The sequence below is a fragment of the Microbacterium sp. JZ31 genome (genome assembly GCF_016805985.1).
In the GTDB taxonomy this organism is placed as follows: Bacteria; Actinomycetota; Actinomycetes; order Actinomycetales; family Microbacteriaceae; genus Microbacterium.
This window is the reverse complement of sequence record NZ_CP017661.1, coordinates 2,540,781-2,653,634: the sequence shown is the minus strand read 5'-3', so window position 1 is coordinate 2,653,634 and position 112,854 is coordinate 2,540,781. Positions and strand designations below refer to the sequence as shown.

Below are 112,854 nucleotides of genomic sequence, written 5' to 3'. Positions count from 1 at the left end.
CACGACGATCGCACGAGGCGTCGTCTCGCGCTCCTCCTCGCGCACCATGAACGACCCGTGGTGCGCGGATGCGCGCCAGTGGATGCGGCGCATCGAGTCGCCGGGCGCATACGGCCGCGGGATCAGGTTGTCCGCTCCCTGTCCGTGCCTGCCCGTCGTCACCTGCGAGCTGCCGCTCGCGCCGGGGGAGCCGGGCAGGGCGGGAAGCGGCACGACGGCCGGCACGATCGTCACGGGCGTGCGCATCCCGATCGTCGTGCGCCGCCGGGCGAGGCCGAACGGGTCCACCGCCGCCGTCTGCAGCGGTCCCACCGTGTGACGACCGCGCCGCATGCCCATCACGGCATACGACACGTGCAGCGTGCCGCGGCCTCCCGGCGGCAGCTCCCCGGTGGGGCCGTCGGGCGCGCCGTCCTCGGCGACCGGGCGGAGCGCCTCCGGCAGGCCGTCGCGCCAGGTGCCGCCAGGCACCGGGCGCGCCGACAGCAGCAGCCGCGCCTCGACGCGAGAGACGCCGCCGACGCTCGCGACATCGGTCGACAGCGAGCGGTCGACATCCGCGACCCGTCCCGCGAGGCGCAGCGACACCCAGCCCGCGCCGACGAGCAGCAGCAGCGTCAGGCCGAAGATCGCGAGCTCGACGCGTCCGAGCGCGATCGCGAGGACCAGCAGCGCGGCGCCCAGCAGCACCGCCCCCAGGCCGCGCCGGGTCAGCGGCGCGCCGCCGAGCGGGCGGGACCACCGTCCCTCGGAGCCTGGTGCGCGTGCCATGACCGTGTCCGGATCAGCGCACGGCGAGCGGCACCCGCACGGACGCCGCGATCGTCTTGAGGATGGGCGGCACAGGATCGCCCGCGCGATGCGCGCCCGACGCGCTGCGAGAGGGGATGAGCCGGTGTGCGAACACGGGCTCGAGGAGGTCGGCCACGTCGTCGGGGATGACGAACGAGCGGCCGTCGAGCGCGGCCCACACCTTCGCCGCGCGCACGAGCTGCAGTGTCGCGCGGGGGAGGCGCCGAGGCGCAGGTCGGGGTGCGCTCGCGTCGCCTGAGCGAGCGCGATCGCGTACTCCTCGATCGCGGGGGCCACGTGCACGGAGCGGGCGAACCCGATCAGCGCCGCGACCTCCTCGACCGACACGACGGGACGCAGCGCCGCGAGCGGGTTCGCGGTGTCGCGCTGGCGCAGCATGAGGGCCTCGGCCTGCGCGTCGGGGTAGCCCATGGAGATGCGCAGCATGAAGCGGTCGCGCTGCGCCTCGGGCAGCGGATACGTGCCCTCCATCTCGAGCGGGTTCTGGGTCGCGACGACCAGGAACGGATCCGGCAGCGTGTGCGAGGTGCCGTCGACCGTCACCTGGCGCTCCTCCATCGCCTCCAGCAGCGCCGACTGCGTCTTGGGGGAGGAGCGGTTGATCTCGTCCGCGATCACGATGTTGGCGAACACCGCACCGGGCGTGAAGGTGAATTCGCGCGTGGCCGGATTGAACACCGACACGCCCGTCACGTCGCTGGGGAGCAGATCGGGCGTGAACTGGATGCGCCGCACGCGCGCCTGGATCGATGCGGCGACGGCCCGCGCGAGCACGGTCTTCCCCACGCCCGGCACGTCCTCGATCAGAAGATGCCCCTCCGCCAGCAGCGCCACGAGCGCCATCCGCACGGCGTGCGGCTTGCCGTCGATCACCGAGGCGACGGACCGGACGATGCCGTCCGTCGTCTGCTGGAAGCGCTCCGGGGTGAGGGGATCGGGCACGGGCGCTCCTTCGATCGTCTAAACTGGTGGAAGCTCTCCGCGTGGCGACATCCAGGCCAACTCCCCCAGGACGGAAACGTAGCAAGGGTAACCGGGCTCTGTCGGGTACGCGGAGAGTCTTTCTTTTTCGCGGCGACTGTGCAGGATCGCCGCGTCGATCGAGCGCCCTCTCGGGATGCGGACGGCCGGATCACGCGACGATGCGTGATCCGGCCGTTCTCGTGCAGGACCGTTCGGGTTCGGCCCTCGGGGCGGTCGTCGCCCCGCGCCTCAGTCCGCGCCGACCGAGATCGCCTGTGCGGTCTCGAGCTCCGTCTCCTCGCGGCCGTCCGCACGCGACAGGTGCCGGCGTCCCGTCGCGATGAGCGCCGCCGAGATCAGCAGCACGACGACGCCCACCACGAACGGCGCCGCGGTCGAGTCGAACACGGTCTCGCCCAGCCATGACGCGAGCGGCGGGGCGATCGCACCGCCCAGGAACCGCACGCCCGAGTACGTGCTCGAGGCCACCGAACGCGGCAGGTCCGTCGCATCCATCGACACCTCGGTCAGGACGGTGTTCATGATGCCGAGCAGCAGGCCGCCGACCACGACGAGCACGATCAGCGCGGTCGCGCTCCCCGCAAGCAGGGCCATCAGCCCCTCCACGACCGCGAGCGCCGGCAGCACGATCATCAGCACGGTCGTGCGCCGCAGCCGCGCGGTCAGGGCCGGCGCGACGAACACCGACGTGACCGCCACCGCGAGCCCCCAGCCGAAGAAGATCCAGCCGAGCGTCATGGCGTCGTCCATGCCGAGGGGGACCAGGGCGAACGGCGTCCACGCCAGCAGCACGAAGAACCCCATGTTGTAGAACAGCGCCGCGAACGCCACGACCCGCAGCGAGCGGTTGCCGAGCGCGCGGAACGGCGCGGACAGCGCGGTCGGCTGGGGCGCGGTCTTCGGCGTCCGCAGGAGAGCCGCGACCGCGGTGAACCCCACGGCCATGAGCACGGCGGTGCCGAAGAACGGCGCGCGCCACGAGATGCTGCCGAGCAGCCCGCCCAGCAGCGGTCCGATCGCCAGGCCGATGCCCAGCGCCGCCTCGTACAGGATGATCGCGCCCGCCGTGCCGCCGGTCGACGCTCCGATGATCGCCGCGAGCGCCGTCGAGATGAACAGCGCGTTGCCGAGCCCCCAGCCCGCGCGGAAGCCGATCACGCCGCCTACGGAGTCGGCGAGGCCCGCGAGCGCCGCGAACACGACGATCACGCCCAGGCCGATCAGGAGCGTCCGCTTGGCCCCGATGCGGCTCGACAGCCAGGACGTGAAGAACATCGCGCCGCCGGTGATCAGCAGATAGGTCGTGAACAGCAGGGACGTCTCGGTGCTCGTGGCGTGCAGCTCGCGGGCGATGGCGGGCAGGATCGGGTCCACGAGGCCGATGCCCATGAAGGACACGACGCACGCGAAGGCGATCGCCCAGACGGCGAGAGGCTGCTTCAGGATGCCGCCGCCCGCGGGGGCATGGGGGGAGGTGTTCACTCGACTCCGTTCGTGGGTTCTGCCGTGCGGGCGTTCAGCAGCGCGGCCGTGGTGTGGATGGCGCGCCAGTCGTCGTCCGTGAGGTCCGCGAAGCGTGGCGCCAGCACCTGCCGGACGGTCGCGAACCAGTCGTCGCGCGCGTCGCGGCCGGCGTCGGTGATCCGGATCACGACCGCGCGGGCATCCGCCGGATCCGGGGCCTTCTCGACCAGGCCCGCGCCAGACATCAGATCGACCAGTCGCGTCATCCCGGGTTGCGTGACGCGCGCGGCGGACGCGAGCGCGCCCAGGCGCAGGGGGCCGCTCTCCTCCAGGATCGACAGCGCCCGCCATTGCGCGGCGGGGGTCGTCGACCCGGCGGTGCGCGCCACGACGCGCCCGAGCCGGTGCGCGGCGGCCAGCACGTCGGTGAGGGCCTCCAGGTTTTGCATACTCAAAGTATATAACTTCAGTATCGAAGGAGCTCCTGTCCCCGCGACCCATGCCGCGCCTAGGCTGACCGTGTGGCGAGGAGCATCTACATCACCTCCGCGGAGGGGCACTCCGGCAAGTCCACGATCGCGCTCGGGGTGCTCGACGCCCTGAGCCGCGCGACGCCCAAGGTGGGGGTGTTCCGACCGATCGCCCGCTCGACGGTCGAGCGCGACTACGTGCTCGAGCTGCTGCTGAGCCACGACGGCGTCGATCTCGCGTACGACGAGTGCGTGGGCGTCACGTACGACGACGTGCGCGCCGACCCGGAGGCGGCGCTCGGCACGATCGTCGCCCGCTTCAAGGCCGTCGAGGCGCAGTGCGATGCCGTGATCGTGGTCGGCAGCGACTACACGGACGTCGGCAGCCCCGCCGAGCTCGCGTACAACGCGCGCATCGCCGCGAACCTCGGCACGCCCGTGCTGCTGGTGCTCGGCGGCCGTGCCCAGCAGGGACAGGCCGAGCAGCTCGGCACGACGACCGCGCGCACCGCCGACGAGGTCGCCCAGCTCGCCCGCCTGGCGCTTCCCGAGCTGCAGCGCGGCCGCGCCGAGCTCGCCGCGCTCGTCGTGAACCGCGCCGACCCGGACCGCCTCGCCCACATCACGTCCGAGGTCTCTTCCGCCGTCGGCTCCGACGTCCCCGTGTGGGCGCTCCCCGAGGACCGCATGCTCGTCGCCCCGTCGATGCAGGACATCCTGCGCGCGCTCGACGGCGCGCTGCTGAAGGGCGACGAGCAGCTGCTCACGCGCGAGGCGCTGGGTGTCGTGATCGCGGGCATGTCGATGGTCAACGTGCTGCCGCGCCTGACCGACGGCGCGGTGGTCGTGATCCCCGCCGACCGCACCGAGGTGCTCGTCGCGGCGCTGCTCGCGAACCAGTCGGGGACGTTCCCGAAGCTCACCGGCATCGTCCTGAACGGTCCCTTCCCCGTGCCCGAGGACGTGCTGCGTCTGATCGACGGGCTCGGATCGTCTCTGCCGATCGTGACGACGGATCTCGGCACGTATGAGACCGCCGTGCGCGTCATGGGCGCGCGCGGGCGCGCGTCCGGATCCGGTCGCCGGTTCGACACCGCCCTGGCGATGTTCGAGCAGCACGTCGACATCGCCGAGCTCACGCGCGTGCTGGGCGTTGCCCGGGCCACGGTCGTGACGCCGCTGATGTTCGAGTACGGGCTGATCGAGCGGGCCCGCGCCGACCGCCGCCACATCGTGCTGCCGGAGGGCGGCGACGACCGCGTCCTGAAGGCCGCTGCGTCGCTGCTGACGCGCGGGGTCGCCGAGCTGACGATCCTGGGCGAGCCCGACGCGATCCGCTCGCGCGCGACCGAGCTCGGCCTCGACCTCGCCGACGCGCACCTGGTCAGCCCGTTCGATCCGGAGCTCGTCGAGCGCTTCGCGACCGAGTACGCCCAGCTGCGCGCGCACAAGGGCGTCACGTACGAGAAGGCCGCGGACACCGTGACCGATGTGTCGTACTTCGGCACGATGATGGTCCACCTCGGGCTCGCCGACGGCATGGTGTCGGGGGCCGCGCACACGACGGCGCACACCATCCGGCCCGCGTTCGAGATCATCAAGACCAAGCCCGGGGTGTCCGTCGTCTCGAGCGTGTTCCTGATGGCCCTGCAGGATCGCGTGCTCGTCTACGGAGACTGCGCCGTGATCCCGGATCCCACGAGCGAGCAGCTCGCCGACATCGCCATCTCGTCGGCCGCGACCGCCGCGCAGTTCGGGGTCGAGCCGCGGGTGGCGATGCTGTCGTACTCGACGGGCGAGAGCGGATCGGGCGCGGACGTCGAGAAGGTGCGTCTCGCGACCCAGCTGGCGCGGGAGCGCGCGCCCGAGCTGCCGCTCGAGGGGCCCATCCAGTACGACGCGGCCGCGGACGCCGCGGTCGCGAAGGCCAAGCTGCCGCAGTCCGAGGTCGCCGGTCGCGCGACGGTGTTCGTCTTCCCCGACCTCAACACGGGCAACAACACCTACAAGGCCGTGCAGCGCTCGGCCGGAGCGGTCGCGATCGGTCCCGTGCTGCAGGGCCTGAACAAGCCGATCAACGACCTCTCGCGCGGTGCGCTCGTGGGCGACATCGTCAACACGGTCGCGATCACGGCGATCCAGGCCCAGCAGGAGTGAGCATGAGCATCGTCCTCGTCGTCAACAGCGGGTCGTCGTCGTTCAAGTACCAGCTGCTCGACATGGAGCACGAGCGCGTCCTCGCGTCGGGTCTGGTGGAGCGGATCGGCGAGACCGCGGGGCACGCCACGCACACCGTCCGGTTCCACGCCGAGCCCGGCCAGCCAGCCCCGGCCGTGCTCGAGGCGACGCACGAGATCGAGCGACCGATCCCGGACCACACGGCCGGCTTCGCCGTGATGCTCGAGGCGTTCGCCGAGCACGGGCCGTCGCTCGACGAGGCCCCGCCCGTCGCGGTGGGTCATCGCGTGGTGCACGGCGGCGCGCGGTTCTTCGAGGCGACGCTGATCGACCAGCTCGTCGAGATCAACATCGACGAGCTGTCGGTGCTCGCGCCGCTGCACAATCCGGGCGCGCTGCAGGGCATCCGCGCCGCCCGCAAGGCGTTCGCCGACATCCCGCACGTGGCGGTGTTCGACACGGCGTTCCACCAGACGCTCGCCCCTGCGGCCTACACCTACGCGATCGACCGCGAGCTCGCCGAGCGGCACCGCATCCGCCGCTACGGCTTCCACGGGACGAGCCACGCCTACGTCAGCGCGAAGGCCGCGGAGTTCCTCGGTCGCGACATCCGCGAGCTGAAGCAGTTGGTGTTCCACCTCGGCAACGGCGCGTCCGTGACCGCCGTGGACGGCGGCCGCTCGGTCGAGACCTCCATGGGGCTGACCCCGCTCGAGGGACTGGTGATGGGCACGCGATCGGGCGACCTGGATCCCGCCGTGCTGCTGCACCTCGCGCGCCGCGCGTCGATGTCGATCGACGACCTCGACCGGCTGCTCAACAAGGGCAGCGGCGTCCTCGGGATGGCCGGTGTGACAGACATGCGCGATCTCACGGCCCGGTGCGAGGCGGGGGACGAGGCGGCGCAGCTCGCGTTCGACGTCTACATCCATCGCCTGCGCGCCTACGCGGGCGCCTACATCGCCCAGCTCGGCGGGGTGGAGGTGATCTCGTTCACGGCCGGGGTCGGCGAGAACGCCGCGGCCGTGCGGGCGGGTGCCGTCGAGACGCTCGGCTTCGCCGGCGTCGAGCTCGATCCGGCACGCAACACGGCGCGCGAGCGCGGCACCCGCCGCATCTCGACCGACGCATCCCGCGTGGAGGTGCTCGTCGTGCCGACGAACGAGGAGCTCGAGATCGCCCGCCAGGCGCTGGCCGTCGCCGGTCCCGCGGTGGGAAGCGGGGACTGAGCCGTGCTGCCCCTGGATCTCGCGCGCCGCATCCGGGACGCCGGGGTGTTGTGGCAGCCGCAGCCGGGCGACCGCTTCACGATCGACCGCGACGAGGTCGCGGGCGAGGTGTTCTGGATCAGCCACCTCACGATCGACGTGCACGTGTTCCACCGGCAGCCGGTGCTCGGCTTCAACGGCACGACGGAGTGGGCGCTCGACTCGGTCGCCCTCGACACCGCGCTGTGGCTGCCGCGCGAGGATCAGCTGCGCGAGCTGCTCGGCGGGCGGTTCGTCGCCCTGGAGGCAGAGTCCGGCTGGGTGGTGCGCACGGCCGACGGGAAGTTCAGGCACGCCGATGTGGAGGCCGCGTACGCGCTCGCGCTGCTCGCATGGCTCGAGCGGCCGGTGCCGGACGCGTGACGGCGGCGGCGCAGGGATCCCGTCGGTCCCGCCCCTGAACGGCTGTGAGCACCCTCGACGCAATACCCGCGTAACGCCGCCGCGACTACGCTGGATCGCGTCCCGAGCGATCAGGAGCATCTGTGTCGAACCTGCCCGATCTGACCACGTACGACGCCGTGCTGTTCGACCTCGACGGGGTGATCACCCCGACCGCCGAGGTGCACATGCACGCGTGGCGGACGATGTTCGAGCAGCTGTTCGCCGACTGGGACATCACGCCGCCGTACAGCGACAGCGACTACTTCGACCACCTCGACGGCAAGAAGCGCTACGACGGCGTCGCCGCCCTGCTGCGCAGCCGCGACGTCGAGGTGCCGTGGGGCGACCCGTCGGACGCTCCCGAGGAGAACACCGTCTGCGGCATCGGCAACCGCAAGAACATCGTGTTCACGCGCGTGCTGCGCGAGGACGGCATCGCGGCCTACCCCGGCACGCTGCGGCTGCTCGACATCCTCGACGCGGCCGAGGTGCCCGCAGCCGTCGTGTCGAGCTCGAAGAACGCCGAGGACGTGCTCGCCGCGGCCGGCATCCGCGACCGCTTCGAGGTCGTGATGGACGGCGCGGTCGCCGAGCGCGAGCACCTTCCCTCCAAGCCCGCGCCGGACGTGTTCCTCGCCGCGGCGAGGATGGCGGGCGTCGAGCCGGCGCGTGCCGCCGCGATCGAGGATGCCATCTCGGGCGTCCAGTCCGCCGCCGCGGGCGCGTTCGCCCTCGTGGTCGGCGTCGACCGCGGTGCCGGCGCCGACGCGCTGCAGCAGGCCGGCGCGCACGTGGTCGTCTCCGATCTCGCGGAGTTCGCCGACGCGCACGACGCGCGTCCCTGATCCTGCTCGCGCACCCGAGCCGAGCACCCGAAGTCCCACCCGCACCCGTCTCCGATCCGAGCCCGAATACCCGAAGGATCCTGCCGATGATCGATCGCGAACGCTTCCCCGTCGACCCCTGGCGCTTCATCGAGACGCGCTACTCCGGCGAGGACGCGGGCGTGACCGAGACCATCTTCTCGCTCGGCAACGGCTACCTCGGCCTGCGCGGCAACCACCCCGAGGGGCGGCATGCCTACGAGCACGGCACGTTCATCAACGGCTTCCACGAGACGTGGCCGATCCGGCACGCGGAGCAGGCGTACGGCTTCGCGGAGGTCGGTCAGACGATCGTCAACGCCCCCGACGCCAAGGTCATGCGGGTGTACGTCGACGATGAGCCGCTCTCGCTCGACATCGCGGAGCTGCGCGAGTACGAGCGCGTGCTCGACATGCGCGAGGGCGTCTACCGACGGCGGCTGCTGTGGCGCACCCCGGCCGGGAAGGACGTGCTGATCGAGGACGAACGCATGGTGTCGTTCGACGAGCGCCACCTCGCCGTGATGCGGATGACCGTGACGGTGCTCGGCACGGACGCGCCCGTCACGATCAGCTCGCAGACCGTCAACCGGCAGGACGGCGAGAACGTCTACGGCGGAACGCCTTCGATGATCCGCGGCGCGACGTTCGATCCGCGCAAGACCGACAAGATCACCGAGCGCGTGCTCCAGCCGCAGGAGTTCTGGCAGGACGGCCTGCGCTCCGCGCTATCGTACAAGGTCACCGAGTCGGGGATGACGATCGCGGTCGTGAGCGACCACGAGATCCACACGGACAACGAGTACGACGTCCGCCTGCTCGTCGAGCCGGATATCGCCAAGCACGTGTTCCGGGTGCAGGCGAAGGCGGCCGTGCCCGTCACGATCACGAAGACCGTGGCGTACCACACGTCGCGCGGCGTGCCCTCGCGCGAGCTCGTCGACCGCTGCCGGCGCACGCTGGACCGCGTCGCGTCGATCGGCATCGACGAGGTCTACCGGCGTCAGCGCGCCTGGATGGCCGACTTCTGGAGCCGCGCCGACGTCCGGATCGCGGGCCAGGACAGCCTGCAGCAGGCGACCCGCTGGTGCCTGTTCCAGCTCGCGCAGGCGGCCGCCCGCGCGGACGGCTTCGGCGTCTCGGCGAAGGGCGTGACCGGTTCTGGCTATTCCGGTCACTACTTCTGGGACACCGAGATCTACGTGCTGCCGTTCCTGGCGTACACGAATCCGCTGTGGGCGCGGAACGCCATGCGGATGCGCACCCACATGCTGCCGGCGGCGCGGCGGCGTGCGGGTCAGCTGAACGAGGCCGGTGCGCTGTTCCCGTGGCGCACGATCAACGGCGAGGAGGCGTCGGCGTACTACGCGGCCGGCACCGCGCAGTACCACATCAACGCCGACATCGCGTATGCGATCGTGAAGTACGCCCGCGCCACGGACGACTTGGACTTCATCGAGCGCGAGGGCGCCGACGTCCTCGTCGAGACCGCGCGGCTGTGGGCGACGCTGGGCTTCTGGCGCTCGTACCAGGGCATCGAGTCGTTCCACATCCACGGCGTCACGGGGCCGGACGAGTACACGACGGTGGTGAACGACAACCTGTTCACCAACGTGATGGCCCGGTTCAACCTGCGCGCCGCGGCCCGCGCGGTGCGGGACATGGCCGAGCGCAATCCCGGCGCGTTCCGCCGGCTCGCCGACCGCGTGGCGCTGGATCCGTCCGAGCCCGAGACGTGGGAGCGCGCGGCCGACGCCATGCACATCCCGTACAGCGAGAACTTCGGCATCCACCCGCAGGACTCGCTGTTCCTCGAGCGCGAGGTGTGGGACCTCGAGCACACGCCGGAGGACCAGCGCCCGCTGCTGCTGCACTTCCACCCGCTCGTGATCTACCGCTTCCAGGTGCTGAAGCAGGCGGATGTCGTGCTCGCGCTGTTCCTGCAGGGCAACCACTTCACGGCCGAGGAGAAGCGTGCGGACTTCGACTACTACGACCCGCTGACCACGGGCGACTCGACGCTCTCGGCGGTCGTGCAGGCGATCCTGGCCGCCGAGGTCGGGTACCAGGACCTCGCGCACGAGTACTTCGAGGAGGCGCTGTTCGTCGATATCGGAGACCTGCACCACAACGCGGCCGACGGCGTGCACGTGGCGTCGGCCGGCGGCGTCTGGACCGCGCTGGTCTCCGGTTTCGGCGGCATGCGCGACTACATGGGCGAGCTGACCTTCGATCCGCGTCTGCCCGAGAGCTGGCCCGAGCTCGCCTACGCCCTGCAGTGGAAGGGCCGCACGCTCGACATCGTGCTGCGGCGCGACCACATGCGCGTGACGCTGCGCGCCGACGGGCCGGGAGGGTCCGTCGACCCGGTGCCGTTCGAGGTGCGCGGCAAGGCGTACATCGCGACGGCTGACGAGCCCACGATCGTGCCGCTCGCCGACCAGGGGCCGGTGCTGCCCGGGCGTCCGACCCTCACGCCGTTCTCCGAGATGCGCCGCGACGACGGCACGTCGCTCGAGCCCACGGTTCCCGCCCCGGTCACGTCGTCCATCCCCGTGATCACGGCGGGGATGCAGACGGTCACGGCCGCCGACGATGACTGAGCCGCTGATCAGGGCGTCCGAGCTCGCGGCGCGGCTCGGCGAGGTGACCCTGCTGGATGTGCGGTGGACGCTCGCGGATCCGGAGGGCGGGCGTCCCGCGTATCTCGCGGGCCACATCCCCGGCGCGGTGTTCGTGGACCTGCATCACGAGCTGGCGGACCCGTCGCGCCCCGCGACCGAGGGACGTCATCCGCTGCCGTCGGTCGAGGCGCTGCAGCGCTCGGCGCGCGCCTGGGGCGTCTTCACGGACAGGCCGGTCGTCGTCTACGACGCGACCTCCGGCATGGCGGCCGCGCGGGCGTGGTGGCTGCTGCGTCACGCCGGCGTGCGCGACGTGCGCGTGCTGGACGGCGGACTGCAGGCCTGGAAGGGCGAGCTCGAGACCGGACCCGTCGAGGCGGAGCCGGGAGACATCGAGCTGCACTACGGCGCGCTGCCGGTGCTGACCGTGGACGACGCGGCGGCGTTCCCGCGCGTGGGCACGCTCGTCGACGCCCGGGCGGGCGAGCGCTATCGCGGCGAGTCCGAGCCGATCGATCCGCGCGCCGGGCACATCCCCGGCGCGGTGTCGGCCCCCACGACCGACAACCTCGACGCGGGGGGCGGTTTCCTCGAGCCCGGCTCGATCCGCGCCCGCTTCGAGGACCTCGGCATCGACCTCCGGGCGCCCGTCGCGGTGTACTGCGGCTCGGGCGTGACGGCCGCGCACACGCTGCTCGCGCTCGCCGCGGCCGGTGTCGACGGCGCGCTCTACCCTGGCTCGTGGAGCCAGTGGTCGAACCTGGAGGGCCGCCCCGTCGCGACGGGCTCGGAGCCGTAGGCCGGATGTCAGCGGTGCACCGTAGGCTGTTCGGGTGACCACCGCCCTGTATCGCCGCTACCGGCCCGAGACCTTCGCGGAGATGATCGGGCAGTCGCAGGTCACCGAGCCGCTGATGACCGCGCTGCGGGGCGATCGCATCGGGCACGCGTACCTGTTCTCGGGTCCGCGCGGCTGCGGGAAGACCACCTCCGCACGCATCCTCGCGCGCTGCCTGAACTGCGCCGAGGGCCCGACCGACACCCCGTGCGGCACGTGCGACAGCTGCGTCGAGCTCTCCCGCGCGGGCGGCGGATCGCTCGACGTGGTCGAGATCGACGCGGCCAGCCACAACGGCGTCGACGACGCGCGCGACCTGCGCGAGCGCGCGGTGTTCGCCCCCGCGCGCGACCGGTTCAAGATCTTCATCCTCGACGAGGCGCACATGGTGACGCCGCAGGGCTTCAACGCGCTGCTGAAGCTCGTCGAGGAGCCTCCCGCGCACGTGAAGTTCATCTTCGCCACGACCGAGCCCGACAAGGTCATCGGCACGATCCGCTCGCGCACGCACCACTACCCGTTCCGCCTCGTGCCGCCCGCCGCGATGCTCGACTACGTCCAGTCGCTGTGCGACCAGGAGGGCGTGCAGGTCGAGTCGGGCGTGCTGCCGCTCGTTGTGCGCGCCGGCGGCGGATCCCCGCGAGACACGCTGTCGATCCTGGATCAGCTGATCGCCGGATCGGACGGATCCCGCGTCGCGTACGAGCGGGCGGTCGCCCTGCTGGGCTACACGCACGGCGAGCTGCTCGACGGCGTCGTCGACGCCTTCGCGTCGGGCGATGCCGCCGCCGCGTTCGCGTCCGTGGATCGCGTGGTGCAGACGGGTCAGGACCCGCGGCGCTTCGTCGACGACCTGCTCGAGCGTCTGCGCGACCTGATCGTGATCGCGGCGACCGGGCAGGGCGCGTCCGCCGTGCTGCGCGGCATGCCCGCCGACGAGCTCGAGCGGATGGGCGGCCAGGCGCAGCGCCTGGGGGCCGAGCGTCTGTCGAAGATCGCCGACATCGTCAGCGCCGCGCTGGATGCGATGACGGGCGCCACGTCGCCGCGCCTGCAGCTCGAGCTGATGATCGCCCGCGTGCTCGCGGGCGCCATCGCGCCCGACGCGGCCGCCGCTCCCGGTGCGGCACCCGTGCCGGCTGCCGCCGCGCCGTCCGTCGCCCCGACACCGGCGCCCGCGTCGCCGGCCGCAGCCGCGGCCCCCGCGCCCGCGGCCACGGCTCCGGCCGTTCCGGCTCCGGGTCCGGCCGTTCCGGCTCCGGCTCCGGCGGTTCCGGCGCCGCAGGCTCCCGCTCCGGAGAAGCCGGCCGCTCCGGAGAAGCCGGCCGCCGCGGAGGAGCCGGCGGCCGCCCCTGTCGTGCCCGCGTCGCAGGGCGATACTGTCCCCGCGGCCGGATGGGCGACCGTTGCTCCGGGCACGGCTCCCGCGACGTCGCCCGCCACGCCGGGTGCCTCGGCGCCGCAGCCCGCTGCGTCGCAGCCCGCCGAGCCTCCGGCCCCGGCCGGCCCGCTCACGCTCGACGCCATCACGGCCGCGTGGCAGACCGTGCTCGAGCGCCTCCAGGAGATCCGTCGCACGAGCTGGCTCGTGGTCGCCGGTGCGCGCGTGGCCGACGTGCGCCCGGACGACGTGCTCGTGCTCGGCTTCCCGAACGAGGGCGACCTCGAGAAGTTCAAGCACCGCACGCCGCAGGGCGGCGTGAGCGAGGATCTGCGCACCGCGATCCTGGCCGTGCTGGGCGTGCGCGTGAAGTACCTCGCGCACGTGGACGCAGGTGGACGCGAGGCCGGTCCGCGCGAGCAGGGCGGGCAGCGTCCCGCCGAGCCCGCGCCGTCCGACCCCGACCCAGCGCCGTCCTACGACGACGTCCCGCCCGAGCCGGATTATCCCGACGAGCCGTATCCGGGGGAGGACCCCTACGCCTCGCGTCCCGCGGCAGCGGCGGCGCGCCCCGCGCCTGCGCGCCCAGCGGCGGACCGTCCGGCGCCCGCCCGCACCGCGCAGGTCCGTCCCGCACCGCCGCGTCGCGACCCGGCGCCGGCCCCCGCGACGTACGCCGCGGCGCCCGTGACCGACTGGGCGGTCGCGACGATCCCGAACTCGGACGCGGCCCCCGCGCTCGCGGTCGACGACGACCCCGAGGAGGCCGCGGTGCCGGTCGCCGCGCGCGTCGCGACGCTCGAGCGCGAGGGCGACGTGATGCCGACCGACGTGCCCGTCGACGCGGACGAGACCGACGACGAGCCGCCGGCCGCACCCGAGGTGCCGCCGGTGATCCAGACTCCGACCGTGACCGTGCAGCGCCGCGTCGTGCAGACCGACGGCGTGCAGCGCTACGGAGAGGCCGTCGTCCGGCAGATCCTCGAGGCGCGCTTCGTGCGCGAAGAGCCCTACGAGCCGCCCACGCGGTTCCAGTGAGAAGGTCCATCTAGATGTACGACGGCATCGTCCAGGAGCTGATCGACGAGCTCGGCCGGCTCCCCGGCATCGGCCCGAAATCGGCGCAGCGCATCGCGTTCCACATCCTGCAGACCCCGACGTTCGACGTGTCGCGGCTGTCCGAGCTTTTGCGCGAGGTGCGCGAGCGCGTGAAGTTCTGCGAGATCTGCGGCAACGTCTCCGAGCAGGACACGTGCGCGATCTGCCGCGACCCCCGCCGCAACAACGCCCTGATCTGCGTGGTCGAGGACGCGAAGGACGTCGCGGCGATCGAGCGCACGCGCGAGTTCCGGGGGCTGTACCACGTGCTCGGCGGCGCGATCAGCCCGATCGCCGGCATCGGTCCCGACGACCTGCGCATCCAGCAGCTCATGTCGCGCCTCGCCGATGGCACGGTGCAGGAGGTCATCCTCGCCACGAACCCCAACCTCGAGGGCGAGGCGACGGCGACCTACCTCAGCCGCCTGCTCACGACGCTGCAGATCACGGTCTCGCGCCTCGCGTCGGGCCTTCCCGTGGGCGGCGACCTCGAGTACGCCGACGAGGTCACGCTCGGCCGCGCGTTCGAGGGACGCCGCGCGATCTGACGCCGGCGGCGTCGACGTCCGGCTCGGCCGCACTGCGACGCCGGAACGCCCCCGGCCCGCGCGATGTCCCCACCCCATGGCAGGATCGGCGCGTGCCATCCTCCCGGTTCTCCGCGCGCGGTTGGGTGCTCTTCGCGATCATGGCGGTCGTGTGGGGCATGCCCTACCTGTTCATCCGCGAGGCGGTCGAGACGTTCTCGCCCGCCGCGGTCGTCGCCATCCGCACGGGCGGCGCCGCGATCCTGCTGCTGCCGTTCGCGCTGAGACAGCGTGCCCTGCGGCCGGCGCTGCGGAAGTGGCCGTGGGTGCTCGCGTTCGCCGCGATCGAGATGGCGGGTCCGTTCGTGCTGCTGGCGCACGCCGAGCAGACCATCTCCTCGGGCCTCACGGGTCTGCTGGTGGCGACGGTGCCGCTCTTCGCGACCGTGATCGCGGTGGTGCGCGGCGACCGCACCGCCCTGCGCCCGATGCGCACGACCGGCCTCGCCCTCGGCTTCGCCGGCGTGGCGGTCGTCGCGCTCGGCAGTGCGGAAGGAGCGAGTGCGGATCTCGTGGCGATGGGCGAGGTGCTGCTCGTGGCGGTCCTGTATGCGATCGCGCCGTTCATCGTGGCGCGCAAGCTCCACGATGTGCCGTCGCTGGGCACGATCACGCTCGCGCTCGCCGTGGTCGGCCTCGGCTACACCCCCATCGCACTGCTCACGAGCCACGAGGCGCCCACCGCGAACAGCGTCGTGTCCATCGTGCTGCTGACGGTCGTCTGCACGGCTGTGGCCTTCATCGCGTTCTTCGCGCTCATCGCGGAGGTCGGACCCGTGCGCGCGCCGCTGTTCACGTACGTGAACCCCGTCGTCGCGATCGCGCTCGGCGTCCTCATCCTCGCCGAGCCGCTCAGCCCCGCGCTGCTCGTCGGCTTCCCGATCGTGATCGTCGGCTGCCTGCTGGCCGCGGGCGGCCTGCCGACCCGCGACAAGACGGATCCGGCCGTGCCGATCCTGTCGGAGCCGGATCCGATCGCGCCCGCTCGGCAGAAGCGCCACCGCTGAGCGGGCGAGCGGGTCAGAACGACCCGCCGCCGTCGCCGCCGCTCGCGCCGCCGCCGTCGAAGCCGCCGCCCCAGCCCCCGCCGCTGCCGCCGCCGTAATCCCCGCCGAACCCTCCGCCGGTCCCGGAATCGCCGCCCGAGCCGAAGTCGCCGCCGCCCTCGCCGCCGGAACCCGACCCGCCCCCGTCGTCCTTGCGCCCGTCCGTGCCGATCACGCCTGCCCCGGCGCCGGCCGCGAGACCCGCCGCGCCGTACAGCATCGGATTCGCGTCGCTGCCGTCGGCATCACGGCGGCGGCGATCCTGCCCCACGGATGCGTCGGCCTGACGTCCCCGCACGAGCCGGATGATCACCGTGACGATCGCCCCGACGATCACCAGACCGGCCACGAGACCGATGACCGGGGTCATGCTCTCAGGGATGTCCATGCGCCTGCCTCCTGCTCGTCGTTGCCGTCACAGTATCCGGCGCAAGCCGCCGTGTCACCAGGCGTTCTGCGTCCATCGCGCGCCGTCGTGGATGCATCCCGCGAAGCGCCCGCGGGCACGGGCGGGCGGGATGTCACATGGTCGGGAGGCGGTCCGACGCGTCCCTAAGATGTTCGGAGCAGGGCGGGAATCCGAGACGTCCTGGATCCCAGGAGTACCCAGTGGCACTGATCGTGCAGAAGTTCGGCGGCTCGTCCGTCGCCGACGCCGAGAGCATCAAGCGGGTCGCGAAGCGCATCGTCGACACGCGCCGCGCCGGCAACGACGTGGTCGTGGCCGTCAGCGCGATGGGCGACACCACCGATGAGCTGCTCGACCTCGCCGCGCAGGTTGCGCCCATCCCGGCGCCGCGCGAGCTCGACATGCTGCTCTCGAGCGGTGAGCGCATCTCGATGGCGCTGCTCGCGATGGCGATCCACTCGATGGGCTACGAGGCGCGGTCGTTCACCGGCAGCCAGGCCGGCATGCGGACAACGGCCGACCACGGCAGCGCGCGCATCATCGATGTGACCCCCACGCGCCTGCGGGCCGCGCTGGACGACGGGGCGATCGTGATCGTCGCGGGCTTCCAGGGCGTCAACCCGGACAACGACGACATCACCACGCTCGGCCGCGGCGGATCCGACACCACCGCGGTCGCCCTGGCCGCGGCCCTCGGGGCCGACGTGTGCGAGATCTACAGCGACGTCGACGGCATCTTCTCGGCCGACCCGCGCGTGATCCCGCGGGCCCGCAAGCTCGACACGGTCACGGCCGAGGAGATGCTCGAGCTCGCCGCCAACGGCGCGAAGGTGCTGTACATCCGCGCCGTCGAGTACGCCCGTCGTCACGGCGTGCTCATCCACGCCCGGTCCACGTTCTCCGCGAACGAGGGCACCTACGTCCTGGGGGAGGGCATGACCGACCCCCGCACCACCCACAAGGAGTCAGCGATGGCCGACGTCATCGGCATGGAGGAGCCCGTCGTCGCGGGCGTCGCGATTGATCAGAGCCAGGCGAAGATCACGGTCGTCGGGGTCCCCGACGTGCCCGGATCCGCGGCCGCGATCTTCTCGCTCGTGGCCAAGACGGGCGCGAACATCGACATGATCGTGCAGAACGTGCAGTCGGCGCAGCCGGGCCGCACCGACATCTCGTTCACCCTGCCCAAGCAGTCGGCGGTCGAGGTGCTGAAGGTCCTCACCGCCGAGCAGGAGACCATCGGCTACGAGAGCATCGTGCACGACGACCAGATCGGCAAGCTCTCGGTCGTGGGTGCGGGCATGCGCACGCACTCGGGTGTGTCGCTCACGCTGTTCGAGGCGCTGAGCGAGGCGGGCGTCAACATCGAGATGATCTCGACGTCCGAGATCCGGATCTCCGTGGTCCTGCGCGGCGACGAGCTCAACGAGGCCGCGCGCGCGGTGCACACGGCCTACGGCCTCGACAGCGAGATCGAGGCGACGGTCTACGCCGGCACCGGGCGCTGAGCCGTGATCGAGGCGCTCACGCTGCCCGTCACGCTCGCGGCCAGGGACGGCGAGTTCTCTGTCCGCGCGGCGGAGTCCGCGGATCTCGACGTGCTCGTCGCACTGATCGCGAACGACCCCGTCAGCGCGGCGCGCGGGGACACCGCGTCACCCGACGACCTCGACGCCTACGCGCGCGGGCTCGAGGCGGTCCAGGCCGACCCGCGCAACGTCCAGCTGGTCGCGGAGCGCGACGGAGTCGTGATCGGCACGCTGCAGCTCACGCTGATTCCCGGCATCTCGCGTCGCGGTGCCGCGCGGCTGCAGGTCGAGGCCGTCCGCGTGCGCGACGACCAGCGCTCGGCGGGCATCGGCCGCGCCCTGATGCGCTGGGTGGGCGATGTCGCGCCGACGCTGGGCGCGCGGCTGGTCCAGCTCACGTCGGACGCGCAGCGCGTCGACGCCCACCGCTTCTACGAGCGACTCGGCTACGAGGCCTCGCACGTCGGGTACAAGCTGCATGTCTGAGATCCGGATCCGTCCCGTCACGATCGAGGACCGGCCCGCCTGGGCGGAGCTGTTCCGCGGCTACCGCGACTTCTACGCGCTGGACCCGGACGATGCCGTCGTCGACACCGTATGGGGCTGGCTGATGGACGACGCCCACGAGCTGCAGGGCCTCGTGGCGCAACGGGACGGCGCCCACGTCGCCATCGCGCACTGGCGCCGCTTCGCGCGCCCGTCGCGCGGCGGCACCGCGATCTTCCTCGACGACCTGTTCACGGCGCCGGACGCACGCGGCGGCGGCATCGGCCGCGCGCTGATCGCGCACCTGCAGCGGATGGCCAAGGCGGAGGGCCTGCTCGAGGTCCGGTGGATCACGAGCGAGACGAACACCGACGCGCAGCGCCTCTACGCGCGCGTGGCCGACCGGGCCCCGTTCCTGACGTACGTCGCGCCGCCGCTTCCGTGACGGGTCGAGACGGCAGACCTCCCCGGAGCGGACGATCACCGCGCGGATCCTGCCACGGGGCGTCATCCCGGTCCGAGCGCCACCGGCCCCGCCGGTAGAATCGACCAACCCCACCCGCAGCACCCCGAGGATCCGCCATGACCCGCATCTCCGAATCAGGACTCTCCCTCGCCGTCGTCGGCGCCACCGGCCAGGTCGGCACCGTCATGCGCGAGATCCTCGCGGAGCGCGCCTTCCCGATCCGCGAGCTGCGCCTGTTCGCGACCGCCCGTTCGGCGGGGACCACGATCGAGTTCCAGGGCGTCGACGTGCCGGTGGAGGACGTCGCCACGGCCGACCCGGCGGGCACCGACATCGCCCTGTTCTCCGCCGGCGCGACCGGCAGTCGCGCGCACGCGCCCCGCTTCGCGGAGGCCGGCGCGGTCGTGATCGACAACTCCAGCGCGTGGCGCATGGACCCCGAGGTGCCGCTCGTCGTGAGCGAGGTCAACCCGCACGCGATCGGCCAGGCGGTCAAGGGCATCATCGCCAACCCCAACTGCACGACCATGGCGGCGATGCCGGTGCTCAAGGTGCTCGACGCGGAGGCCGGACTCGAGCGACTCACGGTCAGCACCTACCAGGCCGTCTCCGGCTCCGGGCTGGCCGGCGCGAACGAGCTGCTCGGCCAGGTCGAGGCGGTGCTACGGCAGGACGACGTGCTCGGGCTCGTGCACGACGGCTCCGCGGTCGAGTTCCCCGCGCCGGAGAAGTACGTCGAGCCGATCGCGTTCGGCGTGATCCCGTTCGCCGGGAACCTCGTCGACGACGGGCTGAACGAGACGGACGAGGAGAAGAAGCTCCGCAACGAGAGCCGCAAGATCCTCGAGCTGCCCGCGCTGCGCGTCTCGGGCACGTGCGTGCGCGTGCCGGTGTTCACGGGTCACTCGCTGTCGATCAACGCCGAGTTCGCGCGGGACATCACGCCCGAGCGGGCGCGTGAGCTGCTGGCCGACGCGCCGGGCGTCGCGCTCGACGAGGTACCCACGCCGCTCAAGGCCGCCGGCAAGGACCCGAGCTTCGTCGGCCGGATCCGCCCCGACCTCGCCGCGCCGGAGGGCAAGGGCCTCGCGCTGTTCATCTCGAACGACAACCTGCGCAAGGGCGCGGCGCTTAACGCCGTGCAGATCGCCGAGCTCGTCGCCGCGGATCTCTCGGCTCGCGCCACGGTCTGATCCGCGACGCGGACCGATCCGCACCCGCTGTCCCATCCGGGTTCCGGTCGAGCCGCTTTCCAGGGCCGCAAGAACGCCTGTTCTTGCGGACCTGAGACGACGCGCGTGGTCCGGGGACCGGATGCACGCGCCTAGACTTGTCGGGTGAGCGAAACCGTCGACGTCGTGCTCATCGGTGGCGGAATCATGAGCGCCACCCTGGGCACGCTTCTCAAAGAACTGCAGCCCGACTGGAAGATCGTCGCCTTCGAGCGGCAGGGCGAGGTCGCACAGGAGAGCTCCAACGCGTGGAACAACGCGGGCACCGGCCACGCCGCGCTCTGCGAGCTCAACTACATGCCCGACGCGGACGACCCCTCCAAGGCCATCCAGATCAACGAGCAGTTCCAGCAGAGCCGCCAGCTGTGGACCGCGCTGGTCGCGAAGGGCGTGCTCGACGAGCCGAGCACGTTCATCAACGCGACCCCGCACATGACGTTCGTGCGCGGCGAGAAGGACGTGGCGTACCTGAAGCGCCGCTACGAGACGCTGAAGCAGCAGCCGCTGTTCGCCGGCATCGAGTACTCCGAGGACTCGCGCGTCATCAACCAGTGGGCGCCCCTGCTGATGCAGAAGCGCCGCAAGAGCGACGAGCCGTTCGCGGCGACGCGCACGCCGTCGGGCACCGACGTCGACTTCGGCGCGCTCACCCACCAGCTGTTCGACCACCTCACCGCGAACGACGCCGAGCTGCGCCTCAACCACGAGGTGAAGAAGCTCAAGCGCCAGAAGGACGGCACCTGGCTGGTCAAGTACCGCAACCGCGTGGGCAGGACCCCGGGCGAGCTGCGCGCGCGCTTCGTGTTCGTCGGCGCGGGCGGCTGGGCCATCAAGCTGCTGCAGGCCTCCGGCATGAAGGAGATCCGCGGCTACGGCGTCTTCCCGATCGGCGGCCAGTTCCTCAAGACCACCAACCCCGAGCTCGTCGCCCAGCACCGCGCGAAGGTCTATTCGCAGGCCGCCGTGGGTGCACCGCCCATGTCTGTGCCGCACCTCGACGCCCGTATGGTCGACGGCGAGGGATCGCTCATGTTCGGCCCGTTCGCGACCTTCAGCCCGAAGTTCCTGAAGGACGGCTCGCTGCTGGACATCGTCACGCAGGTGCGCCCGCACAACCTCGGCTCGATGCTGAAGGTCGGGGCGACCAACCTGGATCTCGTGAAGTACCTCCTGAGCGAGCTGCTGAAGGATCGCGAGCGCAAGCTCGACAGCCTGCGCGAGTTCATGCCGACCGCGAAGGACGAGGACTGGGAGCTGATCCAGGCCGGTCAGCGCGCTCAGGTGATGAAGGACGGCAAGCTGCAGTTCGGCACGGAGGTCGTGGCCTCCGCCGACGGATCCATCGCGGGCCTGCTCGGCGCCTCCCCGGGGGCATCGACGGCCGCGACGATCATGCTCAACGTGCTGAAGAACTGCTTCGCCGACCGGCTCGACGAGTGGGAGCCGAAGCTGCGCGAGCTCATCCCGACGTACGGCGACTTCCTCAACGACGAGCCCGCGCGGGCCGAGGAGTCGACGCAGGCGACGGCCGAGGCGCTGCTGCTCACGGCGTGACCGCGTGGCGGTGATCACGGTCGCGGCGATCGCGTTCGTGCGCGACGACGGGCGCGTGCTGACCGTCCGCAAGCGCGGCACGTCGCGCTGGATGCTGCCGGGCGGAAAGCCCGAGCCGGGAGAGCAGCCGGTCGACACGGCCGTCCGCGAGGTGCATGAGGAGCTCGGCATCCGGATCGCCCCGGAGGAGCTCGAGCTGCTCGGCGCGTTCGACTCGCACGCGGCCAACGAGGCCGGCCACGCCCTGCGCGCGACGGTCTTCGTCTCGCGCAGCGCGGTCGAGCCGGTCGTCCAGGCCGAGATCGACGGGCTGCGCTGGTCGGATCCCGACTCGCCGGATGACGCGGAGGCGCCGCTGAACCGCGACGTCGTGTTCCCGCTGCTTCGCTCGCACCGTGGACTCCCGCGCCGCGGATCCGTGCGCTGATCATCCGGATCCCCCTGCCCGGTGCGGGCGGGCGCTCGTATGCTGGCAGGAGACCATCCCCCGGAGCACGCACATGAGCGCACCCGAACGGCAGCCGCGTCAGATCGACGCGCGCCGCGTCGTGTTCGAGTTCGACCAGGCCGTCGACCGGATCGGTGAGGAGGCCTCCTTCCAGGCACTCGGCCCGCATCGCCAGGCCGCCCGCTACCTCGCCGAGGCGCACCGCATGCTGGACGACGTGCGCGCCGTGATGCACCGCATCGACGCCGGCTCGCACGACCCCATGCTGCGCCCGAGCGCGCAACGGCGGATGCATGCGGTCGCCGTCGAGATCGCCAGAGCGGGCATGAAGGACGCCGAACGCGTGAAGGTCACGGCGCAGCGGCTGACGAGTCAGATCGTCGCCCCCGACGCGATCCGCGCCGGCAGCATGAAGGGCGTGATCGTCGGGCCGCTGCGGGACGGCGCGACGAAGATCACGGCGTGGAGCGTCGAGAAGTGGACGGGATCGCCCGTCGTGGCCGCGCAGCTTCCCAGCACGACGGTCGCGACCACGTCGACGACGAAGGCCGAGCGGATCGCGCGGCACGGTCAGGTGCCCGCGCGCCGGATGAGCGCCACGTCCGTGCGCACCTGGCGGCGGGTGGGGCTCGCGTCCGCCGTCACCACGGGCGGCGCCCTCGCGGCCTACGGCGGCTGGACGCTCCTGGCCCAGCTGTTCTTCTAGGCTGGGAAGCGTGGCCAAACTGTACTTCCGCTACGGCGCGATGAACTCCGGGAAGTCGACGGCGTTGCTGCAGGCGGCCTACAACTACGAGGAGCGCGGGCAGCGGGTGCTGCTCGCCAAGCCCGCGATCGACACCAAGGGCGCCGACCAGATCGAGTCGCGCCTCGGGGTGACGCGCACGGTCGACTTCCTGATCGGCCCGGACGACTCGGCGCGCGAGTTGTTCCTCGCGCAGCGCGAGCGCGTGCGCACGGACGAGGCGCTCATTCCGGGCGAGGGGACGCGCGACGTCGCGTGCCTGCTCGTCGACGAGGCGCAGTTCCTGACGGCTCCGCAGGTCGACGACCTGTTCCGCATCACGGTCGAGGACGGCATTCCCGTCATGGCATACGGCATCCGCACGGACTTCCGCACGGAGGCCTTCCCTGGTTCGCGCCGCCTCCTGGAGATCGCGCACTCGCTCGAGGAGCTCAAGACAATCTGCCGCTGCGGCCGCAAGGCGCTCTTCAACGGCCGCGTGATCGGCGGTCGGTTCGTGTTCGACGGCGACCAGGTCGCGATCGACGCCGCCACGGCCGCCGTGCGCGACGAGCACTTCGTGACGTACGAGTCGCTGTGCGGCACGTGCTATCTCGAGGAGTCGGGCGGCGTCCTCGCCCCGCGTTGACCTGTCGCGCCGACCGCCGCGGCGTCACGCGAGGTGAGCGGGTCCGTTCTGGAAGGATGAACGCATGAAGGTTCTCCTCGCCGGCGGTGCCGGATACATCGGTGCGCACACGGCCGTCGCCCTGCTCGATGCCGGGCACGAGGTCGTGCTGCTCGACAGCCTCGACAACACGAGCGCGCTCGTGGAGCAGCGGATCGCGCAGATCACCGGCAGGAGCGCGCCGCTCGTCGTCGGCGACGCGGCCGACGACGAGATCGTCGAGCGCGCGTTCGACGAGCACGGCCCCTTCGACGCGATCATCCACTTCGCCGCGCACAAGGCCGTGGGGGAGTCGACGCAGCGACCCCTGGACTACTACGCGAACAACCTCGACACGACGTTCGCGCTGCTCCGCGTCGGTCTTGCGCGCGGCATCCGCTCGTTCGTGTTCTCGAGCACCGGCACGGTGTACTCGGATCCGGCCGATCTGCCGTTCACGGAGGAGGCCACGCGCGACCTCGTGTCGCTGTCGAACCCGTACTCCAAGACGAAGCTGATGAACGAGGTCGTGCTGCAGGATGTGCAGCGCGTCAACCCCGACATCAACATCACGTCGCTGCGCTACTTCAACCCGGTGGGAGCACACGCGTCGGGCCTGATCGGCGAGGACCCGCAGGGCATCCCGAACAACCTCATGCCGTTCGTGGCACGCGTCGCGGTCGGGCGCCTCGAGAAGATCGCGGTGTTCGGCGACGACTACGACACGCCGGACGGCACGGGCCAGCGCGACTACATCCACGTCGTTGATCTCGCCGAGGGCCACGTCGCCGCGCTCGAGCACGCGCAGCCGGGCTTCGCGGTGTACAACCTCGGCACCGGGCAGCCCGTCAGCGTGCTCGAGCTGATCGCGTCGTTCGAGAAGGCGATCGGCCGCGAGCTGCCGAAGGAGGTCGCGCCGCGCCGCCCCGGCGACATGGCCGCGACGTACTGCGACCCCGCCAAGGCCGAGCGCGAGCTGGGCTGGAAGGCGCGCCTCACGATCGACGACATGACCCGGGACGTCTGGAACTGGCAGCAGCAGAACCCGGGCGGCTACGAGGGCTGACCCCGCAGGTGCCGTGATGAAGTCCCACGATGTCGTGCTGCGGTGGTTCACCGAGGAGCTGACGAGCGGCCGGCTGGGGGTCGGTGACCAGCTGCCGTCCGAACGGGCGCTCGCCGCGCAGCTCGGGCAGTCCCGGAACACGCTGCGGGAGGCGCTGCGGGTGCTCGAGGTGCTCGGCGCGATCGAGTCCGGCACGGGCTCGGGCCCGCGCGCGGGGACGTTCGTCACGGCCTCGCACGGCGAGGCGATCAGCACGGTGTTCCGGCTCCAGCTGGCGACGCGTCAGGTCACGCCGGAGGACGTCTTCAGGGTGCGTCTCGCGCTCGAGACGCAGGCGGCGGTGCAGTCGCGACCGGATCGCGGCGACTGGGACGCCGCGGCGGCGCTGCTGGACCGGATGGATGATCCGGAGCTTCCGGAGGCCGAGTTCCTCGGGCTGGATGCGCAGTTCCACGTGCTGTGCTCGCGCGCGGCCGACAACACGCTGCTGAGCGTGCTGATGGATGCGCTGCGCACCGTGATCGCCGATCACACACTCGAACGGGCCGCTGCGGTGAGCGACTGGCCGACGGTCGCCGCGCGCCTGCAGGACGAGCACCGGTCGGTGCTCGAGGCGCTGCGCCGGGGCAGGGGAGGCGCCGCCGCGGACCTGCTGGATCGGCACATCCGGGGCTACTACGGCCTGACGGCGGACGCCGCCCAGGTCTGATTCTCCGTCCCGGCGGCTTTGACGCCCGGGTTCCCGGAATGTAGGGTCTGTGTGGTCCGACCACATAGCTCGAAGGGGAGCGCCACACGCATGACCACCACCACAGCCGCTCCGCCGGTGCAGAAGCTCAACTGGAAGGTCCTCATCGGCAGCCTCTCGGGCAGCGTGATCGAGTGGTTCGACTTCCTCGTCTACGGCACCGTCGCCACGCTCGTGTTCAACCAGACGTTCTTCGTGACCGACGACGCCTTCCTGTCCTCGATGTTCTCGATGGCGTCGTTCGCGCTGACGTTCTTCTTCCGCCCCGTCGGCGGCATCGTGTTCGCGCACATCGGCGACCGCATCGGCCGCAAGAAGACGCTCTTCATCACGCTCACCCTGATGGGCGGCGGGACCGTCGCGATCGGCCTCACGCCCGACTACTCCGTGATCGGGATCTGGGCGCCGATCCTGCTCGTGCTGTTCCGCATCCTGCAGGGGATCGGCATCGGCGGCGAGTGGGGCGGCGCGCTGCTGCTGTCCTACGAGTACGCCCCGCGCAACCGCCGCGGCCTGTACGGAGCTGTGCCCCAGATGGGCATCTCGATCGGCCTCGCGCTCGCGTCCGGCGTGGTCGCCCTGCTCTCGCTCATGCCGCAGGACCAGTTCATGAGCTGGGGGTGGCGCATCCCGTTCGTCGCCAGCGTCGTGCTGCTCGCGATCGGCGTCTGGATCCGCTCCAGCCTCGATGAGACCCCCGACTTCAAGAAGGTGCAGAAGTCGGGCACCGTCGTGCGCCTGCCGATCGCCGAGGTGTTCCGCAAGCACTGGCGCGCCGTGCTGGTGTCGATCGGCGCCAAGGCCGCCGAGACCGGGCCGTTCTACATCTTCGGCACGTACGTGATCGCGTACGCCACGGGCCTGGGCGTCGAGAACAACGTCGTGCTGACGGCGGTGGCCGCCGCCGCGATCATCGCGACGATCTGGATGCCGATCCTCGGCCGCATCTCCGACACCATCCCGCGGGCGCTGCTGTACCGCACGGTCGCGATCGCCACGATCGTCTACGCGTTCCCGTACTACTGGATCCTGAACGTCGGCGAGGTCTGGGCCGTGTTCGTCGCGACCGCGATCGGCTTCGGCCTGCTGTGGGGGAGCGTGAACGCGATCCTCGGTACGCTGATCGCCGAGAGCTTCAGCCCCGAGATCCGCTACTCGGGTGCGACGCTCGGCTACCAGCTCGGCGCCGCGGTCTTCGGCGGCACCGCCCCGCTCATCGCCACGGCGCTGAAGGAGACGAGCGGGGGCGCCTGGTGGCCGATCTCCCTCTACGTCGCGCTCTGCGCGGCGCTGGGACTCGTCGCCTCGTTCTTCGTCACCCGCGTCGCACATCAGGAGGATTGAGGATGGTCAAGCGTCAGATCCCGAACCCGAAGGACATCTTCGAGTACGTCCAGTTCAAGAAGCCGTCGTTCGGCGGCAAGGCCCGCCGCCTACAGGACGCGCTGACGATCGCCGATCTGCGCCTGATCGCCAAGCGGCGCACGCCGCGCGCGGCGTTCGACTACACGGACGGCGCGGCGGAGGGCGAGCTGTCGATCCTGCGCGCGCGGCAGGCGTTCCAGGACATCGAGTTCCACCCGGACATCCTGCGCCCCGCCGAGGACGTCGACACCTCCACGGAGATCCTGGGCGGTCCGAGCGCGATGCCGTTCGGCATCGCGCCGACCGGCTTCACGCGGCTGATGCAGACCGAGGGCGAGACGGCCGGTGCGGGCGCGGCCGGAGCCGCCGGCATCCCGTTCACGCTGTCGACGCTCGGCACCACCTCGATCGAGGACGTCAAGGCCGCGAACCCGCATGGCCGCAACTGGTTCCAGCTGTACGTCATGCGCGATCGCGACATCTCGTACGGGCTCGTGAAGCGCGCCGCCGCCGCGGGCTTCGACACGCTGCAGTTCACGGTGGACACGCCCGTGGCGGGCAACCGCATGCGCGACTACCGCAACGGCTTCTCGATCCCGCCGCAGCTGACGCTGAAGACGGTGCTCGACACGCTGCCGCGGCCCTGGTGGTGGTTCGACTTCCTCACGACGCCCAAGCTCGAGTTCGCGTCGCTCGCGACCACGGGCGGCACGGTGGGCCAGCTGCTGAACTCGGCCATGGACCCGACGATCAGCTTCGACGACCTCGCGATCATCCGCGAGATGTGGCCGGGCAAGATCGTGATCAAGGGCGTGCAGAACGTGCCCGACGCCGTGAAGCTCATCGACATGGGCGTGGACGGGCTGATCCTGTCGAACCACGGCGGCCGCCAGCTCGACCGCGCCCCGATCCCGTTCCACCTGCTGCCGAAGGTCGTCAAGGAGGTCGGGAGCGACGCGACCGTCATGATCGACACCGGCATCATGAACGGCGCCGACATCGTCGCCTCCGTCGCACTGGGTGCGAAGTTCACGCTCATCGGCCGTGCCTATCTGTACGGCCTCATGGCGGGCGGGCGCGCGGGCGTCGACCGGACGATCGCGATCCTGCGCAGCGAGATCGAGCGCACCATGAAGCTGCTGGGCGTGCAGTCGCTCGCCGAGCTCGAGCCGCGCCACGTCACGCAGCTCACGCGGGTCGCGCCGGTGTCGGTGGCCTACGCCGACGCCGCGGAGGCGGCGCCGGCGCCGAAGGCCGTTCCGGTGCGCACCCCGCGCGCGAGCGCCGTCGCGAAGACCGATGCGCCGAAGCCCGCCGCGCAGAAGGCGAAGGCGCCGGCCAAGCCGCGCGCGAAGAGCGCCGCGGCGAAGACGGCCGAGCAGCCCGGCACGACGCCGCTGGACGCGGCCAAGGAGGCCTCGGACGGCGTCAAGGCCGCCGAGGAGACCATCGAGGGCTGAGCCGGCGATTCGCGGGAAAGCGCGCAGGATCGGATCCTGCGCGCTTTTCTCGTGCGCTGCGGCCGGTGCGTCAGGCGCGCGGGGGGAGAGAGGGCAGCAGCTCCTCGAGCTTGTCGGCCGTGTCCTGCCAGCCGCGGACGTCGATGCACTCGACCTGCCCCATCGCACGCACGGGATAGTCGTTGCCGTCGGGGTCGAGGCGGTCGCCGTAGAACAGCATGCCGTCGAGCGGCACACCCGTCTCCTCGGCGAGGCGGCGCATCCCGTACGCCTTGTCGATGCCCTTGCGGGTGATGTCGACCGACGTCGACCCGCCCGAACGCACCTCCAGATCCGGCAGCCGGGCGGCGACCGCGTCGCGCAGCTGCGACTTGCGCTCGCCGGTCGGGTCCCAGGCCTTCTTGGCATCGACGGGCGCGGCCTGGCCGAGCGCCGAGAACGTGATCTGCGACCCGCGGTCCTCGAGGATCGGGCCCCACGTCTGCGCCTCCCACAGCCCGAGGCGCTTGGCCTCCTCCTCCACCGCCGTGACCGCGCGCTGCTTCTCGTCGGCGGTGAGGTCCTGGGCGTAGAGCATGACGAGCTCGTCGCCCTCGAAGCGGAAGTACTGCGTGCCGCAGGTGGGCAGCAGATGGATGTGCGCGAGCGTCTCGGCGGGCGCGTGCGGCAGCCGGTCGACGACCTGGGCGCGGAACTGCGCGATCTGCCCGCCCGAGATGATCGCGACCTCGACGCGCTCCGCGAGCCGGATCAGCAGCTCGCCGATGCGGGGATCGATCGGGCTCTTCGACGGAGCGAGCGTGTCATCCAGATCGAACGACACCACACGGGGCGCAAAGGTCATGACGTCCAGCCTAAAGTGGCGCCCGGATCGCGACGTGCACGGGCGGCGGCTTGGGTCGCGGGGTACGCCGGGATCCCGGATCATCCGGCTCGGCTCGGTCCGGGATGCGGGCGTTCTCCGGAGATCCGGGGACTGATCCGGTGGCGGTTCGTTGCACCCGTTCGGATCGGGTAGACTTGCAGGGTTGCAAAACGGGGTGTGGCGCAGCTTGGTAGCGCGCGTCGTTCGGGACGACGAGGCCGCAGGTTCAAATCCTGTCACCCCGACGTCATGACAAGGGACCAGCCGAGAGGCCGGTCCCTTCGTCGTTCCGCGAGGTTGCGCGCGGCTGGCCCCTTCGTCGTTGCGCGAAGGAGTGTCAGGTGGTCGCGCGGCGCACCAGCTCGCGCAGCCGCGCGGCGCTCGCCTCGCTCCAGCCGGCGACGCCGAAGTGCGTCGCCCACATCTCGCCGTCGTCGAGGGTGGCGCGGTCCTCGAAGCCGATCGTCGAGTAGCGCGAGCCGAACTTGCTCGCGGGCTGCAAGAACACGACGATCTTCCCCTCGTCGTTCGCGAATCCGGGCATCCCGTAGTAGGTCTTAGGCACCAGGTGGGGTGCGCCCTCGGACACGACGGCGTAGAAGCCGTCCGCGATCTCGCGGTCCGTCCCCGACAGTTTGCCGATGGCTTCGCGGACCGCCTTCTCGCCCGCCTCGCGGGTCTTGCCGGCTTTCGCCTGCGCGCGCAGCTCCGCGGCTCGCTGCTTGACCGCGTCGCGCTCTTCCTTGCTCAGGGTCTCGGCCATGGTGATCCTCTCCTCTCCTCGCCGCCCGTTCAGGCGGTGAGTCCAGGCTAGGAGCGGCCGGAGCCGAGCGCTTCTCGATTCCTGACCGGACGATCCGACCGAGTCAGGCGCGCGGGGCGAGCGTGAGAAGCGAGACCTCCGGGCGGCAGGCGAACCGCACGGGCGCGTAGATCGAGTGGCCGAGACCGGCACTGACGTTCAGCGGCACGACGCGGCCACGGTGCGACCACATCGACAGGCCCCGGGCCTGGCGGAGCGGGATGTCGCAGTTCGCGACGAGCGCGCCGTAGAACGGCACCCGCACCTGGCCGCCATGCGTGTGACCCGCGAGCAGCATGTCGGCGCCGAGTGCCGTGAGACCGTCGAGCACCCGGCGATACGGGGCATGTGCGACGCCGAGCGTCACGGGAGCGCCCGGCAGGGTCGCGAGCGCGTCGTTCGCCGCCTCGAGGTCATCGAGGTCGTGGTGCGCGTCGCCGACGCCGAACAGCCGCACAAGGTTGTTCCGCACCGTGAGGGCAGCGGCGCCGTTGTCGACGCTGCTCCAGCCGAGCTCATCCGTCATGAACGCGTCCAGCGCGGCGGTGTCGAGGCGCACGGCCTTGGGGGCGGCGTCGGACGGACCCGAGAAGTACTTGAGCGGGTTGCGCGGCCCGGGCGCCCACATGTCGTTCGAGCCGTGCACGAAGACGCCCGGCACGCCGCGCAGCGGCGCCAGCGCCCGGCGCACGCCCTCGAGCCCGTCGGCGTGTCCCAGCGCGTCGCCCGTGCTGACGACGAGGTCGGGGCGCAGACCGACCAGCCCCGCGATCCAGCGCTGCTTGCGGCGCTGCCAGGGCGCCATGTGGATGTCGGAGATGTGCAGGATGCGGATCGGTGCGGAACCGGGCTCGAGCAGGCGCACCACGTGGCGGCGCACCGTGAACAGCTGGCGCTCGATGCCGACGCCCCAGACGACCGCGGCCGCGCCGGCCGCCGCGAAGGCGCCCAGCGCGGCCACGCCGCGAGTGACAGAACCCACTAGTCGTCGTCGCCCGAGCACTTGGCGGCTTCGTAGTTCACCGACACGGTCGTGCCCTGCGGTGCGACCTCGCCGCCGCCCGGATTCGTGCCCGTGACGCGGCCTGCGCCGGCGCCCTTCTTCTGCTCACACTCGCCCCGCTCGGCATCGAAGCCCGCGCCGGAGATCGCCCGCATCGCGTCCGAGAGGGACGAGCCCTGCACGTCGGGCACCGTACCGCCCTTGCCGTTGCTCGGGCGGATCGTCACGGTGGTTCCGGCGGCAACGCGGCCGGCGCCCGGGTCCTGCGACTCGATCAGACCCTCGGCCTGCGTGCCGGCGACGGGCTCCCCGACGACCGGGTTGAAGCCGGCGTTCCACAGCGTGTTCTTCGCCTGGTCGACCGTCTGGCCGACCACGCTCGGAAGGTCCGCCATGATCAGACGCGACAGGTTCGGATCGGCCGGCGGGAACTGCCCGCCGGGGTAGACGGCGTTCGCGGCTCCCTGCACAGCACTCGAGATGCGGTAGCGGAGATTGGACACGACATCGGCGGGCGCATACGTCTGGAACAGGTTCGCGTGCCCGCTCACGTTGCCCACCCACACGAAGGTCGACGCCTTGGTCGAGGTCTGCACCATCGACGTCTGCTCCCTCTCATGCGTGCCGGTCTTGCCGATGACCGGGACGGCGTCGTAGGCCTTCGCGGGCGCACCCGTGCCGCCGTTCATCACGGAAGCCAGCGCGGCGGCCGCGGTAGCCGCGACCTCGGGCGCGAGCTTCTGCTCGCACGTGGTCTCGGGCAGCGGCTGCTCCTCGCCTTCGGCGTTGGTGATCTTCTCGATCGCCTTCGGCTCGCACTGGATGCCGTTGTTGGCGATCGTCGCGTACACCGATGCCATCGTCATCGGCGCGACGTTGAACGAGCCGAGGATGTCGAACGGAACCGGCGTGCGCTCGATGTTCGGCTCCTTGTCGGTGACGAGGTACTTGCCGTCACCCGTCTGGACGTCGAGGCGATCGGCGACGCGCATGATGTCGCACAGGTTCAGCCGCGATGCCATCGCGAGGTAGCCGGAGTTCAGCGAGTCGCGCGTGAAGTTCGTGATCGATCCCGTGTAGCCGCCGACGTTGTTGAAGTTCTGGATTTTCGACGTCTGGGGGATCGGGGCGCCGTCGCAGTTGAAGCCCTCGAACGACGTGCGATTCACGCCGTTGAGCCGTTCGTTGATCGAGTGGCCCTTCTCCAGCCAGTCGAGCAGCGTGAACACCTTGAACGTCGAGCCGACGGAGAAGCCCCGCGAGCTGCCGTGGTCCTGATCCGCCGCATACACCTGCGCCGAATACCCGCTTCCGGGCTTGGCGACATCCGGATCCTCGCTGAACGTCGTGTTCTGCGCCATCGCCCGGATCTTGCCCGTGTCTGCCTCAAGCGTGACGGCGGTCGCGCCGAAGTCCATGCCGGGCAGGGTCGCGGGCGCGTAGTCGCGCATCGCCTGCTCCGCCGGCAGCTGCACCTTGAGGTCGAGCGTCGTGTAGACGTTCAGGCCGCCGCGGCGCAGCGCCTCGGGCCCGTAGTTCGGATCGGACTCGATGACGGTCTTGACGTACTGGCAGAAGTAGGCGGATCCGCCGGCGGCGGTGCAGCCCTTCTCGCGCGGGTGGATGCTCGGCTCGATCGGCGCAGCGTGGGCCTCCGTGTACTCGGCCTCCGTGATCTTGCCGTCCTCGTAGAGGCGCGTCAGCACGTAGTTGCGGCGGTCCTTCGTCGCCGCGTAGCCGTTCGCCTCGCCGTTGACCTCGTTGTCGGGCTGGTCGATGCGGTAGTAGTTGGGGTTCTGCACGATGCCGGCGAGCGTCGCCGCCTGCACGATGGTCAGATCCTTCGCCGAGACGCCGAAGTAGTACTGCGCGGCGGCCTCGATGCCGTACGTGACACCGCCGAAGTTGGCGATGTTCAGGTAGCCGAGCAGGATGTCGTTCTTCGAGTACTCCTTCTCGATGGCGATCGCGTAGCGCATCTCCTGGAGCTTGCGCTCGTAGCCCTCGGCGCCGTCGGCGGTGGTGTACTTCGTCCAGCAGGCGAGGAGGGTCTCCTGGTCGGGCGAGTCCTTCTCGCACTCCTGGATCAGCACGTTCTTGACGTACTGCTGGCTGATGGACGAACCGCCCTGGGTGTCGCCGCCGCCGGCGTTGTTGACGAGGGCGCGCGCGGTTCCGATCAGGTCGACGCCGCCGTGCTCGTAGTAGCGCGGATCCTCACTCGAGAGGATCGAGTCGTACATGACCTGCGGGACCTCGTCCCACGACACCGGCGTGCGGTTCTGGTCGTAGAACGACGCGAGCTCGTACGGCTCGTCGCTGTTGGGGTCGTCGACGTAGATCGTGGTCGGCAGCATGGGCTGGTCGACCTCGAGGTAGCTCGGGAGCTTGTCGAACAGCGTGATCGCGCTCGACGCGGCGTAGCCCGACACGGCGATGGCCGGGGTGACCGTGGCGGTGACGAGAACGCCCGCGACCGCGCTCAGGCCGACGAGGCCGAGCACGCCGCCGAGCACACCGCTGGCCGTCCTTTTTCCTAGAGGCATAGGGTGATCGTAAGCCGTCACCCTGAGCGATTTCCGGATCCCGGGCGCGTCGTGGCGGCCGCACATCCGTCTCCCGGCGCGTTCGCCGCCGGCATCCGCACCCGGAAGGACGCTCCATGACCACGTGGGAGTACCTCACCACGCCCCTGCTGATCCACAACACGGCCGCCATCCTGAACAACTGGGGAAAGCAGGGCTGGGAGCTCGTGCAGGTCGTGCCGAACAACGAGGGCGGGCTCGTCGCCTACCTGAAGCGCCCCGTCGGCGGCGGCGCCGCCAACGCGGGTCTCGGCCACGCGGCTGAGGCGGCGCGGCAGTTCGAGGGCGAGCAGTGACGGTCGCCGCCCGGCTGGCGGAGCTCGGCATCGAGCTGCCGCCGGTCGTTCCGCCCGTCGCGGCGTACATCCCGGCGAGGGCGCACGGCGACGTGGTGCAGACCTCGGGTCAGCTGCCGATGGTGGCGGGCGAGCTGCCCGCGACCGGCAAGGTCGGCGCGGAGGTCACGGCGGACGACGCGAAGGGCCTCGCGCGCCAGTGCGCGCTGAACGCGCTCGCCGCGGCCGCGGACGCCGTGGGCGGCGTGGACCGGATCACGGGCGTGCTGAAGGTCACGGGCTTCGTCGCATCCGTCCCCTCGTTCACGGGTCAGCCCGGCGTCGTCAACGGCGCGAGCGAGGTGCTGGGGGAGATCTTCGGCGACGCCGGCCGTCACACGCGCTCGGCCGTGGGCGTGCCCGTCCTGCCGCTTGATGCGCCGGTCGAGGTCGAGGTCGCGTTCCTCTTCGAGTAGCCCTCTCTCGACTCGCTTCACTCGCTCAACCACCGGACCGAGAAAGGGAGGGCGCCGTCCGCGAGTCGGACGGCGCCCTCCCTTTCCGTGTCAGCGCACCTGGGCGGAGATGACGCTCATGACCGCCGTGTCCGCGAGGGTGGTGGTGTCGCCCACCTCGCGTCCCTCGGCGACGTCGCGCAGCAGGCGCCGCATGATCTTGCCCGAGCGGGTCTTGGGCAGCTCGCCCACGATGTAGATGTCGCGCGGACGGGCGATCGCGCCGATCTGCTCGGCGACCCACTGGCGCAGCTGCTGCGCGAGGCCCTCGGGGCTGTGCTCGCGCAGGTAGCTCTCCTTGAGGATCACGAACGCCACGACTGCCTGGCCGGTGGTCTCGTCCGACGCCCCGACCACGGCCGCCTCGGCGGTGGCCTCGTGGGCCACGATCGACGACTCGATCTCGGCGGTGGAGAGGCGATGGCCCGAGACGTTCATGACGTCGTCGACCCGGCCCAGCAGCCAGATGTCGCCGTCCTCGTCGAGGCGCGCGCCGTCGCCCGCGAAGTAGTAGCCCTTGTCCTCGAACTTCTCCCAGTACGTCTCCTTGAAGCGCTCGGGGTCGCCCCAGATGCCGCGCAGCATGCTGGGCCAGGGCTCGGTGATCACGAGCAGGCCGCCCGCGTCGTTGCCGACGGGCTCGCCTCCCTCGGTCACGACGTCGATCGAGATGCCGGGAAGCGCGACCTGCGCCGAACCCGGCTTCGTCTCCGTCACGCCCGGGAGGGCGGAGACCATGATCGCGCCCGTCTCGGTCTGCCACCAGGTGTCGACGACGGGGGTCTTGCCCGCGCCGATGATCTCGCGGTACCAGACCCACGCCTCGGGGTTGATGGGCTCGCCGACCGAGCCCAGCACGCGCAGCGACGACAGGTCGCGCGCCTGCGGGATCTGCCGTCCCTGCTTCATGAATCCGCGGATCGCCGTGGGCGCGGTGTAGAAGATCGTCACGCCGTACTTCTGGATCACGTCCCACCAGCGGCCCGGCTCGGGGTGATCCGGCGTCCCCTCGTAGAGCACCTGCGTCGCGCCGTTCGCGAGCGGGCCGTACACGACGTACGAGTGCCCGGTGATCCATCCGATGTCCGCCGTGCACCAGTACACGTCGGTCTCGGGGTGCAGATCGAACACGTTGCGGTGCGTGAACGCGGTCTGGGTGAGGTAGCCGCCAGACGTGTGCAGGATGCCCTTGGGCTTCCCGGTCGTGCCCGACGTGTACAGGATGAACAGCGGGTTCTCGGCCTCGAACGCCTGCGCCTCGTGGTCGGCGGAGGCCTGCGGCACGACGTCGTGGTACCAGACGTCGCGGCCGGGGGTCCACTCGACGTCGTTCTCCCCGCGCTTGACGACGAGCACGTGCTCGACGGTCTCCTGCTCGCCCTGGCCGTTGCGGTCGGCCAGCGCCTGGTCGACGGCCGGCTTGAGCGGTGAGACCTTGCCCTTGCGCCAGCCGCCGTCCGCCGTGATGACGAGCTTGGCGCCCGCGTCGTCGATGCGCGCACGCAGGCTGTCGGCGCTGAAGCCGCCGAAGACGACGGAGTGGATCGCCCCGAGCCGCGCGACCGCGAGCATCGACGCGACGGCCTCGGGGATCATCGGGAGGTAGATCGCGACGCGGTCGCCCTTGCCGACGCCGAGGTCGCTCAGCGCGTTCGCGAGGCGCTTGACCTCGTCGGTCAGCTCGGCGTACGTGATGCGGCGCTCGTCGCCGGGCTCGCCCTCCCACAGCAGCGCAACCCGGTCGCCGTTGCCGGCCTCCACGTGGCGGTCGAGGCAGTTGTACGCGACGTTCAGCTCGCCGTCGGGAAACCACTGCGCGAACGGCGGGTTCGACCAGTCGAGCACCTGCGTGAAGGGCTTGTGCCAGTGCAGCAGCGCGCGCGACTGCTCGGCCCAGAAGCCCTCGCGGTCGCTGTCGGCCCGCTCGTAGAGGTCGGCGCCGGCGATCGCGCTCGCTGCGAACTCGGGAGAGGGCGCGAAGCGCCGGGTCTCGCTGAGCAGGTGGTCGATGGTGTTCTCGGCGCTCATCTGGCTGTGCGCTCCTTTGCGACGTGACGATCCGTGTGCTCCGCCGCGTCCCTGCGGCGGTCTGGAAGCCGGTCAGGCCGGCCCCGTGCGGGAAGTGCCCGCGTTCCGAACGTACGCCGGGTGCGCGGGGCCTGATACCGACGAAAGGGAGTAGCGGTCGTCCACAGGGCTTCCTGCGCACGGCTTGTGCGCGGTTCGCCCCGGATGCCGCCTCCGCGTGGCCGGGGATTCCTAGCGTCGGAGCATGGCCGAACCGTTCGTCGTGCAGCCCCGCGCCCGGGGCGAGGCGGATGTTGTGCGGTCCGCGGACGACGGGCTCTCCCCCGCGGGGCCGCTGGGTGCGCTCACGCCGTACCTGGCGGATGCGGCGGTGACCGACGTGTTCGTGAACGGCGCCACCGGGCTGTTCGTCGACCGCGGCGACGGCCCGCGCTCCGATCCGTCGTGGCGCGCGTCCGAGCGCGAGGTGCGTGAGCTCGCCACGGCGCTCATCGCGCGCGGCGGGCGCCACATCGACGATGCGACGCCGTGCGTCGACGTGCGGCTGCAGGACGGCATCCGGGTGCATGCCGTGCTGCCGCCGGTCGCGACGAGCGGCACCGCGCTGTCCATCCGCATCCCCCGTCTGCGCGGCGTCGACCTCGATGCGCTGTGCCGCGGCGGATCCTTCGGCGAGGACGCGCGTCGCTGGCTGGTGCGGATCGTGCACGATCGGGCGAACCTGCTGATCAGCGGGGCCGCCGGCACCGGCAAGACGACCCTGCTCGGCGCGCTGCTGGCGCACGCTCCGGCGCACGAGCGGATCGTCACGATCGAGGACGTCGCCGAGCTGCGCATCGCGCATCCGCATCACGTGTCGCTCGAGGCGCGGCAGGCGAACCTCGAGGGCGCCGGCGCGATCGATCTCGCGCGGCTCGTACGCGAGTCGCTGCGCATGCGACCCGACCGGATCGTCGTGGGCGAGTGCCGCGGCAGGGAGGTGCGCGAGCTGCTCACGGCGCTCAACACCGGGCACGACGGCGGGGCGGGCACGCTGCACGCGAGCGGGCTCGCCGAGGTGCCGGCCCGGCTCGAGGCGCTCGGGGCGTTGGCGGGCATGGGCGACCACGCCGTCGCGCGCCAGGTGTGCAGCGCGATCGGGTACGTGCTGCACCTCGAGCGGCGACCCGACGGATCGCGTCGGCTGGCGAGCGTGGGCAGGTTCACCGAGGCGGGCGGACGGCTGGGCATTGAGCCCGTCGCGCCCTGGGAGGACGCGACATGAGCATGCCGGCGGGCGGATCGGTGCGCGGATCAGCGCGTGGATCGGCGCGGAGAGCGCGCACGGAGAGGAAGGATCCGAGGCGATCCTCTTCGGGAAGCGGGATCTCCTCGCGGAGACCCTCGCGAGGCCCGTCGCGAGGCCGGGCGCGAGCGGGCGACGAGGCGGCCGCGATCGCCGGACGCGTGCTCAAGCTGGCGGTGCTGCTGCAGGCGGGCGCGAGTCCCGACGCCGCGTGGCGGCACCTCGCGGGCACGGGCGACGCCGATGCCGAGCGGATCGCCCGTCGCGCGTCGGCGGGCACTCCGCTCTCCGAGGCGATCGAGGAAGAGGCACGCCGCCGCGGCGGCGAGCCGTGGCGGGACGTCGCCGCCGCGTGGGAGATCGCCACGGCCGTCGGCGCACCGCTCGCCGACTGCCTCCGGTCGATCGCCGCCGCCCTGCGCGACGCGCGCGAAGCGCAGGACGACGTCCGGATCGCCCTCGCGGAACCCGCCGGGACGGCGCGGCTGATGACCTGGCTGCCGCTCGCGGGACTGCTGCTCGGCGCCGCCCTGGGGTTCGACGTGCTCGGGGTGCTGTTCACCACCCCCTTCGGCATCGCGTGCCTCGTGGCGGGCGTCGCCCTGCTGCTGATCGCGCGGACGTGGACCCGTCGGCTCGTGCGCGCGGCGCAGCCGCCGCCGGGCACCCCGGGCATGCACGCCGAACTCACGGCCATCGCGCTGAGCGGCGGCGCGTCGATCGAGCGCGCGGAGCGTCTGGTGGCCGAGGCGCCCGGTGGCCCGCGTCCCGGCGGGGAGGAGACGGCCGCCGTGCTGGCGCTGTCGCGGGACGCGGGCGTGCCGGGCGTCGAGCTGCTGCGCGCCACGGCCGCGCACGAGCGCCAGAGCGCACGCACCGACGGGCGCCTGCGCGCGGCGAAGCTCGGCTCGCGGCTGCTGCTACCGCTCGGGGCCTGCACCCTGCCCGCGTTCCTGTGCCTCGGCGTCGCGCCCATGCTGCTCGGCGTGCTCTCGGCCACCCCGCTCCCGGCCCTGCCCGGGTGATCCATCGGCCCTCCCGGGCCACCCGCTCCGAAGAAAGGAACCTTTCATGATCGATGTCACCTCCGACCCCGCCCCGCGCGGGGTCGCCGAACTGCTCGCCGACGACACCGGCGCCTCCACCGCGGAGTACGCCATCGTCACGATGGCCGCCGTCGCGTTCGCGGGCGTGCTCGTCGTCATCATGCGCTCGGGCGAGGTGCGCGAGATCCTGACCGATCTCGTCCGCCGCGCGCTGTCGGTCGCGTGATCCGGCGCGTCGCACACCGTCGCGACGCGCCTCTCGGCGGCGGGGAGCGGACGGCGGGCGAGTGCGGCTCGGTGGCCGCAGAACTCGCTGTCGCGCTCCCCGCCGTCGTGATCGTGGTGGCGCTCGGCATCGGCGGGCTCATGGCCGCCGCGACGCAGGTGCGGCTGCAGGATGTCGCCGCCGACGGCGCGCGGCTGGTCGCGCGCGGCGAGCCCGACGGGCGCGCCGCGGGCGTGGTCGCGCAGGTCGGCGGCGCGCGGGCGGCGGTCTCCTGGAGCGGCGAGCTGGTGTGCGTGACCGCGAGCGCGGACGTGCGCGTCGCCGGCGTCGCCCTCCCGCTCCGTGCCGTGAGCTGCGCGCTCGGCGGGGGACTGTGAGCCGCCATGGCCGGATCCGCGCTCGCCGCCGGTGTCGCCGGCGCCACGGCGGCGCTCATGCTCGGACTCACGCTCGCCGGAGCCGCCGCGGTCGAGAGCCAGCGCATCGCGAGCGTCGCGGATGCCGCCGCGCTCGCCGCGGCCGACGCCGCCAGCGGGGCGATCACGGGCGACCCGTGCGGACGGGCCGCCGAGGTCGCCGGAGCGCAGCGGGCGAGCGTCGCCTCCTGCGCGCTCGACGGGCTGATCGCGACCGTCACGGTGGGCGCGACCTTCGCCGGCCTGCCGGTCGGCGCCACCGCGCGGGCGGGGCCGCCGCCGCTGCCCGGATGATCCGACGTCGAAACAGCGCGAGCCGACGCACATCACTCCTTATGTATTGTGTGCAACGACGAAAGGACACCCGTTGTCATCAGGCAAGAAGCTCGTCATCGTCGAGTCCCCGACGAAGATGAGGTCGATCCAGGGCTACCTCGGCGACGATTACGAGGTGCTCAGCTCGGTGGGTCACATCCGCGACCTCGCCGACAAGCGCGACATCCCCGAGAAGGATCGCGCCGCGTACGGCAAGTACTCGATCGACATCGACAACGGGTTCGACCCCTATTACGTCGTCAGCGACCGCAAGACCAAGACGGTCTCCGAGCTGAAGCGGGCGGTGAAGAGCGCCTCCGAGGTCCTGCTCGCCACGGATGAGGACCGCGAGGGCGAGGCCATCGCCTGGCACCTGCTCGAGACGCTCAAGCCCAAGGTGCCGGTCAAGCGCATGGTGTTCCACGAGATCACCAAGGACGCCATCCGCGCCGCGGTCGACCGCACGCGCGACCTCGACCTCGCGCTCGTGGACGCGCAGGAGACCCGGCGCATCCTCGACCGCCTGTACGGGTGGGACGTCTCGCCCGTGCTGTGGCGCAAGGTCGGCAGCGGTGCCGGCGGCCAGGCGCTGAGCGCCGGTCGCGTGCAGTCGGCGGCCACGCGCCTGATCGTGGAGCGCGAGCGCGAGCGCATGGCGTTCGTCTCCGCCGACTACTGGGGCCTTCAGGCCCGCGCGGCGCGTGAGGACGAGGGCTTCTCCGTCCGGCTCGTCCGCCTCGACGGCGCCGCCCTCGCGTCGGGTCGCGACTTCGACGACCGGGGCCAGCTCAAGCGCGCCGTGGTCGTGCTCGACGAGCAGGCCGCCCGCGCGCTCGCCGCCGCGTTCGACGCGGCGGGCGAGGCCACGGTCACGAAGGTCGAGGCCAAGCCCGGCAAGCGGCGCCCGTACGCGCCCTTCACGACGTCGACGCTGCAGCAGGAGGCGGGCCGCAAGCTCGGCCTGTCCGCCAAGAACACGATGTCGGTCGCCCAGAGCCTCTACGAGCGCGGCTACATCACCTACATGCGCACCGACTCGACGAACCTGAGCGCGCAGGCCGTGAAGGCCGCGCGCGAGCAGGCGGTCGCGCTGTACGGCGAGAGGGCCGTGCCGCTCAAGCCGCGCGTGTACGCGTCCAAGAGCAAGAACGCGCAGGAGGCGCACGAGGCGATCCGGCCCTCGGGCGAGCAGTTCCGCACGCCCAAGCAGGTCTCGGGCGAGCTCGGACGCGATGAGCTGCGGATGTACGACCTGATCTGGAAGCGCACGGTCGCGAGCCAGATGGCCGATGCGGAGTTCGAGACCACGACCGTCACGCTCGAGGCGCAGGCCGACGGCAAGACCGCCGAGTTCACGGCATCCGGCACGGTCTACACCTTCAAGGGCTTCCTCGACGCCTACGAGGAGGGCAAGGACGAGCGCCGCCGCGACGCCGACGAGGCCGAGAACCAGTCGCTGCCGCAGGTCGCGACGGGCGACAGGGTGGCGCTGTCCGATGCCGAGGCGAAGGGCCACTCGACGACCCCGCCGCCCCGTTTCACGGAGGCGAGCCTGGTCAAGGCGCTCGAGGAGAAGGGCATCGGACGTCCCTCGACGTTCGCGAGCATCATCGGCGTGATCCTGGACCGCGGCTACGCCTCCAAGCGCGGCCAGGCGCTCGTGCCGTCGTGGCTCGCGTTCAGCGTGGTGCGGCTGCTCGAGCAGCACTTCGCGGACCTCGTCGACTACGACTTCACGGCCGCGCTCGAGGACGACCTCGACGCGATCGCACGCGGCGAGCAGAAGCGCGTCGAATGGCTGCGCTCGTTCTACTTCGGCTCGGGCGAGCACCCCGGGCTCCGGAACATCGTCGACAACCTCGGCGAGATCGACGCGCGTGCGCTCAACGCCACGCCCCTCACCGACACCGCGACCCTGCGCTTCGGCAAGTACGGTCCCTACATCGACGTGGCCGACCCGTCCGACCCCGACGGCAAGTCGCGCATCGTCAACGTCCCCGAGGACCTCGCGCCCGACGAGCTCACGGCCGAGAAGGTGCAGGAGCTCATCGAGGCGCCCGTCGCGGGCGACCGCGTGCTGGGCGAGAACCCCGAGAACGGCAAGCTCGTCGTGGTGAAGGACGGCCGCTTCGGCCCCTACGTCCAGGAGCAGGATCCGGTCGACCCCGACGCCGTGGACGCCGCGACGGGGGAGGTCGCCGAGGAGGCGCCCAAGAAGCGCACCGCCAAGAAGGCCGCGGCGCCCAAGCCGCGCACCGCGTCGCTGTTCAAGTCGATGTCGCCCGAGTCGATCGACCTGGACGCCGCGCTCAAGCTGCTGTCGCTGCCGCGCGTCGTGGGCACCGACCCGGCCACGGGCGAGGAGATCACGGCCCAGAACGGCCGCTTCGGGCCGTACCTCAAGAAGGGCGCCGACTCGCGCTCGCTCGAGAGCGAGAGCCAGATCTTCGACGTGACCCTCGAGCAGGCGCTCGAGCTGTACGCGCAGCCGAAGTACGGCGCGCGCCGCGCATCGAGCGCGCTCAAGGAGCTCGAGGCGGACCCGGTCAGCGGCAAGCCGATCCGCGTGCGCGACGGCCGCTTCGGCCCGTACGTCACCGACGGCGAGACGAACGTCACGATCCCGCGGGGCACGACGCCCGACGAGATCACGTTCGAGCGCGCGGTCGAGATGCTCGCCGACAAGCGGGCCAAGGGGCCGGCCCCCAAGCGCGGCCGCGGCGGCGCCAAGGCAGCGCCCGCCAAGGCCCCGGCGAAGAAGACGACGACCGCCAAGAAGCCCGCGACCGCCAAGAAGCCCGCGACGTCCGCGTCGCGGTCGGAGGCGGCGAAGAAGGCCGCCGCGACGCGCGCCGCGAACCGCGCGAAGAAGGCCGCGGAAGAGCAGTGAGCGCCGATCGCGGCCTCTGGATCACGTTCGAGGGCGGCGACGGCTCGGGAAAGACGACCCAGTCCCGGCTGCTGCAGGAGTGGATCGAGGCCACGGGCCGCACGGTCGTGCGGACCCGAGAGCCGGGCGGCACCGAGGTCGGCGTGCTGATCCGCGACATCGTGCTCCATCACCGCGGCGACATCGCCCCGCGCGCCGAGGCGCTGCTCTACGCCGCCGACCGCGCGCACCACGTCGCGACGCTCGTGGAGCCCGCGCTCGCGCGCGGCGAGGTCGTGATCCAGGATCGCTACCTCGACTCGTCCGTCGCCTACCAGGGAGCCGGCCGCGTGCTCGACGCGACGGAGGTGCGTGACCTGTCGCTGTGGGCGACGGGCGGCGCGCTGCCGGACGTGACGGTGCTGCTCGACCTGGATCCTGCGGTCGCGCGCGTCCGCCTCGACGCCGTCGACAAGCCGTTCGACCGCCTCGAGGCCGAGAAGGCCGACTTCCATGCCCGCGTGCGCGCGGCGTTCCTCGCCCTGGCCGAGACCGAGCCCGAGCGCTTCCTCGTGCTCGACGCGTCGCGCTCGGTCGAGGAGCTCGCCGCTGCCGTTCGCGCGCGGATCGAGCCGCTGCTCTGAGGCCTCGCGCGGCCGCGACGGCGACCGAGCGTGTCGCACGCCGCGGTTAGGGTGGAACGCATGACGATCGCGCCCGCCTCCGCCCTGCCGTGGGGCGAGGTGTGGGGGCAGGACGCCGCCGTCGAGACGCTGCGCGCCGCAGCCGCCGATCCGGCCGCGCTCGCGCACGCCTGGCTGATCACCGGCCCGCCCGGCTCCGGCCGCGCCCCGCTCGCGCACGCGTTCGCCGCCGCCCTGATCGCCGAGGGTCCGGAGGACGAGCACACGATGCGGCAGGTGATCGCGGGCACGCATCCCGACATCACGGCGCTGCGCACCGAGGGCGTCATCATCACGATCAAGCAGGCGCGCGAGCTGGTCGAGCGGTCGTACTTCTCGCCCTCGATCGGGCGGTACCGCGTCGTGGTGGTCGAGGACGCCGACCGGATGACCGAGCGCACGTCGAACGTGCTGCTGAAGGCGCTCGAGGAGCCTCCCGAGCGCACCGTGTGGATCCTGTGCGCCCCGAGCGACGCCGACCTGCTGCCGACCATCCGCTCGCGCGTGCGCGTGCTGCGGCTGCGTGAGCCCGACGTCGACCAGGTCGCGGCGCTGATCACGGCCCGCACGGGCGTCGACGCCGCGGTCGCCGAGCAGGCCGCCCGTCACGCCCAGCGGCACATCGGGATGGCGCAGCGCCTCGCGACCGACGAGGCATCGCGGATCCGGCGCGACGAGACGCTCCGGGCCGTGCTGCGCGTGCGCGGCATCGCGGATGTCGTCGAGGTCGCGGGGCAGATCGTGCAGGCCGCCACCGACGACGCCAAGGCGCTCACCGCCGAACGCGACGAGGCCGAGCGCAGCTCCCTGCTCCGCACGGTCGGGATCGCGGACGGCGCGCGGATCCCTCCCGCCGTCCGCAGTCAGCTGACCGCTCTCGAGGACGAGCAGCGCAAGCGCGCCACGCGCAGTCTCCGCGACGGCCTCGACCGCGTGCTGACCGACCTGCAGTCGCTCTTCCGCGACATCGTGATGCTCCAGTTCCGCGAGGACGCCGACATCATCAACCTGGAGCTCATGGAGGACATGCGGGAGCTGGCCGCGAAATGGCCCGCCGCCCGCACCCTCACCGTGCTCGACCACATCGCCTCGACGCGCGAGGCGCTCGAGCAGAACGTGCAGCCCACGCTCGCGCTCGAATCGCTCCTCGTGACCGTCGTCAGCGGCAGATCCCCCTCCTGAGGAAGAACAGCGTGATCCGCACTCTCCGTCGTCCCCTTGCCGCGCTCGCGATCCTGCTGACGGGCGCACTCGCGCTGTCCGGATGCCTGTACTCGCAGATCCCCGCCCGCGAGGCGAACGGGCCGTGCGTCTCCGCGCCGAGCGCGACCACCGACGTCGCGGACGACCTGAAGCCGGTCTACGAGCAGCAGATCGAGTGGGCGGACTGCGGCGATGGCATGGAGACCGCGACGGTCACCGCGCCGCTCGACTGGAACGACCCCGGCGCGGGCGAGATCGAGCTCGCCCTCGTGCGGCAGCCCGCAACGAGCGGCGAGGCCACCGGCTCGCTGCTCGTGAACCCGGGCGGGCCGGGGGCGAGCGGATACGACTTCATCGCGGAGTCCGTCGACTTCGCCGTGAGCGAGCAGCTGCAGGAGCAGTACGACATCGTCGGTTTCGACCCGCGCGGTGTCGGCCGCTCCACCTCCGTGACCTGCCTCGACGCAGCCGAGATGGACCAGTTCCTGTACGCGATCCCGGAGCACGAGCGCGGCACCGCCGAATGGGAAGAGGAGCTGACGGACGCGAACCGCCAGTTCGCCGAGGCCTGCGAGCAGAACAGCGGCGGGATCCTCGAGCACATCACGACCGAGCAGTCCGCGCGCGACATGGATCTGCTGCGCGCCGTGCTGGGCGACGAGCAGCTGACGTACCTCGGCTACTCGTACGGCACGTTCCTCGGCGCGACCTACGCCGAGCTGTTCCCGGATCGCGCGGGCCGGCTCGTGCTGGACGGCGCGCTCGATCCGGCCGTGTCGGGCACCGAGGTCGGCCTCGCGCAGGGGCTCGCTTTCGAGAAGGCGCTGCGCACGTACATGCAGGCCTGCCTCGACGGCGCCGCCCAGGAGGGCGGCGGGTGCCCGTTCTCGGGCACGGTCGACCAGGCGATGGGTGATCTGGCCGCGCTGCTGGCTGCCGTCGACCGGTCGCCGCTGCCCGCTGCCGACGGCCGCGAGCTCGGAGCCGACACGCTCACGACGGCGATCGTCGCGGCGCTGTACGCGCCCGAGAACTGGCCGTACCTCACGGAGGCGCTGACGACTGCGCTGCAGGGCGATCCGACGACGGCCTTCCTCCTCGCCGACTTCTACAACGGGCGCGAGGATGGGCAGTACACGGACAACTCCACCGAGGCGTTTCAGGCGTACAACTGCATGGACTATCCCGCCGACGACCAGGAGACGCAGGATGCCGCGACCGCGCGCCTGCAGCAGGACGCCCCCACGATCGCGCCGTACTGGGAGGGCCCCGGCGTGTGCGAGGTCTGGCCCTACGAGCCCACGGGGGAGCGCAACCAGATCGCGGCGTCGGGAGCCGCGCCGATCGTGGTGATCGGCACGACGGGCGATCCCGCGACTCCGTACGCATGGGCGCAGTCGCTCGCGGATCAGCTCTCGAGCGGAGTCATGGTCACGTTCGAGGGCGAGGGGCACACTGCCTACAACGGCCAGAGCGCGTGCGTCGACGACGCCGTCGACGCCTTCTTCCTCGACGGCACCGTCCCGGAGGACGGTCTGGTCTGCACGCCGTAGCCGCGACGCACCCGGACGCTGCCCGGTTCGGAGCACGGTTCCGGATCGGGTATGATGGTTCATCGTGCCGCGCGAGCGGTGCGCACGCCGCTTTAGCTCAGTCGGCAGAGCGATTCACTCGTAATGAATAGGTCGTCGGTTCGATTCCGACAAGCGGCTCGTCAAGGCCTCCGGACTCCACTCCGGGGCCTTTTCGCCGTCCCGGGAGCCGCCCGCGAGGCGTGGGCACCGCCCGCGGCGCAGGAGATCTGCACGCATTCGGAGGATTTCGGCCGCATCCGCCCCCGGCCGGTGGATTTCTCCTCGTCCTGTGGCGCAATGAGGGAATGACCACCACCCCACCCGCCCTGATCACCGACACCACGGACGCCGTCGACTGGTTCGCCCGCAGGCTGCGCCACGAGACGGACCCCTCGGACGTCGCCGCCGCGCGGGCGGCCGGTGAGCAGCTCACGCTCATCGACGTGCGCAACCAGGCGTCATTCGACCAGGGCCACGTGCCCGGTGCTCGCCACATCCCGCGCCCCGAACTCGCGGCGCGTCACGGCGAGCTCGCCGGTCTGCCGAACCTCATCGTGTACTGCTGGGGTCCCGCGTGCAACGGAGCAACCCGTGCCGCTCTCGAGCTCAGCCGCCTCGGCTACCCGGTCAAGGAGATGATCGGCGGATTCGAATACTGGGCGCGCGAGGGGCTCGCGATCGAGTCGATCGACGGGCGCTCGCGCCGCCCGGTCGATCCGCTCACGGCGCCGCTGACCTGAGCATCGGAGGGCGCTTCGCACCTGGCAGACTGGAGGGATGACCGTCGCGTCCCCTCCGTCCCGTCCCGTCTGATGCTGGGGGGAGCGCTCGGCGCCATCACGGAGATCCTGACCTGGGTCGGGATCGGCGCCGCCGTGCTGTTCGGCGGCGCCGCGCTGATCGTGCGGCTCGCCGACGGCACGTGGGAGCCGATCCGCGCCGTGCTGATCGACGACCCGGCGCCCACGACGCACGCGCGGCAGGTCGTGCGCTGGTTCGGGGAGGACGGCGTGCACGAGGCGCCGCTCACCGACGAGATGCGCGCGGCCGCCCGCGGCGACGAGCTCGAGCTGTTCCACCGCGTCGGAACGCGTGACGACGTGCGGCTGCACGAGCGCTCGCCCGTGCCGCGCCTGCTGGGCGGCGTCGCGCTGGCGTGCGGCGCGGTCGGCGTGCTGGCTCTCGTCGTCCAGATCGTCGCGATGGTGGCCGCCGGCTAGGCGGAGCCCACCCGGTCGGCGGGAGCCGTGCGGCCGGCAGGACCTACGGGCTGGCGCAGGATCGTCCGCCGCCGCTCAGGCGGCACGCGGCGGAAGTCGCTCAGATAGATCTCGTGGTGGCGCCCGGTCGGCACGAGCCCCTCGCGCGGGAGCACCTCGTCGTGCATGCGAGCCAGCACGGGGCCTCGTCGTCGAAGGAGCCGACGTGCAGCGTCTGCACGCAGCGCCCCTCGGCCAGCGACTCCAGGCGCACGCGCGGTGGTGCGTCGACGGCCGCGAACATCGCGTCGTCGATCCACTCGGGCACCAGCAGCAGAAGCGTCCAGTCCCACTGCGTCTTGTCGCGTGCGGTCGTGAACGCGCCCATGTCGTCGGCCCACCACAGCCCCTCGAGCGGCGGCACCACGTAGTCCCGCCCGAGCTCGCGCTTGCTGGCGAACTTCAGCCGATACGCCACGGGGTAGAGCGCCTCGACGGCCTCGCCGAACACGGCGGAGTTCGGATCGCCGTGTCCGTCGGTCATCAGATAGCGCGTCACGGGCACGTCGAGGAAGCGGAACTCGCCCCGCCGGGCGCGATAGCCGTCGAGCGTCTTCTTGACATCCACCTTGTCGGTCATCCGCCACCTCCCGCGGCCATTCTCCTGCGGATCGCCGCGGGCGTACCCTCAGAGCATGACCAGGGCACTGCTGATCGTGGATGTGCAGAACGATTTCACCGAGGGCGGCGCGCTCGGCGTCATCGGGGGCGACGCGGTCGCCGCGGGCATCACGCGACACCTCGAGGATCACGCGGGGGAGTACGCCGTGATCGTCGCGTCGCGCGACTGGCACGATGCCGACAGCGACAACGGCGGCCACATCGTGCCCGAGGGCAGCGATGCCGCGCCGGACTACGTCGACACGTGGCCGCCGCACTGCATCGCCGGCACGGAGGGCGCCGAGTACGACCCGGGCCTCGACACGACCGCGGTGACGCACCACGTCAAGAAGGGGCAGGGCAAGCCGGCCTACTCGATGTTCGAGGGCGTCACGGACGACGGATCCACCGTGGCCGCGGTGCTCGCCGAGCGGGGGATCGAGACCGTGGATGTCGTCGGCATCGCGACAGACCACTGCGTGCGCGCCTCGGCGCTGGACGCGATCGAGCACGGCCAGCACGTGCGCGTGCTGATCGACCTCATCGCCGGCGTCGCGCGCGAGCCGAGCGACGCCGCGCTCGCGGAGCTCGCCCACGCGGGCGCCGAGCTCGCCACCAGCGGGTCGGGGGGCACGCCCGCATAGCCCGCCGAGCACCCCTGCTGGAGCGGGGCGCCCCGCGATCGACGAGTGACAATCCCCGGACGGGTCAGCCGAGCGCGCGCAGCTTTCGCTCGAAGACCGTACGCTCCCGGTCGTTCGCCGTGAGGCGCGCGGCCTTCTCGAGCTCGTCGCGCGCCTCGTCGGTGCGACCAAGCCGGATCAGCAGCTCGGCGCGCACGCCGGGAAGCTGCGCGTAGCCGGCGAGCGGCCGGGCGAGGTCGTCGACGATCCGCAGCGCGGTCGCCGGGCCCTCGGACATGGACACCGCGACGGCGCGGTTGAGCTCCACGACGGGCGAGGGCGCGATCCGGCCGAGCGCCTCGTACAGCACCACGATCCGCTCCCAGTCGGTCTCGTCGACGGAGGGCGCGACGTCATGGCACTCCGCGATCGCCGCCTGCAGCGCGTACGGCCCGCGGCCGCGGCCGAGTGCGTCGCATCGCGCGAGGGCGTCCCGGCCCAACGCGATCAGCGCGCGATCCCAGCGGGTGCGATCCTGGTCCGCGAGCAGGATCGGCTCGCCGGAGGCATCGAGCCGAGCCGGGAAGCGCGCGGCGCTCAGTGCCATGAGCGCGACGAGGCCGTGCGCCTCCGGCTCCTTCGGAGCCAGCCCCGTGAGCACGCGCGCGAGCCGCAGCGCCTCACTGCTGAGATCTATGCGCATCCACTGCTCGCCGCCCGAGGCGGCGTAGCCCTCGTTGAAGATCAGGTACAGCACGCTCAGCACGGCCGACAGGCGGGCGGGGTACTCGTCCGGCGCCGGCACCTCGAACGGCACGGCCGCGGCAGCGAGGGTCTTCTTCGCGCGCACGATGCGCTGCTGCACGGTCGCGACCGGCACGAGGAACGCCCGCGCGATCTGCTCGGAGCTGAGGCCGCCCACCACGCGCAGCGTGAGCGCGATGCTGCCCTCGCGCGAGAGCACGGGGTGGCACGCGACGAAGATCAGCCGCAGGACGTCGTCCTCGATGGCGTCGGGGTCCCAGTCGGGCTCCGCCGTCTCGCCGAGCTCGCGCGCGATCTGCGCATAGCGGTCGTCCTGCGTGGCCCGGCGACGCCAGCCGTCGATGGCGCGACGCTTGCCGACCGCGACGAGCCAGGCGCCCGGGTTCGCGGGCACGCCCGAGGCGGGCCACGAGACGAGCGCCTCGGCCAGTGCCTCCTGGGCGACGTCCTCCGCGAGCGTGAAATCGCCCGTGACGCGGGTGAGCGTCGCGACGATGCGCGCCGCCTCGATGCGCCAGACGGCCTCGACCGCGCGCCGGGCGGAGGCGGCGGCGGTCGAGGCCGCAGTCGCGGTCATCTCAGCCCTGCTCGGACTTGCGCGCGAGCTCCTCGCGCCACTCGTCTTCCTTCCGGATCCACTCGTTGTCGGCGGGGAAGTCCTCGGGCCCCGTGACACGGCGGATCTCGAGCTTGTTGCCAGGGCCGAGCGGCGCGCGCTTCGCCCACTCGGCCGCCTCCTCGATCGTCGGCACCTCGATCATCCAGAAGCCGTTGAACAGCTCCTTGGTCTCGCCGTAGGGGCCGTCGGTGACGACGGGCGGGGTCTGGTCGAAGTCGACCACGACACCCGCCTCGGGGCGAGGCCGTCGCCGCCGACCATCACGCCGGCCTTCATCATGGACTCGTTGTAGGCGCCCATCTGGGCGATGATCTCCTCGAACGGGATGTCCGAGGACGCGGCGACCGCCTGCTCCGTCGCGCGCATGATCAGCATGTACTTGGCCATTTCGTACTCCTTCGTCGGGCCGCGTCTCGACCCTTTCACCCAGGCGTCGAACGACGCGAGCGCGGATCGACACGGGCGGGAAAGATCTTTCGGGTTCAGTTCAGCGTGGGGGTGTCCTGCGGGATCACGCCGTCGCCGTAGAGATCGGTGGCGAGGTCGCGCAGCGCGCGCAGCGCGACGCGCTGCGGCAGCGGGCCGTAGGAGACCCGCGCCACGCCGAGGGCCTCGTACTCGGCGGCCGTGAGCGCGCCGGGCATGCCGATGACGCTCACCCGGCGCTCGCCGATGCCCGCGACGAGGCGCTCGGTCAGCCCCCGGTCGAGCGGCCCCGGGACGAAGGCGAGGGCCGCGCCCGCCTCGACGAACGCCCGCCCACGCGCGATCGCGTCGTCGACGATCTCGTCGAGCGGCCGGTCGCCGCCCAGCACGAACGCGTCCGTCCGGGCGTTCAGCTGGAAGGCGACGCCCTCGGCCTCCGCCGCCCGGACGATCGCCTCCACGCGGGCGACCGCCTCGGGAAGCGGTGCGAGCCGGTCCTCCACGTTCGCGCCGACGACGCCCACGCCGATCGCCCGGCGGGTCGTCTCTCCCGGATCCGCGAAGCCGTCGTCCAGATCCGCCGTCACGGGCAGCTCCGTCGCCTGCACGATCTCCGCGATCGCGGCGAGCGCGGTCTCGAGCGGAATCTCGCCGTCCGCGAAGCCGTGGCTCGCGGCGATCGAGTGGCCGGCCGTGGCGATGGCCGTGGTGCCCGGGAGGTCGCTCACGACCTTGGTGGAGACGGCGTCCCACACGTTCACGACGCGGAGGATCTCGGGCGCCTCGTGCAGCGCCTTCAGGGTGAGTGCTTTCTCGGGAGTTGTGGTCATGAGCACGACGCTAGTGGGCGCGCGCAGGGGCGCGCAGGCCGTGGGGAGAACCCCTCGTGAACCCCGGGAGATGGGCGTACCGTCCGGTCATGGGAATCCTCATCTACGACAGCGTCGAGCCCCCGATCGAGATCGAGGATCGCGCGCTGTCTCACCTGAAGGTCGTCGTGCTCGCGAAGCTGCGTCGCGGCGAGAGCTTCGCCGTGTCGTGGAAGCACCCGCCCGGCGAGGCGGGCGGACGCTCGACGATCTGGCTGAACCCGGCGATCCCGCTGCGGTTCGTGTTCGACGAGCCCGAGGCGCCCGAACTGAACCAGAAGTGGCTCGCGGCGATGTCGGAGTCGGCGAACGCGCTCGGCGGCATCACGCTGTCCGCCGAGGAGCTCGACACCTGATGTGGGCCCAGTGGGGCTCGAACCCACGACCCGCGGATTAAAAGTCCGATGCTCTGCCAACTGAGCTATAGGCCCGCGTCTACTTTACGGGCCCGGGCCGGGACGCCGGTGCGCCGGCGTCCGGTCCTGTCCGTCCGCGCTGAGCGAGCGCCGAGCCCCCGGCGCGAGCGCGGGTTTAGCCTGGATCGATGACCGACGACTTCCACAAGCCCGTGCGGCGTCCGTCGGAGACCTTCGACCGGCTGTTCGCTGCCGAGGATCCCGCCGAGGTGTCGCGCGCCGCGCACTCCACCGCCGCCGCGCTGCTGTCGCGCGTCCGCGAGGAACGGGATCCGGATGCCGTCGACCGCCTCGTGGCGTTCACCTCGCGACACGGGATCGACGACATCGCCGAGCTGTGGTCGCGCTCGCCCGCCAAAACCCTGCCCGGATCGCTGTGGCGGCTGTACCTCGTGCAGCTGTCGATCCACGACGACCCCGCGACGGCGGCGCTGCTGTACGACCGCGGTCGCGTGGAGCTGCGCTCGTCCGACGCCGTCGTGGCGGGCGCGCCGGTGCCCGCCGGGCCGGGCGAGCTCGTCGCGCTGATCGACACCATCCTGCGCGGCGCGTTCCAGGGCGACTTCGCCGTGGCGCTCGACCGCGCCGCGGCGTTCTGCCGCGTGCAGGCCTCCGGCGCGACCCACCTCGCCGACGACTACGAGCCGACCGAGCCCGAGCGCGCGAGCGAGCTCACGACGCGTGCCCTGCGCCTGTCGACGTTCGCGACCGACCTGACGGCATCCGCCAAGCTCTGGCGCCGCGACTCGCTCACCTGACGATCTCGCGGTTCCGGAGATCCGCACCGATCCGGATCCGCGCATCTGCGCCGATCCGGAGATCTGCACCGATCCGGATCTTTCGCCGCGCATTCGTCCGGATCCGTGCGGATCTCCGGAGGCGTGCAGGATCGGGACCGCGGGCCCAGGCATCCGGACGATCTTCGACGGCGCGCACCGGCACCTGAGTATTCCGGGAATGCCTCGCCGGACCGCTTCGTTACACTGGAACAGCCGGGCCGCAGCAAACCCCGGGCTCCAACATTCGCCGCCGCGAGCGGCCTCGCGCCGAGAGGCGTTTCTGCGGCTCGGTTTCACTTTGTCCGGCGACGGCTCCTTCGCGCGGGGCGCGCCCCCGGATCCCACGGCATCTAGGCTCGTCCCATGACCTGGCGCTTCGCCCTTCTCGTCGCCCCGGTGGCGGCAGACGACCCCCGCACGGACTTCTCGGACACGCTGGCCGTGATCGATCCGGACGCGCCCGCGCTGAGCGTGGGAGAGCTCAGCACCCAGCGCGGCGACGGGATCTTCGAGACCATCGGCGTCGTCGACGGGCACGCGCAGGAGGTGCAGGCGCACCTTGAGCGCCTCGCCCACTCCGCGCGGCTGTGCGACCTGCCCGCGCCGCACCTCGCGCAGTGGCGCGCCGCCGTCGAGCGCGCCGCCGCCGAGTGCCCGGCGGGGGAGAGCGCGATCAAGCTCATCCTGAGCCGCGGCGTCGAGCGCGCCGCCACGGGGCTCGAGGGTCCGACGGCGTGGGTCACGGCCTCGCCGGTGCCGGACCACACCCGCAGCCGCACCGAGGGCATCCGCGTCGCGACGCTCGACCGCGGCCTGGACAGCGGCGCCGCCTCGCGCGCGCCCTGGCTGCTGCTCGGGGCGAAGACGCTGTCGTACGCGGTCAACATGGCGGCGCTGCGCGAGGCGCATCGGCGCGGGGCGGACGACGCGATCTTCCTCACGAGCGACGGGTACGTGCTCGAGGCGCCCACGGCGTCCGTGGTGCTGCGGCGCGGCGACACGTTCGTCACGCCCGAGCCGACGGGCGGCATCCTGCAGGGCACGACCCAGCTCAGCGTGTTCGACTGGCTCGAGGAGCAGGGGCACTCGACGGGCTACGAGCACGTGCCGGCGGCCGCGCTCGCCGACGCCGACGCGATGTGGCTGGTCTCGAGCGTGCGCCTCGCGGCCCCCGTGACGCACCTGGTCGGCGCCGAGCTCCCCGTCGATCGGGACCTCACCGCCGCGATGAACGCCTACCTGCTCAGCCCCCGCGTCTGACCGCCCGCACGCCTGCGTCGCCAGCGCGGCTGATGCACGTGCACAACGCAGGACGAGCCGACGCTCGGACGGCGCTGCGTCACCGGATCTCGGCGTGTCGCGCCCGCCGATCCTGCGTTGTGCAGGCGGCGCCGCGGCAGGCGAACGCTGGGTGCTCAGCCCGTGCGCTTGACCGCCTGCACAGCCCCGTGCACAACGCAGGACGAGCCGACGCTCGGAAGGCGCTGCGTCACCGGATCTCGGCGTGTCGCGCCCGCCGATCCGGCGTCATGCAGGCGGCGCCGCGGCGATGAACGCCTACCGGCTCAGCCCACGCGAGTGACGCGCCCGTTCTCGAGCGCCACGGCCGGCGGCGGCACGGCGACGCCGAGCGCCCGTGCGGGCGTCAGGGCGGTCAGCTCGGCGATCGTCGTCGGATCCGTGCCGCGCGCGAGCAGCCGCTCGACCGCGTCCGACACCGATGATGTGCTGCCCGCGATCGCGGTCCCGCCCGCGAGCCGGGCGACGCCGTCCTGCACGATGACCTCCGATCCGGCGAGCGTGTAGCTGCCGTCGCCGAGCCCCGCCGCGGCCATTGCGTCGGAGACGAGGACGGCCCGCCTCGCGCAGGCGCGCAGGGCGAGGTCGAGCGCGCGGTCGTCAAGGTGGGCGCCGTCGCCGATCAGCTCCACCGTGATCCGCTCGTCCGTCAGCCCGACGCCCACCGGGCCGGGGGAGCGGTGATGCAGGGGCGGCATGCCGTTGAACAGGTGCGTCATGACGGACGCGCCGAGGTCCACGGCGCGCGCGACCGTGTCGGCGTCCGCCTCCGTGTGCCCGATCGCGACACGCACGCCCGCCTCGACGAGGAGCGGGATGACGTCGAGCGCCCCGGGCAGCTCGGGCGCGAGCGTGATCATCCGGATCGCGCCGTCGCCGGCTCGCAGCAGCGCATCGACGTCGTCGCGCGTCGGCGAGCGCAGCAGGTCGGGGTTGTGGGCGCCGCGACGTCCCTCGCACAGGAACGGACCCTCGAGGTGCAGGCCCGCGAGCGCGCCTGCGCGCACCAGCGGGGCGAGCTCGGCCAGCCGGGTCCGCATGGCTTCGAGCGCGCCCGTGGCGAGCGACGCCACGAGCGCCGTCGACCCGCGCTCGGCGTGCCACGCGATGGCGTCGTGCGGATCCTCGCCGACGGCCCCGAAGTCCACGCCGCGGGCCCCGTGCACATGCGTGTCCAGGAAACCGGGCAGGATCGCGTCGACCTCGCGATCGGGCGTGCGCGGAGCCGCACCGGTGCCGCGCTCCGCCACCTGGCCGCCGGACACGACGACCCAGCCGGGCCCATCCGATCCCGACCCGTCGATCACGCGACGGGCGGCGACGAGCAGAGCGGTCATGCGGTCATCCTCTCAGACGCGTCGGATGCGCCAGACGCGTCGCACCCGAGCGCCGCGCGCCGCCGGCGGCGCCCGCCGCCCGCCGCCCGCACACCGCCCGACGACCGGAGACGCAGAACGGCCCCGCCCGAAGGCGAGGCCGTTCCGTGAAGCGGATGACTCAACCGAAGCGGCCCGAGACGTAGTCCTCGGTCGCCTGCACGGACGGGGTCGTGAAGATCGTCGACGTGGTGTCGTACTCGATCAGCTTGCCCGGCTTGCCCGTGCCCGCGATGTTGAAGAACGCCGTCTTGTCGCTCACGCGCGACGCCTGCTGCATGTTGTGCGTCACGATCACGACCGTGTACTCGTTCTTCAGTTCGGCGATGAGCTCCTCGATCGCGAAGGTGGAGATCGGGTCGAGGGCCGAGCAGGGCTCGTCCATCAGGATGACCTCGGGCGACACCGCGATCGTGCGGGCGATGCACAGGCGCTGCTGCTGACCGCCGGACAGGCCGGAGCCGGGGCGGTCGAGGCGGTCCTTGACCTCGTTCCAGAGGTTCGCGCCGCGCAACGACTTCTCGACGAGGTCGTCGGCGTCGCTCTTGGAGATGCGCTTGTTGTTGAGCGTCACGCCCGCCAGGACGTTCTCGCGGATCGACATCGTCGGGAACGGGTTCGGGCGCTGGAACACCATGCCGACCTGGCGGCGCACGAGCACGGGGTCGACGTTCGAGCCGTACAGGTTCTGGCCGTCGAGCAGCACCTCGCCCTCGACGCGCGCGCCGGGGATGACCTCGTGCATGCGGTTGAGGGTGCGCAGGAACGTGGACTTGCCGCAGCCCGACGGGCCGATGAAGGCCGTCACGGTGCGGGGCTGGATGTCGATCGACACGCCCTCGACGGCGAGGAAGTCGCCGTAGTAGACGTTGAGGTCGTTGACTTCGATGCTCTTGGACATCTGGGTCTCTCTTTTCTGGAAGTCGTTCGGGTCGAGGGGTGTCAGCGGCCGGTCATCTTCGGCGCGAAGACCTTGGCGATCAGTCGCGCGGCGAGGTTGAGCACCATGACGATCAGGATCAGCGCGAGCGCGGCGCCCCAGGCGCGGTCGATGTACGCCTCCGGCGGGATGCCGGGGTACTTGGCCTGCATATAGGCGAACACCGGCAGGGTGGCCATCTGACCGTCGAACATGTTGAGGTTCATGTTCGGCACGATGCCCACCGTCAGCAGCAGCGGGGCCGTCTCGCCGATCACGCGCGAGATGGCGAGCATCACGCTGGTCGTGATGCCGGCGATCGCGGTGGGCAGGACGACCTTGACGATCGTCAGCCACTTCGGCACGCCGAGGGCGTAGGACGCCTCGCGCAGCTCGTTCGGGACGATGCGCAGCAGCTCCTCGCTGCCTCGCACGACGACGGGGATCATCAGCACGGACAGCGCGAGCGAACCCATGATGCCCATGCGCGTGCCCGGGCCGACGAGCAGCGCGAACACCGAGTAGATGAACAGACCGGCGACGATCGACGGGATGCCCGTCATGACGTCCACGAGGAAGGTGATCGCACGCGCGATCCGGCCGCGCCCGTACTCGACGAGGTAGATCGACGTCATGAGGCCGATCGGCACGGAGATGACGGTGGCGCCCAGCGTGACGAGGAGCGTTCCCCAGATCGCGTGCACCGCACCGCCGCCCTCACCGGCGATGTTGCGCATCGAGAAGCTGAAGAACTCGGCATCGAAGCGCTGGATGCCGTTGACGACCACGGTGTAGAGCAGCGAGATCAGCGGCAGCAGGGCGATCAGGAAGGCGGTCGCCACGAGACCGGTCATGACCCGGTCCACGGCGTGCCGCCGCGTCTCGGCGATCGACGACACGACCGCGATGCCGCCCAGGTAGAGCACCATCGTGACCACGAGGGCGCCCGCGATGTTGAACTCCGAGACGTCCCCGCCCGCGTTCAGCATGGCGAACAGCACGACCGCGACGAACAGTGCGAACCCGAGCAGCGCCCAGGGAGCCCAGCGAGGCAGGCGGCCGGTGGTCAGCGAGACCTTCGGCGGGGCGGCGGTGGCGACGGTGGTGGCCGACATCAGTTCGCTCCCGAGAACTCGGCGCGGCGGGAGACGATCCAGCGCGCGATGGCGTTCACCGCGAAGGTGACGATGAAGAGGATGAGGCCGGCGGCGATCAGCGTCGAGACGCCCTCGTCGTGCGCCTCGGGGAACCGCAGGGCGATGATCGCGGGGATCGTCGTGGGGTTCTCCGGGTTCAGCAGGTTGAAGGTCACGACTCCCAGCGGCGAGAGCACGAGGGTCACGGCCATGGTCTCGCCGAGCGCGCGGCCGAGGGCGAGCATCGCGGCCGACACCATGCCGCTGCGCGCGAAAGGCAGGACGGCCATCCGCACCATCTCCCAGCGCGTGGCGCCCAGCGCGAGGGCCGCCTCCTCGTGCAGCTTCGGCGTCTGCAGGAACACCTCGCGACAGATGGCGGTCATGATCGGCAGGATCATGACCGCCAGCACGAGCGACGCCGTGAGGATCGTCTTGCCCGTGCCGGACGGCGTGCCGCTGAACAGCGGGATCCAGCCGAGGTTCTCGTTGAGCCAGCGGTAGAACGGCACGAGCGCGGGCGCGAACGTGAGCGCTCCCCACAGGCCGAAGACGACCGAGGGGACGGCCGCCAGCAGATCGATCACGTATCCCAGCAGGGCGGCGAGGCGACGCGGCGCGTAGTGGGAGATGAACAGCGCGATGCCGAGTGCGATCGGCGCGGCGATCACGAGCGCGATCGCGGATGCCCAGAGCGTGCCGAACACGAACGGCCACACCCACGCCAGGAACGGCTGACCCTCGAGGATGTGGTTGCTCGACGTGTCGGGGCGGAACGCCGGCAGCGCCTGGATGATCAGGAAGAGGGCGACGGCGGCGAGCGTGATCAGGATGATCGTGCCGGCCGCCAGCGCGGTGCCCGAGAAGATGCGATCTCCGGGTCGAAGCACGGGCTTCGCGGCCGGGGTAGAGCTGCCGCGCTCCGTCGTGGTCGTGGTCATTCGGTCCCGCTCCTCAGGGTCCTCGGTGTCATGCTCGGGTGCTGACGGGGCATCAGCGGCGCGGCGATGCCCCGCGCTCAGAATCCCACAGGGGGATGAAGCGCGAGGGCACCGTCGCTATCGCTGAAACAGGGGTCAGTCGACCTTGATCGCCTCGAGAGCGGTCGCGATCTGCTCCTGCAGGCCGGCCGAGAGCGGCGCGCTGCCGGCGGCCTCGGCCGCGACCTGCTGGCCCTCCTCGGAGGTGACGTAGCCGAGGTACGCCTTGGTGAGCGCGGCGACCTCGGGGTCCTCGTACTCGGTGCAGGCGATCAGGTAGCTGACGAGCGCGATCGGGTACGAGCCGGCGGGCGCGGCGGCCGCGTCGACGGCGAACGCCAGGTCGTGGTCCGAGCGGCCCTCCTCGAGCGGCGAGGCCTCGACGAGCGCGGCGGTCGCCTCGGCCGAGTAGGCGACGTACTCGTCGCCGTTCTTCACGGCCACCTGGCCGAGCCCGGAGGTGCGCGACGCGTCGGCGAAGCCGATGTAGCCCGAGCCGTTCGTGATGGCGTCGACGACGCCGGAGGTGCCGTCGCCGGCCTCGCCCGACTGCAGCGGCCACTCGTCCGAGGGCTCCTCGGTCCACACGTCGGGCGCGACGGCGGCGAGGTAGGACGTGAAGGTCTCCTGCGTGCCCGACGCGTCGGCACGGTGCACCGGCACGATCGCCTGGTCGGGCAGCTCGACGCCCTCGTTCTGCGAGACGATCGCCTCGTCGTTCCAGTTCGTGATCTCGCCCATGAAGATCTTGGCGATGGTCTCGCCGTCGAGGTTCAGGGTGTCGACGCCCTCGAGGTTGAAGGCGATGGCGACGGGGGAGATGTAGGCCGGGACCTCGACGATGTCGTCCGTGACGCACGCGCCGAAGCCGCCCGCCTCGAGCTCCTCCGCCTCGAACGCGCGGTCCGAGCCGATGAAGTTCGATGCGCCCGAGATGAAGTTCTCGCGGCCCGTGCCGGAGCCGGTGGCCGTGTAGAGCACGTTGGCCTCGGGGTTGGCGGTCTGGAACGCGGCGACCCACGCCTGCTGCGCGGCCTCCTGCGACGAGGCGCCGGTGGCCTCGATGGTGCCGCTGATCGTGGTGCCGGAGCCACCCTCGGAGGGGGCCGCCGAACCGCTGTCCGCGGGGGCCTCGTTGGCGGCGCAGCCCGCGAGAGAGAGCGCAGCGACCGCGCCAAGGGCCGCGATGCTGGAGAGACGGGTGATCTTCACTGTGTATCCGTTTCCATGAGGGATTCAGGACGTCCCCGCCGGGTTGCAGGGCACAACCGCGAACGTACGAGGGGGTGGTGACGAGACTGCGGTGCAATGGTGAACGACAGGTGAACTGCCCGCATCGATCGCGCATATGGGCGCGGATTCGCGGCGCGCTCCCAGGTCGTCAGACCTTGGGCGAATGCGTCTCGATCGCCACGATTCCGGATCCGGGATTCGTCGCCGAGATATGCACCACGCTGAATGCACCGGTCTCGAGCGCGGCGGCGTCCCCGAGATAGGCGCCGCGCATCGTACCGGTGGCGAGCGCCAGTTCGCTCAGGATGTCGGGCAGCACCGGGCCGTGGCTGCACAGCACGGCGGGCTTGCCCGACCGCACGCGGCGGCCGACGACCTCGCGCACGTCCGACGTGCCGTCCTCCCACGCGTCCTGGCTGATCAGATCCGTCTCGTCGATCCGCCGGTCGAGGGTCTTGGCCAGGGGTGCGACCGTCGCGACGCAGCGCACGGCGGTGCTGGAGACGATCCGGCGCACGCCGAACGCCCGCAGGCCTCCGACGACGGCCTTCGCCTGCGCCTTGCCGCGCGATGTCAGCGGGCGCTGGGCGTCGCCGCGGTCCCACTCGTCGCGCGGCACGGCCTTGCCATGCCGCAATGCGATCACGGGGAAGGTGTGCAGCACGCCGTCGTCCACGAGGCGCTCGAAGTGCTCGAGGATCTCGACGTCGACGGGATAGCTGAGCCGCGCGTGCGCCTTCTTGAGACTCACCCACTCGAGGCCCGCCACCTCGTCGTTCGGCACGAAGCTGCTCGCACGGATCGCCTGGTCCGACGCGGCCGCCGACCAGTAGTGCACGATCTTCTGCTTGCCGTTCGGCAGCCGGTAGTGCGAGACGCCGAGTGGCGCGCCGAGGGACGTGCGGATGCCCGTCTCCTCGAGGATCTCGCGCACGGCGGTCTCCGCGAGCATCTCGCCGGGATCGACCTTGCCCTTCGGCAGCGTGACGTCGCGGTACTTCGTCCGATGGATCAGCAGCACGCGCAGCTTGCCGTCGGTCAGGCGCCACACGACCCCGCCCGCGGCGTAGACGGCGTGATCGGACGTCATCGGATCGCGCGCGCGTGGCGGCGGCGTCTGACGGCTGACATCCGGCGGTCCTGCAGGTCGATGAGCGGCTTGCCGTCCTCGGCCACGCTGCGGCGCGTCCACACGCCCTCCGGCCCGAGATGCCAGGAGCTCACACGGTCGTCCATCGCGAGCTCGAACAGGTTGAGCAGCTCGCTCACGTGCTTGGGCGCCGTGACCCGCACGAGCGCCTCGATGCGGCGGTCGAGGTTGCGGTGCATCATGTCGGCGCTGCCGATGTAGACCTCGGGGTCGCCCTCGTTCTCGAACGCGAAGATGCGCGAGTGCTCGAGATAGCGCCCCAGGATCGAGCGCACGGTGATGTTGTCGCTCACGCCCGGCAGGTCGGTGCGCAGCGAGCAGATGCCGCGCACCCACACGTCGACCTTCACGCCCGCGATGCTCGCGCGGTACAGCGCGTCGATGATCTGCTCGTCGACCATCGAGTTGACCTTGATCCGCACGTGCGCCGGCTTGCCGGCCTGCGCGTTGCGGCGCTCACGGTCGATGAGCCGGATCAGGCCCTTCCGCAGGTGCAGCGGGGCGACCAGCAGGCGCTTGAACTTCTTCTCGATCGCGTAGCCGGAGAGCTCGTTGAACAGGCGCGTGAGGTCGCGGCCGACGAGCGGATCGGTCGTGAACAGGCCGAAGTCCTCGTACAGCCGGCTCGTCTTGGGGTTGTAGTTCCCCGTGCCGACGTGGCTGTAGTGGCGCAACTCGCCCTTCTCCTCGCGGATGACGAGCGCGAGCTTGCAGTGCGTCTTCAGGCCCACGAGGCCGTACACGACGTGCACGCCGGCCTTCTCGAGCTTGCGCGCCCACACGATGTTGTTCGCCTCGTCGAAGCGCGCCTTGACCTCGACGAGCGCGAGCACCTGCTTGCCGGCCTCCGCAGCGTCGATCAGCGCCTGCACGACCGGGCTGTCACCCGATGTGCGGTACAGCGTCTGCTTGATCGCGAGGACGTGCGGATCGCGCGCCGCCTGCTCGAGGAACGCCTGCACGCTCGTCGCGAACGACTCGTACGGGTGGTGCACGAGCACGTCGGACTTGCGGATCGCCGCGAAGACGTCGGCCCGCGCCTCCTGGTCGACGGGCTGGAACGGCAGCGCGGTGGTCGGCACGTGCGGCGCGTAGCGCAGGTCGGGGCGCTTGATGCCGGACAGGGCGAACAGCGCACGCAGGTCGAGCGGTCCGGGGAGGCGGTAGACCTCCTGCTCGGTGATGTCGAGCTCCTTCACCAGCAGATCGAGCGTCACGTCGTCCATGTCGTCCGTGATCTCGAGCCGGATCGGCGGACCGAAGCGGCGGCGCAGCAGCTCGGCCTCGAGCGCCTGGATGAGGTTCTCGGTCTCGTCCTCCTCGATCACGACGTCCTCGTTGCGCGTGAGGCGGAACGCGTGATGATCCAGGATCTCCATGCCCGGGAAGAGGTCCTCGAGGTGCTGCGCGATGAGCTCCTCGAGCGGAAGGAAGCGCATCGCGTGCCCGTCGCCGCCGGGCACCTCGACGTAGCGCGGCATCATCGGCGGCACCTTGAGGCGCGCGAACTCCTGCCGCCCCGTGCGGGCGTTGCGGATCCGGATCGCGAGGTTCAGCGACAGGCCGGAGATGTAGGGGAAGGGATGCGCCGGGTCGACCGCCAGCGGCATCAGGACCGGGAAGACCTTGGCGTGGAAGTAGTCGTACATCGCCGAGCGCTCGTCCTTGTCCAGCGCCTCCCAGCCGACCACCACGATGCCGGCCTCCGCGAGCGCGGGGCGCACGGCGTCGTTCCAGACCTTCGCGTGACGCAGCTGCAGGGCGTGCGCCTCGGCCGAGATCGCCGCCAGCGAGTCGGTCGGGGAGACGCCGACGTTGGTCGGGACGGCGAGCCCCGTGACGATGCGTCGCTTCAGGCCCGCGACGCGGACCATGAAGAACTCGTCGAGGTTGCTCGCGAAGATCGCGAGGAAGTTCGCCCGCTCCAGCAGCGGCAGCGACGGGTCCTCCGCCAGCTCGAGGACGCGCTGGTTGAACGCCAGCCAGCTCAGCTCGCGGTCGAGGTAACGGTTCTCCGGAAGCTGCGCGTCCGGGGCCTCGACGGCGGCGTCGAAGTCGTCGTCCTCGGCGTCGCCGATGCCCGTGTCCACGATGGCGGAGTCGATCATGACGGACATCCTGCCACCGTCCCGTGCTCGGTTCGTTAACTCGGGCGACTCGCCCGCGTCAGGCCTGCGTGGCGGAGGGGAGCTGGTCGTCCTCGTAGACGTTGAAGCGGTAGCCCACGTTGCGGACCGTGCCGATCAGCTGCTCGAGGTCGCCGAGCTTGGCGCGCAGGCGCCGCACATGCACGTCGACCGTGCGCGTGCCGCCGAAGTAGTCGTAGCCCCACACCTCGCTGAGCAGCTGCTCGCGCGTGAACACCCGGGAGGGATGCGTCGCGAAGAAGTGCAGCAGCTGGAACTCCTTGTAGGTGAGATCGAGCGGCTTGCCGTGCACCTTCGCCGAGTAGGACGACTCGTCGATCGTGATGCCCGAGGTCTGGATCCGGGTGCTGACCTGCTCGCTCGCCTGGCGGCCGATCGCCAGGCGCACCCGGGCGTCGACCTCGGCTGGGCCTGCCGTCACCAGGATGACGTCGTCGATGCCCCAGTCCGTCGAGACCGCCGTCAGGCCGCCCTCCGTCACGACGAGCACGAGCGGCGCGTCGAGACCCGTCGTGTTCAGGATCTTGCACAGCGACTTGGCGCCGACCAGATCCGTGCGGGCATCGACGAAGATCACGTCGGCGCTGGGGGCGTTCACCAGCTGGGCGGGCTCTGCGGGGATCTGCCGCACCCGGTGGCTCAGCAGTTCGAGCGCGGGCAGAACCGCTCCGCCGCCGGGGGCGGAGCTCAGGACCAGAAGCTGTGCCAAGCGATGTCCTTCCGACGCGGGTGGGGACCGCGTCCTCGGCATCGACGCGGTGGGGTCGCCGCATCGTGCCCCCATCATAGAGGCCTCCCGGATGACGCCCTGACGCGCTCACCGGGGGTTTGGCGCGATCGCTCGTCGTCTTGGACAATGGGGGGATGACCGTTCCAGAACTCGCCCCGCGGCGCCGCTACGGCGGGATCGCGGCCACCTGGGGCTTCGCCCTGCTGGTCGCGCTGGCCATCGCGGTGTTCGTGCCGTTCGAGACGCGGTTCTGGTGGTTCGGCCTCGCGGGCGGGGCGTGCCTGGTCTTCGCGTTCAGCGCGCATCTCATCGACGGCCGGGCGAAGGGGTTCGTCTTCCGCGTCAGCATCGCGGCTCTCGGCGGCATCACGATCCTCGGCATCGTGGCGCTCGTGATGATGCTCGCGGCCGTGAGTCCGGCGTGACCCGATAGACTGACGGCATGGATCTCGTCGCGCTCGAACTGTTCTTCGTCGGGCTGCTGGGCCTCGCCAGCCTGGCGATCGCCTTCATCTCCGGCGCGGTGGTCTGGAACCTGTTCCGCGGCCAGCGCTGAAAGGCGGCAGCATGATCGAGCTGCCCGCAGACCTCCCCGCCGACCTCGCGCCCCTGTCGTGGCTCATCGGCGTGTGGGAGGGCACCGGCGTGATCGACTACCGCGTCGGCGACACCCACTTCGAGGGCGAGTTCTCGCACCGTGTCAGCTTCAGCCATGACGGCGGTCCGTTCCTGAACTACTCCGCGTCGGCGTATCTCGCCTCGCCCGACGGCGAGCCGGCGCGCGCGCTGAACGCCGAGACCGGCTTCTGGCGCGTGGCGCGCGCCTCGACAGCGGCCGAGCCCGGCCCCGGCCTGCTGCCGCCGCGGGAGGCCGAGGTGGTGCGCACCGCCGAGGACGTCGAGCAGCTGCGCAACGCCGCGGGCGGCTTCGACCTCGAGGTCTCGCTCGTCCACTCCGACGGCGTGAGCGAGCTGTATCTCGGCCAGGTCAAGGGCCCGCGCATCGATCTCGCGACCGACGCGGTCGTGCGCACCGCGAGCGCGCGGCACTACGCCGCGGCCACGCGCATGTACGGCCTCGTCGAGGGTCACCTGCTGTGGGCCTGGGATATCGCGGCGCTGGGCCGAGAGCTCGGATCGCACGCGTCCGCCCGTCTCGCGAAGGTCTCCTGATGCTCTTCGCGGATCGCCCGGGGGCCGTGCCTGCGGAGGACGGGATCGCGCACTTCGGCGACCCGGTCCGGGAGCAGCGCCTGCTCGCCGCGGGTGAGGCCGTGGTGCCGCGCGACGACCGCGCCGTGATCGAGGTGTCGGGGCCCGACCGCCTGAGCTGGCTCGACTCGATCACCTCGCAGGCGCTCGCGGCGCTTCCCGCGGGGCAGGCGACCGAGCTGCTCGTGCTGGACCCGCACGGACGCGTCGAGCACGCCGCCGGCGTGCTGGACGACGGTGCGTCGACCTGGCTCATCGCCGACGCGGGAGACGCCGCGGGCCTGGCGAAGTGGCTGACGATGATGCGCTTCCGCTCGCGGGTTGAGGTGCGCGTGCGCGACGACCTCGCCGTGCTGGGCTACACCGAGCTCGAGACCGCGGAGAAGCGCGTCGCGCTCGTCGCCTACCGGCCGAACGACCTGCCCCTCGTGTGGGGAGACCCGTGGCGGGACGTCACGGCCGGGGGATGGCAGTACGCCGCGACGTCGGCGCATCCGGGGGCCGCCTACACCTGGATCGAGGCGATCGTGGAGCGCTCCGCGCTGCCGCAGCTCGCCGACGTCGAGCCGGCCGGCCTGCTCGCGGCCGAGGCGCTGCGGATCGCGGCGTGGCGCCCGCGCTGGAGCCGCGAGGTCGACGAGCGCGCGATCCCGCACGAGTTCGACTGGCTGCGCACCGCGGTGCATCTGGACAAGGGCTGCTATCGCGGCCAGGAGACGGTCGCGAAGGTGCACAACCTCGGGCACCCGCCGCGCCGGCTCACGCTGCTGCACCTCGACGGCAGCGACAGCGTGCTGCCAGCGCCGGGTACGCCCGTGCTGCAGGCGGGGACCGAGGGCGAGGCGGCCGAGGTGGGCCACATCACGAGCAGCGCCCGGCATCACGAGCTCGGACCCATCGCGCTGGCGGTGCTCGCCCGGCGCGTGCCGCCGGATGCGACGCTCGAGATCCGCGCAGACGGCGCCCGCATCGCGGCCGCGCAGGAGGTCATCGTGCCCGCTGACGCCGGGGCGACCGCCGAGGTGCCGCGGCTCACGCGCCTGTCCCGCCGCCCGCTGGCCCAGCCGCCCGCTCAGGCATAGCGGGCCCCCGGGATGTCCGACTCGCAGCCCATCACGCAGGCCGTCCCGGTCACGTGGCGCAGCCGGATCTCGCCCCGCCCGGGTCTCGCGCGCCTGCGGGAGTCGTGGATCGCGGTCGCGCAGATCGTGATCGCCGCGACGTGCGCGTTCCTCATCGGGCGCTACGCGCTGGGACACGAGACCCCGATGATCGCCGCCACCGTGTCGATCTCGAGCCTCGGGCTCGCGCGCGACGCGCGGCCGCAGCGCGTCGCCGAGACGGTGGTCGGGATGCTCACCGGCATCCTCCTGTCCGAGGCGCTGCGGTTCTTCGTCGGGTCGGGGTGGTGGCAGCTGGGGCTCGCGCTCGGGGTCACGATGCTCGTGGCGCGCTTCCTGTCGCCGTCTCCGCAGTTCGCGATCGCGGCCGCGATCCAGTCGGCGATCGCGATGATCCTGCCGCTGGCTCCCGTGCCGTTCTCGCGCCTGCTGGACGGCGTGATCGGCGGCGTGCTCGCGGTCGCGATCACGGCGCTGCTGCCGCGCAATCCGGCCGTCGCCACGATCCGCGACGCGCGCGCGTTCTTCGCGGGGTTCGACGCCGCCGGCGAGCGGCTCGTCGCCGCACTGCGGCGCGGCGACCGGCTGCGTGCCGAGCGCGGCCTGGAGAAGGCGCGCGGTCTGCAGGCGCCGCTCGACGCCTGGCGGGTATCCCTCGAGTCGGGACGGTCGATCGCGCGCATCTCGCCGTTCCTGCGCGGGCGACGTGCCGAGCTCGAGCGCTACGCGCGCATCCTGCACGCCATGGACCTCGCGATGCGCAACCTTCGCGTCGTCGGCCGACGCATCGTGTACGTGACGGAGGACCGCGAGCAGCGCCCCGTCCCGGCGGAGGTGCTGTCCGAGATCGTGCGCGCGGCGACGCGCGTCGCCGCGTCCATCGAGGACATCGCCCAGGAGCCGGTCGCCCGCGAGAGCCTGCTGGCGATTGCGCGCCGCCTCGACCCCGCCGCGATGCTTCCCGGCGCGACGCTCGGAGAGCAGGCCCTGGTATCGGCCCTCCGGCCGCTCGTCGTCGACCTGCTCGTGGCGACCGGCATGCCACCCGGTGACGCCCGCGCCGCGATCCCGAGGATCTAGGACGGCCGCACCGCGTCCCACGGGACGGTGAGCTCGCCCAGGCGCCAGCGCGCGCGGCCGCCGAGGACCGGAACGCCGGACGCGCGCAGTGCCGCGACCGCCGCCATCCAGCGCTGGGTCGGGCCGAACGGTGCGAGCGCGGCCGCGCGGTCCCACTCGCGGTCGAGGGCGCTCAGGAGATCGTGGATCCGCTCGCCCGGCACGTTGCGGTGGATGAGCGCCTTCGGCAGGCGCTCGGCGACGACGCTCGGCCGCTCGAGGCCGGCCAGGCGCAGCGAGACCGTGAAGCGCAGCGGCTCGCCGGATGCGGCGACGTCGATCCAGCTGCACACGCGGCCGATCTCGTCGCACGTGCCCTCGACGAGCACGCCGCCAGGCGCCAGGCGAGCCGTCATCCGGTCCCACGCCCCGCGCACATCCTGCTCGTCGTACTGGCGCAGCACGTTGAAGGCCCGGATCACGGCCGGGCGGCGATCGCCGGCGAGCGGGATCTCGAAGCCGCCGCGCGCGAACGACACCCGCGCATCGGCGGCGAACACCGTCTCCCCGCGGCGCGTGGACTCGAGCTGCGCCTGCGCCCGTGCGACGCGCTCGGGATCGATCTCGAGGCCGAGCAGCTCGACGTCGTCGCGCACGCCGCGCAGCCGCGCGGCGAGCTCGAGCGTCGTGACGCCGTTGGCGCCGTAGCCGAGGTCGACGACGAGCGGATCGGGGGCGCGGCGGAACTCGGGCAGGTGCGCGATCCAGCGATCCACGCGGCGCAGGCGGTTGGTGCCGGTCGTGCCGCGCGTGTGGCGCCCCTCGGGACCCTGAGCACGCGCCATACGACCATTCTGCTGTGCCCGCATCCACGCATCGGATCGGGCGGGCGTGGCTAGGCTGGACGCATGGCACACACCCTGATCCTGCTGCGACACGGCCAGAGCGAGTGGAACTCGCTCAACCTCTTCACCGGATGGGTCGACGTCCGGCTCACGGAGCTCGGCCGCTCGGAGGCCCAGCGCGGCGGCGAGCTGATGAAGGAGCAGGGCGTGCTCCCCGACGTCGTGCACACGTCGGTGCTCAGCCGCGCGATCCAGACCGCGGACATCGCGCTCGACCACGCGGACCGCCTGTGGATCCCGGTGAAGCGCTCCTGGCGCCTCAACGAGCGCCACTACGGCGCCCTGCAGGGCAAGGACAAGGCCCAGACCCTCGAGCAGTTCGGCGAGGAGAAGTTCATGGAGTGGCGTCGCTCGTTCGACGTGCCGCCGCCCGTCATCGACCCCGCCGACGAGTACGCCCAGACGAACGACCCGCGCTACGTGGGCATGGACGGCGAGATCCCCGGCACCGAGTCGCTCAAGATCGTGATCGACCGGATGCTGCCCTACTGGGAGGGCGAGATCGTCCCGGACCTGAAGGCGGGCAAGACCGTGCTCGTCGCCGCGCACGGCAACTCGCTGCGCGGCCTCGTGAAGCACCTGGAGGGCATCAGCGACGAGGACATCGCCGCGCTGAACATCCCGACCGGCATCCCGCTCGTGTACGAGCTCGACGAGGACATGAAGCCGACCGGAACGAGCCGCTACCTCGACCCCGAGGCCGCCGCCGCGGGCGCCGCCGCGGTCGCCTCACAGGGCAAGAAGTAACCTCAGACGACGAGAGGCGCCGCCCGGATCGGATCCGGGCGGCGCCTCTTTCGCGTCTGCGGGCTGAGCGGGATCAGACCTCGGGGACGTGCACGTCGGGTACGCCGTGCTCCAGGCCGGTCCAGTCGCCCGTGCCGAGGTAGATCATCTTCTTCGCGATCGAGACCGCGTGGTCGGCGAAGCGCTCGTGGTAGCGGCTCGCCAGGGTCGCGTCGACGGTCGCGCCGGCCTCGCCCTGCCAGCTGTCGCTGAGCACCTTCTCGAACACGCTGGCGTGCAGCTCGTCGATGTCGTCGTCGCTGTTGCGGATGTGGTCGGCGATCGCGACATCCTGTGTGCGCAGCAGCTCCGTGAGCGCGCGCGCCACCTGCACGTCGAGCTCGCCCATCCGGGTGAAGGTGCCCTTCAGGCCCTTCGGGATGGCGCGGTCGGGGTAGCGCGTGCGGGCGAGCTGGGCGATGTGCTCGGCCATGTCGCCCATCCGCTCGAGCGATGCGCTCACGCGCAGCGCCGTGACGACGATGCGCAGATCGCGCGCCACCGGCTGCTGCATCGCGAGGATCTCGATCGCCAGCTCGTCGAGGGCGAGCGCACGCTCGTCGATCAGGCGGTCGTCGGCGATGACCTCTTCGGCCAACGTGACGTCACCGCTGCCGAACGCTCGCGTCGCCTTGTCGATGGCGATCGTGACGAGCTCGGCGATCTCGACGAGCCGGGACTGCACGTCCTCGAGAGACTGGTGGAAGACTTCGCGCATCGTGGACCTTTCGTCTGTGTCGCGGGGGCGTTCTCGCGGCCGCCGGCCGCTGAGCACGCTCTGACGCGATTGTCGTGAGCGCCGGTGAACGACTGGTGCCGCAACGGTTAACAGTTCCCGGCGCGTCCCCGGCCAGGAGCCGATACGTCCGACTCGGTGTTCGCCATGACTTTACTCTGGTGACATGGAGTCCACGCAGCTTGCGCTGCTCGCTCTGCTTCTCGGAGCGGTCATCGGCGTCGCAGCGTGCCTCATCGTCTTCGCGGCGATCCGTGCGCGGGAGCGCGCGGTGCGGGAGGCGGAAGGCGCGGTGCCGCCCGGCATGACGGCGGTCCTGGACGCGATGGACGACCCCGCCGCGGTCGTCGACGCATCCGGTCTCGTCGCGGCCATCTCGCCCACCGCGCCGTGGCTCGGCATCGAGAAGGACGCGCCCCTCGAGCACACCGGACTGCGCGACCTCGTCCGCGCCGCGCGCTCGGGCGCGACCGAGACGGCGAACCTGCGCCTGGTGCGCGGCGGCATGTCGTCCGACTCGCGCCTGGTGTCGGGGCGGGCCATCCGCGTCAACGAGCGCCACACGCTGCTGATCGTGCGCGACCTGTCGGAGCAGGAGCGTCTCGAGCAGATGCGGCACGACTTCATCGCCAACACGAGCCACGAGCTGAAGACCCCCGTGGGGGCCGTCACGCTGCTGGCCGAGGCGATCGAGCTCGCGGCCGACGACCCCGCGCAGGTGCGGGCGTTCACCGCGCGCCTGTCGGCCGAGGCCGATCGCCTGGGGCGTCTGACGGGCCGCATCATGAACCTCTCGCGGCTGCAGGCGGCCGAGGAGCTCACCTCGGTGGGCGACGTCGCGATCGACGAGGTCATCACGTCCGCGATCGAGGCCCACGCGGTGCAGGCCGACTCGGCCGGAGTGGATCTCGCCCGCGGCGGCGACCGCGGGCTGTACGTGCGCGGCGACACGCAGATCCTGAAGGAGGCGATCGGCAACCTGATCGCCAACGCGATCGCGTACTCGCCCCGCGGGTCGCGCGTCGGCGTCGGCGTGCGGGCGGCGGCGGGGGCCGTCGAGATCGCCGTGACGGATCAGGGCATCGGCATCGCCGAGGCCGATCAGCAGCGCGTGTTCGAGCGCTTCTACCGCGCGGATCAGGCGCGCTCGCGCCGGACGGGCGGATCGGGCCTCGGTCTGTCGATCGTCAAGCACGCCGTCGCCCGGCACGGCGGCGAGATCAAGCTCTGGTCGCAGCCCGACCGAGGCTCGACCTTCACCGTGCGCCTGCCGCTGAGCGAGGCGCCCGTGATCGATTCCCCTGCAAAGAAGAGAAAGAAGCGGAAGCCCGAGACCGCGGTGGTCGGGGCGGACGCGAAGGAAGGCTCCGAATGACGCGTGTGCTCCTGGTCGAGGACGAGCCCGACCTGGCCGAACCCCTCGCCTATCTGCTCCGCAGGGAGGGCTACGAGGTCGAGATCGCCGAGGACGGGCCCACCGCCCTGATCGCCTTCCGCGAGCAGGGCGCCGACCTGATCCTGCTCGACCTGATGCTGCCGGGGATGCCCGGCACCGAGGTCTGCCGCCAGGTCCGTGCCACGTCGAGCGTGCCGATCATCATGCTCACGGCCAAGGACTCCGAGGTGGACATCGTGGTGGGGCTCGAGCTGGGCGCGGACGACTACGTCACCAAGCCCTACTCGGCGCGCGAGCTGCTCGCGCGCATGCGCGCCGTGCTGCGCCGCACGGCCGATGCCGAGGCGGAGCTCGACGAGCGCGTGCTCGAAGGCGGGCGCGTGACGCTCGACGTCGACCGCCACACGGTCGCGGTCGACGGCCAGCAGATCAACATGCCCCTCAAGGAGTTCGAGCTGCTCGAAGTGCTGATGCGCAACGCGGGCCGCGTGCTGACGCGCGGGCAGCTGATCGACCGCGTGTGGGGCAGTGACTACTTCGGCGACACCAAGACGCTCGACGTGCACATCAAGCGCATCCGCTCGCGCATCGAGCTGGTGCCGAGCGAGCCCGTGATGCTCGTCACGGTGCGCGGTCTCGGCTACCGCTTCGAGGGCTGAGCCGGGTACGACGAAGGCCGCGAGGATTCCGATCCTCGCGGCCTTCGTCGTATGTCTGCGGGTGCGGCTCAGTGGCCGCCCTCCTCCGGGGCCTCCGTGTGCTCCAGGTGCGAGCAGTCGCTCTGCCCGCCGCCGGGCACCAGGTCGGCGAAGTGCTCGAGGCAGCCGTCGAGCACGGGCACCTCGGCGATGACGCCCTCGGAGTCGCCCGACTGGAAGTAGAGCGGCAGGGTCGCGCCGGCCTCGGTGTCGATGCCCTCGAGCAGCAGCGGCTCGTCGTCGCCGCTGCCGAGGCTGATGGTCTCGCCCGCGGGCACGCGCACGGTGGCTGTCTGCTCGCCCCACTCGAGGTTGAGCGTCGCCGACTCCTCCGTGTCGTTCACGAGCGCCGCGGCCAGGTTGCCGTCCGTGCCCTGCGCGTCCGTGATGATGACGGCGTTGCGGACCTGGATCGGCGCGGCCCCACCGTCGGGCTCCGGCACGTTCACGCCGTCCGACGGCGAGTACTGGATCGTGGTCGCCTGGTGCGTCAGCGACGCGCAGCCGGTGGCGCTGAGGAGGACGACGGCGCCGAGCGAGAGCGACGCGAGAATGCGGGAGTTCACGGAACCTCCAGGTCGTGCGGTCCCGCCGAGCTGCGGGCCCTGCGAGCCATTCTAGGGGGTCGCGTCCGTGCCGCCCGATGCCCGCCCGAAGGGGCATGCGGACGCGCCCGCGAACTGCGGGGAACAGGCGTGTCGCTCCCGCCGATCGGGGCCCGCGAACCTTAGTGCATACGGCGCTGTGGTATCCTGGAAGTCGCCGAAAGGACACAATTCTATGCTTTTCGAGGTTGGCGAAACGGTCGTCTACCCCCACCACGGTGCGGCCACCATCACCGAAGTCAAGACCCGCGTCATCAAGGGCGAAGAGAAGGTCTACCTCAAGCTGAACGTCACCCAGGGTGACCTCGTCATCGAGGTGCCCGCCGAGAACGTCGACCTCGTCGGCGTTCGCGACGTCATCGGCCAGGAGGGTCTGGACAAGGTCTTCGAGGTGCTGCGCGCCCCCTTCACGGAAGAGCCGACCAACTGGTCGCGCCGCTACAAGGCGAATCTTGAGAAGCTCGCCTCTGGCGATGTGATCAAGGTCAGCGAGGTCGTCCGCGACCTGTGGCGCCGTGACCAGGACCGCGGCCTGTCGGCCGGCGAGAAGCGCATGCTCGCCAAGGCCCGTCAGATCCTGATCTCCGAGCTCGCGCTCGCGGAGAAGACCGACGAGGAGAAGGCCGCGTCGGTCCTCGACGAGGTGCTGGCTTCCTGATTCGCGTGTGAAACGCCCCGCCGAATGGCGGGGCGTTTTCGCGTGCGCGGAGCGTGGGTACGTTGGAGGGGTGACTCTCACCCCCTCGCCGCGCGTCGGCGTCATCGTCGTGGCGGCCGGATCGGGCACGCGTCTGGGCCAGGATGCGCCGAAGGCGTTCGTCGGCATCGGCGGGCACACGATCCTGCGGCATGCCCTGCGCGGCGTCTTCTCGGCACCGGAGGCGCAGGTCGTGATCGTCGCGCCCGCGGGGCGTGAGGGAGAGGCCCTGACCGACGCGCGCGAGGCCGCGGGTGCTCGCGCCGATCTCGTCTCGGTCGTCACCGGCGGAGCCACGCGCCAGGGCTCCGTCGCCGCCGGCATCGCGGCGCTGTGGCCGTCGGTCGAGGTCGTGCTCGTGCACGACGCCGCGCGAGCGCTCACGCCCCCGGACGTGTTCGCGCGCGTGATCGGCGCCGTCGACCGCACCGGGTGGGGCGTCGTGCCCGCGCTGGCCGTGATCGACACGATCAAGCGCGTCGAGGGGGAGCGGATCGTGGAGGCCGTCGACCGCTCGCAGCTCGCGGCCGCGCAGACACCGCAGGGCTTCCGGCGCGACGTGCTGGAGACCTCCTACGCGGTCGCCGCCGAGGAGTACACGGACGACGCCGCGCTCGTGGCGGCGGCGGGGCATCGCGTCGCGATCGTCGAGGGCGATCCGCTCGCGTTCAAGATCACGACGCCGGCCGACCTGGATCGCGCGCGCGGGCTCACGACCCCCGTACCGGCCGTGCCGGCCGCGTCGGCGGGGCACGGAATGCCGCGGGTCGGGATCGGCACCGACGTGCACGCGTTCGGCGGTGACGGATCCCTCTGGCTCGCGGGTCTCGAATGGCCCGGCGAGCCCGCGCTGTCGGGGCACTCGGACGGCGACGCGGTCGCCCACGCGATCGTGGACGCGCTGCTGTCGGCCGCGGGCCTGGGGGACATCGGCACGCACTTCGGCACCTCGCGCCCGGAGTTCGCCGGCGCGCACGCCGATACGTTCCTGGCGCGCACGCGGGAGCTGCTCGGCGAGGCCGGCTGGGCCGTGGTGAACGTCGGGGTGCAGTTCCAGTCGAACCGCCCGAGGTTCGCGCCCCGTCGTGCGGAGGCGGAGGCGGCGCTGTCGGCGGCGCTGGGCGGCTCGCCCGTGTCGCTGGCCGCCACCACCACCGACGGACTCGGCTTCACGGGCGCGGGCGACGGCGTGCAGGCGTTCGCGGTCGCGCTGATCCGTCCCGCCTGAGCCTGGAGGGCGCCGACCGGCTCGGCGGCACGGGCGCTCAATGAGTCCATCGGGTCGCTCGATAACGGTCATGTAAAACGATTGCGAAATTCCCCCCGCCGGGTGAATATGGTGGCCTTCGCAACATTCTCGCAGCGCAAAGGAGCGCCATGCGCAGGTTCCGGCTCTTGACAGCCCTCAGCGCCCTCACGGGCACGATCGCACTCGTCGTCGCGGGAGGCGCCGTGGCGGCGCCCGCCGTGGCGGCGACACCGGCGGTCGAGACCATCGACTTCGACGACCGCGGCCTCGGCAGCTGGAGCCCGTCCGGCGGCGGCGCCGACACCCTGTCGTACGTTCCGGACGGGAACGGCCTCGCGCTGCAGGTGAGCGACCGCGCGAACGACTTCACCGGCATCCAGTCGCCCGCCGGCGCCTTCACGGCCGGCAATCGCTACACGGTCTCGGTCAAGGTGAAGCTCGCGGACGGCACGCCGGACACGCAGGCCCGATTCGTCCTCAAGCCCGATTATCAGTGGGGCGGCAACGCCACGGTCACCGCGACGGAGTGGACGACGCTCACCGCGACGTACGAGCCGACCGATCCCGCGAAGACCCACCAGCTCTACATCGGCACGGCCGACATCCCGGGGGTCGCCGCCTACACGTACCTGCTCGACGACCTCACGATCACGACCGAGGACCTCACGCCGCCCTCCGGCGGCCCCGAGCCCGGCACCGTGATCCTCGACAGCGACTTCGAGTCGGGCCTCGACGGCTGGGCGCCGCGCGACTCCGGTTCGGGCGCCCCCACCGTGGCGCTGACCGGCATCACGCACGGCGGCGCCCAGGCGGCCATCGTCACCGGGCGCACGAGCCAGGGGTCGGGCATCGGCCACGACGTGAGCGGCGAGCTGCAGTCCGGCGTCACGTACGAGCTCTCGGCGGCCGTGCGCTTCGCCGACGGTCAGCCCGTCGACGCGGTGTGGCTGTCCCTGGCCGAGACCGCCGCCGGCTCCACGACCTACAAGACGCTCGCGCAGTTCGAGGGCATCACGAGCACGGGATGGACTCAGGTGTCGGCGAAGTTCAACGCGACCGACGCCGAATCGGCGCTGCTGTACTTCGAGACGAACTACAACGGCACCAACACGAGCGACTTCCTGATCGACGACGTCGTGGTGAAGGTTCCGGCCCCCGCCGTGGTCGAGGACCTCCCGCCATTGCACGGCACCACCGACTTCCCCGTGGGGGTCGCGATCGACGCGCGCGAGACGTCCGGGGCGGCCTCCGAGCTCGTGCGACGCCACTTCAACCAGGTCACGCCCGAGAACCACATGAAGCCCGACGCCTGGTACGACGCGGAGCGGAACTTCCGGATCCATCCGGACGCCGCGGCGCTGATGGACTTCGCGCGGGACAACGACCTCGGCCTGTACGGCCACGTGCTCGTGTGGCACAGCCAGACGCCGGCCTGGTTCTTCCAGGACGACGCGGGCCTGCCGCTCGGGACGGACGAGGCTGCCAAGCAGGTGCTGCGCGAGCGCATGCGCACGCACATCTTCGCCGTGGCCGAGACGCTCGCCGCCGACTACGGCGCCTTCGGGTCCGACACGAACCCCCTCACGGCCTTCGACGTCGTGAACGAGGTCGTGTCCGACAGCGGCGAGTTCGCCGACGGCCTGCGGCGCAGCGAGTGGTACCGCATCCTGGGCGAGGAGTACATCGACCTCGCGTTCCGGTACGCCGACGAGGCGTTCAACCACGAGTTCGCGGCCGCCGGCTCGGATCGCCCGGTGACGCTGTTCATCAACGACTACAACACCGAGCAGGACGGCAAGCAGGGCCGCTACGCCGCGCTCGTGGATCGGCTGCTCGCGCGCGACGTGCCGATCGACGGCGTGGGTCACCAGTTCCACGTGAGCCTGGCCATGCCGGTGTCCGCGCTCGCCGGGGCACTCGACCGCTTCGAGGGGCTGGGCCTGCAGCAGGCGGTCACGGAGTTCGACGTGACGACCGGCACGCCCGTGACGCAGGCGCTCCTCGTGGAGCAGGGCTACTACTATCGCGACGCGTTCGCGGTCTTCCGCGAGCACGACCTGTTCTCGGCCACCGTCTGGGGGCTCACGGATGGGCGCAGCTGGCGCGACTCGAGCGGCGATCCGCTGCTGTTCGACGACGATTTGAAGGCCAAGCCCGCGTACTACGGGGCGGCGGGCGGCGAGCTGCCGGCGCGCCTGCGCGCGGCCGACGTGTTCGGCGGCGCGGCGCCGACCGATCCCGCCTCGCCCGAGTGGCAGCGCCTGCCGCTGCACGAGCTCGACGGCGGCGGCGCTTTCCAGGCGCGCTGGGAGGCCGGCACCCTCGCGGTGCTCGTCGACGTGCCGGGCGGCGATGCCGCGACGGAGGTCGTGCTCCAGGTGGGCGAGGCGACGTACACCGTGCGCGGCGACGGCAGCGGCGATGTGCCGGTCGACGCGGATGTCACGGACGCGGGCGTGCGCCTCACGGCGCACCTGCCCCTCGACGACCCGGCGGAGGGCGACACGATCGACTTCGACGTGCGCGTCACGGGAGGCGGCGCATGGAACTCGCCCGGCGTGCTCGGCACCCTGACGCTCGTCGAGCCGCTCGCGTACCTCGAGGTGGTGGGAACGCCCAGCGCCCCCACCATCGACGGCGCGGTCGACGACGGGCTCTGGGAGGCCGCGAATGCGGTCACCACGGACGTCCAGGTCGAGGGATCCGGCGGTGCGACCGCGACGGTCCGCACACTGTGGAAGGACGAGTTGCTGTACGTCCTCGCCGAGGTGACCGACGCGCAGATCGACGTCACGGGCGCGGATCCGTGGATCCAGGACTCGGTCGAGATCTACGTCGACCCGGGCAACGCCAAGAACGGCGCGTACCGATACGACGACACCCAGATCCGCATCAGCGCCGCGAACGCCGTCTCGTTCGGCACCGGTGATGAGGCCTATCAGCAGGCGCGCGTGACGTCCCGGACGTCCACGGTCGAGGGCGGCTACGTCGTCGAGGCCGCCATCTCGCTGCTCGAGTACGGCGGGGAGGGGACGTTCCACGGCCTGGACTTCCAGGTCAACGACGCGACGGACGGCGCGCGCACGGGCATCCGCAACTGGGCCGACCCGACGGGCCGCGGGTACCAGAGCACCGGCCACTGGGGCGTCGGACAGCTCGTCGCTGCGCCGGAGCCCACCCCCGTCGACACGACGCTCGCGGTCGCGAACGCCACCGCGCGCTACGGCACGGAGGCGACGCTGAGCGCGAAGGTGGCACCGGCCGGCGCCACGGGCACCGTCTCGTTCCGCCTCGGGGAGAAGGTCCTGTGCACGGCCGAGGTCGAGGCAGGTGTCGCGACCTGCCGGGCGAACGCTCCGGTGCCCGGGACGTACACCGTGAAGGCCGCGTACGCGGGAGACGCCGGGCACAACGCATCGTCCGCCGCCTTCACGCTGTCGGTGGCGAAAGGCGCGCTGACCGAGGCGCCGACGCCGACGATCTCCGGCACCGTCAAGGTGGGCGGCAAGCTGACGGCTGACGCCGGCACCTGGGCTCCGGCGCCCGTGACGCTGGCGTACCAGTGGCTGAGCGACGGCAAGCGGATCCCGGGCGCGACCAAGCCGACGTACGTGGTCCGCGGCGCCGACAAGGGGCACCGGATCTCGGTGACCGTCACGGGAAGCAGGGCCCATTACGAGACGGTCGCCAAGACATCGGCGGCGACCGCCGAGGTGGCAGCCGGGACCTTCTCGGCGCCGACGCCGCGGATCTGGGGCTGGGCCAAGGCCGGAAAGGTGCTGCTCGCGTGGCCCGGCGTGTGGTCGCCCCGCCCCGCCGAGGTCTCCTACCAGTGGCTGCGCGACGGCAAGGCGATCAAGGGCGCCACGGCGGCGCTGTACCGCGTCGGCTCGGCCGACAAGGGGCACCGCATCACGGTGCGCGTCACCGGATCCGCGCCGGGCTACGAGACCCTGACCCGCACGAGCGGCTCGGTCAGGATCGCGCGCTGACACGCGGACGACGGCGCCCGCCGGGACCTCCCGGCGGGCGCCGTCGTGCCCGCGTCACAGCGCGCGCGTCATGAAGGTCGAGAGCGGGTCCTCGGCATACCCGTCGAACGGCCCGCACTCGGCGAACCCCTCGCTCCGGTACAGCGCGCGGGCCGGGATGAACGGGTCGTCGCTGCCCGTCTCGAGCCACAAGGAGGTCAGGCCGCGCTCACGCGCGTACGCGACGATGTGGCGCAGCAGGGCGCGGGCGACCCCGCGGCCGAGGAATGCGTCGGCCGTGCGGAACGACTTCAGCTCGCCGCGCCCGGCGTCCAACGCCTTGAGCGCCGCGACGCCCGCGAGCTCTTCGCCGATCCACGCGCTCCACACGGTGATCGCGGGATCCCGCAGCGCGTCGATGTCGAGCGCGTGCACGCTCTCGGCGGGCGTCTGCGCGTGCATGCCGGCGAGGTGCTGCGCGACGAGCGCGCGCGTCGCGCTGCCTGCGAGATCGTCGGTCCGGATGTCGATCGTCATGTCAGCCCTCCACGGCGAACGGTTTGGGATGCGGATCCGACCCGGGGTCGACCGCGGGCTCGCGGGCCGAGCGCGACCCCCAGGCGAGCAGCGCGAGCCCCGCCCCGAGGACGACGAGCCCCACGGCGGCGAGCGGCGCGAGGCGCTCGCCGAGCACGACGATGCCGAGGACGCTCGCGGTGAGCGGCTCGCCGAGCGTGAGCGTCGCGGCGGTCGCGGCCTTGAGGCCGCCGAGGCCCCACGTGAACAGCGCGTAGGCCGCGGTCACGGTCGCCAGGCCCAGCCACAGGCTCATCAGCGCCCCGCGCGGGTCGGCGATCCAGCCGACATCCGTGAACGGCAGGGCGACGAGCGCGAGCGCGGCCGATCCGCCTCCCATCGCCCCGACGACCGTCAGGGGATGCCAGCCCGCGTCGAGCAGGCGTCGCTGCGCGACGGCGATCACGGCGAACGAGGCGCCCGCGCCGAACGAGCCGAGCAGCCCCGCGGGGTCGACCGAGCCGCCCCCGCTGCCGCCGAAGCCGAGCAGCGCGACGCCGAGCGTTGAGACCGCGGTGGCGGCGCCCCACAGGATGCCGGGTGCCTTGCGGGTCAGGAGCCACTCGAGCAGCCCCGCGAGCACCGGGGCCGAGCCGAGGGCGATCACGGTGCTGACGGCGACGCCGTTGGTCGAGGTGCCGAGGAAGAACAGTGGCTGGTAGACGAACAGGCACAGCGCGGTCACCGCCATCAGCACGACGGGGCGCACCGTCAGTCGCCGCGGTGCGGCGGCAGGCGCGGCCGCGGGCGCGCGGCGGCGACGCAGCCAGGCGGCGATCGCGGTGAAGACGGCAAGGGCCGTACCGCCCACGATCAGGCGCATCACTCCGACCGCGAAGGGCGTCGTGCCGTCCGGGCCGAGCGCCTGCGACGTGCCCGTCGTGCCGAACAGCAGGGCCGCCGCCAGCACGGCGAAGACGGCGGGACCGGATCGGGAGGAGAGCACCAGCCATTCCTATCGCATCCTCGCCGTGCCCCGGTCGCCGTCACACCGGGGGTTTCCGATCCTCAGGACCGTAGGCTGGGGGTGTGACCGTCCGCCTCTACGACTCCCGCGCGCAGGCGCTGCGCGACTTCGTGCCGCTCGTGCCCGGGAACGTGTCGATGTACGTGTGCGGCCCGACCGTCCAGTCCGGCCCCCACATCGGGCACCTGCGCGGGGCGCTCGCGTTCGATCTGCTGCGCCGCTGGCTCGCCCACCGCTTCGGCCAGGTCACGCTGGTGCGCAACGTCACGGACATCGACGACAAGGTGCTCGAGAAGGCCACGCCCGAGGAGCCGTGGTGGGCCCTCGCGTACCGGATCGAGCAGGAGTTCACCGCTGCGTATGCCGCGATCGGCATCCTGCCGCCGACGTACGAGCCGCGCGCGACGGCATCCGTCCCGCAGATGCAGGAACTCATCTCCCGGCTGATCGAGCGCGGGCACGCGTACGCGGCCGAGGGGGACGTCTATTTCGACGTCCGCTCGTGGGCGGAGTACGGCACGCTCACGCGCCAGTCCCTCGACGCCATGGAGCCGGCGACCGACGCCGATCCGCGCGGCAAGCGCGATCCGCGCGACTTCGCGCTCTGGAAGGGCGCCAAGGAGGGGGAGCCGTCCTCGGCCACGTGGGAGTCGCCCTGGGGCGCGGGGCGCCCGGGCTGGCACATCGAGTGCTCGGCCATGTCGCGCCGCTACCTCGGCGCCGAGTTCGACATCCACGGCGGCGGGCTCGACCTGCGCTTCCCGCACCACGAGAACGAGCTCGCGCAGTCCACCGCTGCCGGCGACGCGTTCGCGCGGTTCTGGATGCATAACGGGCTCGTGACGGTCGAGGGGCAGAAGATGTCGAAGTCGCTCGGCAACTTCACCCTCGCGGCCGATCTGCTGGCGGCGCGACCCGCGTCCGTCGTGCGGTACGCGCTCGCCGCTGCGCACTACCGCTCGAGCCTCGACGTGTCCGAGAGCGGCCTCGACGAGGCCGCGGCGGCGCTCGGACGCATCACGGGCTTCCTGACCCGGGCCCGCCGTGTGCTCGCCGAGCCCGGTGCCACCGACGTCCCCGGTGCCGCCGACGTTCCCGAGGCGTTCGCCGCGGCGATGGACGACGACCTCGGGGTGCCGCAGGCGCTCGCCGTGCTGCACGACACCGTGCGGGCCGGCAACACCGCGCTCGACGCGGGGGACGACGACGCCCTGCGGGCCGCGTACGACGGCGTGACCGCGATGGTGCGGGTGCTCGGTCTCGACGAGGCGGGCGGCGCACAGGAGACGGGCTCGGCGACCGAGACGGCGCTGTCGGCGCTGATCGAGGAGCTGATCTCGCAGCGCGCCGAGGCGCGCGCCGCCAAGGACTGGGGGACGGCCGACCGGATCCGCGATCTGTTCGCGACGGCGGGCGTCACCCTCGAAGACAACGCTGACGGAACAGTCTGGAGCATCAATGGCTAATGGTCGTCCCGGCGCGAGCCGCGGAAAGAAGAAGGGCCCCTCGAAGGGCACGGGCGGCCTCGGTCGCAAGGCGCTCGAGGGCAAGGGCCCGACGCCCAAGGCCGAGGACCGCGTCTACCACGTCGCCCACAAGCGCAAGCAGGCGGCGGAGCGGCTCGCGGCGAAGCGCGGCACGGGCCCCAAGCCCACCACCCGGGCCCCGCGCGCCAAGGGCGACACCGACATCGAGTTCGTCACCGGACGCAACTCGGTGCTCGAGGCGCTGCGCGCGAAGATCCCCGCGACGGCGTTCTACATCGCCCAGCGCGTGGAGATGGACGACCGCGTGAAGGAGATGCTCGCGATCGCCAAGAACCGCGAGATCCCGATGCTCGAGGTCACGCGACCCGAGCTCGACCGCATGGCAGGCTTCGACGGCGTGCACCAGGGCGTCGCGCTCAAGGTGCCGCCGTACGAGTACGCCCACCCGCAGGATCTGCTCGAAGAGGTGATCGGCAAGGGCCAGACGCCGCTGTTCGTCGCGCTCGACGGCGTCACCGACTCCCGCAACCTCGGCGCGATCGTCCGCTCCACGGCTGCGTTCGGCGGCCAGGCCGTGATCATCCCGCAGCGGCGCTCGGCCGGCATGAACTCCGGCGCATGGAAGACCAGCGCCGGGGCCGCCGCACGCATCCCCGTCGCCATGGCCACCAACCTCACGGCGATGCTGAAGGACTTCAAGAAGCAGGGCGTGTTCGTGCTCGGTCTCGACGGCGGCGGCGACGTGTCGCTGCCCGCGCTCGAGCTCGCCGACCGCCCCGTCGTGATCGTCGTCGGCAGCGAGGGCAAGGGGCTCTCCCGCCTGGTCACCGAGACGTGCGATCAGATCGTGTCGATCCCGATCTCGTCCGCGACCGAGTCCCTGAACGCCGGCATCGCGGCATCCGTCGCGCTGTACCAGATCGCGACCGTCCGCGCGGCCGGTCCCGCGCAGCAGTAAGGCACCGAGGAGGCAACACAATGGCCCGCATCGCCGTCATCGGGGGCACCGGCTACGCCGGCGGCCACATCGTGCAGGAGGCCGCCGAGCGCGGTCACACGGTCGTCTCGATCGCCCGCAAGGTGCCGACCGAGCGCGTGCCCGGCGCCACGTACCTCGAGGGCTCGCTGCTCGACGTCCCGGGACTGCTCGCGGAGCTCGAGGGCGTGCAGGCGATCGTCGTCGCCGTGGCGCCGCGCGGCGACATGGCGGGCCTGGTGCGCGCGGCCATCGCCGAGCTCGTGGCCGAGCTGCCCGAGGGGGTGCGCCTCGGCGTGATCGGGGGCGCGGGCGGCAGTCTCGTGGCGGAGGGCGGACCGCGCCTGATCGACGCGGGTCAGTTCCCCGAGGCGTTCAAGCCGGAGGCGTCCGAGATGACCGGCGTGCTCGAGGACCTCACCCGGACGCCCGCGTCGGTCGACTGGTTCTTCGTGCACCCGGCCGTCGAGTTCGGCGCCTTCGCGCCGGGCGAGCGCACCGGCAGCTACCGCACCGGCGGCGACGTGCTGGTGTCGGACGACGACGGCCGCTCGTACGTCTCCGGCGCCGACCTCGCGATCGCCGTGGTGGACGAGATCGAGACGCCTCAGCACCGCCGGGCGCGCTTCACGGTCGGCTACTGAGGCATCCCCGCCCGCGGCGGTCTCAGACGAGGTCGCGCCAGTCGACCGCTCCCGTGACGGCGCCGCCCGGCCCGGTGATCGTCTCGGTGAGCGGCCCCATGATCGTCGCCTCGTCGCGCCGGTGCCGCAGCACGTCCCGGATGTAGCTGGTCAGCACCTCTGCCACCGGCACGGACGCCTCGCGCTGCTCCTGCAGGAACCAGCGGTGCTCGAGCACCTGGTGGTAGACCTCGGCGGGCTCGAGCTTGCCGCGCAGCTCGATCGGGATCGCGCGCACGACCGGCTCGAACGCCTGCGTCAGCCATTCGTGCGCCGCGAGCTCCTCTTCCTCCTCGGGGCGTCCTGATCGCAGCCGGAACTCGTCCAGGTCGTTCAGCAGGCGCCGGGCCTGGTTCTCCTCGACGTCCAGGCCGGTGAGCCGGATGAGGCGGCGCGTGTGGTGGCCGGCATCGACGACCTTCGGCTGGATCGACACGCGCGTGCCGCCCGCCGCGGTCTCGATCGACATCTCGCCGATGTCGAACCCGAGCTCGTTGAGGTGCCGCACGCGCTCGGTGATCCGCCACGACTCGCTCACGGAGAACGTCTGCTCGTCGTGGATGGCGCTCCACAGGGCGCGATACGCCGACACGATCCCGTCCGCGATGCTCACCGGATCCACGCCGCCCTCCAGGCGGCCGCTCGCGGCGAGGTCCAGGATCTCGCCCGCGATGTTCGTGCGCGCGAGGTCGAGATCGTGCTCGCGCTGGCCGAGGCTCAGGCCGTCTTCGTGCAGCTCGCCGGTCTCGGCGTCGACGAGGTACGCCGCGAACGCGCCCGCATCGCGACGGAAGAGGGTGTTGGACAGCGACACGTCGCCCCAGTAGAAGCCGACGTTGTGCAGGCGCACGAGCAGCAGCGCGAGCGCGTCGACGAGGCGCGTCGCGGTGTCCGGACGCAGCGCGTGCGTGAACAGCGCGCGGTACGGCATCGAGAACTTCAGGTGCGCGGTGACGAGCGCCGCGGGCAGGGGAGCGCCGTCCGTCGTCCGCCGCTGCGAGATCACCGCCACGCGGCGCACGCACGGAACGTCGAGCCTCGCGAGCGAGCCGAGCATGTCGTACTCGCGCTGCGCCATCTCGGCCGTCGTCTCCTTGACCGCGACGGCCTGACCCGACAGCTCGCTGAAGCGCACCACGTGGCGCGAGATGCCCTTCGGCAGCTTGACGATGTGCCGGGCGGGCCAGTCCTCGAGCCGGGTCGACCACGGCAGGGTCAGCAGCTGCGGGTCGATCTCGGTCGCGGTGATGCGGAGGGAGTCGGGCACTCTCTGCTTGCCTTTCGGGAAAAGAGCAGCGGCGCGGACCGATCCCGAGGATCCGCCCGCGCCGCTGCCGGTGGTGCTTAGGAGGCGACGGCGCCCGTCAGGCGCTCGCCCGTCTCCAGGTCGAACACGTGCACGTGGTCCGGCACGGGCGCGAGCGTGATGGTCTCGCCGGCGTTCGGGTGCATGCGGCCGTCGACGCGGGCGACGATGTCGGTGCGCTTGCCCTCGATCTCCGAGTGACCGTACAGGTAGCCGTCGGCGCCGAGCTCCTCGACCAGGTCGACGACGACCTTCAGGCCCTCGCCGTCGGCGGGGGCGACGATGATGTCCTCGGGGCGGACGCCGATCGTGACCTCGGAGCCGTGGGCGCGGCCGAGCGCGCTCGAGCCGACCGGGACGGTCTTCGTGCCGAACCGGATGCCGCCCTCGACCACGTCGGCCGGGAACAGGTTCATGGCCGGCGAGCCGATGAAGCCGGCGACGAACACGTTGTTCGGCTTCTCGTACAGGTCGCGCGGCGTGCCGACCTGCTGCAGGATGCCGTCCTTCAGCACGGCGATCCGGTCGCCCATCGTCAGGGCCTCGGTCTGGTCGTGCGTGACGTACACGGTCGTGACGCCGAGGCGGCGCTGCAGCGACGCGATCTGCGTGCGGGTCTGGACGCGCAGCTTGGCGTCGAGGTTCGACAGCGGCTCGTCCATGAGGAACACCTGCGGCTCGCGGACGATGGCGCGGCCCATCGCGACGCGCTGACGCTGACCACCCGAGAGCGCCTTCGGCTTGCGGTTCAGGTAGGGCTCGAGGTCGAGCAGCTTGGCCGCCTCCTGCACGCGCTTGGCGCGCTCGTCCTTGCTGACACCGGCGATCTTGAGCGCGAAGCCCATGTTCTCGGCCACGGTCATGTGGGGGTACAGCGCGTAGTTCTGGAACACCATCGCGATGTCGCGGTCCTTCGGCGGCACGTCGGTGACGTCGCGGTCGCCGATCATGATCCGGCCGTCGTTGACCTCTTCGAGGCCCGCGAGCATGCGGAGCGACGTGGACTTTCCGCAACCCGAGGGGCCGACCAGGACGAGGAACTCGCCGTCGCCGATCTCGAGGTCGAGGGAGTCGACCGCGGGGCGGGTGCCGCCGGGGTAGACGCGGGTGGCGCTGTCAAAGGTGACGGATGCCATGACCTTCTCCTTCACCGGCAGGTACGTGCCGGACGATCCGTAGTGAATGGAACGACGGGGTGAGCCGCCGCCGACCCGCCTTTGGGTCGGGATCAGTATGGCACGCCGACGCACGGCGGCGGTGACCCGGGCGTGTCGCAGACCGTCGTGGCGTCGAGATGGCCGTCCTGTCTGGGTTTCTCTCAGCAGCCATGGCTAGCATCGAGGACGTTGTGGCCGTTGTTCGCGGCCGAGGATCCACGTTCCGAGAGGTTGCATGTCGAGCGACGAGACGGGCCAGACGCCCGACGCGCGGGGCCGTCGCGAGGCGGTGCGCGAGAAGGCTCAGAAGGTCAAGGCGCGCCAGTCGCGCAACCGTGTGCTGCGCCGATCCGCGCTCGTGCTGCTGGCGCTCGCCGCCGTCGCGGGCATCGCGTACGCCGTGACCAGCATCGTCGTGCCCGCCGTGTCCGAGCCGACCCTCAACCCGAGCGGTCTCGAGGACGACGGCGTCGTGGTCGACGAGGCGATGCAGCCCGATGCGACCGGCACCGCCGCTCCCACCGAGACGCCGGCGCCGAAGACGCCCGCGCCGTCGGAGACCCCGGGCGTGGGGCCCATCCAGATCCACGTGTACGTCGACTACCTCTCGCAGGCGGCCGGCGACTTCCAGCGTGTGAACGCCTCGCAGCTCAGCGAGTGGGTCGAGCAGGGCGCGGTCGAGGTCGTCTACCACCCGGTGGCGCTGCTGACCTCGAAGTCCGCCGGCACCAAGTACTCGCAGCGTGCCGCCGGCGCGGCGGCGTGCGTCGTGGAGCACGCCCCCGAGGCGTTCGCGGCGTTCAACCACGAGCTGCTCACGAACCAGCCCACGGTCGACAGCGACGGTTTCAGCGACTCGGAGCTCGCGAATCTCGCGATCGCGACGGGTGCGGACGACACCAAGGCCGTGCGCGCGTGCATCGAGAACGAGGACTACTTCGCGTGGGCCCGCGAGGCCACCGAGCGCGCGCTGAACGGCCCGCTTCCGGGCACCGACGATCTCACCCTTTCGGGCGCTCCCATGATCCTGGTCAACGGCGAGCCGTACGTCGGCGCGCTCGATGCGCCGGAGGAGTTCGCGGCCTTCCTGCTCGCCGTCGACAGCGAGGCGTACCTCGAGACCGCCACGCCGGAGCCGACGCCCTCGCCCTCGGGGAGCTGACCCGGGTCGGTATGCTCGACTCGGTCGCCGGATCTCCGGCGGCGTCGCCGGCTTAGCTCAGTTGGTAGAGCACCTGTCTTGTAAACAGGGGGTCATCGGTTCGAACCCGGTAGCCGGCACCAGAAAAGACCGGCAGAGCGGCGCGTCGAGCGCCGTGGGACCCGCGCCCCGCAGACGACAATGGCCGTGTGAACGCGCTGCTGCTGCCCGCTCTCGGCCTGCTGGTTCTGAACGCCTATGCGCTGCTCCTCGTCCTGATGCGGGGACCGCTGTTCCGCACGCGCGTGTACCGCCCGATGCTCCTGAACATCGCGCTGTCGGTGGCCCCCGCCGTGACGCTGACGCTCGTCGTCGTGCTGCTGCTGGCGATCGTGGAGTTCTTCCCCTCCACCGTCGCGCTCTGGGCCGTGATGCTGGTCGGTGCAGCGACCTGGCTCCTGCTGCTGCCGAACTCCGCCTACCTCGTCACCGAGCTCAATCTCTCTCACCGCCGCACGGGGGAGGACGTTCCGCTCTGGTACGACATCATCCTCGTGCTGACGCTGGCGATGTCCGGCGTGCTGAACACGCTCGCGAACGTGGCGCTCGTGCAGCTGCTGACCGTCGTGATCGCGCGCCCGAATGCCGCCCACCCGCTGGTGAGCCCGACGTCGTGGATCGCCGCGGGGGCGACGCTCCTGCTCGTGTCCCTCGGCATGTACCTCGGCCGCTACATCCGCTTCAACAGCTGGGATCTCCTCCGCCCGAACAGGTTCGCGCGGAAGCTGTTCGGGCACTTCGCCGAGCGGGGCAACGGGCCGGCGGCCGCCGGGTTCGTCGTCACGCACACGGTGTTCCTCGGCATCCTCTACGCAATCGTCGCGGCACCGGTGCTGCTCGTCATCCTTCCCTGACTCTCGCGTCCCGGCGCGGCGCCTCCCGGCCGGTCGTGCGCTGCAGCCAGGCGGTGAACGTCTCGGTTCCGATCTCGGCGCCGTCGCCGGGCAGCAGAGTGCCGTCGCGCTGCGCCTTCCCGAAACGGCCGGGCAGAGCGACGCCGGGGATCCATCCGCGGTGTCCGGACGCACGCGCCCAACGGCGCACCATGTCCACGAGCGACTCCTCGCGCGGCCCGGCGAGTTCGAGGTATCCGCCGCGGGCGGGCGCCTCGGCGAGATCGACGAGGCGAGAGGCCACCTCGCGTGCGGCGACCGGCTGCGTGCGCATCTTCGGCGCGAGGTGCAGGGGGCCGGCCTTGGCGGTCGCGTGGATCTGCCCCGCGAACTCGTGGAACTGCGTCGCCCGCAGGATGGTCCACGGCACGGAGCCCGCCTCGATGGCCACCTCCTGCGCCCGCTTGCCCGCGTAGTAGTCGTACGGCGCGCGGTCGACCCCGACGATCGAGAGGGCGACGTGTCGCTCGACGCCGGCGCGCTCCTCGGCGGCCAGCAGCGTCCGGGTGGTGCCCTCGAAGAACCGCGTGGAGACGTCGGCCTTCAGCGTGCTCACGTTGCTGACGTCGACCACGACATCCGCGCCGCCCAAGGCGTCGTCGAGCCCGGTGCCCGTGGTCAGGTCGATGCCCCGCGATCGCGCGAGGATGACCGTCTCGTGGCCTCGCCGTTCGACCTCGTCGGCGACCAGTGTGCCCATCAGGCCCGTGCCCCCTGCGATCGCAACCCTCATGTCCGTCCCTTTCGTCCTGGATGCCGAACCGGCCTCCGACATCTCGACGACGCGGCACCGCGGAATGTGAGGCTCACATCTCGCGCCCTCATCTCGTCGTGTCGAGGAAGGCGGATCGGGATCCACCCTCGCAGAGGGCGGTCGCGCGGATGACGCACCCGGCGCCGAGATCCGCGAAGCTGTGAGCGACGACGCTCCGACGGAACGGGTCGCGCAGGGAACGCACGAGAACGGAGACCACGGATGCCGGATGACGGTGTGACCGCGACGCTCGAGTCGGAGCGCCCCGCGTTGCGCGGCCTCGCCTACCGCATGCTCGGCAACCTCAGCGACGCCGACGACGCCGTGCAGGACGCGTTCCTGCGCTGGGTGCGGCTCGGAGCCGACCAGCGCGCCCGAATCGACAATCCGGGAGCGTGGATGATGCGCGTCACCTCGCGGATCTGCCTGGACATGCTCGGATCCGCCCGGGTCCGTCGCGAGACCTATGTCGGGCCATGGCTTCCCGAGCCCGTCCCCGTCGGCATGCCGGCGGGGCACGCCGGCGATCCGCTCGACCGCGTCACGCTGGACGACTCAGTGAGCATGGCGCTGCAGGTCGTGCTGCACACGCTCACGCCCGCCGAGCGCGTCGCCTTCGTGCTGCACGACGTGTTCGAGCTGCCCTTCGCGCAGATCGCCGACACGGTCGGTCGATCGGTGGAGGCGACACGGCAGCTGGCGTCGTCCGCGCGCCGCAAGGTGCGCGCACGCACGGATGACGCGGCGCCGCGTGAGCGCCACGACGAGGTGGCCGCCGCCTTCGCAGCGGCCACGGGGACCGGTGACTTCGACGCCTTGGTCGCGGTTCTGGATCCGGATGTGACGCTGACCTCGGACGGCGGCGGCAAGGTCAGCGCCGCGCGCCGCCCGGTTCTCGGAGCCGCCAATGTCGCGCGCTTCATCCTGGGCGTGCTCACACAGCGCCCGCATGTGCGGGTGTCGCCCATCGCGACCGCCGACGGCCTGGGATTCGTCGTCAGCGAGGACGGCGTGGTCGACACCGTGATCGTGCTCGGAGTGCGTGGCGAGAGGGTGTCGGACGTCTGGCTCGTGCGCAATCCCGACAAACTCACCAGCTGGCGCTGATCCGAGCAGGCCCGGCGTGGCGGCGGTCGCGCATCGGTGCGGCTTCGGCACGGCGGCGGCGCGCCATCGGTGCACACGGCGCACCTCTGGCCGGGTCGCGTGCGCCTCTACGCTGAGGACATGCGGAATCCGGACGTCCTGGTCGTCGGCGAGGCGCTCGTCGACGTCGTGCATCGCGACGGCGCGGTCGCCGAGCATGTCGGGGGCAGCCCCGCCAACGTCGCGCTCGGGCTGGGACGCCGGGGCGTCGCGGTCGCGCTGCACACGCAACTCGGACCGGATGAGCGGGGCGGGCTGGTCCGCCGGCATCTGGAGGCGTCCGGCGTGCAGATCCTGCCGGAGTCCTTCAGCGCCGCGGCGACGTCCACGGCCACGGCCGACATCGCCGACGACGGCCAGGCCGCGTACCGCTTCGATGTGCGGTGGGAGCCCGAGCCGATCGCGCGGGGCATCCGGCCGCGGCTGGTCCACACCGGATCGATCGCGGCCTTCGTCGAACCCGGCGCCACCGTCGTCCGCGCGGCGATGCGTGAGCTCGGCGCCGCCGAATTGACGTTCGACCCCAACATCCGGCCGGCGCTGCTGCCCGAGCATGGAACGGCGGTGCGGATGTTCGAGGAGACCGCCGCGCTCGCGACCGTCATGAAGCTGAGCGACGAGGATGCCCGCTGGCTGTACCCGGACGTCGACGAGGATCGGCTGATCGCATCTCTGCTCGCCCTCGGGCCGCGGCTCGTCGCGGTGACGCTCGGGGCCCGCGGCGCGGTGCTCGCCACGCAGGCGCACACGGTGCGCGTGCCGGGGGTCGCCGTCGATGCCGTCGACACCATCGGCGCCGGCGACACCTTCATGGCCTCGCTGGTCCACTCGGTGCTCGACGCGGGCAGTGCGGATCTGGATGCGGCCGCGCTGCAGCGCATCGGCCGCGAGGCGGCGCGTGCCGCGGCGATCACGGTCTCGCGCGCGGGGGCCGACCTGCCGTGGCAGCGTGAACTGACGAAGTGAGCGCTCGCCGCTCGGTCGCGTCGAAATCCTCCTCGCGCCGCGTCACGGCGTTGCGCCAGACGACCGTGCTGAGCGTGCCGCGGTCGGCGGTCCATTCGACGATCACGACGCGGTCGTTCCATCCCCGGGCGAAGGCCTCGAGGCGCTCCGTCGCGCGATGGGGCCATGAGACCCACGCCCACACGGGCGCCGGATCGTTGTGCCATTCGATCGGCTGCGGGCCGTACGCGGCGGCGGGCAGCGTGCACGGCGCGATGTTCGAGACGACGATCTCGAGCATCTGCTCGCTGACCTTCGTGCTCCCCACGAAGGAGGAGGCTATGCGAGACGGCGGACATCGCCGGCGCAGGGGCGACGAGCGCGCAAGCCCCTGGTGCCGCCAGGGCGGCGAGCGGATGCTCGAGTCATGAGCGACAGCATGGCCTCGCAGGGGCAGAATCCGGCCGACGACCAGACGATCGAGAAAGCCGAGGAGGCGAACCGTCTCGCCGCAGAGCACGGTGTCGCGGATCCGGGCGGGCTGCCCGGCCCGGCGAACGCGGAAGGCGAGCCGCCCGTCGACCGTCCGACGGGATCGCTTCCCGCCGACGGCGACGACGCGGATGAGCCGCTCGACCAGAAGATCGACGACGTCACCGAGGAGATGGGACCGCCGCAGTAAGCAGGCAGCGCCGGGGGCCCGCTCGAGTGACTACGAGGCCGGGGCCTCCGTGGCAGGCGGCTGCTCCGTGACGGGCGGCGGTGCGGGCTCCTCGCTCGGCAGCGGCTGCTCCTCCGCGTCCTCCTCGGCCTGCTCCTCGGCCTCTTCGGCCGCCTTCTCCTCGGCCTTGCGCTGCTCCTCGGCGGCCTTCTCCTCGGCCTTGCGCTGCTCCTCGGCGGCCTTCTCCTCGGCCTTGCGCTTGTCTTCCTCCGCCTTGCGCTGCTCCTCCTCGGCCTTGCGCTGCTCCTCCTCGGCCTTGCGCTGATCCTCTTCGGTGGTGCCGTCGTCATCCGTCGCGGGCACGGGCACCTCGGCCGGCTGCTGCGAGGGCGGCGAGGTGGTCTCGGGGCTCTCGGTCTGGACGACCGGCGCGACGCCGCGCGAGGGGTCCTCCGTGGCGGTGTCGACGTTGCTCAGCGCCCACGCGCCGAGCCCGATGGCCGCCGCGGCCGCGGCGGCGCCCGTTGCGATCAGGGCGGGGCGGCGCCGATTCCGTCGAGGTGCTGCGGCAGCGGCACCCGCGGCCGCGGGAGCGGCGCCGGCGCTCGCCGGCATCCCGGCCGTCGCCGGCATCGCGGCGCTCGCAGGCATGGCCTCCGTGGCGGGCATGGCACCCGTCGCCGGAATCGCCGCGGTGGGCGCATCCGCCGCGGCCGCTGCCGCCGCGACGCCCGCACCGGCGGCCGCGGCGCCCGGCACCCCCGCGCCGGCCGCGGCGCCCAGGCCTGCCGCGGCGAGCGGCATCGTCGCGTCGGCGTCGTGCGGAGCCCGCGGCGCGTTCGCGAGCCTCGCGGTCTCGCTGGCCACCTCGCCGGCGGACGGGCGGTCGGCCGGGTCCGGTGCGGTCATCCGCTCGATGAGCGACGCCCAGCCGGCGGGCACGGACGCGGGGATCTCGGGGCGCGTCGTCTGACGCACGACGGCGCTCGCGACCGGCGTGGTGCGGGGGAAGGCCGGCTCGCCGGTCAGCGCCTCGAGCAGGATCAGTCCGAGCGCGTAGACGTCCGTCGCGGGCGTCGGGGTGGCGCCGCGGGCCTGCTCGGGAGCGAGGTAGGCGGCCGTGCCCATCACCATGCCGGGGGAGGTCATCCGGTCGCTGCTCAGCAGATACGCGATGCCGAAGTCCGCGAGCTTCGCGTGGAAGCGCCGGCCCGGGACATCGGTCGAGGCCAGCAGCACGTTCGACGGCTTGACGTCCCGATGCACGATGCCCGCGCGGTGGACGGCGTGCAAGGCCTCGGCGAGCTCGGTCGCCAGCGCCGCGGTCTCCGCAGCGGGCAGCGGCCCCTCGCGCAGCAGCTGCGACAGCGTCGGGCCGTCGACGAACTCCATCACGAGGTAGTCCTGGCCCGCGCCGATGTGGGCATCGAACAGGGTCACGAGGGCGGGGTGGCTGAGCGAGGCCAGCACCGCCACCTCGCCGCGGGCGCGGGCCGCGTCCTCGTCTCCCATGTCGGCCATCAGCTTGATCGCGACGATCCGGCCGAGGGCCGTGTCCTCGGCGCGGTGCACGCGCGACATGCCGCCCTTCCCGACGCATTCGAGAAGGCGGTAACGCCCGTCCAGCATCGCGGCCGTGGGCGATTCGGGTTCGCTTCCGGTCATGTCACCACGGTACGGACACCCGCTGGATGGGCAATGTGGGTTGACAACGCGCGACACGCGTGAGGCGGAACGGGCCGTGACGGATGCCCCGCTCCGCTCGCCCCGGCTCGCAGCGGGGCCTCACGCCCGGGTGAGCGCGGGCGTCACGCGGTCGTCGCGCCGGCCTCCGCCGCGCCGGCCTCGGGCGCGGCGTCGGGCTCCCAGCGCAGCACGTCGCCCGGCTGGCACTCCAGCACGCGGCAGATCGCATCCAGCGTCGTGAAGCGGACGGCCTTGGCGCGCCCGTTCTTCAGCACGGCGAGGTTCGCGGGCGTGATGCCCACGCGCTCGGCGAGCGTGCCGACCGCCATCTTGCGCCGCGCGAGCATCACGTCGACGTCCACGATGATCGCCATCAGATGACCTCGTCCAGCTCGGATCGCAGCGTGCGCGCCTCGGTCTCACGGTCCATCGCCTGCTGCAGCAGCCGCCGCATCACGACGACGAGCAGCGCCACACCCGCCGTCACGAGCGAGGCCCCGCACACGAGCGCGACCACGCCCGGCGCGGTGGGCCCGATCGCGAGCAGCACCGCCAGTGCGAACGTGACCACCGCGTCGAACGCGATCGCGCCGATGATCACGTCGACCCAGCGGAACGCGGCGGGGGAGAAGACGGATCCGCGGCGCACCATCGCCAGCAGCCGCCAGATGCACACAGCGCAGACCTGCAGGCCCAGGATCCACAGCGCCGCGATCGTGATCAGGGCGATCCGCCCCCACAGCACCTCGCCCTCGAGATCGATCCACAGCAGGGGCAGGATCACGGTCTGCACGACGAGCGAGCCGGCGAGCGAGAGCGCGATCACGATCTGCAGCGCCAGGACGACGTACTTGCCCATGGGGCCTCCTTCATCGAAGAACAGGATGAATCTATCGAAAGACGATAGATTCCGCAATGCTCTCGATGGTCCGATGTGCTGTGGGACGACGGCTCGGCGTAGGGTGGAGGGGATGAGCGCTTCCTCCCGATCGGCCGCGCGAGATCGATGGGGCGGCGTCGTGGCACTGGCTGCGGCGATCGGCGTGGGCGTCCTGACCGCCCTGCAGTCGCGCATCAATGGGGCGCTAGGCGCCGAGCTGCACAACGGGATCGTCGCGGCGGTGATCTCGTTCGGCACGGGTCTCGTGCTCACGATCGCGCTCTCGGCGGCGCTGCCGTCCGCGAGGGCGGCTGTCGCGCGGCTCGGCCGGGGTATCCGCGCACGCGACATCCCGTGGTGGCTGCTGATCGGCGGCACCGCGGGCGCGTTCACGGTGGCGATGCAGGGTCTCGTGGTCGGCGTCATCGGCGCGGCCTTATTCACGGTGGGGCTCGTCGCCGGGCAGACCCTCAGCGGACTCGTGCTGGACCGCGTGGGGTACAGCCCGGCCGGAGTGAGCGCCGTCACGATGCCGCGCGTCCTGGGAGTGGCGTTGGCGTTGACAGCCGTCGTGATCTCGCTCACGGGGGGCACCGTCGGTGACGCACCCGTGTGGATGCTCGTCCTTCCCGTTCTGGTGGGCGCGGGTCTCGCATGGCAGCAAGGCACGAACGGCCGGCTGCAGGTCAAGACCGGATCGGCGCTGGCCGCCACGCTCGTCAACTTCATCGGTGGCACGTTCGCGCTCGTGGCTCTCGCCGCGGTGCAGGTGCCGCAAGCAGGCGTCGCTCCGCTGCCGGCGAGTCCTTGGCTCTACACGGGCGGTGCGCTGGGCGTGCTCTACATCTTCGTCTCAGCGGCGCTGGCCCCGCGCATCGGCGTGCTTCTGCTCTCGCTGGGCTCCGTGCTCGGGATGCTGATCGGCGCTTTCGTCCTCGATCGCGTGTGGCCGCCGGCCGTGCCGCCGTCGCCTCTCCGGTCGGCGATCACCGTGCTCGTCGCATGCGTGGGCGTCGCGATCGCCGCCTTCGGGCGCCGCCGCGTCCGCTGACCGGTCGATGTCGCCGGCCGCCGCGAGGACTTCGAGAGAGCGGACGCGCTGGACTGAGCCGTCAGCCCTTCTTGCGCGGCATGCGCGACAGGAACCGCTCGCCGTCGACGGTCTTGCCGCGGAGCGGACGCGAGCGCTCCGGCTTGCCGCCGACGTACAGCCAGCCGAGCAGACGCTCGCCCTTCTCGAGCCCGTGCGCCTTGATGACGGCCTTCGCGCGCATGTAATCGCCCGTGCGCCAGAACACGCCCCAGCCGGCCTCGTCGAGCAGGAGACTCAGCGCATGCGCGACGCCCGCCGCGGTGGCCTCCTGCTCCCACGCCTCGACCTTCTTGGACCGGATCGACGCGACGACCGCGATCAGGAGCGGAGCGCGCAGCGGCTTGGAGTACACGCCCTTCTTGCCCTCGGCCTTCGCGATGGCGCGGCCCAGCACCAGTCGATCGTCGCCGCGCAGCTCGATCAGGCGCCAGGGCCTGAGCTCCTTGTGGTCGGCGACGCGACCGGCGGCCGACACGAGCTCGACGAGCTCCTCGTGCGTGGGCGCCTCGTCCGTGACCTTCGACAGCGAGCGGCGGGCCCGCATCGCCTCGAGCGCGGACATCAGGCGCTCGGCGCGCTCTGCGCGTCGCTCTCCTCGGGGGTGAAGTTCAGCGACAGCGAGTTCATGCAGTAGCGGTCGCCCGTGGGCGTACCGAAGCCGTCGGGGAAGACGTGGCCCAGGTGCGAGCCGCAGTTCGCGCAGCGCACCTCGGTGCGCTCCATGCCGTGGCTGTTGTCCTCGAGCAGCTGCACCGCGTCGGGGCGGATCGACTCGTAGAAGCTCGGCCATCCGCAGTGCGAGTCGAACTTCGTGCCGCTCTTGAACAGCTCGCTTCCGCACGCGGCACACGTGTAGAGGCCGGCGCGCTCCTCGTCCAGCAGCTCACCCGTCCAGGGACGCTCGGTGCCGGCCTCGCGCAGCACGGCGTACTGCTCGGGCGACAGCTCGCTGCGCCACTCGTCCTCGGACTTGCTGATGTTGTACGACATGGATTCCTCCCAGGCTCGCATCCAGCGTACGGCCGCGCGAGACCGGGAGGGCCGAGTGTGACGACCGGCGTCCCGTGCGCCCGACAGGAGAATGGAGGGATGCAGACGGACGAGCGCGGCGCGGTGGCCGAGCGCTTCGCGCGGTTCGCGCGCGAGGAGGCCCCCGGCCGTTCCGACACCTATCTGGCGTGGGCGCGCACGGTCTCGGAGGACGCGGAGCTCTGCGACATCCTGGCCCGTGTACCGGCGACGCACCGCCAGCCGCCGCTGGTGTTCGCCGTGACGCGGATGCTGGGGGCGCCGCGCGAGACCGCCGGCTGGTCGCAGTTCGTCCGCGCGCACGCGGACGCGGTCGTCGCCGAGTGCTCGGCCCGCAGCCTGCAGACGAACGAGCCGCTCCGCTGCGCCGCGCTGCTGCCGGCGCTCTGCCTGGTGCCCGGGCCGATCGCGCTGCTCGAGCTGGGCGCCTCGGGCGGCCTGTGTCTGTATCCGGATCGCTACGCGTACCGCTACGGGGACACGCGACTCGGCGCCTCCACGGTCGTGCTGGAGGCCGAGGTGCGGGGCGCGCCTCTGCCGGAGCTCGCCCTCCAGGACATCGTGTGGCGCGCGGGGATCGACCTGCAGCCGCTGGACGCGCGGGTCCCGGCGGACCGCGCGTGGCTCGAGGGCCTGGTGTGGCCGGAGGAGCACGAGCGCGCGGCGCGCATCGCGGCCGCGCTCGACATCGTCGCCGCCGATCCGCCGCTCCTCGTCCCGGGCGACGTCGCGGACCTCGACGTGGTCCGCGCCGTCGCGGCGCAGGCTCCCGCCGACGCGACGCTCGTCGTCACGACGCCGGGCGTGCTGCCGTACGTGCCCCGGGCCCGAAGGGACGCGCTGATCGCGGCCCTCACGGCGGACGCCGCGGATCCGGCGCGGGTGCGCGCGGGCGGCGTCCGCTGGATCACGCTCGACCAGCCCCGGCTGCACGACGCCTGGCGGCCGCCGATCGACGCGGACGACTGGCCCGGATTCGCGCTCGCGCTCGACGGGCGCGTGCTCGCGGCCGCCGATCCGCTCGGATCCTGGATCGACTGGCGCGCGTGACGCCGGGCTCCCGGTGCGCCTCCCGGCTCGCGCGCGGCGAGTGCGTAGCCTCGAGCGCGTGCCCCTCTCCGACCGCGACCGCGCGCTGCTCGACTTCGAGTCCCGCTGGCGCGTGCACGGCGGGGCGAAGGAGGAGGCGATCCGCTCGGAGCTCGAGATGGCGCCCGCACGCTACTACCAGCTGCTCGGCCGCCTGATCGACTCGGGCGACGCGCTCGCCGCCGACCCGCTCCTCATCGGCCGCCTGCGCCGGATGCGCGACGCGCGCGACGCGGCGCGCTCCCGCATCGCGGGCTGACCCCGGGTTCCGGCCGCCGTCGGGAGGGTCAGGCTCCCCGGGTACGATCGTGTCGTGCCGACCAGCTATCCCCGGGACCGCTTCGACGACGTCCCCCGTCAGGCCTCGCGCGTCGGCGCCCACCGTGCCGAGCAGCAGCGCACGCCGCGCGGCGTCGTGCTGCTGTGGGCGCTGCTCGCGACCGTCGTGCTGACCGTCGCCGGCATCATCGGCTTCCTCGTGCTGTCGCAGCGCGCGACGGATCTGCCCGAGCAGCCGCAGGCCACCCCGACGGTCGCTCCGGTGGTCGACACGACCTACACGATCCTCGTGCTCAACGGCACCGGCACGACCGGCGTCGCCGAGCAGGTCGCGAGCGAGCTCGTCGCGGCCGGATGGACCCAGGACATGGTGCTGCCGAGCGAGTCCTCCGCCTCCGACTTCCCGGCCACGACCGTCTACTACGCCTCGCCCGAGGAGGAGGCCGCGGCCCTCGGGGTGGCGGAGGCGATCGGCGGCGCGCGCACCGAGCAGAGCGACCAGTACGCGAACACGGACGAGGACGCCAAGGAGCTCACGGTCGTCGTCGGACTCGACCGTGTTTCGGCCGAGTAAACAGTTCTATTCGGGCGTGTCAACAGTCGCCTCCGCGCCGCTCGGGCGCTGAATCACGCGGATACGATTCCCCGGTAGTCGCCTCCCTCAGGAGGCCCAGCACCAGGAGAGTTCGCATGACCCAGGGCACCGTCAAGTGGTTCAACGCCGAGAAGGGCTACGGGTTCATCACCGTGGCGGACGGCAGCCAGGACGTCTTCGTCCACTACTCGAACATCGAGATGAGCGGCTTCCGCGTCCTCGAGGAGGGCCAGGCCGTCGAGTTCCAGGTCGGCGCCGGTCAGAAGGGTCCGCAGGCCGAGGCGGTCCGCCCGGTCTGAGCGTCTCGCTCGACGACCGGCTCGCCGCAGCCCTTCGAATGGCGCCCCGCGACATCGTTCGCGGGGCGCCATTCCGCGTGTGCGGCTGCGGGTTCCGCGCGGCTTGCACTCGATGGGGGTGAGTGCCAGAATCGTCCTGGCACTCCCGTCAGGTGAGTGCTAAAGACCACACGCCTACGTCCGGGAGGGACGACTACACCATGGCAAAGATGATCGCTTTCGACGAGGAGGCCCGTCGCGGCCTCGAGCGCGGCCTCAACACGCTGGCCGACGCCGTCAAGGTGACGCTCGGCCCGCGCGGTCGCAACGTCGTGCTCGAGAAGAAGTGGGGCGCCCCCACGATCACGAACGACGGCGTCTCGATCGCCAAGGAGATCGAGCTCGACGACCCGTACGAGAAGATCGGCGCCGAGCTCGTCAAGGAGGTCGCCAAGAAGACCGACGACGTCGCCGGCGACGGCACCACCACCGCGACCGTCCTCGCCCAGGCGCTCGTCCGCGAGGGCCTCCGCAACGTGGCGGCCGGCGCCGACCCGATCAGCCTCAAGCGCGGCATCGAGAAGGCCGTCAAGGCGCTGTCGGACGAGCTGCTCGCGCAGGCCAAGGAGGTCGAGTCGAAGGAGCAGATCGCTGCGACCGCGTCGATCTCGGCCGCCGACCCCGCGATCGGCGAGCTCATCGCCGAGGCCATCGACAAGGTGGGCAAGGAGGGTGTCGTCACCGTCGAGGAGTCGAACACCTTCGGCACCGAGCTCGAGCTCACCGAGGGCATGCGCTTCGACAAGGGCTACCTGAACCCCTACTTCGTCACGGACCCGGAGCGCCAGGAGGCCGTCTTCGAGGACCCGTACATCCTCATCGCGAACCAGAAGATCTCGAACATCAAGGACCTTCTGCCCGTCGTCGACAAGGTGATCCAGTCGGGCAAGGAGCTCGTCATCATCGCCGAGGACGTCGAGGGCGAGGCGCTCGCGACGCTCGTGCTGAACAAGATCCGCGGCATCTTCAAGTCGGTCGCCGTCAAGGCCCCCGGCTTCGGCGACCGCCGCAAGGCCCAGCTGCAGGACATCGCGATCCTGACCGGCGGCCAGGTCATCACGGAGGAGGTCGGCCTCAAGCTCGAGAACACCGACCTCGACCTGCTCGGCCGCGCGCGCAAGGTCATCGTCACGAAGGACGAGACCACGATCGTCGAGGGTGCCGGTGAGGCGGAGCAGATCGAGGGTCGCGTGACCCAGATCCGCCGCGAGATCGAGAACACCGACAGCGACTACGACCGCGAGAAGCTGCAGGAGCGCCTCGCCAAGCTCGCCGGCGGCGTCGCCGTCATCAAGGCGGGCGCGGCCACCGAGGTCGAGCTCAAGGAGCGCAAGCACCGCATCGAGGACGCCGTCCGCAACGCGAAGGCCGCCGTCGAGGAGGGCATCGTCGCCGGTGGTGGCGTCGCGCTCATCCAGGCCGGCAAGTCGGCCTTCGACGGCCTGGCCCTCGATGGTGACGAGGCGACCGGCGCGAACATCGTCAAGGTCGCGATCGAGGCCCCGCTGAAGCAGATCGCCCTCAACGCCGGTCTCGAGCCGGGCGTCGTGGCCAACAAGGTCGCCGACCTTCCCGTCGGCCACGGCCTGAACGCCGCCTCGGGCGAGTACGGTGACCTGTTCGCGCAGGGCATCATCGACCCGGCCAAGGTGACGCGCTCGGCGCTGCAGAACGCCGCGTCGATCGCCGGTCTTTTCCTCACGACCGAGGCCGTCGTCGCCGACAAGCCCGAGAAGGCCGCCGCTCCGGCGGGCGACCCCACGGGTGGCATGGACTTCTGATCCATTTCTCAGAGAACGGCCCCTCCTTCGGGAGGGGCCGTTCTGCTGTCCGCCGTCGGGTCAGCGGAACATCCCGGAGGTCAGGCGCTCGGCCTCCGCATAGTGCGCGCTCGCGACGCCCAGCGCCCGGCCGAGGCTGTCCAGCGCCTGCTCGACGGACTGCTGGGCGCTCTTCCACTGCGTGAGCGCCGACTGGAACGCGCCGGCGCTCGCGCCGCTCCACGTGCTCTCGAGCTGCGCGAGCTGGCCCGTGAGCGTCGCCGTCAGGCCGCGGATCTGCTCGGCCGTGTTGAGGGTCTGCCCGTTGGCGGCGGAGACCGCCTCGGTGTCGACGCTGAAGATCGCCATTGTCTGCTCCCTGGGTCGGAGGGGATGGATGTCCCCACGCTAGGAAGCGCGCAGGTCCCTTGGCGGGCGGAGACCGGATCCGGGACGGACGCGGGCGCCGGAGCGGGCTGTGGACGGGGGAGCGGTCAGCCGGCGGTCGGTGCGTCGCCCGCGCGCAGCCGCGGCACCGGACGGGTCTCGGCGAGGCTCAGCTCGTCGTCCGACCGCGGTGCCAGCGGGAACGCGACGCGGAACGTGGCGCCGCCGCCCGGGGTGTCGAGCACCTCCACCGTTCCGTGCAGCGCCTCGACGATCGACGCGACGATCGCGAGCCCCAGTCCGCTGCCGCCCGTCTCGCGGGCGCGCGACGAGTCGGCGCGCCAGAAGCGTTCGAAGATCTGCCGGCGGATCGCCTCGGGCACGCCCTCGCCGTGGTCGACGACGGCGATCCAGCCCATCTGCGCGGCGACGTCCACGCCGACCTCGATCTCGATCGGCGAGCCCTCCGGGCTGAACCGGCGCGCGTTGCCGAGGAGGTTGGCGACGACCTGGCGCACCCGGTTCTCCTCGCCCTGCACGACGGGCGGCACGGCGACCGGGCGCATCGACTGCGGCACGGTGAAGTCGAGCGCGGGGAAGGCCGGCTGCTCGCCGTCCGAGGCCGCGTCCTGCTCCGGCGCCGCCGGCACCTCGCCGGTCATCGGCTCGCCGGGCGCCTTCGGCCTGCGGCGCAGCAGCGACGAGAGGCTCTCGGTCGCGGCGGTGAGCGAGCGCGGGCGCCGGCGCGCGGTCTCGGACGCCGGGGCCTGCGCGGCCGACTCCTCGGGCCTCGACAGCGAGATGGGCCCCGTCAGCGCCTCGATCGTCGTGTCCACGACCGTCACGGTGCGGCCGGGCTCCGCCACGCGCACATCCAGCGCGGCGTCTCGCGCGATCGGGCGGAGATCGAGCGGCTGAATGTCGAGCTCGCGCTTCTCATCGAGGCGCGCGAGGGCCAGGAGGTCCTCGACGAGCACGCCCATCCGGATCGCCTCCTTCTCGATCCGCTCCATCGCGCGCGCGGTGTCCTCCGGACCCTGGATGGCGCCCATCCGGTACAGCTCGGCGTAGCCGCGCACGCTCACGAGCGGCGTGCGCAGCTCGTGGCTCGCGTCGCCCACGAAGCGTCGCATCTGCCGCACGGTCGCGTCGCGCTCGGCGATCGCGACGTCGATCCGGTCGAGCATCGTGTTGATCGCGGACTTCAGGCGCCCGATCTCGGTGCGGGGCTCGATGTCGCTCAGGCGCTGGCTGAAGTCGCCGGACGCGATGGACATCGCCGTGGCCTCCACCTGCCCGAACCGCCGGAACGTCAGCGTCACGGCCCATCGGGTCAGCAGCGCGCCGCCGATGATCGTGACGATCGCCACGAGGAAGAAGATGCCGAAGTACGTCGCGACGACGCTGTCGACCTCCTCCAGCGGCAGGGCGACCATCTGCGTGAAGATGCGGTTGCTGCCCTGGAACTGCTGCACGGCGAACGCGGCGTAGAACTGCGCGTCGTCCTTCGTGACGCCGGGCAGCTGGATGATCGTGCCCTGATGCGAGTACGCGTAGTCGGTGGCGAACGTGGCCGGGAAGCTCGGGCGCGGTCGGTCGGGGCCCTGCCCGCCCGCGGTCGCCAGGAGCGACCCGTCCGGGCCGTAGACCGCGACGTAGTAGTCGATGCGCGGGGCGTTGGCCTTGGGCGTGAACTGCGGTCCGTCGGCGCCGTCCGAGGAGATGTTGAACAGCTGCTCGCCCACGGCGGTGCCCGCGAGCTGCGTCAGCGACGTCTTGATGTTGTTCAGGAGCGATTCGCGCAGGATCGGCACGGTGCCGATGCCGGCGGCCATGAGACCGAGTGCGAGCACGGTCACCGTGACCGCGGTGACCTTCGCCCGCAGGCTGATCCGCCGCCACCAGGTGGTGACAGCGTCGGTCTTGTTCGCCAGGACGTGCCTCTTTCGGTGATGCGCCGCGCGCGCGACGCGGCGGGATCAGCCCGCCCTGTCGACCTTCAGCATGTAGCCGAAGCCGCGCTTGGTCTGGATGAGCGACTCGGTCGCGTGCGGGTCGATCTTGCGGCGGAGGTAGGAGATGTAGCTCTCCACGATGCCGGCGTCGCCGTTGAAGTCGTACTCCCACACGTGGTCGAGGATCTGCGCCTTCGACAGCACCCGGTTGGGGTTGAGCATCAGGTAGCGCAGCAGCTTGAACTCGGTGGGGCTGAGGTCGATCTGCGCGTCGCCGACGTAGACGTCGTGCGTGTCCTGATCCATCGTCAGCTCGCCGGCGCGGATCACCTGCTCGTCCTCGGTGTCCTGCATCGTGCGACGCAGGATCGCCTGGATGCGCGCGACGATCTCGTCGAGGCTGAACGGCTTGGTGACGTAGTCGTCGCCGCCCGCGTTCAGGCCCTTGATCTTGTCCTCGGTCTCGTCCTTGGCGGTGAGGAAGAGGATGGGGGCGGTGAAGCCATGGTCGCGCAGACGCGTGGTGACGCTGAAGCCGTTCATGTCGGGCAGCATCACGTCGAGCACGATCAGGTCGGGCTCCTCCTCGAGCACGGCGGAGATCGTCGCGGCGCCGTTGCCGACGGTCTTCACCTGGAAGCCCGCGAAACGCAGGCTCTGCGAGAGCAGGTCTCGGATGTTGGGCTCGTCATCGACGACCAGGATGCGCGGTGCGGTCATGGCCCCATTATGTCGGTGCGGTCGAGGATCCGGCTGGATATCGCTCCGGATCTGCGGAAAGCGAACAGGGGGAGTATCCTGTGCGCCGCCTCCTGCCGGGCGGACGGCCGGGCGGCGCCGCTGCGCGACGAGGATGCCGGCGAGGATCAGCGCGATGCCCCCCAGCTGCGGCGCGCCGAGGGCCTCGCCGCCGAGCGTGGCGCCCAGCGCGGTGCCGGTCAGCGGGTTCAGCAGCCCCACCGTGCCGACGAGGCCCGCTGGCAGGCGCGCGATGCCGCCGAACCAGCACACGAACGCGACGCCCGTGGCGAGCAGGCTGACGAAGGCGAGCGCGGCGAGCTGCGGCGCCGCGAGCGCAGGAGGCGGACCCTCGACCAGCGCGGCCGCGGCCGTGAGCGCGGCGCCTCCTGCCAGGAGCTGCCACGCGGTCGTCGCGAGGATCGGGGTGTCGTCCGCCCAGCGCCGTCCGAGGATCGCGCCGAGCGAGGACAGCAGCAGTGCCGCGGTCGCCGCCGCGAGGCCGGTCGCCGTGACCTCGCCCGTGCCGCGCCAGACGAGCAGGAGCGTGCCGGCGATGGCGACGACCGCACCGGCGGCCAGCGTCACGCGCGGCCGCTCGCCGACGAGCAGCCAGGCGAAGCCGGCGAGCGCGACGGGCGCCAGCGCCATGACCGAGGCGGCGACCGATGTGGGGAGCAGCTGGGCGCTCAGGTAGACGAGCAGGAAGAAGGCTCCGACGTTGAGCAGGCCCAGGATGGCGGTGCGCCACCACCACGCGCCGCGCGGCCGACGGCGGGCGATGGCGAGCAGCAGGATCCCCGCCGGCAGGGCGCGCAGGGCGGAGCCCCAGACGGGCGCATCGGCGGGCAGGAAGTGCCGCGTCACGTAATAGGTGGCGCCCCAGCACACCGGAGCGATCGCGGTGAGGAGGATCCACCGCCATTTAGCTTCCATGGAAGCGATAGTAGCTTCCTCGGAAGTAAGATGGACCGATGAGCGAGGATGACCGGGTCGCGCGGATCCAGGCGCAGTGGCGGCGCGAGCGCCCCGACCTCGACGTCACGCCCATGGGGGTGGTCGGCCGGCTGCACCGCCTCGGCGATCTGCTGCGCGAGGAGCTCCTCGCGCTCTACGGGCGGTACGGCCTGGGCGAGGGGGAGTTCGACGTGCTCGCGACGCTGCGCCGCGCGGGTGCGCCCTACGAGCTGGCGCCGGGAGCGCTCGCGCGGCACACCATGGTCACCACCGGGGCGGTTACCAAGCGGCTCGACCGGCTGGAGGCCGCCGGACTCGTGCAGCGCCGCGCCAGCGCGGAGGACGCCCGGGGCCGGATCGTGCGCCTCACCGACGCCGGGCGGGAGCTCATCGACGACGCCTTCGCCGCGCACATGCGCAACGAGCGGCGCCTGCTGGAGGGCCTCAGCCCCGCGGACCGTCGCGACCTGGAGCGGATCCTCGCGTCCTGGCTCGCGCGCGTCGACGACTGACCTCCGTCAGGCCGCGATGCGCTCCGCATCGAGGATCGTGTAGCTGTAGCCCTGCTCGGCGAGGAAGCGCTGGCGGTTCTGCGCGAAGTCCTGGTCGACCGTGTCGCGCGCGATCAGCGTGTAGAAACTCGCGGTGTGCTCCGACTGCTTGGGGCGCAGCAGGCGACCGAGGCGCTGCGCCTCCTCCTGACGCGACCCGAAGGATCCCGACACCTGGATCGCGACCGACGCCTCCGGCAGGTCCACCGAGAAGTTGGCGACCTTCGACACCACGAGCAGCTTGATCGTGCCCTCGCGGAACGCCTGGAACAGCTGCTCGCGCTCGTCGACCGGCGTCGATCCGGTGATCTTCGGCGCGTTCAGCGCCTCGGACAGCTCGTCGAGCTGCTCGAGGTACTGGCCGATCACGAGGATCTGCTCGTCCGAGTGCTTGGCGATCAGGCTGCGCACCACGTCGATCTTGGCGGGAGCCGTGGCGGCCAGGCGGTAGCGGTCCTCGTCGGCGCTCGCGGCGTACTCGAGCCGCTCGCTCGCCGGCAGATCCACGCGCACCTCGTAGCAGGCGGCGGGCGAGATGAAGCCCTGGGCCTCGATCTCCTTCCACGGCGCGTCGAACCGCTTGGGACCGATCAGGCTGAACACGTCGCCCTCGCGGCCGTCCTCGCGCACGAGCGTGGCGGTGAGACCGAGGCGGCGGCGCGCCTGCAGGTCGGCCGTGAGCTTGAACACCGGCGCGGGCAGCAGGTGCACCTCGTCGTACACGATCAGGCCCCAGTCGAGCGCGTTCAGCAGCGCGAGGTGCGGGTACTCGCCCTTCCGGCGCGCCGTCAGGATCTGGTACGTCGCGATCGTGACCGGCTTGACCTCCTTGGTCTGGCCGGAGTACTCGCCGATCTCCTCGGGCGAGAGCGACGTGCGCTTGAGCAGCTCGTCGCGCCACTGCCGCGCGGACACGGTGTTCGTGACGAGGATGAGCGTCGTCGTCTTGGTCTCGGCCATCGCCGCCGCGCCGACGAGCGTCTTGCCCGCGCCGCAGGGGAGGACGACGACACCGGATCCGCCGTCGTGGAACTTCTCGACGGCCTCGCGCTGGTAGGGGCGCAGCGCCCAGCCGTCCTCGTCGAGGTCGATCGGGTGCGGCGTGCCCGGCGTGTAGCCCGCGAGGTCCTCGGCGGGCCAGCCGATCTTCAGCAGCTCCTGCTTGATGTGGCCGCGTGCCCACGCGTCGACCACGTACGTGTCGGGGGTCGGCTGCGCGATCAGCAGCGGCTGGATGCGCTTGTTGCGCGACACCTCGGCCAGCACGGCGCGGTCGGTCGACGTCAGCAGCAGCTCGCCGTCGTCGCCGCGGCGGATCGTGAGGCGGCCGTAGCGGTTCACGGTCTCACGGATGTCGACGGACACGGACGGCGGCACAGGGAAGCGTGACCACGTGTCGAGCGTCTGCAGCATGTCGTCCGCGGTGTGCCCGGCCGCGCGGGCGTTCCAGAGGCCGAGTCGCGTGATCCGGTACGTGTGGATGTGCTCGGGCGCGCGCTCCAGCTCGGCGAAGATCGCGAGCTCGTGTCGCGCGGTCTCCGCGTCGGGGTGCGCGACCTCGAGCAGCACGGTGCGGTCGCTCTGCACGATCAGGGGGCCATCAGCCATAGCCGACCAGTCTACCGGCGTCCGCAGGCGCGAGGGCGAAGCGCCGCTGACGCGGCTGCGCCGTCAGGCGGGGCGCACCGCCGTGATGCTCTTGACGGGCAGCGTGCGCTCGACGTCCGCGCCGCGGTCGCGTCCGCGCAGCCGGCCGCCGCCGAGGCCGGTGGCCTCGAGCACGAACGTGCGGGTCGATCCGTCGGGCAGCGACACGTCGACCTCGAGCAGCGCCCTCGCGCGCACGGCGGTCTCCAGCTCGCGTTCGCGCCAGGCGGCATCCGCGTCGCCGCTGTGGGCTGCGCGCAGCTGCGCCAGCAGCGTCGCGTAGCGCGCGAGCGGATCGGCGGTGGGCGGCGCGGACGCGATCCGGTTGCGGTCGAGCGTCTCGGTCCCGCCCTGCTCGTCGAGCGCGACCACGGGATACTTCGCGTCGGCGAGGGCCCAGTACACGGCCTCGCGCGAGGCGCGCGTGCGGAGCATCCTGCCGTCCGGCACGAGCCCGAGCGCCCGCAGCGCCTGGTCGACGGCGATCGTCTCGAGCAGAGCGTGGTCGCGGCTGGACACGATCGTGTGGCCGCCCTCGGGCTCGAGCGACACCCGCACCAGTCCGTGCCGGTCCGCGATGCGCTGCACGAGGTACTCGAGCGGCTGCGGCACGCCCGTGAGCGACAGCGAGGACAGGAACGACAGGATGCTCTCGGAGGTCTCGCCGGCGGACATGGCGCCCGCGATCGACGCCTCCGTGAAGCGGTAGGTCGAGGCCTGTGCGTGCGACTCGCGCGTCGCGATGCCCTGCAGGCGCACGTCCAGCGCGGGTGCGAGCGGGCCGGGGGAGATGGCCGTGAGGTCGTTCTGCAGGAAGACCTTGTCGACCTCGTTCGGCATCAGCGCCACGAGTTCAGTCGGATCCGCATCGCCGCCCTCGCGCAGCGACGTCGCCCACGCCGGCTCGGCGTCCCACGTCTCCGCCGCGCCCTCGGTCACGAGTCCGGCGAGCCGGAGAAGCCGGCGCCAGCGTTCGCCGCGCGTCGCCCACGCCCCGTCGAGCGGGTAGGCGTCGGGCCACAGCGCGGGGTCGATCCAGCCCCCGGACGGTGTGCGCAGGCCGGTGGGCAGCGCGTCGCGCAGCGCGGTCGCGAGGCGCGTCCACCGTCCGGCGCTCGACTCGCGCAGCCAGTCGGATCCCGCCGGGCTGACGAGCCAGCTGCGCTCGGTCACCGTCAGCAGGCCGGAGACCTCGGCGAGCGCGACGAGATCGTCGGCGTCGTCGGCGTCGCGCACGATCTCCTCCTGCGCCATGCGCCGCCGGTCCGATGCGCCGACCGCGCCGGTGCCGACGCGCGCGAGCGGCGTCCGCAGGGTCATCAGGATGAGGTCGGCGAGCGCCGACGTGGTCGTGAAGGCGCGTTCCGCCGCGTGCGCCGAGGCGATCTCGGTCGCGGCGTGCGGGGTGCTCTGCGGAGTGCGGCTCGCCGGGGCGTCGCCGAGCGCCGCGCGGACGGCGGCGTACGGAGCCCCGGCGGCGTCGGTGAGCCCGAGCCGCTCGGCTCCGGCTCCCGCCGCAAGATCCGCGAGGGCGTCGCGCGACAGCTCCGCGACCGCGCGTGCCAGCGACTCCGGAGTCAGCAGCGCCTCGGCCGCGTCGAAGAAGTCGTGCCAGTTGGCGTTCGCCGGCACGCGGCGCCGCGCGAACAGGTACGCGAGCTCGGCGTCCTCCGCCCGCGCCAGCCTCTCTGCCAGGGCGCGGGAGTCTGTGTTGTTCACGGCGCTCGGAGAGGTCACGGGGCGGCGGCGGTCAGGACCGCCCGGCCTTGCCCCTGCGGACGATGCTCATGACGAGCAGGGCCAGGATCAGGACGAACGCGAGCGGCAGGCCCACCATCGGCAGCACGGCGACGATCGGCCAAATGCCCGTGGCGTAGTCGGCGTGCTGCATGCCCGCGGCGGTCGAGATCATGATCGCGAAGAAGCACAGCACCGAGACCACGGCGATGCCCAGCGCCATGAACGCCAGGATGCGATCGATGCGCCGGACCGGCGGGTCCGCGGGGGTGTTCGTGCTCATCCTCACCAGACTAGTCGTTCGCGCTGGGGCGATAGGCTGGAGGGGCGGGATCGATCGGTCTCGCTTTCGTTTTCTCATCAGGGTTCAAGAGGTTGTGTCATGCCCACCGGCAAGGTCAGGTTCTACGACGAGGACAAGGGCTTCGGCTTCATCAGCGCGGATGACGGCCAGGACGTCTTCCTGCACGCCAGCGCCCTGCCCACCGGTGCGCCGGCGCCCAAGCCCGGCACGCGTCTCGAGTTCGGCGTCGCCGACGGACGCAAGGGGCTGCAGGCGCTTTCCGTGCGCGTGCTCGAGGCCCCTCCGAGCCTCGTGAAGGCCAAGCGGAAGCCCGCCGACGACATGGCGATCATCGTCGAGGACCTCGTGAAGCTGCTCGACGGCATCGGCGGCGACCTGCGTCGCGGCCACTACCCGTCGAACGCGCACGCGCGCAAGATCGCGGCCGTGCTGCGCAAGGTCGCGGACGAGCTCGATGTCTGACGCCCACGAGACGCCCGCCGAGGGCGAAGCGGCCGAGCAGGCCCCCGTTCCCGAGACGGCTCCGGCCCCCGCGGACGCGGAGGCGCCCTCGACCGTCGAGCCCGAGGGTGCCGACGCCGAGACAGCCGAGGTCGAGGTCGAGGCCCCGCCGGTCGAGCCGACCGCGGAGGAGACCGACGCCTCCGACGCGGAGGAGGCCGAGTCGACCGCGGACGAGGCGTCTGAGCCGGTCGGCTCCGAGCCCGAGGAGCTTCCCGAGCCGGATCGGCGCCTGATCGAGGCGCACGACCTCGCGCTCGCGGCGCTGCACGAGATCACTCCCGCATCGACCGTCGGCGAGCCCGCCGGGTACTCGGTCGAGCGCGACGGCGTCGTCTCGCTGCGCTTCGCCAACACGCTGCTCGGCTACCCCGGCTGGTTCTGGACGGTCTCGCTCGCCGTCGTCGAGGGATCCGAGCCGACCGTGCTCGAGGCGGAGCTGCTGCCCGGCGACGACGCGCTGCTCGCCCCGAGTGGGTGCCGTGGGCCGTGCGCCTGAAGGAGTACCAGGCGGCCCAGGCCGCTGCCGCCGCCCAGGCTGCCGCCACGGCGACCGACGACGCGGAGGACGTCGACGTCGACGCCGACGACTTCGACGAGGACGGCTCGTCGATCCTCCACGCCGGCGACGTGGACGGCGTCGACATCGAGACCCTCGACGCGGACCGCGACGACGAGTCGGATGACGACGACGATGACGAGTCGGATGATGACGACGAGTCGGATGATGACGACGAGTCGGATGATGACGACGACTTCGACGATGACGATGACGATGAGTCGGATGACGAAGACTTCGACGACGACGAGGACGACGACGATGACGACGACGACGACGACGAGGAGTCTGACGACGACGAGGAGGAATGACTCGTCGCTCTGACACGAACGGCGCCCCGGTGGATCCGGGGCGCCGTTGGCGTCTGCGAGAAGGCCACTTCTCCTGAGAACGCGGCGCGGCTAGACGCCTGCGGGCTCGCGCGTGCGCTCGGGCTCGCGGGTGACCGCGGGCTCGGCGGGCTGCTGCTTCTCGAGCGGCATGGTCCGGGTGTCGATCAGCGGGTTCTCGTCCTGCCCCGCGACGAGCTCGGCGGCCTCGGCGCGCGTCTCGACGGTGGGGACCGAGCCGAGCAGCGGTCGGCGCGCGGACTCGCGCATCGTCAGCACCGCGAAGCCGGCGACGAGGCCGAAGAACATGATGTAGAACGCCGGCATGAAGCTGTTGCCGGTGAGCTGGATGAGCCACTCGCTGAAGAGGGGAGTGGTCCCGCCGAACAGCGACACCGACAGGTTGTAGGCGATCGCCATGGCTCCGAAGCGGGACGCCGTCGGGAACAGCGCGGGCAGGGCGGCGGCGGAGGGGCCGATCCACAGGGCGACGGGCACGGCGCACAGCAGCAGGGCGACGAAGATGGCCCACATCTGACCCGTCTGCAGCAGCGCGAACGCCGGCAGCATCAGCACGATCGTCGAGGCCGACCCCAGCAGGTACACGGGCTTGCGGCCGATGCGATCGGAGAGGTGGCCGACCAGGGGCAGGCTCGCCGACAGCACGATGAGCACGGGCACGGTGGCCATGGCGGCGAGCAGGTTCGACACGCCGACCTCGGTCTCCAGGTACGTCGGCATGTAGCTCGTGAGGGCGTAGCCCGCGGTGTTGGTGGCGGCGACGATCGCCATCGCGATGAGGATCTGACGCCAGTAGTGGCGGAAGATCCCGACGAGACCGTGGCGGGCGAGCGGATCGGCCGCGTCCGCCTTGGTCTCGCCCGTCGACTCGGCGACCTCGTACGCGGGCGTCTCCGGGATGCGCGAGCGCAGCCAGATCGCGGCGACGCCGAGGGGCAGGGCGACGAGGAACGGGATGCGCCAGCCGTACTCGGTCATGGCGCCGGGGCCTGAGATCGACTCGACGATGAGGGTCGTCACCGCGACGGTCGAGGCGCCGGCGGCGAAGCCCAGGTACGAGCCGGCGTCGAGCCACGACGACCAGTAGCCGCGGCGTCGGTCCGGCGAGAACTCGGCGACGTACGTCGTCGCGCCGGCGTACTCGCCGCCGGTCGAGAAGCCCTGCACCATCTTCAGCAGGTACAGCGGGATGATCGCCCACAGGCCGATCTGCGCGGCGGTCGGCAGCACGCCGATCAGGGTCGTCGACGCCGCCATCATCGCCATGGTGAAGAACAGCACCTTCTGACGCCCGATGCGGTCGCCGATGGGGCCCAGCACCGCGCCGCCGAGGGGGCGCACGAGGAACGACACCGCGAAGCCGAACAGGGTCACGAGCAGACCCGCCTCGGTGGGCAGGCCCTCGGTGAACACCGCGGTCATCGTGACGGCCAGGTAGCCGTAGATGCCGAAGTCGAACCACTCCATGAAGTTGCCGACGACGGTGCCGGAGATCGCGGTGCGGATGCGCGACCGCTTCACCACGAGCACATCGTCGACGCGGAGCCTGCGGGGCTGCCGCCGAGGCGTCCGGGTGGCGGGGGTGACCGTCACCGGGTTCGCCTTCGGCGGCTCGCTACTGCTGCGGGGGTTCACGTTCATCACTCGTTCCGTATCGTTCGCGTGCGTTTCGACGAGTGCCTTCCGGGCGCGCGGCGGGCGCGGCGGCAGACACCAAAGCCACGAACATAGCCGGGGATGAGGCGGCCCGAAAAAGCGGGTGCGTCGATTTGACAGCGAGCGATGCGGCGTCAACGCGCGGGCGCGCTAGCGACCGGATCTGAACGGCTCAGCAGAATCTCATGAACCGCGCGCGGGGCGGCTCCGAGCCGCCCGACCGGGTCAGCGAGCGGTGTTGTCCAGTACGTAGTCGATGGAGCGGATCAGCTGACGCACGTCATCCGGATCGATCGAGACGAACGTCGCCACGCGCAGCTGGTTGCGGCCGAGCTTGCGGTACGGCTCGGTGTCCACGATGCCGTTCGCACGCAGCGTCTTGGCGATCGCCGCGGCGTCGATCGACTCGTCGAAGTCGATCGTGACGACGACGGGCGAGCGGTGCGCGGGATCGGTCACGAACGGCGTCGCCACCTCGGACGCCTCGGCCCAGGCGTACAGCGCGCCCGACGACTCGGCGGTGCGCGCGGCGGCCCACTCGAGCCCGCCGTTGCCCAGGATCCACCCGAGCTGGCTGTCGAGCAGGTGCAGCGTCGCGAGCGCCGGGGTGTTCAGCGTCTGCTGCAGGCGCGAGTTGGCGACGGCCTGCGACAGGCTGAGGAACTCGGGGATGTAGCGATCGGACGCCGCGACGCGCTCGATGCGCTCGATCGCGGCCGGGGACATCGCCGCGAACCAGAGGCCGCCGTCCGAGCCGAGGTTCTTCTGCGGTGCGAAGTAGTAGACGTCCGTCTCGGCGACGTCGAAGTCGATGCCGCCCGCGGCGCTCGTCGCGTCGATGACGGTGAGCGCGCCCTCGTCGCCGTGCACGCGTGCGATCGGGGCGGACACGCCCGTGGACGTCTCGTTGTGCGGCCACGCGTAGACGTCGACGCCCGCGACGGGCTCGCTCTCCGTGCGTGAACCGGCCGCCGCCTCGCGCACGTCGGGGGCCTCGAGCCACGGCCCCTTCGCGGCCTTGGCGAACTTGCCGCCGAACTCGCCGAACGTGAGGTGCTGGCTGCGGCGCTCGATCAGGCCGAACGCGGCGGCGTCCCAGAACGCGGTCGATCCGCCGTTGCCGAGCACGATCTCGTAGCCGTCGGGCAGGCGGAACAGCGCGGACAGCTGCTCGCGGACGCTCGCCACGAGGTTCTTCACGGGCGCCTGCCGGTGCGAGGTGCCGAGCAGCGTCGTGCCCACGGCGGCGAGGGCCTCGACCTGCTCCGCTCGCACCTTGGCCGGTCCGCATCCGAAGCGTCCGTCGGCGGGCAGGAGATCGGCGGGGATCGTGAGCGTCATGCGCCCCAGCATATTGCCGGGAGGAGGCGCCTCCCGCCCGCATGACGCCCCGCGCGACGGCCCGCCTCCGGTGTCCTTCGCGGTCGTTAGGATTACCTGAGTACGCGCGTCCGCATTCTTCCGACGGGGCAGCAATGACCGACCTGATCGACACCACCGAGATGTACCTCCGCACGATCCTCGAGCTCGAGGAGGAGAACATCGTGCCGCTGCGCGCGCGCATCTCGGAGCGTCTCGGCCACTCCGGTCCGACGGTCTCGCAGACGGTCGGGCGGATGGAGCGCGACGGTCTCGTGGTGGTCGGCGACGACCGGCGCCTCGAGCTCACGGACGCCGGCCGCCAGAAGGCCGTCGACGTCATGCGCAAGCACCGCCTCGCCGAGCGCCTGCTGTCCGACGTGATCGGCCTCGACTGGGCGTACGTGCACGAAGAGGCGTGCCGCTGGGAGCACGTGATGAGCGAGCAGGTCGAGCGTCGCCTCGTCGAGCTGCTGGGTCACCCCACCGAGTCGCCGTACGGCAACCCCATCCCGGGTCTCGACCAGCTGGGCGGTGCGGCCGCTCACACGTTCGAGGAAGGGGTGGTCGGGCTCGTCAAGCGGCTCGACGCCGAGGGCGGTCCGATCCGCGGCACGGTGCGGCGCCTCGCCGAGCCGGCGCAGGTCGATCCCGATCTCCTCCAGCAGCTGCGCGAGGCCGGCGTCGTCCCCGGCGCGGAGGGCGACTACCGCTACAGCGAGGGCTACGTGCTCGTGCAGATGGACGGGCGGGAAGACGGCCTGGAGCTGCCGGTCGAGCTCGCGTCCCACATCTTCCTCGTCGACGACCGCGTCGCCGCCTGATCGGCGGTCACGCCTGCGTCCCACGGGCGGGCCGGGCACGCCTCGCGGCGCCTGCCAGAGGATTGACAGGCGCGGATCCGGATCCGAGCGTGACAATTCCGTTACCTTCCCGTAGTCTCGGGGATACCCGGGGCCACCCCTTCCCGGGTTGCTCCGTGGGAAATCGCCTCAGCGGCTCGTCGTTCCACGGATCGCACACTGTGTGCCCCGACAACCCAGTGCTGA

Annotated in this window: 106 protein-coding genes, 4 tRNA genes, 1 other RNA gene and 6 pseudogenes (1 of these 117 cut by a window edge); 71 read left to right on the top strand and 46 right to left on the bottom strand. The window is 71.7% G+C overall.

Annotated elements, in window-relative coordinates; all coding sequences use genetic code 11:
• Positions 1–105, bottom strand: a pseudogene (locus tag BJP60_RS15335) (DUF58 domain-containing protein) (its annotated part extends 519 nt beyond the left edge of the window); the annotation flags it as partial.
• A gap of 679 nt (positions 106–784) precedes the next feature.
• A pseudogene (locus BJP60_RS12660) lies at positions 785–1,755 on the bottom strand (AAA family ATPase).
• Between the two features lie 28 nt (positions 1,756–1,783).
• On the opposite strand from BJP60_RS12660, the gene ffs reads away from it, so the two are divergent.
• Positions 1,784–1,880, top strand: an RNA gene (ffs, locus tag BJP60_RS12655) — signal recognition particle sRNA small type.
• Positions 1,881–2,025: 145 nt separating this feature from the next.
• On the opposite strand, the gene BJP60_RS12650 is transcribed toward ffs, so the two are convergent.
• Together BJP60_RS12650 and BJP60_RS12645 are read right to left on the bottom strand one after the other, a co-directional pair.
• Positions 2,026–3,279, bottom strand: a complete 1,254-nt coding sequence (locus BJP60_RS12650) for an MFS transporter (RefSeq protein WP_238439429.1) — start codon at positions 3,277–3,279, stop codon at positions 2,026–2,028.
• The gene (locus BJP60_RS12645) at positions 3,276–3,710 is read right to left on the bottom strand and encodes a MarR family winged helix-turn-helix transcriptional regulator (RefSeq protein WP_203136136.1); all 435 of its coding nucleotides are present in this window, start codon (positions 3,708–3,710) and stop codon (positions 3,276–3,278) included. Before BJP60_RS12645 ends, BJP60_RS12650 begins: the two co-directional genes overlap by 4 nt.
• Before the next feature lie 72 nt (positions 3,711–3,782).
• On the opposite strand from BJP60_RS12645, the gene pta reads away from it, so the two are divergent.
• From pta to BJP60_RS12600, 9 genes are all read left to right on the top strand, one after another.
• Positions 3,783–5,888, top strand: coding sequence for a phosphate acetyltransferase (gene pta / locus BJP60_RS12640; RefSeq protein ID WP_203136135.1), 2,106 nt, complete (start codon positions 3,783–3,785; stop codon positions 5,886–5,888).
• Between the two features lie 2 nt (positions 5,889–5,890).
• Positions 5,891–7,138 carry an acetate/propionate family kinase gene (locus tag BJP60_RS12635; protein WP_203136134.1) on the top strand — a complete coding sequence of 416 codons (1,248 nt, stop codon included), beginning with the start codon at positions 5,891–5,893 and terminating at the stop codon, positions 7,136–7,138.
• Between the two features lie 3 nt (positions 7,139–7,141).
• Entirely contained in the window at positions 7,142–7,540 is a 399-nt protein-coding gene (locus BJP60_RS12630; protein WP_203136133.1) for a hypothetical protein, read from the top strand.
• 122 nt (positions 7,541–7,662) lie between these two features.
• Entirely contained in the window at positions 7,663–8,406 is a 744-nt protein-coding gene (locus BJP60_RS12625; protein WP_203136132.1) for an HAD family hydrolase, read from the top strand.
• Between the two features lie 86 nt (positions 8,407–8,492).
• Positions 8,493–11,027: a glycoside hydrolase family 65 protein gene (locus BJP60_RS12620; protein WP_203136131.1), complete on the top strand. Its 2,535-nt coding sequence runs from the start codon at positions 8,493–8,495 to the stop codon at positions 11,025–11,027.
• Positions 11,020–11,847, top strand: coding sequence for a sulfurtransferase (locus tag BJP60_RS12615; RefSeq protein WP_203136130.1), 828 nt, complete (start codon positions 11,020–11,022; stop codon positions 11,845–11,847). The genes BJP60_RS12620 and BJP60_RS12615 overlap by 8 nt, the downstream gene beginning before the upstream one ends.
• A gap of 34 nt (positions 11,848–11,881) precedes the next feature.
• Complete coding sequence (locus BJP60_RS12610) at positions 11,882–14,305, top strand: DNA polymerase III subunit gamma and tau (protein WP_203136129.1); 2,424 nt, start codon at positions 11,882–11,884, stop codon at positions 14,303–14,305.
• A 14-nt stretch (positions 14,306–14,319) separates the two neighbouring features.
• A complete protein-coding gene (recR, locus tag BJP60_RS12605; RefSeq protein WP_203136127.1) occupies positions 14,320–14,913 on the top strand; it encodes a recombination mediator RecR in 594 nt (197 codons plus the stop codon).
• A gap of 92 nt (positions 14,914–15,005) precedes the next feature.
• Entirely contained in the window at positions 15,006–15,959 is a 954-nt protein-coding gene (locus BJP60_RS12600) for a DMT family transporter (protein WP_238439428.1), read from the top strand.
• Positions 15,960–15,972: 13 nt separating this feature from the next.
• On the opposite strand, the gene BJP60_RS12595 is transcribed toward BJP60_RS12600, so the two are convergent.
• Complete coding sequence (locus BJP60_RS12595; RefSeq protein ID WP_203136125.1) at positions 15,973–16,386, bottom strand: hypothetical protein; 414 nt, start codon at positions 16,384–16,386, stop codon at positions 15,973–15,975.
• Positions 16,387–16,607: 221 nt separating this feature from the next.
• Between BJP60_RS12595 and BJP60_RS12590 the strand changes: the two genes are divergently transcribed.
• From BJP60_RS12590 to BJP60_RS12535, 12 genes and pseudogenes are all read left to right on the top strand, one after another.
• Positions 16,608–17,915 carry an aspartate kinase gene (locus BJP60_RS12590; protein ID WP_203136123.1) on the top strand — a complete coding sequence of 436 codons (1,308 nt, stop codon included), beginning with the start codon at positions 16,608–16,610 and terminating at the stop codon, positions 17,913–17,915.
• A 3-nt stretch (positions 17,916–17,918) separates the two neighbouring features.
• Positions 17,919–18,422, top strand: coding sequence for a GNAT family N-acetyltransferase (locus tag BJP60_RS12585; protein WP_203136121.1), 504 nt, complete (start codon positions 17,919–17,921; stop codon positions 18,420–18,422).
• Positions 18,415–18,867, top strand: coding sequence for a GNAT family N-acetyltransferase (locus tag BJP60_RS12580; RefSeq protein ID WP_203136119.1), 453 nt, complete (start codon positions 18,415–18,417; stop codon positions 18,865–18,867). Before BJP60_RS12585 ends, BJP60_RS12580 begins: the two co-directional genes overlap by 8 nt.
• A 137-nt stretch (positions 18,868–19,004) precedes the next feature.
• Complete coding sequence (locus BJP60_RS12575; RefSeq protein ID WP_203136118.1) at positions 19,005–20,081, top strand: aspartate-semialdehyde dehydrogenase; 1,077 nt, start codon at positions 19,005–19,007, stop codon at positions 20,079–20,081.
• Positions 20,082–20,225: 144 nt separating this feature from the next.
• Positions 20,226–21,674, top strand: coding sequence for a malate dehydrogenase (quinone) (gene mqo / locus BJP60_RS12570; protein WP_203136116.1), 1,449 nt, complete (start codon positions 20,226–20,228; stop codon positions 21,672–21,674).
• A 4-nt stretch (positions 21,675–21,678) separates the two neighbouring features.
• Positions 21,679–22,101 (top strand): NUDIX hydrolase, encoded by a 423-nt coding sequence (locus BJP60_RS12565; protein ID WP_203136114.1) that lies wholly within the window; start codon positions 21,679–21,681, stop codon positions 22,099–22,101.
• 73 nt (positions 22,102–22,174) lie between these two features.
• Complete coding sequence (locus BJP60_RS12560) at positions 22,175–22,828, top strand: hypothetical protein (RefSeq protein ID WP_203136112.1); 654 nt, start codon at positions 22,175–22,177, stop codon at positions 22,826–22,828.
• Between the two features lie 10 nt (positions 22,829–22,838).
• Positions 22,839–23,495 (top strand): thymidine kinase, encoded by a 657-nt coding sequence (locus tag BJP60_RS12555; protein ID WP_203136110.1) that lies wholly within the window; start codon positions 22,839–22,841, stop codon positions 23,493–23,495.
• A 64-nt stretch (positions 23,496–23,559) separates the two neighbouring features.
• Positions 23,560–24,579: a UDP-glucose 4-epimerase GalE gene (galE, locus tag BJP60_RS12550; protein WP_203136108.1), complete on the top strand. Its 1,020-nt coding sequence runs from the start codon at positions 23,560–23,562 to the stop codon at positions 24,577–24,579.
• Positions 24,580–24,595: 16 nt separating this feature from the next.
• Positions 24,596–25,288, top strand: a complete 693-nt coding sequence (locus BJP60_RS12545; RefSeq protein ID WP_203136106.1) for a FadR/GntR family transcriptional regulator — start codon at positions 24,596–24,598, stop codon at positions 25,286–25,288.
• A gap of 90 nt (positions 25,289–25,378) precedes the next feature.
• Entirely contained in the window at positions 25,379–26,671 is a 1,293-nt protein-coding gene (locus tag BJP60_RS12540; RefSeq protein WP_203136105.1) for an MFS transporter, read from the top strand.
• A gap of 2 nt (positions 26,672–26,673) precedes the next feature.
• Positions 26,674–27,900 (top strand): annotated as a pseudogene (locus BJP60_RS12535) (alpha-hydroxy acid oxidase); the annotation flags it as partial.
• A 322-nt stretch (positions 27,901–28,222) separates the two neighbouring features.
• Here the strand turns inward: BJP60_RS12535 and BJP60_RS12530 are convergent.
• Complete coding sequence (locus BJP60_RS12530) at positions 28,223–28,996, bottom strand: HAD-IIB family hydrolase (RefSeq protein ID WP_203136101.1); 774 nt, start codon at positions 28,994–28,996, stop codon at positions 28,223–28,225.
• A gap of 192 nt (positions 28,997–29,188) precedes the next feature.
• Here BJP60_RS12530 and BJP60_RS12525 point away from each other — a divergent pair.
• Positions 29,189–29,262 (top strand) — tRNA-Pro (locus tag BJP60_RS12525).
• Between the two features lie 92 nt (positions 29,263–29,354).
• Here the strand turns inward: BJP60_RS12525 and BJP60_RS12520 are convergent.
• From BJP60_RS12520 to BJP60_RS12510, 3 genes are all read right to left on the bottom strand, one after another.
• On the bottom strand, positions 29,355–29,780 hold the full coding sequence (locus BJP60_RS12520) for a hypothetical protein (RefSeq protein ID WP_203136099.1): 426 nt from the start codon (positions 29,778–29,780) through the stop codon (positions 29,355–29,357).
• Positions 29,781–29,883: 103 nt separating this feature from the next.
• A complete protein-coding gene (locus tag BJP60_RS12515) occupies positions 29,884–30,801 on the bottom strand; it encodes a metallophosphoesterase (RefSeq protein WP_203136098.1) in 918 nt (305 codons plus the stop codon).
• Positions 30,801–33,368 carry a transglycosylase domain-containing protein gene (locus BJP60_RS12510; protein ID WP_203136097.1) on the bottom strand — a complete coding sequence of 856 codons (2,568 nt, stop codon included), beginning with the start codon at positions 33,366–33,368 and terminating at the stop codon, positions 30,801–30,803. The genes BJP60_RS12515 and BJP60_RS12510 overlap by 1 nt, the downstream gene beginning before the upstream one ends.
• 116 nt (positions 33,369–33,484) lie before the next feature.
• Here BJP60_RS12510 and BJP60_RS12505 point away from each other — a divergent pair, with 116 nt between their 5' ends.
• Together BJP60_RS12505 and BJP60_RS12500 are read left to right on the top strand one after the other, a co-directional pair.
• Entirely contained in the window at positions 33,485–33,703 is a 219-nt protein-coding gene (locus BJP60_RS12505) for a DUF4177 domain-containing protein (RefSeq protein ID WP_203136096.1), read from the top strand.
• Positions 33,700–34,158: a RidA family protein gene (locus BJP60_RS12500; protein ID WP_203136095.1), complete on the top strand. Its 459-nt coding sequence runs from the start codon at positions 33,700–33,702 to the stop codon at positions 34,156–34,158. The genes BJP60_RS12505 and BJP60_RS12500 overlap by 4 nt, the downstream gene beginning before the upstream one ends.
• A gap of 90 nt (positions 34,159–34,248) precedes the next feature.
• Here BJP60_RS12500 and acs read toward each other — a convergent pair whose 3' ends face one another.
• The gene (gene acs / locus BJP60_RS12495) at positions 34,249–36,225 is read right to left on the bottom strand and encodes an acetate--CoA ligase (RefSeq protein WP_203136094.1); all 1,977 of its coding nucleotides are present in this window, start codon (positions 36,223–36,225) and stop codon (positions 34,249–34,251) included.
• 244 nt (positions 36,226–36,469) lie between these two features.
• On the opposite strand from acs, the gene BJP60_RS12490 reads away from it, so the two are divergent.
• The 12 genes from BJP60_RS12490 (at position 36,470) to BJP60_RS12435 (ending at position 47,062) form a co-directional block, all read left to right on the top strand.
• Complete coding sequence (locus tag BJP60_RS12490; RefSeq protein ID WP_203136093.1) at positions 36,470–37,489, top strand: TadA family conjugal transfer-associated ATPase; 1,020 nt, start codon at positions 36,470–36,472, stop codon at positions 37,487–37,489.
• A 182-nt stretch (positions 37,490–37,671) separates the two neighbouring features.
• A complete protein-coding gene (locus BJP60_RS12485) occupies positions 37,672–38,535 on the top strand; it encodes a type II secretion system F family protein (protein ID WP_238439427.1) in 864 nt (287 codons plus the stop codon).
• Between the two features lie 46 nt (positions 38,536–38,581).
• A complete protein-coding gene (locus BJP60_RS12480) occupies positions 38,582–38,782 on the top strand; it encodes a DUF4244 domain-containing protein (protein ID WP_203136092.1) in 201 nt (66 codons plus the stop codon).
• Positions 38,783–38,853: 71 nt separating this feature from the next.
• Positions 38,854–39,159: a TadE family type IV pilus minor pilin gene (locus BJP60_RS12475; RefSeq protein ID WP_238439426.1), complete on the top strand. Its 306-nt coding sequence runs from the start codon at positions 38,854–38,856 to the stop codon at positions 39,157–39,159.
• Positions 39,160–39,165: 6 nt separating this feature from the next.
• A complete protein-coding gene (locus tag BJP60_RS12470; protein WP_238439425.1) occupies positions 39,166–39,492 on the top strand; it encodes a helicase in 327 nt (108 codons plus the stop codon).
• Positions 39,493–39,565: 73 nt separating this feature from the next.
• On the top strand, positions 39,566–42,403 hold the full coding sequence (gene topA, locus BJP60_RS12465) for a type I DNA topoisomerase (RefSeq protein WP_203136090.1): 2,838 nt from the start codon (positions 39,566–39,568) through the stop codon (positions 42,401–42,403).
• The gene (gene tmk / locus BJP60_RS12460) at positions 42,400–43,026 is read left to right on the top strand and encodes a dTMP kinase (protein ID WP_203136088.1); all 627 of its coding nucleotides are present in this window, start codon (positions 42,400–42,402) and stop codon (positions 43,024–43,026) included. The genes topA and tmk overlap by 4 nt, the downstream gene beginning before the upstream one ends.
• 60 nt (positions 43,027–43,086) lie before the next feature.
• A complete protein-coding gene (locus BJP60_RS12455) occupies positions 43,087–44,247 on the top strand; it encodes a DNA polymerase III subunit delta' (RefSeq protein WP_203136086.1) in 1,161 nt (386 codons plus the stop codon).
• Positions 44,248–44,258: 11 nt separating this feature from the next.
• A complete protein-coding gene (locus BJP60_RS12450; protein WP_203136084.1) occupies positions 44,259–45,821 on the top strand; it encodes an alpha/beta hydrolase in 1,563 nt (520 codons plus the stop codon).
• A gap of 86 nt (positions 45,822–45,907) precedes the next feature.
• A tRNA-Thr gene (locus BJP60_RS12445) sits at positions 45,908–45,980 on the top strand.
• Positions 45,981–46,147: 167 nt separating this feature from the next.
• Entirely contained in the window at positions 46,148–46,582 is a 435-nt protein-coding gene (locus BJP60_RS12440; protein ID WP_203136082.1) for a rhodanese-like domain-containing protein, read from the top strand.
• A 72-nt stretch (positions 46,583–46,654) separates the two neighbouring features.
• Positions 46,655–47,062, top strand: a complete 408-nt coding sequence (locus BJP60_RS12435; protein WP_203136080.1) for a hypothetical protein — start codon at positions 46,655–46,657, stop codon at positions 47,060–47,062.
• On the opposite strand, the pseudogene BJP60_RS12430 reads toward BJP60_RS12435, so the two are convergent.
• Positions 47,059–47,681, bottom strand: a pseudogene (locus BJP60_RS12430) (GyrI-like domain-containing protein). The gene BJP60_RS12435 and the pseudogene BJP60_RS12430 overlap by 4 nt on opposite strands.
• Positions 47,682–47,736: 55 nt before the next feature.
• On the opposite strand from BJP60_RS12430, the gene BJP60_RS12425 reads away from it, so the two are divergent.
• Positions 47,737–48,345: an isochorismatase family protein gene (locus tag BJP60_RS12425; protein WP_203136078.1), complete on the top strand. Its 609-nt coding sequence runs from the start codon at positions 47,737–47,739 to the stop codon at positions 48,343–48,345.
• 64 nt (positions 48,346–48,409) lie between these two features.
• Here the strand turns inward: BJP60_RS12425 and BJP60_RS12420 are convergent, their stop codons facing one another.
• From BJP60_RS12420 to BJP60_RS12410, 3 genes and pseudogenes are all read right to left on the bottom strand, one after another.
• A complete protein-coding gene (locus tag BJP60_RS12420) occupies positions 48,410–49,666 on the bottom strand; it encodes an RNA polymerase sigma factor (RefSeq protein WP_203136077.1) in 1,257 nt (418 codons plus the stop codon).
• Between the two features lies 1 nt (position 49,667).
• Positions 49,668–50,095: pseudogene (locus tag BJP60_RS12415) on the bottom strand (YciI family protein).
• 95 nt (positions 50,096–50,190) lie between these two features.
• Complete coding sequence (locus tag BJP60_RS12410; protein WP_203136076.1) at positions 50,191–50,964, bottom strand: isocitrate lyase/PEP mutase family protein; 774 nt, start codon at positions 50,962–50,964, stop codon at positions 50,191–50,193.
• A gap of 89 nt (positions 50,965–51,053) precedes the next feature.
• Here BJP60_RS12410 and BJP60_RS12405 point away from each other — a divergent pair, with 89 nt between their 5' ends.
• Positions 51,054–51,359 carry a DUF7882 family protein gene (locus tag BJP60_RS12405; RefSeq protein WP_203136075.1) on the top strand — a complete coding sequence of 102 codons (306 nt, stop codon included), beginning with the start codon at positions 51,054–51,056 and terminating at the stop codon, positions 51,357–51,359.
• Between the two features lie 2 nt (positions 51,360–51,361).
• On the opposite strand, the gene BJP60_RS12400 is transcribed toward BJP60_RS12405, so the two are convergent.
• A tRNA-Lys gene (locus tag BJP60_RS12400) sits at positions 51,362–51,434 on the bottom strand.
• A 113-nt stretch (positions 51,435–51,547) separates the two neighbouring features.
• On the opposite strand from BJP60_RS12400, the gene BJP60_RS12395 reads away from it, so the two are divergent.
• Both BJP60_RS12395 and BJP60_RS12390 read left to right on the top strand, forming a co-directional pair.
• Positions 51,548–52,177 carry a DNA-directed RNA polymerase subunit beta gene (locus BJP60_RS12395; RefSeq protein ID WP_203136074.1) on the top strand — a complete coding sequence of 210 codons (630 nt, stop codon included), beginning with the start codon at positions 51,548–51,550 and terminating at the stop codon, positions 52,175–52,177.
• A 384-nt stretch (positions 52,178–52,561) separates the two neighbouring features.
• On the top strand, positions 52,562–53,458 hold the full coding sequence (locus BJP60_RS12390) for an aminodeoxychorismate lyase (RefSeq protein ID WP_203136073.1): 897 nt from the start codon (positions 52,562–52,564) through the stop codon (positions 53,456–53,458).
• A gap of 305 nt (positions 53,459–53,763) precedes the next feature.
• On the opposite strand, the gene BJP60_RS12385 is transcribed toward BJP60_RS12390, so the two are convergent.
• From BJP60_RS12385 to BJP60_RS12350, 8 genes are all read right to left on the bottom strand, one after another.
• On the bottom strand, positions 53,764–54,834 hold the full coding sequence (locus tag BJP60_RS12385; protein WP_203136072.1) for an N-acetylglucosamine-6-phosphate deacetylase: 1,071 nt from the start codon (positions 54,832–54,834) through the stop codon (positions 53,764–53,766).
• Positions 54,835–54,994: 160 nt separating this feature from the next.
• A complete protein-coding gene (gene pstB / locus BJP60_RS12380) occupies positions 54,995–55,774 on the bottom strand; it encodes a phosphate ABC transporter ATP-binding protein PstB (RefSeq protein WP_203136071.1) in 780 nt (259 codons plus the stop codon).
• Positions 55,775–55,815: 41 nt separating this feature from the next.
• Positions 55,816–56,907: a phosphate ABC transporter permease PstA gene (gene pstA / locus BJP60_RS12375; RefSeq protein WP_203136069.1), complete on the bottom strand. Its 1,092-nt coding sequence runs from the start codon at positions 56,905–56,907 to the stop codon at positions 55,816–55,818.
• Complete coding sequence (gene pstC / locus BJP60_RS12370) at positions 56,907–57,869, bottom strand: phosphate ABC transporter permease subunit PstC (protein ID WP_203136068.1); 963 nt, start codon at positions 57,867–57,869, stop codon at positions 56,907–56,909. The genes pstA and pstC overlap by 1 nt, the downstream gene beginning before the upstream one ends.
• Positions 57,870–58,004: 135 nt before the next feature.
• Complete coding sequence (locus tag BJP60_RS12365; RefSeq protein ID WP_203136067.1) at positions 58,005–59,120, bottom strand: phosphate ABC transporter substrate-binding protein PstS; 1,116 nt, start codon at positions 59,118–59,120, stop codon at positions 58,005–58,007.
• Between the two features lie 169 nt (positions 59,121–59,289).
• Positions 59,290–60,231 carry an NUDIX hydrolase gene (locus BJP60_RS12360; RefSeq protein ID WP_203136066.1) on the bottom strand — a complete coding sequence of 314 codons (942 nt, stop codon included), beginning with the start codon at positions 60,229–60,231 and terminating at the stop codon, positions 59,290–59,292.
• Positions 60,228–62,399, bottom strand: a complete 2,172-nt coding sequence (locus BJP60_RS12355) for an RNA degradosome polyphosphate kinase (protein WP_203136065.1) — start codon at positions 62,397–62,399, stop codon at positions 60,228–60,230. Before BJP60_RS12355 ends, BJP60_RS12360 begins: the two co-directional genes overlap by 4 nt.
• A gap of 58 nt (positions 62,400–62,457) precedes the next feature.
• Positions 62,458–63,147: a response regulator transcription factor gene (locus BJP60_RS12350; protein WP_203136064.1), complete on the bottom strand. Its 690-nt coding sequence runs from the start codon at positions 63,145–63,147 to the stop codon at positions 62,458–62,460.
• Between the two features lie 155 nt (positions 63,148–63,302).
• Here BJP60_RS12350 and BJP60_RS12345 point away from each other — a divergent pair, with 155 nt between their 5' ends.
• The 4 genes from BJP60_RS12345 (at position 63,303) to BJP60_RS12330 (ending at position 66,581) form a co-directional block, all read left to right on the top strand.
• Positions 63,303–63,593, top strand: a complete 291-nt coding sequence (locus tag BJP60_RS12345; RefSeq protein ID WP_203136063.1) for a hypothetical protein — start codon at positions 63,303–63,305, stop codon at positions 63,591–63,593.
• A gap of 142 nt (positions 63,594–63,735) precedes the next feature.
• Positions 63,736–64,341 carry an FABP family protein gene (locus BJP60_RS12340; protein ID WP_203136061.1) on the top strand — a complete coding sequence of 202 codons (606 nt, stop codon included), beginning with the start codon at positions 63,736–63,738 and terminating at the stop codon, positions 64,339–64,341.
• The gene (gene ygfZ, locus BJP60_RS12335; RefSeq protein WP_203136059.1) at positions 64,341–65,462 is read left to right on the top strand and encodes a CAF17-like 4Fe-4S cluster assembly/insertion protein YgfZ; all 1,122 of its coding nucleotides are present in this window, start codon (positions 64,341–64,343) and stop codon (positions 65,460–65,462) included. Before BJP60_RS12340 ends, ygfZ begins: the two co-directional genes overlap by 1 nt.
• Positions 65,463–65,474: 12 nt before the next feature.
• The gene (locus BJP60_RS12330; RefSeq protein ID WP_203136057.1) at positions 65,475–66,581 is read left to right on the top strand and encodes an FUSC family protein; all 1,107 of its coding nucleotides are present in this window, start codon (positions 65,475–65,477) and stop codon (positions 66,579–66,581) included.
• Here BJP60_RS12330 and BJP60_RS12325 read toward each other — a convergent pair.
• Complete coding sequence (locus tag BJP60_RS12325; RefSeq protein ID WP_203136055.1) at positions 66,578–67,405, bottom strand: class I SAM-dependent methyltransferase; 828 nt, start codon at positions 67,403–67,405, stop codon at positions 66,578–66,580. The genes BJP60_RS12330 and BJP60_RS12325 overlap by 4 nt on opposite strands.
• A gap of 63 nt (positions 67,406–67,468) precedes the next feature.
• Here BJP60_RS12325 and BJP60_RS12320 point away from each other — a divergent pair, with 63 nt between their 5' ends.
• On the top strand, positions 67,469–68,212 hold the full coding sequence (locus BJP60_RS12320) for a phosphoglyceromutase (RefSeq protein ID WP_203136053.1): 744 nt from the start codon (positions 67,469–67,471) through the stop codon (positions 68,210–68,212).
• Positions 68,213–68,285: 73 nt separating this feature from the next.
• On the opposite strand, the gene phoU is transcribed toward BJP60_RS12320, so the two are convergent.
• On the bottom strand, positions 68,286–68,969 hold the full coding sequence (phoU, locus tag BJP60_RS12315) for a phosphate signaling complex protein PhoU (protein ID WP_203136052.1): 684 nt from the start codon (positions 68,967–68,969) through the stop codon (positions 68,286–68,288).
• Positions 68,970–69,153: 184 nt separating this feature from the next.
• On the opposite strand from phoU, the gene BJP60_RS12310 reads away from it, so the two are divergent.
• Both BJP60_RS12310 and BJP60_RS12305 read left to right on the top strand, forming a co-directional pair.
• Positions 69,154–70,362: a sensor histidine kinase gene (locus tag BJP60_RS12310; RefSeq protein WP_203136051.1), complete on the top strand. Its 1,209-nt coding sequence runs from the start codon at positions 69,154–69,156 to the stop codon at positions 70,360–70,362.
• Positions 70,359–71,042, top strand: coding sequence for a response regulator transcription factor (locus BJP60_RS12305; RefSeq protein WP_203136050.1), 684 nt, complete (start codon positions 70,359–70,361; stop codon positions 71,040–71,042). The genes BJP60_RS12310 and BJP60_RS12305 overlap by 4 nt, the downstream gene beginning before the upstream one ends.
• A 68-nt stretch (positions 71,043–71,110) precedes the next feature.
• Here the strand turns inward: BJP60_RS12305 and BJP60_RS12300 are convergent, their stop codons facing one another.
• A complete protein-coding gene (locus BJP60_RS12300; protein WP_203136049.1) occupies positions 71,111–71,647 on the bottom strand; it encodes a DNA modification methylase in 537 nt (178 codons plus the stop codon).
• Between the two features lie 214 nt (positions 71,648–71,861).
• Here BJP60_RS12300 and BJP60_RS12295 point away from each other — a divergent pair, with 214 nt between their 5' ends.
• The 3 genes from BJP60_RS12295 (at position 71,862) to BJP60_RS12285 (ending at position 77,624) form a co-directional block, all read left to right on the top strand.
• On the top strand, positions 71,862–72,344 hold the full coding sequence (locus BJP60_RS12295) for a CarD family transcriptional regulator (RefSeq protein ID WP_203136048.1): 483 nt from the start codon (positions 71,862–71,864) through the stop codon (positions 72,342–72,344).
• A 70-nt stretch (positions 72,345–72,414) separates the two neighbouring features.
• Complete coding sequence (gene ispD / locus BJP60_RS12290) at positions 72,415–73,611, top strand: 2-C-methyl-D-erythritol 4-phosphate cytidylyltransferase (protein ID WP_203136047.1); 1,197 nt, start codon at positions 72,415–72,417, stop codon at positions 73,609–73,611.
• A 149-nt stretch (positions 73,612–73,760) separates the two neighbouring features.
• Complete coding sequence (locus tag BJP60_RS12285) at positions 73,761–77,624, top strand: endo-1,4-beta-xylanase (protein WP_203136046.1); 3,864 nt, start codon at positions 73,761–73,763, stop codon at positions 77,622–77,624.
• A 54-nt stretch (positions 77,625–77,678) separates the two neighbouring features.
• On the opposite strand, the gene BJP60_RS12280 is transcribed toward BJP60_RS12285, so the two are convergent.
• Positions 77,679–78,140 (bottom strand): GNAT family N-acetyltransferase, encoded by a 462-nt coding sequence (locus tag BJP60_RS12280; RefSeq protein ID WP_203136045.1) that lies wholly within the window; start codon positions 78,138–78,140, stop codon positions 77,679–77,681.
• Between the two features lies 1 nt (position 78,141).
• Entirely contained in the window at positions 78,142–79,125 is a 984-nt protein-coding gene (locus BJP60_RS12275) for a DMT family transporter (protein ID WP_203136042.1), read from the bottom strand.
• An 83-nt stretch (positions 79,126–79,208) separates the two neighbouring features.
• On the opposite strand from BJP60_RS12275, the gene cysS reads away from it, so the two are divergent.
• From cysS to BJP60_RS12260, 3 genes are read left to right on the top strand one after another with little or no spacing between them, the layout of a single operon-like run.
• Positions 79,209–80,612 carry a cysteine--tRNA ligase gene (gene cysS, locus BJP60_RS12270; RefSeq protein ID WP_203136041.1) on the top strand — a complete coding sequence of 468 codons (1,404 nt, stop codon included), beginning with the start codon at positions 79,209–79,211 and terminating at the stop codon, positions 80,610–80,612.
• On the top strand, positions 80,605–81,591 hold the full coding sequence (gene rlmB, locus BJP60_RS12265) for a 23S rRNA (guanosine(2251)-2'-O)-methyltransferase RlmB (RefSeq protein ID WP_203136040.1): 987 nt from the start codon (positions 80,605–80,607) through the stop codon (positions 81,589–81,591). The genes cysS and rlmB overlap by 8 nt, the downstream gene beginning before the upstream one ends.
• A gap of 20 nt (positions 81,592–81,611) precedes the next feature.
• Positions 81,612–82,253 (top strand): NAD(P)-dependent oxidoreductase, encoded by a 642-nt coding sequence (locus tag BJP60_RS12260; protein ID WP_203136039.1) that lies wholly within the window; start codon positions 81,612–81,614, stop codon positions 82,251–82,253.
• 22 nt (positions 82,254–82,275) lie between these two features.
• Here the strand turns inward: BJP60_RS12260 and BJP60_RS12255 are convergent, their stop codons facing one another.
• Complete coding sequence (locus BJP60_RS12255) at positions 82,276–83,559, bottom strand: DUF4032 domain-containing protein (RefSeq protein ID WP_203136038.1); 1,284 nt, start codon at positions 83,557–83,559, stop codon at positions 82,276–82,278.
• A 77-nt stretch (positions 83,560–83,636) separates the two neighbouring features.
• A complete protein-coding gene (locus BJP60_RS12250) occupies positions 83,637–84,734 on the bottom strand; it encodes an ABC transporter ATP-binding protein (RefSeq protein ID WP_203136037.1) in 1,098 nt (365 codons plus the stop codon).
• A gap of 256 nt (positions 84,735–84,990) precedes the next feature.
• Between BJP60_RS12250 and BJP60_RS12245 the strand changes: the two genes are divergently transcribed.
• From BJP60_RS12245 to BJP60_RS12235, 3 genes are all read left to right on the top strand, one after another.
• The gene (locus BJP60_RS12245; RefSeq protein WP_203136036.1) at positions 84,991–85,917 is read left to right on the top strand and encodes a DsbA family protein; all 927 of its coding nucleotides are present in this window, start codon (positions 84,991–84,993) and stop codon (positions 85,915–85,917) included.
• Positions 85,918–85,963: 46 nt separating this feature from the next.
• Positions 85,964–86,039, top strand: a tRNA-Thr gene (locus tag BJP60_RS12240).
• A 66-nt stretch (positions 86,040–86,105) separates the two neighbouring features.
• Positions 86,106–86,810: a DUF1361 domain-containing protein gene (locus tag BJP60_RS12235; RefSeq protein WP_203136035.1), complete on the top strand. Its 705-nt coding sequence runs from the start codon at positions 86,106–86,108 to the stop codon at positions 86,808–86,810.
• Here BJP60_RS12235 and BJP60_RS12230 read toward each other — a convergent pair.
• Entirely contained in the window at positions 86,797–87,582 is a 786-nt protein-coding gene (locus BJP60_RS12230; protein WP_203136034.1) for an SDR family oxidoreductase, read from the bottom strand. The genes BJP60_RS12235 and BJP60_RS12230 overlap by 14 nt on opposite strands.
• Positions 87,583–87,825: 243 nt before the next feature.
• On the opposite strand from BJP60_RS12230, the gene sigJ reads away from it, so the two are divergent.
• On the top strand, positions 87,826–88,710 hold the full coding sequence (gene sigJ, locus BJP60_RS12225; protein ID WP_203136032.1) for an RNA polymerase sigma factor SigJ: 885 nt from the start codon (positions 87,826–87,828) through the stop codon (positions 88,708–88,710).
• A 120-nt stretch (positions 88,711–88,830) separates the two neighbouring features.
• Positions 88,831–89,715 (top strand): carbohydrate kinase family protein, encoded by an 885-nt coding sequence (locus tag BJP60_RS12220; protein WP_203136030.1) that lies wholly within the window; start codon positions 88,831–88,833, stop codon positions 89,713–89,715.
• Here BJP60_RS12220 and BJP60_RS12215 read toward each other — a convergent pair.
• Positions 89,660–90,022 carry a hypothetical protein gene (locus BJP60_RS12215; RefSeq protein ID WP_203136028.1) on the bottom strand — a complete coding sequence of 121 codons (363 nt, stop codon included), beginning with the start codon at positions 90,020–90,022 and terminating at the stop codon, positions 89,660–89,662. The genes BJP60_RS12220 and BJP60_RS12215 overlap by 56 nt on opposite strands.
• 99 nt (positions 90,023–90,121) lie before the next feature.
• Between BJP60_RS12215 and BJP60_RS12210 the strand changes: the two genes are divergently transcribed.
• Entirely contained in the window at positions 90,122–90,376 is a 255-nt protein-coding gene (locus BJP60_RS12210) for a hypothetical protein (protein WP_203136026.1), read from the top strand.
• A gap of 30 nt (positions 90,377–90,406) precedes the next feature.
• Here BJP60_RS12210 and BJP60_RS12205 read toward each other — a convergent pair whose 3' ends face one another.
• The 3 genes from BJP60_RS12205 to BJP60_RS12195 form a co-directional block, all read right to left on the bottom strand.
• On the bottom strand, positions 90,407–92,020 hold the full coding sequence (locus tag BJP60_RS12205; RefSeq protein ID WP_238439424.1) for a serine/threonine-protein kinase: 1,614 nt from the start codon (positions 92,018–92,020) through the stop codon (positions 90,407–90,409).
• 143 nt (positions 92,021–92,163) lie between these two features.
• Complete coding sequence (locus tag BJP60_RS12200; RefSeq protein ID WP_203136025.1) at positions 92,164–92,415, bottom strand: helix-turn-helix domain-containing protein; 252 nt, start codon at positions 92,413–92,415, stop codon at positions 92,164–92,166.
• Positions 92,415–92,900 (bottom strand): DUF2975 domain-containing protein, encoded by a 486-nt coding sequence (locus tag BJP60_RS12195; protein WP_203136023.1) that lies wholly within the window; start codon positions 92,898–92,900, stop codon positions 92,415–92,417. Before BJP60_RS12195 ends, BJP60_RS12200 begins: the two co-directional genes overlap by 1 nt.
• A 112-nt stretch (positions 92,901–93,012) precedes the next feature.
• On the opposite strand from BJP60_RS12195, the gene BJP60_RS12190 reads away from it, so the two are divergent.
• Entirely contained in the window at positions 93,013–93,972 is a 960-nt protein-coding gene (locus BJP60_RS12190) for a DMT family transporter (protein WP_203136021.1), read from the top strand.
• 61 nt (positions 93,973–94,033) lie between these two features.
• Here BJP60_RS12190 and BJP60_RS12185 read toward each other — a convergent pair whose 3' ends face one another.
• A complete protein-coding gene (locus tag BJP60_RS12185; protein ID WP_238439423.1) occupies positions 94,034–94,576 on the bottom strand; it encodes a nitroreductase family protein in 543 nt (180 codons plus the stop codon).
• Positions 94,576–95,004, bottom strand: a complete 429-nt coding sequence (gene msrB, locus BJP60_RS12180) for a peptide-methionine (R)-S-oxide reductase MsrB (protein ID WP_203136019.1) — start codon at positions 95,002–95,004, stop codon at positions 94,576–94,578. The genes BJP60_RS12185 and msrB overlap by 1 nt, the downstream gene beginning before the upstream one ends.
• A gap of 99 nt (positions 95,005–95,103) precedes the next feature.
• On the opposite strand from msrB, the gene BJP60_RS12175 reads away from it, so the two are divergent.
• From BJP60_RS12175 to groL, 5 genes are all read left to right on the top strand, one after another.
• On the top strand, positions 95,104–96,093 hold the full coding sequence (locus tag BJP60_RS12175; RefSeq protein WP_203136017.1) for a DUF2332 domain-containing protein: 990 nt from the start codon (positions 95,104–95,106) through the stop codon (positions 96,091–96,093).
• A gap of 58 nt (positions 96,094–96,151) precedes the next feature.
• Positions 96,152–96,391: a DUF3263 domain-containing protein gene (locus BJP60_RS12170; protein ID WP_203136015.1), complete on the top strand. Its 240-nt coding sequence runs from the start codon at positions 96,152–96,154 to the stop codon at positions 96,389–96,391.
• Positions 96,392–96,445: 54 nt separating this feature from the next.
• A complete protein-coding gene (locus BJP60_RS12165) occupies positions 96,446–96,985 on the top strand; it encodes a LytR C-terminal domain-containing protein (protein WP_203136013.1) in 540 nt (179 codons plus the stop codon).
• 116 nt (positions 96,986–97,101) lie between these two features.
• Entirely contained in the window at positions 97,102–97,305 is a 204-nt protein-coding gene (locus tag BJP60_RS12160) for a cold-shock protein (protein ID WP_203136012.1), read from the top strand.
• 200 nt (positions 97,306–97,505) lie between these two features.
• Entirely contained in the window at positions 97,506–99,125 is a 1,620-nt protein-coding gene (gene groL, locus BJP60_RS12155) for a chaperonin GroEL (RefSeq protein WP_203136011.1), read from the top strand.
• Between the two features lie 60 nt (positions 99,126–99,185).
• Here the strand turns inward: groL and BJP60_RS12150 are convergent, their stop codons facing one another.
• From BJP60_RS12150 to BJP60_RS12135, 4 genes and pseudogenes are all read right to left on the bottom strand, one after another.
• A complete protein-coding gene (locus BJP60_RS12150) occupies positions 99,186–99,473 on the bottom strand; it encodes a WXG100 family type VII secretion target (RefSeq protein WP_203136010.1) in 288 nt (95 codons plus the stop codon).
• A gap of 125 nt (positions 99,474–99,598) precedes the next feature.
• Positions 99,599–101,350 carry a sensor histidine kinase gene (locus BJP60_RS12145; protein ID WP_336244348.1) on the bottom strand — a complete coding sequence of 584 codons (1,752 nt, stop codon included), beginning with the start codon at positions 101,348–101,350 and terminating at the stop codon, positions 99,599–99,601.
• Positions 101,351–101,470: 120 nt separating this feature from the next.
• On the bottom strand, positions 101,471–102,166 hold the full coding sequence (locus BJP60_RS12140) for a response regulator transcription factor (RefSeq protein WP_203139313.1): 696 nt from the start codon (positions 102,164–102,166) through the stop codon (positions 101,471–101,473).
• Positions 102,167–102,304: 138 nt separating this feature from the next.
• Positions 102,305–103,120: pseudogene (locus tag BJP60_RS12135) on the bottom strand (DMT family transporter); the annotation flags it as partial.
• A 38-nt stretch (positions 103,121–103,158) separates the two neighbouring features.
• Between BJP60_RS12135 and BJP60_RS12130 the strand changes: the two are divergent.
• Positions 103,159–103,653 (top strand): MarR family winged helix-turn-helix transcriptional regulator, encoded by a 495-nt coding sequence (locus BJP60_RS12130; protein ID WP_203136009.1) that lies wholly within the window; start codon positions 103,159–103,161, stop codon positions 103,651–103,653.
• A gap of 6 nt (positions 103,654–103,659) precedes the next feature.
• Here the strand turns inward: BJP60_RS12130 and BJP60_RS12125 are convergent, their stop codons facing one another.
• The 3 genes from BJP60_RS12125 to BJP60_RS12115 form a co-directional block, all read right to left on the bottom strand.
• Positions 103,660–105,300 (bottom strand): DNA repair helicase XPB, encoded by a 1,641-nt coding sequence (locus BJP60_RS12125; RefSeq protein WP_203136008.1) that lies wholly within the window; start codon positions 105,298–105,300, stop codon positions 103,660–103,662.
• Positions 105,301–105,363: 63 nt separating this feature from the next.
• Entirely contained in the window at positions 105,364–107,058 is a 1,695-nt protein-coding gene (locus tag BJP60_RS12120; protein ID WP_203136007.1) for a helicase-associated domain-containing protein, read from the bottom strand.
• A gap of 31 nt (positions 107,059–107,089) precedes the next feature.
• The gene (locus tag BJP60_RS12115) at positions 107,090–107,359 is read right to left on the bottom strand and encodes a multidrug ABC transporter ATPase (RefSeq protein WP_203136006.1); all 270 of its coding nucleotides are present in this window, start codon (positions 107,357–107,359) and stop codon (positions 107,090–107,092) included.
• A 99-nt stretch (positions 107,360–107,458) separates the two neighbouring features.
• On the opposite strand from BJP60_RS12115, the gene BJP60_RS12110 reads away from it, so the two are divergent.
• Genes BJP60_RS12110 through BJP60_RS15325 form a run of 3 tightly spaced genes read left to right on the top strand, consistent with a single transcriptional unit; the run spans position 107,459 to position 108,751 of the window.
• Positions 107,459–107,842: a cold-shock protein gene (locus BJP60_RS12110; protein ID WP_203136004.1), complete on the top strand. Its 384-nt coding sequence runs from the start codon at positions 107,459–107,461 to the stop codon at positions 107,840–107,842.
• Entirely contained in the window at positions 107,835–108,380 is a 546-nt protein-coding gene (locus BJP60_RS15330) for a DUF3027 domain-containing protein (protein ID WP_238439422.1), read from the top strand. Before BJP60_RS12110 ends, BJP60_RS15330 begins: the two co-directional genes overlap by 8 nt.
• Positions 108,371–108,751, top strand: coding sequence for a hypothetical protein (locus BJP60_RS15325; RefSeq protein WP_238439421.1), 381 nt, complete (start codon positions 108,371–108,373; stop codon positions 108,749–108,751). Before BJP60_RS15330 ends, BJP60_RS15325 begins: the two co-directional genes overlap by 10 nt.
• Before the next feature lie 90 nt (positions 108,752–108,841).
• Here the strand turns inward: BJP60_RS15325 and BJP60_RS12100 are convergent, their stop codons facing one another.
• Complete coding sequence (locus BJP60_RS12100; RefSeq protein ID WP_203136003.1) at positions 108,842–110,431, bottom strand: MFS transporter; 1,590 nt, start codon at positions 110,429–110,431, stop codon at positions 108,842–108,844.
• Positions 110,432–110,671: 240 nt separating this feature from the next.
• A complete protein-coding gene (gene serC / locus BJP60_RS12095) occupies positions 110,672–111,787 on the bottom strand; it encodes a phosphoserine transaminase (protein ID WP_203136001.1) in 1,116 nt (371 codons plus the stop codon).
• Between the two features lie 134 nt (positions 111,788–111,921).
• Here serC and BJP60_RS12090 point away from each other — a divergent pair, with 134 nt between their 5' ends.
• Complete coding sequence (locus tag BJP60_RS12090; RefSeq protein WP_203135999.1) at positions 111,922–112,629, top strand: metal-dependent transcriptional regulator; 708 nt, start codon at positions 111,922–111,924, stop codon at positions 112,627–112,629.
• Positions 112,630–112,854 lie beyond the last annotated feature (225 nt).

Bases quoted from the DNA above. Each gene is read 5' to 3' on its own strand.
- BJP60_RS15330 (WP_238439422.1), top strand. From the start codon at position 107,835: ATGTCTGACGCCCACGAGACGCCCGCCGAGGGCGAAGCGGCCGAGCAG.
- BJP60_RS12560 (WP_203136112.1), top strand. From the start codon at position 22,175: ATGAGCGCACCCGAACGGCAGCCGCGTCAGATCGACGCGCGCCGCGTC.
- BJP60_RS12195 (WP_203136023.1), bottom strand. From the start codon at position 92,900: ATGGGCAAGTACGTCGTCCTGGCGCTGCAGATCGTGATCGCGCTCTCG.
- BJP60_RS12355 (WP_203136065.1), bottom strand. From the start codon at position 62,399: ATGATCGACTCCGCCATCGTGGACACGGGCATCGGCGACGCCGAGGAC.
- groL (WP_203136011.1), top strand. From the start codon at position 97,506: ATGGCAAAGATGATCGCTTTCGACGAGGAGGCCCGTCGCGGCCTCGAG.
- BJP60_RS12510 (WP_203136097.1), bottom strand. From the start codon at position 33,368: ATGCCTCTAGGAAAAAGGACGGCCAGCGGTGTGCTCGGCGGCGTGCTC.
- ygfZ (WP_203136059.1), top strand. From the start codon at position 64,341: ATGCTCTTCGCGGATCGCCCGGGGGCCGTGCCTGCGGAGGACGGGATC.
- sigJ (WP_203136032.1), top strand. From the start codon at position 87,826: ATGCCGGATGACGGTGTGACCGCGACGCTCGAGTCGGAGCGCCCCGCG.
- BJP60_RS12185 (WP_238439423.1), bottom strand. From the start codon at position 94,576: ATGTCCGCGCTCGAGGCGATGCGGGCCCGCCGCTCGCTGTCGAAGGTC.
- BJP60_RS12210 (WP_203136026.1), top strand. From the start codon at position 90,122: ATGAGCGACAGCATGGCCTCGCAGGGGCAGAATCCGGCCGACGACCAG.
- BJP60_RS12520 (WP_203136099.1), bottom strand. From the start codon at position 29,780: ATGGCCGAGACCCTGAGCAAGGAAGAGCGCGACGCGGTCAAGCAGCGA.
- BJP60_RS12205 (WP_238439424.1), bottom strand. From the start codon at position 92,020: ATGACCGGAAGCGAACCCGAATCGCCCACGGCCGCGATGCTGGACGGG.
- BJP60_RS12260 (WP_203136039.1), top strand. From the start codon at position 81,612: ATGGCCCGCATCGCCGTCATCGGGGGCACCGGCTACGCCGGCGGCCAC.
- BJP60_RS12480 (WP_203136092.1), top strand. From the start codon at position 38,582: ATGATCGATGTCACCTCCGACCCCGCCCCGCGCGGGGTCGCCGAACTG.
- BJP60_RS12440 (WP_203136082.1), top strand. From the start codon at position 46,148: ATGACCACCACCCCACCCGCCCTGATCACCGACACCACGGACGCCGTC.
- pstA (WP_203136069.1), bottom strand. From the start codon at position 56,907: ATGTCGGCCACCACCGTCGCCACCGCCGCCCCGCCGAAGGTCTCGCTG.
- BJP60_RS12190 (WP_203136021.1), top strand. From the start codon at position 93,013: ATGAGCGCTTCCTCCCGATCGGCCGCGCGAGATCGATGGGGCGGCGTC.
- BJP60_RS12175 (WP_203136017.1), top strand. From the start codon at position 95,104: ATGCAGACGGACGAGCGCGGCGCGGTGGCCGAGCGCTTCGCGCGGTTC.
- BJP60_RS12150 (WP_203136010.1), bottom strand. From the start codon at position 99,473: ATGGCGATCTTCAGCGTCGACACCGAGGCGGTCTCCGCCGCCAACGGG.
- BJP60_RS12435 (WP_203136080.1), top strand. From the start codon at position 46,655: ATGCTGGGGGGAGCGCTCGGCGCCATCACGGAGATCCTGACCTGGGTC.
- BJP60_RS12575 (WP_203136118.1), top strand. From the start codon at position 19,005: ATGACCCGCATCTCCGAATCAGGACTCTCCCTCGCCGTCGTCGGCGCC.
- BJP60_RS12540 (WP_203136105.1), top strand. From the start codon at position 25,379: ATGACCACCACCACAGCCGCTCCGCCGGTGCAGAAGCTCAACTGGAAG.
- BJP60_RS12620 (WP_203136131.1), top strand. From the start codon at position 8,493: ATGATCGATCGCGAACGCTTCCCCGTCGACCCCTGGCGCTTCATCGAG.
- BJP60_RS12285 (WP_203136046.1), top strand. From the start codon at position 73,761: ATGCGCAGGTTCCGGCTCTTGACAGCCCTCAGCGCCCTCACGGGCACG.
- BJP60_RS12635 (WP_203136134.1), top strand. From the start codon at position 5,891: ATGAGCATCGTCCTCGTCGTCAACAGCGGGTCGTCGTCGTTCAAGTAC.
- BJP60_RS12455 (WP_203136086.1), top strand. From the start codon at position 43,087: ATGACGATCGCGCCCGCCTCCGCCCTGCCGTGGGGCGAGGTGTGGGGG.
- BJP60_RS12320 (WP_203136053.1), top strand. From the start codon at position 67,469: ATGGCACACACCCTGATCCTGCTGCGACACGGCCAGAGCGAGTGGAAC.
- BJP60_RS12410 (WP_203136076.1), bottom strand. From the start codon at position 50,964: ATGACCACAACTCCCGAGAAAGCACTCACCCTGAAGGCGCTGCACGAG.
- phoU (WP_203136052.1), bottom strand. From the start codon at position 68,969: ATGCGCGAAGTCTTCCACCAGTCTCTCGAGGACGTGCAGTCCCGGCTC.
- BJP60_RS12220 (WP_203136030.1), top strand. From the start codon at position 88,831: ATGCGGAATCCGGACGTCCTGGTCGTCGGCGAGGCGCTCGTCGACGTC.
- BJP60_RS12310 (WP_203136051.1), top strand. From the start codon at position 69,154: ATGGAGTCCACGCAGCTTGCGCTGCTCGCTCTGCTTCTCGGAGCGGTC.
- BJP60_RS12280 (WP_203136045.1), bottom strand. From the start codon at position 78,140: ATGACGATCGACATCCGGACCGACGATCTCGCAGGCAGCGCGACGCGC.
- serC (WP_203136001.1), bottom strand. From the start codon at position 111,787: ATGACGCTCACGATCCCCGCCGATCTCCTGCCCGCCGACGGACGCTTC.
- galE (WP_203136108.1), top strand. From the start codon at position 23,560: ATGAAGGTTCTCCTCGCCGGCGGTGCCGGATACATCGGTGCGCACACG.
- BJP60_RS12160 (WP_203136012.1), top strand. From the start codon at position 97,102: ATGACCCAGGGCACCGTCAAGTGGTTCAACGCCGAGAAGGGCTACGGG.
- BJP60_RS12125 (WP_203136008.1), bottom strand. From the start codon at position 105,300: ATGGCTGATGGCCCCCTGATCGTGCAGAGCGACCGCACCGTGCTGCTC.
- BJP60_RS12230 (WP_203136034.1), bottom strand. From the start codon at position 87,582: ATGAGGGTTGCGATCGCAGGGGGCACGGGCCTGATGGGCACACTGGTC.
- BJP60_RS12395 (WP_203136074.1), top strand. From the start codon at position 51,548: ATGACCGACGACTTCCACAAGCCCGTGCGGCGTCCGTCGGAGACCTTC.
- BJP60_RS12245 (WP_203136036.1), top strand. From the start codon at position 84,991: ATGTCGAGCGACGAGACGGGCCAGACGCCCGACGCGCGGGGCCGTCGC.
- BJP60_RS12305 (WP_203136050.1), top strand. From the start codon at position 70,359: ATGACGCGTGTGCTCCTGGTCGAGGACGAGCCCGACCTGGCCGAACCC.
- recR (WP_203136127.1), top strand. From the start codon at position 14,320: ATGTACGACGGCATCGTCCAGGAGCTGATCGACGAGCTCGGCCGGCTC.
- BJP60_RS12130 (WP_203136009.1), top strand. From the start codon at position 103,159: ATGAGCGAGGATGACCGGGTCGCGCGGATCCAGGCGCAGTGGCGGCGC.
- BJP60_RS12405 (WP_203136075.1), top strand. From the start codon at position 51,054: ATGGGAATCCTCATCTACGACAGCGTCGAGCCCCCGATCGAGATCGAG.
- BJP60_RS12505 (WP_203136096.1), top strand. From the start codon at position 33,485: ATGACCACGTGGGAGTACCTCACCACGCCCCTGCTGATCCACAACACG.
- BJP60_RS12330 (WP_203136057.1), top strand. From the start codon at position 65,475: ATGTCCGACTCGCAGCCCATCACGCAGGCCGTCCCGGTCACGTGGCGC.
- BJP60_RS12545 (WP_203136106.1), top strand. From the start codon at position 24,596: ATGAAGTCCCACGATGTCGTGCTGCGGTGGTTCACCGAGGAGCTGACG.
- BJP60_RS12325 (WP_203136055.1), bottom strand. From the start codon at position 67,405: ATGGCGCGTGCTCAGGGTCCCGAGGGGCGCCACACGCGCGGCACGACC.
- BJP60_RS12645 (WP_203136136.1), bottom strand. From the start codon at position 3,710: ATGCAAAACCTGGAGGCCCTCACCGACGTGCTGGCCGCCGCGCACCGG.
- BJP60_RS12470 (WP_238439425.1), top strand. From the start codon at position 39,166: ATGGCCGGATCCGCGCTCGCCGCCGGTGTCGCCGGCGCCACGGCGGCG.
- BJP60_RS12390 (WP_203136073.1), top strand. From the start codon at position 52,562: ATGACCTGGCGCTTCGCCCTTCTCGTCGCCCCGGTGGCGGCAGACGAC.
- BJP60_RS12385 (WP_203136072.1), bottom strand. From the start codon at position 54,834: ATGACCGCTCTGCTCGTCGCCGCCCGTCGCGTGATCGACGGGTCGGGA.
- BJP60_RS12425 (WP_203136078.1), top strand. From the start codon at position 47,737: ATGACCAGGGCACTGCTGATCGTGGATGTGCAGAACGATTTCACCGAG.
- BJP60_RS12580 (WP_203136119.1), top strand. From the start codon at position 18,415: ATGTCTGAGATCCGGATCCGTCCCGTCACGATCGAGGACCGGCCCGCC.
- msrB (WP_203136019.1), bottom strand. From the start codon at position 95,004: ATGTCGTACAACATCAGCAAGTCCGAGGACGAGTGGCGCAGCGAGCTG.
- BJP60_RS12420 (WP_203136077.1), bottom strand. From the start codon at position 49,666: ATGACCGCGACTGCGGCCTCGACCGCCGCCGCCTCCGCCCGGCGCGCG.
- BJP60_RS12595 (WP_203136125.1), bottom strand. From the start codon at position 16,386: ATGGACATCCCTGAGAGCATGACCCCGGTCATCGGTCTCGTGGCCGGT.
- pstC (WP_203136068.1), bottom strand. From the start codon at position 57,869: ATGACCACGACCACGACGGAGCGCGGCAGCTCTACCCCGGCCGCGAAG.
- BJP60_RS12530 (WP_203136101.1), bottom strand. From the start codon at position 28,996: ATGACCTTTGCGCCCCGTGTGGTGTCGTTCGATCTGGATGACACGCTC.
- BJP60_RS12090 (WP_203135999.1), top strand. From the start codon at position 111,922: ATGACCGACCTGATCGACACCACCGAGATGTACCTCCGCACGATCCTC.
- BJP60_RS12200 (WP_203136025.1), bottom strand. From the start codon at position 92,415: ATGGCGATCATCGTGGACGTCGACGTGATGCTCGCGCGGCGCAAGATG.
- acs (WP_203136094.1), bottom strand. From the start codon at position 36,225: ATGAGCGCCGAGAACACCATCGACCACCTGCTCAGCGAGACCCGGCGC.
- BJP60_RS12360 (WP_203136066.1), bottom strand. From the start codon at position 60,231: ATGACGTCCGATCACGCCGTCTACGCCGCGGGCGGGGTCGTGTGGCGC.
- BJP60_RS12295 (WP_203136048.1), top strand. From the start codon at position 71,862: ATGCTTTTCGAGGTTGGCGAAACGGTCGTCTACCCCCACCACGGTGCG.
- BJP60_RS12490 (WP_203136093.1), top strand. From the start codon at position 36,470: ATGGCCGAACCGTTCGTCGTGCAGCCCCGCGCCCGGGGCGAGGCGGAT.
- BJP60_RS12110 (WP_203136004.1), top strand. From the start codon at position 107,459: ATGCCCACCGGCAAGGTCAGGTTCTACGACGAGGACAAGGGCTTCGGC.
- BJP60_RS12115 (WP_203136006.1), bottom strand. From the start codon at position 107,359: ATGAGCACGAACACCCCCGCGGACCCGCCGGTCCGGCGCATCGATCGC.
- BJP60_RS12250 (WP_203136037.1), bottom strand. From the start codon at position 84,734: ATGGCATCCGTCACCTTTGACAGCGCCACCCGCGTCTACCCCGGCGGC.
- BJP60_RS12615 (WP_203136130.1), top strand. From the start codon at position 11,020: ATGACTGAGCCGCTGATCAGGGCGTCCGAGCTCGCGGCGCGGCTCGGC.
- BJP60_RS12340 (WP_203136061.1), top strand. From the start codon at position 63,736: ATGATCGAGCTGCCCGCAGACCTCCCCGCCGACCTCGCGCCCCTGTCG.
- rlmB (WP_203136040.1), top strand. From the start codon at position 80,605: ATGGCTAATGGTCGTCCCGGCGCGAGCCGCGGAAAGAAGAAGGGCCCC.
- BJP60_RS12345 (WP_203136063.1), top strand. From the start codon at position 63,303: ATGACCGTTCCAGAACTCGCCCCGCGGCGCCGCTACGGCGGGATCGCG.
- BJP60_RS12140 (WP_203139313.1), bottom strand. From the start codon at position 102,166: ATGACCGCACCGCGCATCCTGGTCGTCGATGACGAGCCCAACATCCGA.
- pstB (WP_203136071.1), bottom strand. From the start codon at position 55,774: ATGTCCAAGAGCATCGAAGTCAACGACCTCAACGTCTACTACGGCGAC.
- BJP60_RS12100 (WP_203136003.1), bottom strand. From the start codon at position 110,431: ATGAACGTGAACCCCCGCAGCAGTAGCGAGCCGCCGAAGGCGAACCCG.